85 protein-coding genes, 1 tRNA gene and 6 pseudogenes (1 of these 92 cut by a window edge) are annotated in these 90,182 nt (G+C 71.3%); 33 read left to right on the forward strand and 59 right to left on the reverse strand.

Features of this window, described 5'->3' with window-relative positions:
• Positions 1-42, forward strand: partial view of a hypothetical protein gene (locus V5O46_RS12845; protein ID WP_332884687.1) — the 3' end only. 387 nt of this gene lie to the left of the window's left edge; only the last 42 of its 429 coding nucleotides appear in the window; the start codon falls outside the window, past its left edge; the stop codon is at positions 40-42.
• Here the strand turns inward: V5O46_RS12845 and V5O46_RS12850 are convergent.
• Complete coding sequence (locus V5O46_RS12850; RefSeq protein ID WP_332884688.1) at positions 29-475, reverse strand: hypothetical protein; 447 nt, start codon at positions 473-475, stop codon at positions 29-31. The two genes, V5O46_RS12845 and V5O46_RS12850, sit on opposite strands and share 14 nt — an antisense overlap.
• Here V5O46_RS12850 and V5O46_RS12855 point away from each other — a divergent pair.
• Positions 474-851, forward strand: a complete 378-nt coding sequence (locus tag V5O46_RS12855; protein WP_332884689.1) for a hypothetical protein — start codon at positions 474-476, stop codon at positions 849-851. The genes V5O46_RS12850 and V5O46_RS12855 overlap by 2 nt on opposite strands.
• Positions 852-910: 59 nt before the next feature.
• Here V5O46_RS12855 and V5O46_RS12860 read toward each other — a convergent pair whose 3' ends face one another.
• The 3 genes from V5O46_RS12860 to V5O46_RS12870 all read right to left on the reverse strand — a co-directional run bounded on the left by V5O46_RS12860 (position 911) and on the right by V5O46_RS12870 (position 2,597).
• On the reverse strand, positions 911-1,570 hold the full coding sequence (locus V5O46_RS12860) for a DUF5063 domain-containing protein (protein WP_332884690.1): 660 nt from the start codon (positions 1,568-1,570) through the stop codon (positions 911-913).
• Positions 1,563-2,162, reverse strand: a complete 600-nt coding sequence (recR, locus tag V5O46_RS12865) for a recombination mediator RecR (RefSeq protein WP_332884691.1) — start codon at positions 2,160-2,162, stop codon at positions 1,563-1,565. Before recR ends, V5O46_RS12860 begins: the two co-directional genes overlap by 8 nt.
• 90 nt (positions 2,163-2,252) lie before the next feature.
• Positions 2,253-2,597: a YbaB/EbfC family nucleoid-associated protein gene (locus V5O46_RS12870; protein WP_332884692.1), complete on the reverse strand. Its 345-nt coding sequence runs from the start codon at positions 2,595-2,597 to the stop codon at positions 2,253-2,255.
• Between the two features lie 288 nt (positions 2,598-2,885).
• Here V5O46_RS12870 and V5O46_RS12875 point away from each other — a divergent pair, with 288 nt between their 5' ends.
• Positions 2,886-3,740 carry an SLATT domain-containing protein gene (locus V5O46_RS12875; RefSeq protein ID WP_332884693.1) on the forward strand — a complete coding sequence of 285 codons (855 nt, stop codon included), beginning with the start codon at positions 2,886-2,888 and terminating at the stop codon, positions 3,738-3,740.
• Between the two features lie 366 nt (positions 3,741-4,106).
• Here the strand turns inward: V5O46_RS12875 and V5O46_RS12880 are convergent, their stop codons facing one another.
• From V5O46_RS12880 to V5O46_RS12890, 3 genes are all read right to left on the reverse strand, one after another.
• Positions 4,107-5,672, reverse strand: a complete 1,566-nt coding sequence (locus V5O46_RS12880) for a substrate-binding domain-containing protein (protein ID WP_332884694.1) — start codon at positions 5,670-5,672, stop codon at positions 4,107-4,109.
• A 143-nt stretch (positions 5,673-5,815) separates the two neighbouring features.
• Positions 5,816-7,906: a serine/threonine-protein kinase gene (locus V5O46_RS12885; RefSeq protein ID WP_332884695.1), complete on the reverse strand. Its 2,091-nt coding sequence runs from the start codon at positions 7,904-7,906 to the stop codon at positions 5,816-5,818.
• 105 nt (positions 7,907-8,011) lie between these two features.
• Positions 8,012-8,590: a TetR/AcrR family transcriptional regulator gene (locus V5O46_RS12890; protein ID WP_332884696.1), complete on the reverse strand. Its 579-nt coding sequence runs from the start codon at positions 8,588-8,590 to the stop codon at positions 8,012-8,014.
• A 91-nt stretch (positions 8,591-8,681) separates the two neighbouring features.
• Here V5O46_RS12890 and V5O46_RS12895 point away from each other — a divergent pair, with 91 nt between their 5' ends.
• On the forward strand, positions 8,682-9,299 hold the full coding sequence (locus V5O46_RS12895; protein WP_332884697.1) for a dihydrofolate reductase family protein: 618 nt from the start codon (positions 8,682-8,684) through the stop codon (positions 9,297-9,299).
• Here V5O46_RS12895 and V5O46_RS12900 read toward each other — a convergent pair.
• The 4 genes from V5O46_RS12900 to V5O46_RS12915 all read right to left on the reverse strand — a co-directional run bounded on the left by V5O46_RS12900 (position 9,274) and on the right by V5O46_RS12915 (position 12,854).
• The gene (locus V5O46_RS12900) at positions 9,274-10,488 is read right to left on the reverse strand and encodes a PP2C family protein-serine/threonine phosphatase (RefSeq protein ID WP_408648975.1); all 1,215 of its coding nucleotides are present in this window, start codon (positions 10,486-10,488) and stop codon (positions 9,274-9,276) included. The two genes, V5O46_RS12895 and V5O46_RS12900, sit on opposite strands and share 26 nt — an antisense overlap.
• Positions 10,489-10,584: 96 nt before the next feature.
• Positions 10,585-11,343 (reverse strand): IclR family transcriptional regulator, encoded by a 759-nt coding sequence (locus V5O46_RS12905; protein WP_332884698.1) that lies wholly within the window; start codon positions 11,341-11,343, stop codon positions 10,585-10,587.
• Between the two features lie 435 nt (positions 11,344-11,778).
• Positions 11,779-12,231, reverse strand: coding sequence for a MarR family winged helix-turn-helix transcriptional regulator (locus tag V5O46_RS12910; protein WP_332884699.1), 453 nt, complete (start codon positions 12,229-12,231; stop codon positions 11,779-11,781).
• On the reverse strand, positions 12,228-12,854 hold the full coding sequence (locus V5O46_RS12915; RefSeq protein WP_332884700.1) for a DJ-1/PfpI family protein: 627 nt from the start codon (positions 12,852-12,854) through the stop codon (positions 12,228-12,230). The genes V5O46_RS12910 and V5O46_RS12915 overlap by 4 nt, the downstream gene beginning before the upstream one ends.
• Before the next feature lie 236 nt (positions 12,855-13,090).
• Here V5O46_RS12915 and V5O46_RS12920 point away from each other — a divergent pair, with 236 nt between their 5' ends.
• From V5O46_RS12920 to V5O46_RS12930, 3 genes are all read left to right on the forward strand, one after another.
• Entirely contained in the window at positions 13,091-14,467 is a 1,377-nt protein-coding gene (locus V5O46_RS12920) for an aspartate aminotransferase family protein (RefSeq protein ID WP_332884701.1), read from the forward strand.
• 244 nt (positions 14,468-14,711) lie between these two features.
• Positions 14,712-15,404, forward strand: coding sequence for a GntR family transcriptional regulator (locus V5O46_RS12925; protein ID WP_332884702.1), 693 nt, complete (start codon positions 14,712-14,714; stop codon positions 15,402-15,404).
• Positions 15,405-15,524: 120 nt separating this feature from the next.
• Positions 15,525-16,175 carry a hypothetical protein gene (locus V5O46_RS12930; protein WP_332884703.1) on the forward strand — a complete coding sequence of 217 codons (651 nt, stop codon included), beginning with the start codon at positions 15,525-15,527 and terminating at the stop codon, positions 16,173-16,175.
• 13 nt (positions 16,176-16,188) lie between these two features.
• Here V5O46_RS12930 and V5O46_RS12935 read toward each other — a convergent pair whose 3' ends face one another.
• The 3 genes from V5O46_RS12935 to V5O46_RS12945 all read right to left on the reverse strand — a co-directional run bounded on the left by V5O46_RS12935 (position 16,189) and on the right by V5O46_RS12945 (position 18,408).
• Positions 16,189-16,485, reverse strand: coding sequence for a hypothetical protein (locus tag V5O46_RS12935; protein WP_332884704.1), 297 nt, complete (start codon positions 16,483-16,485; stop codon positions 16,189-16,191).
• A gap of 77 nt (positions 16,486-16,562) precedes the next feature.
• On the reverse strand, positions 16,563-17,090 hold the full coding sequence (locus V5O46_RS12940; protein ID WP_332884705.1) for a DUF3515 family protein: 528 nt from the start codon (positions 17,088-17,090) through the stop codon (positions 16,563-16,565).
• A gap of 34 nt (positions 17,091-17,124) precedes the next feature.
• Positions 17,125-18,408 carry an adenylosuccinate synthase gene (locus tag V5O46_RS12945; protein WP_332884706.1) on the reverse strand — a complete coding sequence of 428 codons (1,284 nt, stop codon included), beginning with the start codon at positions 18,406-18,408 and terminating at the stop codon, positions 17,125-17,127.
• 186 nt (positions 18,409-18,594) lie between these two features.
• Here V5O46_RS12945 and V5O46_RS12950 point away from each other — a divergent pair, with 186 nt between their 5' ends.
• The gene (locus V5O46_RS12950; protein ID WP_332884707.1) at positions 18,595-19,527 is read left to right on the forward strand and encodes a diacylglycerol kinase; all 933 of its coding nucleotides are present in this window, start codon (positions 18,595-18,597) and stop codon (positions 19,525-19,527) included.
• A 60-nt stretch (positions 19,528-19,587) separates the two neighbouring features.
• Here the strand turns inward: V5O46_RS12950 and V5O46_RS12955 are convergent, their stop codons facing one another.
• Positions 19,588-20,094 (reverse strand): GbsR/MarR family transcriptional regulator, encoded by a 507-nt coding sequence (locus V5O46_RS12955; RefSeq protein ID WP_332884708.1) that lies wholly within the window; start codon positions 20,092-20,094, stop codon positions 19,588-19,590.
• 103 nt (positions 20,095-20,197) lie between these two features.
• On the opposite strand from V5O46_RS12955, the gene V5O46_RS12960 reads away from it, so the two are divergent.
• Both V5O46_RS12960 and V5O46_RS12965 read left to right on the forward strand, forming a co-directional pair.
• Complete coding sequence (locus V5O46_RS12960) at positions 20,198-21,229, forward strand: ABC transporter ATP-binding protein (RefSeq protein WP_332884709.1); 1,032 nt, start codon at positions 20,198-20,200, stop codon at positions 21,227-21,229.
• Positions 21,226-22,890 (forward strand): ABC transporter permease, encoded by a 1,665-nt coding sequence (locus V5O46_RS12965; protein WP_332884710.1) that lies wholly within the window; start codon positions 21,226-21,228, stop codon positions 22,888-22,890. Before V5O46_RS12960 ends, V5O46_RS12965 begins: the two co-directional genes overlap by 4 nt.
• 35 nt (positions 22,891-22,925) lie before the next feature.
• Here V5O46_RS12965 and V5O46_RS12970 read toward each other — a convergent pair whose 3' ends face one another.
• Positions 22,926-24,146 carry a cytochrome P450 gene (locus V5O46_RS12970; RefSeq protein ID WP_332884711.1) on the reverse strand — a complete coding sequence of 407 codons (1,221 nt, stop codon included), beginning with the start codon at positions 24,144-24,146 and terminating at the stop codon, positions 22,926-22,928.
• A 113-nt stretch (positions 24,147-24,259) separates the two neighbouring features.
• On the reverse strand, positions 24,260-25,405 hold the full coding sequence (locus tag V5O46_RS12975; RefSeq protein ID WP_332884712.1) for a GlxA family transcriptional regulator: 1,146 nt from the start codon (positions 25,403-25,405) through the stop codon (positions 24,260-24,262).
• Positions 25,406-25,544: 139 nt separating this feature from the next.
• On the opposite strand from V5O46_RS12975, the gene V5O46_RS12980 reads away from it, so the two are divergent.
• The 5 genes from V5O46_RS12980 (at position 25,545) to V5O46_RS13000 (ending at position 28,923) form a co-directional block, all read left to right on the forward strand.
• The gene (locus V5O46_RS12980) at positions 25,545-26,246 is read left to right on the forward strand and encodes a hypothetical protein (protein WP_332884713.1); all 702 of its coding nucleotides are present in this window, start codon (positions 25,545-25,547) and stop codon (positions 26,244-26,246) included.
• Positions 26,247-26,404: 158 nt separating this feature from the next.
• Positions 26,405-27,064: a hypothetical protein gene (locus V5O46_RS12985; RefSeq protein WP_332884714.1), complete on the forward strand. Its 660-nt coding sequence runs from the start codon at positions 26,405-26,407 to the stop codon at positions 27,062-27,064.
• Between the two features lie 5 nt (positions 27,065-27,069).
• Positions 27,070-27,528: an SgcJ/EcaC family oxidoreductase gene (locus V5O46_RS12990; protein WP_332884715.1), complete on the forward strand. Its 459-nt coding sequence runs from the start codon at positions 27,070-27,072 to the stop codon at positions 27,526-27,528.
• Positions 27,525-27,929, forward strand: coding sequence for a VOC family protein (locus tag V5O46_RS12995; RefSeq protein WP_332884716.1), 405 nt, complete (start codon positions 27,525-27,527; stop codon positions 27,927-27,929). Before V5O46_RS12990 ends, V5O46_RS12995 begins: the two co-directional genes overlap by 4 nt.
• A 244-nt stretch (positions 27,930-28,173) precedes the next feature.
• Positions 28,174-28,923 (forward strand): alpha/beta fold hydrolase, encoded by a 750-nt coding sequence (locus V5O46_RS13000; RefSeq protein ID WP_332884717.1) that lies wholly within the window; start codon positions 28,174-28,176, stop codon positions 28,921-28,923.
• A 156-nt stretch (positions 28,924-29,079) separates the two neighbouring features.
• On the opposite strand, the gene V5O46_RS13005 is transcribed toward V5O46_RS13000, so the two are convergent.
• The 15 genes and pseudogenes from V5O46_RS13005 to V5O46_RS13075 form a co-directional block, all read right to left on the reverse strand.
• On the reverse strand, positions 29,080-29,745 hold the full coding sequence (locus tag V5O46_RS13005; RefSeq protein WP_332884718.1) for a response regulator transcription factor: 666 nt from the start codon (positions 29,743-29,745) through the stop codon (positions 29,080-29,082).
• Positions 29,742-31,091, reverse strand: a complete 1,350-nt coding sequence (locus tag V5O46_RS13010) for a sensor histidine kinase (protein ID WP_408648976.1) — start codon at positions 31,089-31,091, stop codon at positions 29,742-29,744. The genes V5O46_RS13005 and V5O46_RS13010 overlap by 4 nt, the downstream gene beginning before the upstream one ends.
• 171 nt (positions 31,092-31,262) lie before the next feature.
• Positions 31,263-31,946, reverse strand: coding sequence for a response regulator transcription factor (locus V5O46_RS13015; protein ID WP_332884719.1), 684 nt, complete (start codon positions 31,944-31,946; stop codon positions 31,263-31,265).
• The gene (locus V5O46_RS13020) at positions 31,943-33,295 is read right to left on the reverse strand and encodes a sensor histidine kinase (RefSeq protein WP_332884720.1); all 1,353 of its coding nucleotides are present in this window, start codon (positions 33,293-33,295) and stop codon (positions 31,943-31,945) included. The genes V5O46_RS13015 and V5O46_RS13020 overlap by 4 nt, the downstream gene beginning before the upstream one ends.
• A complete protein-coding gene (locus V5O46_RS13025; protein ID WP_332884721.1) occupies positions 33,295-34,497 on the reverse strand; it encodes an acyltransferase family protein in 1,203 nt (400 codons plus the stop codon). The genes V5O46_RS13020 and V5O46_RS13025 overlap by 1 nt, the downstream gene beginning before the upstream one ends.
• A 40-nt stretch (positions 34,498-34,537) precedes the next feature.
• Complete coding sequence (locus V5O46_RS13030; protein ID WP_332884722.1) at positions 34,538-35,545, reverse strand: alpha/beta hydrolase; 1,008 nt, start codon at positions 35,543-35,545, stop codon at positions 34,538-34,540.
• 396 nt (positions 35,546-35,941) lie between these two features.
• On the reverse strand, positions 35,942-36,889 hold the full coding sequence (locus V5O46_RS13035) for an alpha/beta hydrolase (RefSeq protein WP_332884723.1): 948 nt from the start codon (positions 36,887-36,889) through the stop codon (positions 35,942-35,944).
• A 255-nt stretch (positions 36,890-37,144) separates the two neighbouring features.
• The gene (locus tag V5O46_RS13040; RefSeq protein WP_408648977.1) at positions 37,145-37,570 is read right to left on the reverse strand and encodes a hypothetical protein; all 426 of its coding nucleotides are present in this window, start codon (positions 37,568-37,570) and stop codon (positions 37,145-37,147) included.
• Between the two features lie 53 nt (positions 37,571-37,623).
• Complete coding sequence (kynU, locus tag V5O46_RS13045; RefSeq protein ID WP_332884724.1) at positions 37,624-38,832, reverse strand: kynureninase; 1,209 nt, start codon at positions 38,830-38,832, stop codon at positions 37,624-37,626.
• Positions 38,825-39,682, reverse strand: a complete 858-nt coding sequence (locus V5O46_RS13050; protein WP_332884725.1) for a tryptophan 2,3-dioxygenase family protein — start codon at positions 39,680-39,682, stop codon at positions 38,825-38,827. The genes kynU and V5O46_RS13050 overlap by 8 nt, the downstream gene beginning before the upstream one ends.
• A 229-nt stretch (positions 39,683-39,911) precedes the next feature.
• Positions 39,912-40,067: pseudogene (locus tag V5O46_RS13055) on the reverse strand (DUF3151 family protein); the annotation flags it as partial.
• 222 nt (positions 40,068-40,289) lie between these two features.
• Complete coding sequence (locus tag V5O46_RS13060; protein WP_408648978.1) at positions 40,290-40,556, reverse strand: IS66 family transposase; 267 nt, start codon at positions 40,554-40,556, stop codon at positions 40,290-40,292.
• Positions 40,550-41,062: pseudogene (locus V5O46_RS13065) on the reverse strand (DUF2637 domain-containing protein); the annotation flags it as partial. The gene V5O46_RS13060 and the pseudogene V5O46_RS13065, both read right to left, overlap by 7 nt.
• Positions 41,063-41,203: 141 nt before the next feature.
• Positions 41,204-41,818, reverse strand: a pseudogene (locus V5O46_RS13070) (helicase DnaB); the annotation flags it as partial.
• Between the two features lie 58 nt (positions 41,819-41,876).
• Complete coding sequence (locus V5O46_RS13075; protein WP_332884726.1) at positions 41,877-43,325, reverse strand: recombinase family protein; 1,449 nt, start codon at positions 43,323-43,325, stop codon at positions 41,877-41,879.
• Positions 43,326-43,447: 122 nt separating this feature from the next.
• On the opposite strand from V5O46_RS13075, the gene V5O46_RS13080 reads away from it, so the two are divergent.
• Positions 43,448-43,867: a DUF3151 domain-containing protein gene (locus V5O46_RS13080; RefSeq protein ID WP_332884727.1), complete on the forward strand. Its 420-nt coding sequence runs from the start codon at positions 43,448-43,450 to the stop codon at positions 43,865-43,867.
• A gap of 87 nt (positions 43,868-43,954) precedes the next feature.
• On the opposite strand, the pseudogene V5O46_RS13085 reads toward V5O46_RS13080, so the two are convergent.
• The 7 genes and pseudogenes from V5O46_RS13085 to V5O46_RS13115 all read right to left on the reverse strand — a co-directional run.
• Positions 43,955-44,230: pseudogene (locus V5O46_RS13085) on the reverse strand (DUF3151 domain-containing protein); the annotation flags it as partial.
• Positions 44,231-44,342: 112 nt separating this feature from the next.
• Positions 44,343-45,374, reverse strand: coding sequence for a class II fructose-bisphosphate aldolase (fbaA, locus tag V5O46_RS13090; protein WP_332884728.1), 1,032 nt, complete (start codon positions 45,372-45,374; stop codon positions 44,343-44,345).
• A gap of 167 nt (positions 45,375-45,541) precedes the next feature.
• Entirely contained in the window at positions 45,542-46,090 is a 549-nt protein-coding gene (gene pyrE, locus V5O46_RS13095; RefSeq protein WP_332884729.1) for an orotate phosphoribosyltransferase, read from the reverse strand.
• A gap of 20 nt (positions 46,091-46,110) precedes the next feature.
• Positions 46,111-46,899 carry an aldose epimerase family protein gene (locus V5O46_RS13100; RefSeq protein ID WP_332884730.1) on the reverse strand — a complete coding sequence of 263 codons (789 nt, stop codon included), beginning with the start codon at positions 46,897-46,899 and terminating at the stop codon, positions 46,111-46,113.
• Positions 46,900-47,252: 353 nt separating this feature from the next.
• Positions 47,253-48,275: an SRPBCC domain-containing protein gene (locus V5O46_RS13105; protein ID WP_332884731.1), complete on the reverse strand. Its 1,023-nt coding sequence runs from the start codon at positions 48,273-48,275 to the stop codon at positions 47,253-47,255.
• 222 nt (positions 48,276-48,497) lie between these two features.
• Positions 48,498-50,249, reverse strand: coding sequence for a spermine/spermidine synthase domain-containing protein (locus V5O46_RS13110; RefSeq protein ID WP_332884732.1), 1,752 nt, complete (start codon positions 50,247-50,249; stop codon positions 48,498-48,500).
• Positions 50,250-50,355: 106 nt separating this feature from the next.
• Positions 50,356-50,988 (reverse strand): DUF2617 family protein, encoded by a 633-nt coding sequence (locus tag V5O46_RS13115; protein WP_332884733.1) that lies wholly within the window; start codon positions 50,986-50,988, stop codon positions 50,356-50,358.
• An 815-nt stretch (positions 50,989-51,803) separates the two neighbouring features.
• On the opposite strand from V5O46_RS13115, the gene V5O46_RS13120 reads away from it, so the two are divergent.
• Positions 51,804-52,997 carry a pyridoxal phosphate-dependent aminotransferase gene (locus tag V5O46_RS13120; RefSeq protein WP_332884734.1) on the forward strand — a complete coding sequence of 398 codons (1,194 nt, stop codon included), beginning with the start codon at positions 51,804-51,806 and terminating at the stop codon, positions 52,995-52,997.
• Between the two features lie 516 nt (positions 52,998-53,513).
• On the opposite strand, the gene V5O46_RS13125 is transcribed toward V5O46_RS13120, so the two are convergent.
• The 3 genes from V5O46_RS13125 to V5O46_RS13135 form a co-directional block, all read right to left on the reverse strand.
• The gene (locus V5O46_RS13125; RefSeq protein WP_332884735.1) at positions 53,514-54,044 is read right to left on the reverse strand and encodes a YbjN domain-containing protein; all 531 of its coding nucleotides are present in this window, start codon (positions 54,042-54,044) and stop codon (positions 53,514-53,516) included.
• Between the two features lie 169 nt (positions 54,045-54,213).
• Positions 54,214-56,835 carry an ATP-dependent chaperone ClpB gene (gene clpB / locus V5O46_RS13130; RefSeq protein WP_332884736.1) on the reverse strand — a complete coding sequence of 874 codons (2,622 nt, stop codon included), beginning with the start codon at positions 56,833-56,835 and terminating at the stop codon, positions 54,214-54,216.
• A gap of 393 nt (positions 56,836-57,228) precedes the next feature.
• Positions 57,229-57,525: a (2Fe-2S)-binding protein gene (locus tag V5O46_RS13135; protein ID WP_332884737.1), complete on the reverse strand. Its 297-nt coding sequence runs from the start codon at positions 57,523-57,525 to the stop codon at positions 57,229-57,231.
• Positions 57,526-57,841: 316 nt separating this feature from the next.
• Between V5O46_RS13135 and V5O46_RS13140 the strand changes: the two genes are divergently transcribed.
• Positions 57,842-58,879 (forward strand): helix-turn-helix transcriptional regulator, encoded by a 1,038-nt coding sequence (locus V5O46_RS13140; RefSeq protein ID WP_332884738.1) that lies wholly within the window; start codon positions 57,842-57,844, stop codon positions 58,877-58,879.
• A complete protein-coding gene (locus tag V5O46_RS13145; protein ID WP_332884739.1) occupies positions 58,876-59,892 on the forward strand; it encodes a helix-turn-helix transcriptional regulator in 1,017 nt (338 codons plus the stop codon). The genes V5O46_RS13140 and V5O46_RS13145 overlap by 4 nt, the downstream gene beginning before the upstream one ends.
• Here V5O46_RS13145 and V5O46_RS13150 read toward each other — a convergent pair.
• The 7 genes from V5O46_RS13150 to V5O46_RS31910 all read right to left on the reverse strand — a co-directional run bounded on the left by V5O46_RS13150 (position 59,855) and on the right by V5O46_RS31910 (position 68,419).
• Positions 59,855-60,892 (reverse strand): helix-turn-helix transcriptional regulator, encoded by a 1,038-nt coding sequence (locus V5O46_RS13150; RefSeq protein ID WP_332884740.1) that lies wholly within the window; start codon positions 60,890-60,892, stop codon positions 59,855-59,857. The two genes, V5O46_RS13145 and V5O46_RS13150, sit on opposite strands and share 38 nt — an antisense overlap.
• Before the next feature lie 137 nt (positions 60,893-61,029).
• Positions 61,030-62,136: a substrate-binding domain-containing protein gene (locus V5O46_RS13155; protein WP_332884741.1), complete on the reverse strand. Its 1,107-nt coding sequence runs from the start codon at positions 62,134-62,136 to the stop codon at positions 61,030-61,032.
• A gap of 380 nt (positions 62,137-62,516) precedes the next feature.
• Positions 62,517-62,966, reverse strand: a complete 450-nt coding sequence (locus tag V5O46_RS13160) for a heat shock protein transcriptional repressor HspR (RefSeq protein ID WP_332884742.1) — start codon at positions 62,964-62,966, stop codon at positions 62,517-62,519.
• A gap of 5 nt (positions 62,967-62,971) precedes the next feature.
• Entirely contained in the window at positions 62,972-64,168 is a 1,197-nt protein-coding gene (gene dnaJ, locus V5O46_RS13165) for a molecular chaperone DnaJ (protein WP_332884743.1), read from the reverse strand.
• Between the two features lie 33 nt (positions 64,169-64,201).
• Positions 64,202-64,873: a nucleotide exchange factor GrpE gene (gene grpE / locus V5O46_RS13170; RefSeq protein ID WP_332884744.1), complete on the reverse strand. Its 672-nt coding sequence runs from the start codon at positions 64,871-64,873 to the stop codon at positions 64,202-64,204.
• Positions 64,870-66,720, reverse strand: coding sequence for a molecular chaperone DnaK (gene dnaK / locus V5O46_RS13175; RefSeq protein ID WP_332884745.1), 1,851 nt, complete (start codon positions 66,718-66,720; stop codon positions 64,870-64,872). The genes grpE and dnaK overlap by 4 nt, the downstream gene beginning before the upstream one ends.
• Positions 66,721-66,814: 94 nt before the next feature.
• The gene (locus V5O46_RS31910) at positions 66,815-68,419 is read right to left on the reverse strand and encodes an MraY family glycosyltransferase (RefSeq protein ID WP_408648979.1); all 1,605 of its coding nucleotides are present in this window, start codon (positions 68,417-68,419) and stop codon (positions 66,815-66,817) included.
• 228 nt (positions 68,420-68,647) lie between these two features.
• Here V5O46_RS31910 and V5O46_RS13185 point away from each other — a divergent pair, with 228 nt between their 5' ends.
• Together V5O46_RS13185 and V5O46_RS13190 are read left to right on the forward strand one after the other, a co-directional pair.
• Positions 68,648-70,930 (forward strand): (Fe-S)-binding protein, encoded by a 2,283-nt coding sequence (locus tag V5O46_RS13185; protein ID WP_332884746.1) that lies wholly within the window; start codon positions 68,648-68,650, stop codon positions 70,928-70,930.
• A gap of 131 nt (positions 70,931-71,061) precedes the next feature.
• Complete coding sequence (locus V5O46_RS13190) at positions 71,062-72,141, forward strand: Yip1 family protein (protein WP_332884747.1); 1,080 nt, start codon at positions 71,062-71,064, stop codon at positions 72,139-72,141.
• Between the two features lie 78 nt (positions 72,142-72,219).
• Here the strand turns inward: V5O46_RS13190 and V5O46_RS13195 are convergent, their stop codons facing one another.
• From V5O46_RS13195 to V5O46_RS13205, 3 genes are all read right to left on the reverse strand, one after another.
• Positions 72,220-72,726, reverse strand: coding sequence for a phosphoribosyltransferase (locus V5O46_RS13195; protein ID WP_332884748.1), 507 nt, complete (start codon positions 72,724-72,726; stop codon positions 72,220-72,222).
• A gap of 6 nt (positions 72,727-72,732) precedes the next feature.
• Positions 72,733-73,308 carry a dCTP deaminase gene (gene dcd, locus V5O46_RS13200; RefSeq protein WP_332884749.1) on the reverse strand — a complete coding sequence of 192 codons (576 nt, stop codon included), beginning with the start codon at positions 73,306-73,308 and terminating at the stop codon, positions 72,733-72,735.
• A 132-nt stretch (positions 73,309-73,440) separates the two neighbouring features.
• Entirely contained in the window at positions 73,441-73,569 is a 129-nt protein-coding gene (locus tag V5O46_RS13205) for a hypothetical protein (RefSeq protein ID WP_332884774.1), read from the reverse strand.
• A 357-nt stretch (positions 73,570-73,926) separates the two neighbouring features.
• On the opposite strand from V5O46_RS13205, the gene V5O46_RS13210 reads away from it, so the two are divergent.
• The 3 genes and pseudogenes from V5O46_RS13210 (at position 73,927) to V5O46_RS13220 (ending at position 76,698) form a co-directional block, all read left to right on the forward strand.
• Positions 73,927-74,000, forward strand: a tRNA-Gly gene (locus tag V5O46_RS13210).
• A gap of 356 nt (positions 74,001-74,356) precedes the next feature.
• On the forward strand, positions 74,357-75,388 hold the full coding sequence (locus V5O46_RS13215; protein ID WP_332884750.1) for a hypothetical protein: 1,032 nt from the start codon (positions 74,357-74,359) through the stop codon (positions 75,386-75,388).
• Positions 75,389-75,452: 64 nt separating this feature from the next.
• Positions 75,453-76,698: pseudogene (locus V5O46_RS13220) on the forward strand (IS256 family transposase).
• A gap of 379 nt (positions 76,699-77,077) precedes the next feature.
• Here the strand turns inward: V5O46_RS13220 and V5O46_RS13225 are convergent.
• Positions 77,078-77,599, reverse strand: a complete 522-nt coding sequence (locus V5O46_RS13225) for an NUDIX hydrolase (RefSeq protein ID WP_332884751.1) — start codon at positions 77,597-77,599, stop codon at positions 77,078-77,080.
• Positions 77,596-78,861 (reverse strand): helix-turn-helix domain-containing protein, encoded by a 1,266-nt coding sequence (locus V5O46_RS13230; RefSeq protein WP_332884752.1) that lies wholly within the window; start codon positions 78,859-78,861, stop codon positions 77,596-77,598. The genes V5O46_RS13225 and V5O46_RS13230 overlap by 4 nt, the downstream gene beginning before the upstream one ends.
• Before the next feature lie 449 nt (positions 78,862-79,310).
• On the opposite strand from V5O46_RS13230, the gene V5O46_RS13235 reads away from it, so the two are divergent.
• The 6 genes from V5O46_RS13235 to V5O46_RS13260 all read left to right on the forward strand — a co-directional run bounded on the left by V5O46_RS13235 (position 79,311) and on the right by V5O46_RS13260 (position 83,051).
• Positions 79,311-79,739 (forward strand): hypothetical protein, encoded by a 429-nt coding sequence (locus tag V5O46_RS13235; protein ID WP_332884753.1) that lies wholly within the window; start codon positions 79,311-79,313, stop codon positions 79,737-79,739.
• Positions 79,740-79,971: 232 nt separating this feature from the next.
• Positions 79,972-80,160, forward strand: coding sequence for a hypothetical protein (locus V5O46_RS13240; RefSeq protein WP_125505190.1), 189 nt, complete (start codon positions 79,972-79,974; stop codon positions 80,158-80,160).
• Positions 80,161-80,419: 259 nt separating this feature from the next.
• Entirely contained in the window at positions 80,420-80,629 is a 210-nt protein-coding gene (gene tgmA, locus V5O46_RS13245) for a putative ATP-grasp-modified RiPP (RefSeq protein WP_332884754.1), read from the forward strand.
• Positions 80,626-81,579, forward strand: a complete 954-nt coding sequence (gene tgmB, locus V5O46_RS13250; RefSeq protein WP_332884755.1) for an ATP-grasp ribosomal peptide maturase — start codon at positions 80,626-80,628, stop codon at positions 81,577-81,579. The genes tgmA and tgmB overlap by 4 nt, the downstream gene beginning before the upstream one ends.
• Positions 81,576-82,706 (forward strand): ATP-grasp peptide maturase system methyltransferase, encoded by a 1,131-nt coding sequence (tgmC, locus tag V5O46_RS13255; RefSeq protein WP_332884756.1) that lies wholly within the window; start codon positions 81,576-81,578, stop codon positions 82,704-82,706. Before tgmB ends, tgmC begins: the two co-directional genes overlap by 4 nt.
• 27 nt (positions 82,707-82,733) lie before the next feature.
• A complete protein-coding gene (locus V5O46_RS13260; RefSeq protein WP_332884757.1) occupies positions 82,734-83,051 on the forward strand; it encodes a DUF6087 family protein in 318 nt (105 codons plus the stop codon).
• A gap of 211 nt (positions 83,052-83,262) precedes the next feature.
• On the opposite strand, the gene V5O46_RS13265 is transcribed toward V5O46_RS13260, so the two are convergent.
• The 3 genes from V5O46_RS13265 to V5O46_RS13275 form a co-directional block, all read right to left on the reverse strand.
• Entirely contained in the window at positions 83,263-85,233 is a 1,971-nt protein-coding gene (locus V5O46_RS13265) for an ATP-dependent nuclease (RefSeq protein WP_332884758.1), read from the reverse strand.
• Between the two features lie 139 nt (positions 85,234-85,372).
• Complete coding sequence (locus V5O46_RS31915) at positions 85,373-85,567, reverse strand: replication initiator (protein ID WP_408648980.1); 195 nt, start codon at positions 85,565-85,567, stop codon at positions 85,373-85,375.
• A gap of 101 nt (positions 85,568-85,668) precedes the next feature.
• Positions 85,669-85,995, reverse strand: a complete 327-nt coding sequence (locus tag V5O46_RS13275) for a rhodanese-like domain-containing protein (RefSeq protein ID WP_332884759.1) — start codon at positions 85,993-85,995, stop codon at positions 85,669-85,671.
• Positions 85,996-86,139: 144 nt separating this feature from the next.
• On the opposite strand from V5O46_RS13275, the gene V5O46_RS13280 reads away from it, so the two are divergent.
• A complete protein-coding gene (locus tag V5O46_RS13280) occupies positions 86,140-86,661 on the forward strand; it encodes a TetR/AcrR family transcriptional regulator (RefSeq protein WP_332884760.1) in 522 nt (173 codons plus the stop codon).
• Between the two features lie 106 nt (positions 86,662-86,767).
• Here the strand turns inward: V5O46_RS13280 and V5O46_RS13285 are convergent.
• Positions 86,768-87,112: pseudogene (locus V5O46_RS13285) on the reverse strand (replication initiation protein); the annotation flags it as partial.
• On the opposite strand from V5O46_RS13285, the gene V5O46_RS31920 reads away from it, so the two are divergent.
• Positions 87,017-87,235, forward strand: a complete 219-nt coding sequence (locus V5O46_RS31920; RefSeq protein WP_408648985.1) for a hypothetical protein — start codon at positions 87,017-87,019, stop codon at positions 87,233-87,235. The pseudogene V5O46_RS13285 and the gene V5O46_RS31920 sit on opposite strands and share 96 nt — an antisense overlap.
• Before the next feature lie 472 nt (positions 87,236-87,707).
• Here the strand turns inward: V5O46_RS31920 and V5O46_RS13290 are convergent, their stop codons facing one another.
• The gene (locus V5O46_RS13290) at positions 87,708-89,210 is read right to left on the reverse strand and encodes a SulP family inorganic anion transporter (RefSeq protein WP_332884761.1); all 1,503 of its coding nucleotides are present in this window, start codon (positions 89,208-89,210) and stop codon (positions 87,708-87,710) included.
• Positions 89,211-89,641: 431 nt separating this feature from the next.
• Here V5O46_RS13290 and V5O46_RS13295 point away from each other — a divergent pair, with 431 nt between their 5' ends.
• Positions 89,642-90,064, forward strand: a complete 423-nt coding sequence (locus tag V5O46_RS13295) for a MerR family transcriptional regulator (RefSeq protein ID WP_332884762.1) — start codon at positions 89,642-89,644, stop codon at positions 90,062-90,064.
• Positions 90,065-90,182: the final 118 nt, after the last annotated feature.

Genomic DNA, 90,182 nt, shown 5'->3' on the forward strand with positions numbered 1-90,182 from the left:
CTCGGACGCGGGGTCGTCCCGGTGCGGCTCAGCCCCGGGTGACGCTGACCGGGAGGGAGGCGTGCCTGGGGGCCGCCTCGTCGGCGGACGCCGCCTGCGGCGCGGAGGTGTCGACCAGGCGGATGAGCAGCGAGGTCGAGCCGGTCGGGCCCGCGTTGGTGGCGCTCAGGCGGTAGCGGTCGACGCGGGAGGCGTTGCGGGCGAGCGGGGTGCCGTCCGGGTAGAGGTAGTGGGGGTACACGTCGTTGGCCACGCGCAGGTCGGCGCGACGCCAGGCGCCGGTCGCCGGGTCACGGCGCTCCAGGACCAGGCCGTTGGTGGGTGAGGAGCCCTCGCCGACCATCATCTCCGTCTGGAGGGCGACGTGCAGTCCTGCGTAGGCGCGGGTGTTGCCGTTGCGGACGGAGACCGTGAACTCCTGGGCCACGCCGCCTCGGGTCAGGGTGATCCGGCCGCCCTCGGTGGAGGCGATCATGCTGATGGCGCTCGCGGCCGGAGGCTGCGTCGACGGCTTGGCGGCGGGTTTCGGGGGTTTCGGGGGCTTCGTGGTGCTGATCGGCCCGGCCGTGGTCGGGGTGGCCTTCGGCTCCGCGGTGGAGGCGGTCGGGGAGGGCGTCGGAGTCACGGACGCGGTCGCCGACGGTGACGCCGACGGTGACGAGGTCGTCGTCGCGGAGGCCGTGCCCTTCGCGTCGGCGGCGGTGTCCTCGGGGCCGCAGGCCGTCAGGAGTACGGCCGCTGCCGTGACGGTCACCACCGCCGCCGTCGTGCTCGCGGCTCTGCCACGTCCGTGGTGCATCGGCTGCTGCCCCCGTGTTCCGGATCCAGGTGTCAAGGACCCGCCACGGTAACCGGACGCCGGGCGCGGGCACGCAACGTCACGGTGTCGCTTGGGACACGAACCGGCCGGTCACTGCACCGGGCGAAGGCCCAGGGGGCCCGCGATCTCCTCGGCCATGACCTGGCCGGCCTCCGCCTCCAGGGTCTCGTCGCCGATGTCCTGGTCGGTGTCGAGGCCGTCCAGCTCGGCCAGCGGCTGGTTGAGGCGGACGTGGGCGACGACCGACTGCAGGGCACGCAGGGTCGCGGACGCGGTCGAACCCCAGTTGGAGAAGTAGGAGAACTGCCACCACCACAGAGCCTCCGTGGTGCGGCCTGCCCGGTAGTGGGCCATGCCGTGGCGGAGGTCGGTGATGACGTCGGTGAGGTCGTCCGAGATCCGGGCCGGGACGGGCGCCTTGCGGGGCTCGTAGGGGTCGAAGACCTCGGAGTAGACGTCGATGGGGTCCAGGATGCGGGCGAGGTTCTCGCGGAGCTCGTCCACGTCCTGCTCGGGGCCCGGGTCGGGCTCGTAGCGCTCGTCCGGGACGATGTCCTCGTGGGCTCCGAGACGGCCGCCGGCCAGCAGGAGCTGGGAGACCTCCAGGAGGAGGAAGGGGACCGCCGAGTCCGGCTCGTCGCCCTTCGCGACCTCCGTGACGGCGACCAGGAAGCTCTCGATCTGGTCCGCGATCTGGACCGCGAAGTCGTCCGGGTTCTGATGGGTCGCGTGCAGCGTGGCGTCAGACATCTAGGAGTCGTCTCCCCTCGAAGGCCCGGCCGAGGGTGACCTCGTCCGCGTATTCCAGGTCGCCACCCACCGGGAGGCCGCTGGCCAGGCGGGTGACCTTGAGGCCCATGGGCTTGATCATGCGGGCGAGGTAGGTGGCCGTGGCCTCGCCTTCCAGATTCGGGTCCGTGGCCAGGATCAGCTCCTTGACCGTGCCGTCGGCCAGGCGGGCGAGCAGCTCCCGGATGCGGAGGTCGTCGGGGCCGACGCCGTCGATGGGGCTGATCGCGCCGCCGAGCACGTGGTACCGCCCGCGGAACTCACGGGTGCGCTCGATGGCCACGACGTCCTTCGGCTCCTCCACGACGCAGATGACGGCCGGGTCGCGGCGGGTGTCGCGGCAGATTCCGCACTGCTCCTCCTGCGCGACATTGCCGCAGGTCGCGCAGAAGCGGACCTTCGCCTTCACCTCTGTCAGGGCGTGGGCGAGGCGTCGTACGTCGGCGGGTTCCGCCTGGAGGATGTGGAAGGCGATCCGCTGCGCGCTCTTGGGACCGACGCCGGGCAGCCGCCCGAGCTCGTCGATGAGGTCCTGGACCACGCCTTCGTACACCGGACTTCCGTCCTTCCTGGGGTTCCTGCACTACGTACGGTAGAGGGCTGCGGCCGGTCCGAGAAAGGCGGACCTTCCCGGCCGACGCTCTCAGAAGGGCAGGCCCGGGATTCCGCTGCCGCCGCCGAGCCCCTGGGCGAGCGGACCGAGCTTCTGCTGCTGCAGGGCCTGCGCGTTCTCGTTGGCCGCCTGGACGGCGGCGACCACCAGGTCGGCGAGGGTCTCGGTGTCCTCCGGGTCCACCGCCTTCGGGTCGATCTGCAGCGCGCGGAGCTCACCGGAGCCGGTGACGGTGGCCTTGACCAGGCCGCCGCCCGACTGCCCGTCGACCTCCGTCTGCGCCAGTTCCTCCTGGGCCTTCGCCAGGTCCTGCTGCATCTTCTGGGCCTGCTGGAGCAGCTGCTGCATGTTGGGCTGGCCACCACCGGGGATCACGTTCAGCTCCTATCGCCGCGAGGGTCGTCGCTGCGGGATTTTTCCCGTTCGGCACGAGCCTACGTGCTCCGTGCGGCCCTCGCCCCAGCACTCTTTCGAGTGAGGTGGTAGCGCGTCCTATACCTGATCAACACCCCCTTCCGGGCGGAAAAGCGGGGAAACCCGGGCCTTCGCCACCCATTGGGCGGTAGGAAGGTCCGGCGCGTCAGCCTCTGAATATCGCGCACATGCCGCGGCGTCGCGGAATCGTTACGCACCGTGATCGAATTGATCGGTAGGGAGTGCCGGGTGGGTCAGCCGGAGATGCAGCCCGACGGGCCGTCTCACGACGGGCGGGGCGGCGATGGGGCGGGGCGGTTCGGGGGCCCGGGGGGACACGGGGGACAGGGAGGACAAGGGGGACAAGGAGGACAGGGCAGTGAGCCGGGTGATCTGACTGGGCGGACGTTTCCGCTCGGGGACTGGGAACGGCCTGCGGAGCGGCTGGACGAGCTGTACCGGTGGGTGGAGCAGCGTGCGCTGGAGACGGCGGACTGGTATCTCGCCGACCGGGTGTGGAAGCGGCGGGTGGCGCGGTTGCTGCGGGGCGGGGCGGCGGCGGGGGCGGTAGCGGGGGCGGCGCTGCCGCTGCTCGACATGACCCGGGTGGTGAGCGGGGTCGCTCCCTGGGGGTATCTGGCGTTGCTGCTGGGTGTGGCGTGTGTTGCCGGGGACCGGTACTTCGGGGTGACGTCCGGGTGGATGAGGGACGTGGCGACGGCGCAGGCGGTGCAGCGGAGATTGCAGGCGCTGCAGTTCGACTGGGCGTCGGAGAGTGTGCGGGAGGTGCTGGGGCCGGCGGAGGGTACCGCCGGGGAGGCGGTGGAGCGGTGTCTGCTGGTGCTGCGGCGGTTCTCGGAGGACGTGACGGAGCTGGTGCGGGCGGAGACGGCTGACTGGATGGTGGAGTTCCGGACGGGGTCGGCGTCGTTCGGGGTTCAGGCGGGGGTGGTCGGGGTCGGGGGTCTTGGTGTGGGGGCTGGGGCGGGGGCCGGTGCGGGTGGGCGGGGAGATGCGGGGTCGGGGGCGGGGGCGGGGCGGTTCGGGGTGCCGCCGGGGGCGCGGCCGAACATGCCTCGGCAGCGGCCGCCGGAGCCTCGGTGAGGGCGCCTCTCCGGAAGGCGGCGGTGACTGTCCGGGCCCGGGTGACCGGTGACTGTCCGGACGGGTGACCGGCGACTGTCCGGGCCCGGGTGACCGGGGTCGGCTGGTGACCGGCGTTGTCGGTGGCCGTTGGGGTGGGGGCGCAACCCGGCGTTGACGGGGTGCCTCCCAGAGGGGCTACCCCAGCGCCCGCCCGTGCCGCCCTGGAGGTACCTCCCAGGCCGTTCAGGCACTGGGCGAGGCAGGGCACGATTGCCCGCGGTTGGGCTGGTGGGCGGCCCACCGGCACCTGGGCCCCCGGATGGGCGGGGGCGGCGCCGACCGGTGCTGCGGCCCGTGGGTGGGTGGGGCCCTCGGGAGGCTCCCTCAGGAGGCTGGCGGTCGTGAGGGGTGTTCCGCGCAGAGGTTCAGGCCTGCTGGGGTCCAGCAGGGGACGTGGCCGTGGGTCCGGGTGATGTCCTGGCCGTTGCCCCGGGTGAGGTACGTGAGGAAGCTGGAGGCCAGGGAGTCGGCCGGGGGACGGCCGTAGGTGTAGGCGTACTCGATCTCGCGGTACGGGTAGGCGCTGCCGCCCTGTTCGAGGACGTCGACGGACGGGGGGTCGCCGTCGAGGGTGAGACGGCGCAGGCCCTTCGCCCGGGTGGCGAGGTTGAGCTCGCTGTAGCCGATCGCGCCGGGGACCTTGGCGACCGTCGTGAGGATCTGCTGGGTGGAGTCGAGCTCGCAGCGGACGACGGGCGCGGTCCGGTCGTCCTTGTGGACGCAGTCGAGGGAGGAGTTGGCGATCTCGCCCCGGTCCAGCACCCGGCGCTGGAAGACCTGTCTCGTCCCGGAGTTGGCGTCCCGGCTGACCAGCCGCACCGGCAGGTCGGGGCCGCCGAGCTGACGCCAGTTGGTGATCTCGCCGCGGTACAGGCGGCGTACCTCGGCCGTCGTCAGGTCGTCGTCGGGCAGCCGTACTCCCTCGTTGACGACGAGGGCGAAGACCGACACCGCCACCCGGTTCTCCCGCAGGTCCGGGAAGCCGCTCGGTTTGGTGCCGTCGGAGAAGGCGATCACCGGGGGCGAGCCCTGCTCCGTACGGGCGCCGGTCACGGCCAGTTCCCGGATGCCGGAGGTCGAGCCGTGCGTGTCCACGACGATCGACGTCTCGTCGTCCGCGCAGTCGCGCTCGTACTTGCGGGCCACCTCCCGCAGGACCGGCGCGAAGGCCGTCGAGCCGATCAGGGTGAGGGTGCCGCTCTCGCAGCCGACGGGCGGCGGGGTGTCGTCCCGGGTGACGACGATCGCCGCCAGGGTGACCACGGAGGCGGTGAGCATCACGGTGATGGTCCGCGCCGCCCGGCTGAACAGCGGCGGCTTGTCGTCCGGGGTGGCGCTGCGGTTGGGGTGGACCTCGCCGTCCCGGATGCCGCCGATCAGCCGGATCTCCCGGCCGACGTCACCGCCGGAGAGCAGGACCAGGAGTTTGAAGTAGTCGCCGCGGTTGAGGGGGACGCGCGGGATGCGCAGGGTGTTGCCGTCGTAACCGAAGCCCCGGCCGGGGGTGAAGTGGTCCATCAGGTGGTCGGTGTCGGACGGCTGGGTGACCGAGACGGCGCGGATGGTGCGGTCGGCGAAGACCGCGGTGAGACCGTGGAGTTCGGGGCCGGTGTAGTCGTCGTGGTCGACGCCCTGGGAGCCGTCGTTCTCGACGCGGAGGAGGACGAGGGTCGCGTCCGTCATGCCGGGGGTCTCGTCGAACAGTCCGAGGCGGCGGTTGGCGCGGCCCGAACGGACGTCGTCGCCGATCGGGTTGTCCATCTGGACGCGGTACCCGATGCGTTTGCGGCGCGGCACCCGGCGTTCGTACCAGAGCATCACGCCCGAGGCCGCGATGCCGAGGACCGCGGTGGCCACGGCCACCAGGTTCTCCGCGCTCAACCACTCCACCGTGCGCCCCCGCCGCCGACAGTCGAACGGTCACCGTACGACTGTGCGAGGGGACCGAGTGCTGCCGTTCACGGAAGTTCGCCGGACGTTCACCGGCCCCGGTGGTCCCGGAGGGCTCACCGGCCCCGGTGGTCCCGGGGAGCTCACCGGCGGGTGTACGTCAGGCTCTCCCCGTTGCTGTTGTTGACGCGCTGGAGTCTGCCGTCGGCGAGCAGCGTGACCGTGGTCGGCTCGCCGGGTGTGCAGGAGGAACGCGGCTGTCCGACCGTCACCCGGGACGGGCCGATCCGCAGCGGTCCGTCGGCGCCGGGGTCGGAGGACAGGTCCGCGTGGAAGACGCAGTGGTAGCTGCCGCTGCCCGCCGGGCCGTCGGCGACCAGGGACAGGACGGTGTCGCCGACCTCGCCCTGCTGGATGGTCAACGTCCGGGGGTGCACGCCCGAGGCGTTGTCGATACTGGTGGCCCAGGTGCCCAGATACTCCGCCGGGATCGTGCCGTCCGTGGCCGCCGGGGTGGTCGGCTGACCGGCCGAGGTGGTCGGGGCCGGGGGGCCGGTGGTGGCGGAGCCGGGACTGTTCGGGGGCGCCTGGTCGGTGGTGGCGGTGGCCGTGGGGGTGGCCGAGGGGTCGCCGCCCGCCTGGTCTCCGCTGCCCGCGTTCATCAGGGCGTAGACCGAGCCGCCGGCGGCCAGCGCGACGACCAGGGCGACCACGACCAGCAGCGCGGTGGAGCGGCCCCGGCGGTCCGGCCCGGGCGGCGCGCCGTAGGGCTGGGATCCGTAGGGCTGGGGACCGTAGGACTGGGGGCCGTAGGGCGGGGTGTGGCCGGGAGCCTGGCCCGCGGGCGGGCCGTAGGGCGGGGTGCCGCCGAGGGCGCCGTACGGGGCGTACGGCTGGGCCGCCGCCGCGGCGGAGCCCGGGTGCTGCTGCGGGTGGCCGTATGCGGACGGCGACTGCGGATGGCCGTACGCCGAGGGCGGGGGCGCCGAGGGGTTCTGGCCCGCGATCAGGGTGGGGAGGTGGTTCAGCGGGGCTCCCTCGCCGGGGCGGCCGGGCGGGGGCGGGGCGCCGGGGTCGCCGGCGGGGGGCGGCTCTGCGGCGGGGGGCGTGCTCCCGTGGGCTCCGCCCTCGGGCCCGGCGGCGGTGTGCCCTCCTCGGCCGGCGCTCCCCTCGCCCCGGGCACCGGCGTCCGCATCCGCGGCGGCTTCGGGCGCCGTGCCGGCCCGGGCGTGCTCCGGTGCGGCGGCGGGAGCGGCGGTGGCCGCCGGGGCCGCGGTGGCGGCGGTGGCGGCGGTGGCGGCGGTCCCGGGCGCCTGCGGATCCTCCGTCTCCAGCAGCCGGACCGCATGCCGCCCGAGCTGGGCCACCAGCGCGCCCGGCAGCCAGGGGTCGCGGGACCGGCCCTCTGCGACGGCGTCCTCCACTCCCGTGCGCTCCAGGATGTCGTCGAGCGTGGGGCGGGCGGCCGGGTCCTTCTTCAGGCAGGCGCGGACCAGTTCGGCCATGCCCTCGGGCACCCGCTCCAGGTCGGGCTCCTCCTGGGCTATCCGGAACATCAGTGCGTGCACACCGCTGTTGGCGGTGCCGAAGGGGAGGTCGCCGGTGGCGGCGTAGGCGAGGACGGAGCCGAGGCAGAAGACGTCACAGGCGGGTGTGATGCGGTCGCCGCGCACCTGCTCGGGCGCCATGAAGCCGGGCGAGCCGACGAGCGCCCCGGTCCGGGTGAGCCCGCCGTCGGTCACGGTCTCCAGGGCGCGCGCGATCCCGAAGTCGATGACGCGCGGCCCGTCGATGGTGACGAGCACGTTGGACGGCTTGAGGTCGCGGTGCACGATCCCCGTGGCGTGGATGTCCTTCAGCGCGTGCGCGAGCCCGGCCGCGAGGATCCGCACCGACCGCTCGGGCAGCGGCCCGTGGTCGTGTCCGACGACCTGCTGCAGACTGGGCCCGGGGATGTATCCGGTGGCGACCCACGGCACCGCGGCCTCGGTGTCCGCGTCCAGGACCGGGGCGGTCCAGTCGCCGCCCACCTGCCGGGCGGCCTGCACCTCCTGGCGGAACCGCGCCCGGAACTCGTCCTGCGCGGCCAGCTCCTCGCGCACCAGCTTGACGGCGACGGTGCGTCCGCGGTCCGAGCGGGCCAGATAGACCTGGCCCATGCCGCCCGCCCCGAGCCGCGCCAGCAGCCGGTGGGCCCCGATGCTCCGCGGATCCCCCGCCCCGAGCTTTTCCATCGCTGCGCCGCCTTCCCCCCACGTGAGCAACAGACCGAGAGTCTAACGACGTCCAGGACGTACGGGAGGCATGTGGACGGGCGCCGGCGGGGGCGCGCGGTCCCGCTACCGCGCCGCCACGATGCGTTCCACCGCGGCCGTCACCAGCTGGTCCCGTTCCTCCTCCGAGAAGACGTCGGGCAGGGTGAGCTGTTCGACGATCAGCCAGTTCAGGGTCAGGATCAGCAGCTTGACGGCCATGGCGTCGCCGGGCAGGCCGGAGGCCTCGTGGTACGCGACGTTGGCCTCGACGTCGGCGCGGACGCGCTCGGTGAGCACCTGGCGGAGCGCGGGGCGGCGGGTGGCCTCGAGGCGGAGCTCCAGCAGGGCGAGGTAGCCGGTGCGGAAGGCGGCGATCCGGCCGACGAGTTCGCGCATCAGCTCCGCGTACGTCTCCTGGTCGCGGCCGGCCGCGCGCTGCCGGGCGATGGTGGCCTCGTCGGGCTGGAGCCGCTCGTAGACCCGGGCGCCGGCCTGGGTGAGCAGGTCGTCGCGGCCGGCGAAGTAGTTGGACGCGGTGCCGTTCGGGACCGCGGCCTCGGTGTCCACGGCGCGGAAGGTCAGCCCTCGTGCGCCCTCCCGGGCCAGTACCTCGATCGCGGCGTCGACGAGGGCCGCGCGCCGCTGGTCGTTCCTTCTCACCATTGACACCACTCCGGATGTAGTACTACGTTCTAACCACTTCAGTCAGAGTACTACGCACCGGGGTTCGGTGCGACCCATGGAGGTTCCAGCAATGCGAAAGCTCGTCTACTACGTCGGTGTCTCGCTCGACGGCCGGATCGCCGGGCCCGGCGGGGAGTTCGACTTCTTCCTCCAGGACGACGGGCAGCAGGCCGCCGCGTACTCCGCCTGGATGAACGCCCTCTACCCCGAGACGATCCCGACCGCCCGCCGCGCCGCGCTCGGCCTAACCGACGCACCGAACCGGCGCTTCGACACGGTCGTCATGGGTCTCGGCACCTACCGGCCCGCCCTCGACACCGGCATCACCAGCCCGTACGCGCATCTGCGCCAGTACGTGGTCTCCAGCACCCTCGACCCCGGCACCGACCCCGAGGTCACCGTCGTACCGGACGACCCGGTCGGCCTCGTCCGCGGACTCAAGGGCGAGGGAGAGGCCACCGGCGGGACCGGCCCGGACATCTGGCTGTGCGGCGGCGGCAGGCTCGCGGGTGCGCTGCTGCCAGAGATCGACGAACTGGTGATCAAGAACTACCCGGTGGTCGCCGGAGCCGGCGTCCCGGCCTTCGACGGCGCCTTCGATCCCACGGCATTCGACGCCGCCGAGCGCACGGCCTTCCCCGGCGGCACCGTCGTCACCCGCTTCACCCGCCGTCGGGACGCGAACTGACCGGGGCCCGGCCGCCGGCGCCGGGGCGGCACAGGGCGGCGGTCCGCTCGGGCCGGGTCGGCTTGCGCAGCAGCAGCAGCGCCGCGTCGTCGTGCAGTCGGCCCCCGACGTGCGCCAGCAGCTCGTTCTGGAGCTCGGTGAGGGTGCGCTCGGGGTCGGCGCACACATGGCGCGCCAGCCCTTCGGCGAGCGGGTAGAACTCCCGGGCGCGGTTGCGGGCCTCGGTGACCCCGTCGGTGTAGAGCAGCAGCTGGTCCCCGTCGGCGAAGGGCAGTACCTGCAGGGCAGGGACCTCGCCCGACAGGGCGCGCAGCCCGAGCGGCGGCGCGGGGCGGGCCGGCTCCACCACGACGACACCGCCCGACTCCGGCACCAGCAGCGGTGGAGCGTGGCCGCAGTTGACCACCTCCAGCTGGCCCGGCCGCGGATATCCCGCGACCACGGCGGTGACGAAGTCGTCGCTGCCGAGGTTGCGCGCCAGGCTCCGCTCGATCCTGTCGACGACCGCAAGGAGATCGGGTTCCTCGTAGGCGGCCTCACGGAAGACGCCGAGGGCGAGAGCCGCCGTCCCCACGGCCGGCAGTCCCTTGCCCCGCACGTCGCCGACGATCAGCCTCGGCCCGTGCGGGGTGGACACGAGCGCGTAGAGGTCCCCGCCGATACGGGCCTCCGCCGCCGCGGCACTGTAGCGGACGGCCGCCTGGAAGGGGCCGACCGTCCGCGGCACGGGCTGGACGAGCGCGTGCTGGGCCGCCTCGGCGACCGAGCGGACGGCCGCGAGCACCTGCTCCCGTCGGCCCCGCAGGCCGCTGGCCAGGCCGCTTCCCAGGGTGACGGCCAGCAGCGTCAGAAGAACGGCGGCCATGTCATGCGCCGACGTGCCGTTCCTGGCTCCGATCCCCGCGCCCAGCGCCATGGCGAGGAGACCGACGCCGAGGACGCCGCGCGGCCCGTTGGCGGCGGCCGCCAGCGCGGGTCCGGCCACCAGCACGGGCAGCCAGATCATCCCCGACCCGCCGACGAGGACGGCGAACAGGGCCGCGAACGCGAGCAGCAGAGGCGGGGCGGTGGCGCCGACGGCCGACCGCGCGACGGTACCGCGGGGCACCACCGCCCCCGGGTTCGCCACTCTGCTCCTGGGCGACCGGGCCGGCCGGTGGCCGCCACGCTGCACTCGGGCCTGGCTCATGCGGTCCGCACTCCTCACCTGCACCGGGACACATTCCCGAGATGTCCGTTTCATCCAGGAAAGGTGTTCGGCTCCGGCGCCACAAGGAGCAAAGGTTCAGATAGTGAGCGACAGACCTCTGGTCACCCGGTTCGCGGCGGGGATCAACCGCTCCGGGATCTCCCGGAGCCGGGAGCGCCGGTCCACCGGCAGCGGGACACCGAGCGAGCCGACCGTGTCCCCCCAGTAGACGGGCACGGCGACGCACACGGTGCCGAGGGAGTACTCCTCGAGGTCCGTGACGGCCGGGGCCGCGGGTGAGGCGTCCAGGCGCCGGAGCAGTTCCGAGGGCCTCGTGATGGTCCGCGGCGTGAGGTCGGCCAGGGTGTGCCGGGAGAGGTACTCCTGGCGCGCCTCGTCGTCCAGCTCCCGGAGCACGGATTTGCCGAGTGCGGTGGCGTGCCCCGAGTCCTCGCATCCGACCCAGAGGTCGACCCGGTACGCCCGCGGGCTGTCGACGACCTCGGCGACCCTGATCTCACCGTCCTCGTAGAAGGTGAGGTAGGCGGCGGTGCCCAGTTCGTCCCGCAGCCCGGTGAGGACGGGGCGGATGCGGCTGAGCATGGCCTGTCCGCGGCTCCTGGTGTGCAGCGCCTGCACCTTGTCGCCCAGGACGAAGACACCGCCGTCCAGCTTGCGCAGATATCCGTCGTGCACGAGCGTGCGCAGCAGGTGATAGGTGGTCGCCGGGGCCAGCCCCGCCTCGCGTGCCAGCTGTTTCGCCGGCGCGCCGTTGGCGTGCGCGCTCACCACTTCGAGCAGCCGCAGGGCCCGCTGCACGGAGCCGATGAGCGTAGGCCCGTCCCGTGCACTCATATGACAACGGTGCACCGAGCACACGGCACAGGCAAGGCCCGGCCCTCCCGTCCGGACTCCCCGGCCCGGACGGGAGGCCCCGGCGACCCGGCCGTCGCGTCCGGGCCGCTTCGGACCGGGCCCCTCGCCCGGGCCGCTTCGGACCGGGCCCCTCGCCCGACCGCCTCGGACCAGGCCCCTCGCCCGACCGCCCGCCGTCCGTCCCGGACCGGTCCGTCCGGACGCGCCCTCCGGGGTATCCAGGGTCTCCGGGGTCTCCGGGGTCTCCGGCCGGAGGCCGTCCGCAGCAGGCCGTCGGACCGGCCCGCCTGAGCGCTCCGCTGGACGTGCCGCGCTGTGCCGTCGCTCGTCCGCGGCGCCGTCGCGGCTGGTCGCGCAGTCCCCCGCGCCCCCGTCAGGGCGCTGCCGAACCGCAGCGGACTTCGCCCGACCCGCTCAGGCCCCGCCGTCCAGATCGGACAGGGCCTTCGACAGGCGCTCCAGGGCCCGCACCGCCTCCGCCAGCTCCGCCTCCGAGCCGTAGGCCTCGGCCAGCCGGTCGGCGAAGGCCGCGTGGCCGGGGTCGATCCGGGCCACGGCCTCGCGGCCGGCACCGGTCGGGGCGAGGAGCTTGGCGCGGCGGTGTGCCGGGTTGGGCCGGTACTCGGCGAGTCCGCGCTCCACCAGCAGATCGGCGATCCGCTGCACGCTCTGCCGGGTGGTGCCCATCGCTCGGGCGATCCCGGAGACGGGCAGCGGCTCGCCCAGCACCGCGCCGAGCACCTGCCACCAGGCGGCGGTGAGCCCGGCGGGCCGGGCCAGCTCCTCGGCGACCGCGAGGAACTGGCCGTTGAGCCGGAAGACCCCGAGCGCACCGCGGCTGAGCAGGTTCTGACGGTCCCGGCTCACGCCGCCCCCGCCTGCTGGAGGACCTCGTACGCCGACGCGTCGGAGTCGTGGAACAGCCGGTACCAGGCGTCGAGCACCTCACCCTCGTACACCCCGAGCAGCCGCAGGATCTCGCGGGCGAAGGCGACCGGTTCGGTGGGACCGGCGGTGATCAGCTCCCCGTCGGTGACCGCGTCCGCCTCGCGGTAGCGGTCGCCGCCCGCGTAACCGGTGGCCGCCAGATAGAAGGAGACGGCGCTGGTGTGGGCGCGGCCGTCGAGCAGGCCCTCGCGGGCCAGTCCCGCGGTGGCGCCGCAGATCGCGGCGACGGGCACGCCGGCGTCCAGGAAGGCGCGGGCCGCGCGGGCGAAGGGGGCGAGGTCGTCCGACGTGTCCCACAGGTCGGCGCCCGGGAGGATCAGCAGGGAGCTGTCCTGCGGGCGCAGATCGGCCAGCGCGGCGTCGGGCTGGACGCGCAGCCCGCCGATGCTGGTGACCGGGGCGGTGGACGGGCCGACGGTCCGGATGTCGTAGCCCGCGCGGGCGAGGTGCGCGGTGGCGTGGCCGGTCTCCCAGTCGGCGAGCGTGTCGTAGACGGCGAGGTGGACGGGCTTGCGGTGGTGACCGGTGCTGCTGCCGTTCATGGCTCCTCCTCGGGCCGGGTGAACTTCCTGCGACCACTCCTGAGTGGCGTTATGACAATAGACTGTCATTTCGGCAGCATGCTGTCAAGAGTCGGCGGTGCTCGAGAGGCCCGGGTCCGGACTCGAGGTGCTCGAGAGGCCGGGTCCGGGCCGTCGACAACCTGTCGCGGAATGCCCGTGTCCACAGACAGGACGCCGATACCCCTTCCGCATCGCGGACATCTACCCTCGCCCGCATGACCCCTCAGCTCCCCCAGCCCGACGCCCAGCCCGACCCTCAGGCCGGTGCCGCCGTGAAGGCCGCCGACCGGGCGCACGTCTTCCACTCCTGGTCCGCGCAGGAGCTCATCGACCCGCTCGCCGTCGCCGGCGCCGAGGGGGCGTACTTCTGGGACTACGACGGAAACCGCTACCTCGACCTCACCAGCGGCCTCGTCTACACCAATGTCGGCTACCAGCACCCCAAGGTCGTCACCGCCGTCCAGGAGCAGGCGGCGCGCCTGACGACCTTCGCGCCCGCGTTCGCCGTCGAGGCCCGCTCGGAGGCGGCCCGGCTGATCGCCGAGCGCACCCCCGGCGACCTCGACAGGATCTTCTTCACCAACGGCGGCGCGGACGCCGTGGAACACGCCGTGCGCATGGCCCGGCTGCACACCGGACGCCCGAAGGTGCTGTCGGCGTACCGCTCGTACCACGGCGGCACCCAGCAGGCGATCAACATGACCGGTGACCCGCGCCGCTGGGCCTCCGACCACGGCTCGGCCGGTGTCGTGCACTTCTGGGCACCCTTCCTCTACCGCTCCCGCTTCTACGCCGAGACCGAGGAGCAGGAGTGCGCGCGGGCGCTGGAGCACCTCGAGACGACCATCGCCTTCGAGGGGCCGCAGACCGTCGCCGCGCTCGTCCTGGAGACCGTGCCGGGCACGGCCGGGATCATGGTGCCGCCGCCGGGCTATCTGGCCGGGGTGCGCGAGCTGTGCGACAAGTACGGCATCGTCTTCGTCCTGGACGAGGTGATGGCCGGGTTCGGCCGGACCGGCGAGTGGTTCGCAGCCGACCTGTTCGGTGTGGTGCCCGACCTGATGACCTTCGCCAAGGGTGTGAACTCCGGCTATGTGCCGCTGGGCGGGGTCGCGATCTCCGGCGAGATCGCCGAGACGTTCGCCAGGCGGCCCTACCCGGGCGGCCTGACCTACTCGGGGCACCCGCTGGCCTGCGCCGCCGCCGTCGCCACCATCGGGGTGATGGCCGAGGAGGGCGTGGTGGAGAACGCCGCCCGGCTGGGCGCGGACGTGGTCGGCCCGGCGCTGCGCGAGCTGGCCGAGCGGCACCCCAGCGTCGGCGAGGTCCGCGGCGTCGGCATGTTCTGGGCGCTGGAGCTGGTCCGGAACCGCGAGACCCGCGAGCCGCTGGTGCCGTACAACGCGACCGGTGAGGCCAACGCGCCGATGGCCGCGTTCGCCGCCGCCGCCAAGGCGCACGGCGTGTGGCCGTTCGTGAACATGAACCGCACCCACGTGGTGCCGCCGTGCAACGTGACCGAGGCGGAGCTGAAGGAGGGGCTGGCGGCGCTGGACGCGGCCCTGTCCGTGGCGGACACGTTCACGGAGTAGCCGCGGACACGTTCACGGAGCAGCCGCGCACACGGAGTGACGGGGCGGGCGCGCAGCCGCGGCAGCGGAGCGGGGCCGCAGGTCACGGCCCGGACTCGGGCAGGTCCGGGGCCGGGTTCGAACGCGTAAGGTGGCGTGCTCGTGGATGTCCGCGTCCGTGGACGAGGACATCGCCCATCCGGAGCGGCGGACATCGCACATCCGCAGCGCACGCCATCGAACGCGACGAGGAGACCGCCCGACCATGCCCGGCCCCAGCGGCAACGGCGCCGTCACGCGCAGCACCCTGCGCCAGCAGATCGCCGAGGCGCTCCGCGACGAGGTGCTGTCCGGGCGGCTGCAGCCGGGGCAGGAGTTCACCGTCAAGGAGATCGCAGAGCAGTACGGCGTGTCCGCGACGCCCGTGCGCGAGGCGCTGGTCGATCTGTCCGCGCAGGGCCTCCTCGACGCCGACCAGCACCGCGGCTTCCGCGTCCACGAGTACTCGGTCCACGACTTCCGCGGCATGGTCCAGGCCCGGGGCCTGGTCACCGACGGCATGTTCCAGGCCCTCGTGGACGGCGACACCCGGGCCGACCACCCCCGGATCGCCACCGCTCTCGCCGGGGTGCGCCGCCGCGGGGAGGAGGCGCAGCGGGCCGCCGCGGCCGGTGACCTCACCGTCCTGATCGGCTACGACCTGCGGTACTGGCGTGAGCTGGGCGCGCTGTTCGGCAACCCCTACCTCTCCGACTTCCTGCACCGGCTGCGGGTGCAGAGCTGGGTGTGCACCGTCCAGCATCTGCGCCGGCTGAGCGATCTGCGGGGCGTGCTCTGGGCGGGGCACACCGAGCTGGTCGACTCGCTGGTCAGACGGGACGCCGAGGCCGCCCGTGCGATCGTCCACGCGTACAACGCCCACTCCCTGGAGCTCATCGAGCGGATCGCCGCCGGGTGAACGGCGGGTCAGGGGGTCTCACCTGGGTATGGGACCTGCACGCACCGCACCGACTACCCTGCCTGACTGCTCAGCCTTCCCGACCACCGTGGACCACCGTGCTGCGTGAGGAGCCCTCTTTTGGCCTGTGACCTGTGGCTGGTACCGCTCGTCGACGTCTTGTGCCACACGCCGGACAACCCGTTCGCCGAGGAACTCGCGCAATACGACAAGGTGCTCGCCGAGGCCGGACTGCCTCCGGTGCCGGTGTACCAGTACATGCCGGGCCTGTCCGGCGAGGTCGCGCCGGTGGCCGGCTTCGACTACGACGCGCTGCACTTCCTGCGCCGCGCCCATCTGCTCCAGGTGTGCGGGCTGCCGGTGACTCCGGTGGACGAACTGGGCGGCGACTACGAGCAGTTGCTGGAGATGTTCGAGGCGACCGCACAGCAGTCGCACCTCGTCTGGCACTACGACCACGCGGGTTCCTACGTCCCCGTCGACTTCGCCTCCCCCCTCTCCAACGACGAACTCCTCGCGGGCGGCGGCCCCCTGGGATCCTCGCACGCCCTGCTGCGCGAACTGGAGGCGGTCGCCCCGGCCATCGGCATCGACCCGGCCAACCCCCCGGGTCCGCCGCAGCCCCCGACCGCGCCGACCGAACTGGAGGAGCCGGCGGTGGCGGCGCCGTACGACCCCAGCCCCTTCGCCCGCGAACGGCATGTGTGGCTGGGGCTGCATGCGGCGGCCACCAGGAGCCTGGCGCAGGGGTCGATGATCGTGTTCAGCTGAACCCGGCGGGAACTCAGCCGGTGCTCATCCGGGAGAGTCCCTTCTGCAGTTCCTCCGCGTTCATGATCGGGCAGACCTCGACGTCGGCGTTCGCCTGCGTGAAGAACGCCTCGGCGGCAGGCGGCAGTTCGGAGCTGTCCTGCATCTCGAACACCAGCAGGGCCGTCCGCCGGCCGCCGATCGGGCCGAAGTAGGCCGCCTCCGGCTTGAGCTGTGCGACGACGCCGTTGATCAGGTCGGGCATCTTCCCGGCACGGATGGCCTCGTTCCCCTTCTCCGTGTCCAGGGTCGCCTTGAGCAGTACGCGCATGGCGGTCACCTTCTCCCGATTGTTCCGGCTATTTCAGGCTATGCCTGTTTCGGGAGGGTTGTTACCCGGACAATCCCTCAGAGCACGTCCCCCACGCCGAGGCACTTGCGCTCCTGCGGAATCCACTCCACCGAGGGGTTCAGCGCGGCCAGGATCCCGCCGACCTCCTCGCGCGGGCCGGAGTAGGTGACCTCGACGGCGGGCGAGCGGCCGTAGGTCGTCATGACGCTCACGCCGTCGTCCTTCAGCCGCTTCTCGTCCAGGACCCAGTCGACGCCGTCGACCGTGACGCACAGGTTGATGTTGGGCGGGAGCTCCTGGACCCCGCAGCGCAGCACCGCGGACTGCCCGCCCCAGGTGGCCACCCCGTCCCCCAGCGCCCAGTCGCGCGAGGCGCCGGGTACGCCGTCCGGGAGACGGGAGACCACCTTCTCGCACTTCGGATCACCGGCATGCGGAGCGGCGGCGACGCGATGACCGTCCACGTAGAGGAACCCGCCGACAGCGGCAGCCACCGCCGACGCCAGGCAGACCCACACCCACGGCCTGCCCGGCGGCCCGCCCGGCTGCCGGGCGGGCCGCCGGGCGGGCTTCCCGATCCGCATGCTCCCCCTCTCCGGTCTCTGCTCTCCGGATCTCCTACAGGAACGAGTTGATCTCGATCGTCTCGTCGCGGCCCGGGCCGACGCCGATCGCGGAGATCGGGGCGCCGGACATCTCCTCCAGGGCCTTGACGTACGCCTGGGCGTTCTTCGGCAGGTCGGAGAAGGACTTCGCCTTGCTGATGTCCTCGGACCAGCCCGGCAGCATCTCGTAGACCGGCTTCGCGTGGTGGAAGTCCGTCTGCGAGTACGGCAGCTCCTCGACCCGCCTGCCGTCGATCTCGTACGCCACGCACACCGGGATCTGCTCCCAGCCGGTGAGCACGTCGAGCTTGGTGAGGAAGAAGTCGGTCAGACCGTTCACCCGGGTCGCGTAGCGGGCGATCACCGCGTCGAACCAGCCGCAGCGGCGGTCACGGCCGGTGGTCACACCGCGCTCGCCGCCGATCCGGCGCAGCGCCTCGCCGTCGTCGTCGAACAGCTCGGTGGGGAACGGACCGGCGCCGACGCGGGTGGTGTACGCCTTCAGGATGCCGATGACGCGGCTGATCCTGGTCGGGCCGACACCGGCGCCGGTGCAGGCGCCGCCCGCGGTCGGGTTGGAGGAGGTGACGAAGGGGTACGTGCCGTGGTCGATGTCCAGCAGCGTGCCCTGGCCGCCCTCGAAGAGGACGACCTTGTCGTCGTCCAGGGCCTGGTTCAGGACCAGGACGGTGTCGGCGACGTACGGCCTGATCTGCTCCGCGTAGCCCAGCAGCTCCTCGACCACCTGGCCGACGGCGATGGCGCGCCGGTTGTAGAGCTTGGTGAGCATCTGGTTCTTGACGTCGAGGGCCGCCTCGACCTTCTGGGTGAGGATGGACTCGTCGTAGAGGTCCTGCACCCGGATGCCGACACGGTTGATCTTGTCGGCGTAGGTCGGGCCGATGCCGCGGCCGGTGGTGCCGATCTTGCGCTTGCCGAGAAAGCGTTCCGTGACCTTGTCGACGGTGACGTTGTACGGCGTGATGATGTGTGCGTTTCCGCTGACCAGGAGCTTGGACGTGTCGACGCCGCGCTCGTTCAGCCCGCTCAGCTCGGAGAGCAGGACGGAGGGGTCGACGACGACGCCGTTGCCGATGACCGGCGTGCAGCCGGGGGACAGGATTCCGGAAGGGAGCAGATGGAGGGCGTACTTCTGGTCGCCCACGACCACCGTGTGGCCGGCGTTGTTACCACCCTGGTAACGCACCACGTAGTCGACGGAACCGCCGAGCAGGTCCGTCGCCTTTCCCTTGCCTTCGTCACCCCACTGAGCACCGAGCAGCACAAGTGCGGGCACGCGCGTACACCCCTTCCGGGCGGGGCATGTCCATGGTCGAGGGCGAACGCGGAGGCTTGACTACCGCGTGCACCGCGACCACCGTTGGCCGCCAACCGTCGGACCGGATGCCCCGGAATAGACGAAGCCCCTGGCGCAATAGCGCAAGGGGCTCTTGCACAAAGATGCTACCCGAGGAAGCGAGGCATGGCCGAGGTGGCGACTTCCGCGACATCCTCCGCGACATCTTCCGCGACTCCCGATCAGTTGCTGGTGGTCATCGACCCGGTCGCCCGCCGGGCGGACGGCGAGTCCGTCCGGATCGCGAAAGACGTGCTCAGCGCGGGTGCGGCGAGTACGAAGGTGTGTCTGCCGGAGGGTCCGGAGGAGTTCGCCCGGGCGCTGCGGCGGCGAGGCTCGCGGCGGCCGGTGCTGGTCGGCGACGACCTGGCGCTGCTCCGCGCGGTCTCGGTGCTGCACCGGCAGCGCGAGCTGGCGGAGTGCGCCCTGGCGGTGGTGCCGGTCGGCCCGGCGCTCGGGCTGTCCCGCTCGCTGGGCCTGCCGACGGGTGCGGTCGCCGCGGCGCGTACGGTGCTGGACGGTGCGGAGCGGCGCCTGGACCTGCTGGTCGACGACAGCGACGGGGTGGTCCTCGGCGCGGTGGGGATCCCGCCGGTCACGGCGCGGGACGGGAGCGGCGGGGACGGCGGGGACGGCCCGGGCGCGGGAACAGGGGCGGGGGCCGCCGTACGTCCGTTGCTGCGGACCTGCCGGTCCCTGGTCCGTACGCTGGCCCCGGCCCGTCCGGCCCGGGCCGGGTCGGCGGCCGGAGCCGGGCCGTCCCGGCTGCGGGTGGAGGTCGACGGGCTGACGCTGGTGGATCTGGACCAGCCGGTGGAGAGCGTCTCGCTGCGCCCCGCCGCGGCCGGCACGGAGGGGACGCCCGGGGTGGCCGAGGTGCGGGTGCGGCCGGCGTCGGTGGGCGCGGAGGCGTCACCCCTGACGGCGACGGGCCGGACGTTCACCGTCTCGGGCGCCCACTTCCGCTACCGCGCCGACGCGATCGACTCGGGCCCGGTACGGACCCGGACGTGGATGGTGCGGGAGGGCGCGTGGTCGCTGACGCTGCCGGCGGGGTAGGCGGGCCGCCCCTTGTCCGAACCGCCGCTCCCCCGCCCGAACCGCCGCTCCCCCGCTCCCCTAGCCGAACCGCCGCTCCCGCTCGACCCGCCAGCGCTCCATCATTCCCGCGACCTCCTTCTCGACGAACTCGAAGAAGGCGAGGGTCTCGGCGAGGCGGCGGCCCGCCGGGGTGTCGGCGCCGAGACCGGCCACGCCGTCGCGCAGGGCGTCCTCCCAGCGCTTGAGGACGGCCTCGCGGTTGGTGAGAGCCTCGTACCACTGGTCGGCGTGCACCCGGTAGCGCTCGCGGCGCGAACCGGGCTCCCGCTCGCGGGAGACCATGTGGACCTGGGCCAGATAGCGCACGGCCCCGGACACGGCGGCCGGTGAGATCCGCAGCTGGGCGCTGAGCTCGGCGGAGGTCAGGGCGCCGGTGTCGGAGGCGAGGAGTGCCGCGAAGACACGGGCCGGCATCCGGGGCAGGCCGGCCTCGACGAGCTGGGCCGCGAAGTGCTCCACGAACCGGGACACGGTCTCCGGGTCCCGCTCCGCCACTTCGCTTCCGTCCCCCTTCGGGTGCGTCATGCCCGGATCATCTCCCCTGGTCGTAGGCCTGAGCCGAGTCTACCGGCGATTTATACGCTTCCTTAACTTCACAAATTTCTGAAGCCAGCGTACGTTCTGAGCCATGACCAAGGCCATCACCGTCGCCGGGCTCCACAAGTCCTTCGGACGGACACACGCACTGGACGGCCTCGACCTGGACGTCGAGTCCGGCGAGGTGCACGGCTTCCTCGGCCCGAACGGCGCCGGAAAGTCGACCACGATCCGCATCCTGCTGGGTCTGCTCCGCGCCGACTCCGGCGCCGCCCAGGTCCTCGGCCGGGATCCGTGGACGGACGCGGTCGAGCTGCACCGCCGGCTCGCCTATGTCCCCGGCGACGTCGAGCTGTGGCCCAACCTCACCGGCGGTGAGGCCATCGACCTGCTCGCGCGGCTGCGCGGAGGCATGGACCAGCGGCGCCGGTCCGAACTGATCGAGCGGTTCGGCCTGGACCCGACGAAGAAGGGCCGGGCGTACTCCAAGGGCAACCGGCAGAAGGTCGCGATCGTCGCCGCGCTCGCCTCCGACGCCGAACTGCTGCTCCTCGACGAGCCGACCGCGGGACTGGACCCGCTGATGGAGGTCGTCTTCCAGGACGTCATCGTCGAGGCCAAGGCCGCGGGCAAGACCGTGCTGCTCTCCAGCCACATCCTGGCCCAGGTGGAGAAGCTCGCCGACCGGGTGAGCATCATCCGGCTCGGCCGGATCGTGCAGTCCGGCACCCTCGGCGAGCTGCGCCATCTGACCCGCACCACCATCGAGGCGGAGACCGAGCGCCCCGCCGCCGGCCTCGAGGCCCTGCCCGGCGTCCACGACCTGCGGTCCACCGACGGCCGGGTCCGCTTCGCCGTCGACGGCGGCGAGGTCGACGGGGCGGTCCGCAAACTCACCGAGTTCGGCATCCGCAGCCTGGTCAGCCACCCGCCGACCCTGGAGGAGCTGATGCTCCGCCACTACGCCGACAGCCTGAACGCCGACGGCACCGCGAACGCCGACGGCTCCGGCGGCTCCGGCTCCGGCTCCGGCTCCGGCTCCGGCTCCGGCTCCGGCAGCACCTTCGGCGGCTCCGCGAACGCCGACGTATCCGGGAACGGCGCGAACGGAGCCGTGCGATGAGCACCGCGACGACCGCCCGCGCCAGGACCGCGGCACCCCCGGGACCCGCCACGGGCGCGGGCGTCCTGACCGGCACCGGCACCCTGATCCGCTTCGCCCTGCGCCGCGACCGGGTACGGCTCACCGTCTGGATCCTGGCGCTGCTCCTGGGCACGCTGTCCACCGCGAGCAACTACAGGGAGCTGTACAGCGACCCCGCGGACCGGGCCAACGCCGCCGAGACCCTCGGCTCCCCGGCCGGCCTCGCCATGTCCGGGCCCCGCCACTACCTGGACGACTACACCTTCGGCGCCATGCTCGGCCAGCAGATGCTCGGCTTCACGGCCGTCCTCGTCGGCCTGATGAGCGTACTGGTCATCACCCGGCACACCCGTGCCGAGGAGGAGACCGGCCGCGCCGAACTGGTGCGCTCGACCGTCGTCGGCCGGCACGCCCACCTCGCCGCCGCCCTCTCGGTCGCCGTCCTGGCCAACCTGGCCCTCGCCCTGCTGCTCGCCGTCGCGCTGCCGGGCCTCGGCATCGAGAGCATCGACACCTCCGGATCGCTGCTCTACGGCGCCGCCCACGCCGCCACCGGAATCGTCTTCGCGGCCGTCGCCGCGATCACCGTCCAGCTCACCGCGCACACCCGCGGCGCCTCGGGCATGGCGCTCGCCGTCATCGGCGTCGCGTACGTGCTGCGCGCCGCCGGGGACAGCGGCGAGAACGGCGCCCTGTCCTGGCTCTCCCCCGTCGGCTGGGCGCAGCGCACCTACGTCTACGTCGACGACCGCTGGTGGCCGCTGCTGCTCTGCCTCGCCCTGGCCGCGGCCTGCGCGGCGACCGGGTTCGTGCTCTCCACCCGGCGGGACGTGGGCGCGGGTCTGCGCCCGGAGAAGCTCGGCGCCCCGCACGCCTCGAACTCCCTCGGCACTCCGCTCGGCCTCGCGCTCCGCCTGCACCGCGGCACGCTCGTCGGCTTCGGCGCGGGCCTGTTCCTGATGGGCGCGATGTACGGCTCGATCCTCGGTCAGGCCGACGACATGCTGCGGGACATCGACCAGATCCAGGAGGCGCTGGAACGCATCGGCGGCTCCAGCACGGCCGAGTCGTTCGCCTCGATGGTGATGGTGGTCATCACGGTCGTCGCGGCCGTGTACGTGGTGATGGCCGCGCTCCGGCCCCGCTCCGAGGAGACAGCGGGCCGCGCCGAGCCGCTGCTCGCCACCGGCCTCTCGCGCAGCCGCTGGACCGGCAGCCACCTGGCCGTGGCCATGGGCGGCGGCACCCTCGTCCTGCTGCTGGCCGGGCTCGGCTTCGGTGCCGCGGGCGCCGCGTCCACCGGCGACGCCGCGCTCCTGGGGAAGCTGGTGGGCGCGGCCCTCGCCTACGCACCCGCCCTGTGGGTCACGGTCGGGGTCGCGGTGGTGCTCTTCGGCTGGTTCCCGCGGGCGAACGCGGCGGCCTGGATCGTGCCGGTGTACGCCTTCGTGGTCGGCTACCTCGGCCAGATCCTGCAGTTCCCCGGCTGGATGAACAACCTCTCCCCCTTCGGCCACGTCCCCCGGCTCCCGGCCGCGGAGCTGGACTGGACCCCGCTGCTGGTGCTGACCCTGGTCGCCGCCGGGCTGGTGTGGCTCGGGCTGGCCGGTTTCCGCCGCCGCGACCTGGAGACCAAGTAGGGAGGTGGTCCCGGTCTCGTGACGGACGGACCCGGCTAGACCTCCACGGCCAGCCCCTTCAGCCCCCGGATGACGAAGTTGGCCTTGCGCTCCGGCTCGGCGGCGAGCCGGAGCGCGGGCGCGCGCTCCAGCAGCGCCGTCATCGACGCGGCCAGTTCGATCCGGGCCAGGGGTGCGCCGATGCAGTAGTGGATGCCGGCGCTGAAGGAGATGTGCGGGTTGTCGGCGCGGGTGAGGTCGAGCCGGCCCGGGGCGGTGAAGACGTCCGGGTCGTGGTTGGCCGACCCGAACAGCATGGCGATCTCCGCGCCGCGCGGGATCACCGTCCCGTCGATCTCGATCTCGTCCAGCACCCACCGCTCGAAGAGCTGCAGCGGGGTGTCGTAACGCATCAGCTCCTCCACGGCGGACGGGACGAGGGAGTGGTCGGCGCGCAGGGCCGCCAGCTGGTCCGGGTTGCGGAACAGCGCCCACCAGCCGTTGACCGTGGCGTTCACGGTCGCCTCGTGACCGGCGTTCAGGAGGAGCACACAGGTCGAGATCATCTCCTGCTCGGTGAGCCGGTCGTCGTCCTCGTCGTGCGCCGCGATCAGCCCGGAGATCAGGTCGTCGCCGGGCTCCTTGCGCCGCTGGGCGATCAGTCCGCGCAGGTAGTCGGAGAACTCGACCGAGGCCCGCACCGCCCGCGCGGCCGTCTCCTCGCCCGGGTTCAGCTCGTACATCCCGCAGATCTCCGCCGACCAGGGCCGCAGCGGCCCCCGGTCGGCCTCCGGGATCCCCAGCATCTCGGCGATCACCGCGACGGGGAGCGGCTCGGCGACGTCGGCCAGCAGATCACCGCCGCCGGCGGCGGCCAGCCGACCCACCAGGTCGTAGGCCAGGCTCTGCACGTACGGCTGCAACCGCTCCACCGTCCGCGGTGTGAACGCCTTCGACACCAGCCGCCGGATGCGGGTGTGGTCCGGCGGCTCCAGATCGAGCATGCCGTGGTCGTTGAGGGTGTGGAACGGCTCGTGCTCCGGCGGGGGCGGGGTCCGGCCGAAGTCGTCGTGCGTGTAGCGGTGCAGGTAGGTCCGCCCCAGCCGCCGGTCCCGCAACAGCGCCGAGACGTCCGCGTGGTGCGGGACCAGCCACTGGTCGCTCGGCTCGTAGTAGAGCACCCGCCCCCGGGCACGAAGCTCGGCGTAGGCCGGGTAGGGGTCGGCGACGAAGCCGGGGTCCCAGGGGTCGAACGGGAGGTCGGATACAGCCGTCATGAACGGACGATAGGTCCTCGATCGGGCCGGTGCCCAGAGGCCGGGGCACCCGGCCGCGCGGAACAGGGGATTCTCCGAGGTGAGAGCCCGGAAGAAGGCCAGGGGCAGACCGGTCACTGTCCGGTGAGGGTGTCCGGTCTCCCGGAACTACTCGTATCTGCGGGGCGGTGCCGTGTGGCCGGTTCGAGCGGGCGGGGTGCCTGGAGTGCGTGGGGCGATGTCGTCATGGTCGTCGCCGGGGCCGTAAGGGGCGGGGGTCCGGTGGTGAAGTGGGTTCCCGGGCCGAAGCGTTGCCGGTAGGCGGACGGGGTGAGTCCCGTCTCGCGGCGCAGCAGGGTGCGGAGGTTGGCCGGTGTTCCGAGTCCGCTGTGGCGGGCGACGGCGTCGATGCGGGTGTCCCCGCGCTCCAGGAGCCGGCGGGCGAGGGTGACGCGCTGCGCGGTCAGCCATGCGAGGGGCGTGGTACCCAGCTGGGTGCGGAAGCGCCGGTGCAGGGTGGTAGTGCTCACGGCCGCCTCGGCTGCGAGGTCCGCGACGGTGAGGGGGGCGTCGAGCCGCTCCTGGGCCCAGGCCAGCAGGGGGGCCAGGGATTCGTCGGGCAGGTCGGGCATGGGGCGCTCGATGAACTGCTTCTGACCGCCGTCGCGGTGGGCCGGGAAGACCAGGCGGCGGCTGATGGTGTTGGCGGTCTCCGCGCCGTGGTCGCGGCGGATGATGTGCAGGCCGAGATCGAGTGCGGCGGCGCTCCCCGCAGAGGTGAGGATGCTGCCGTCGTCGACGAAGAGGACCTCGGGTTCGACGCGGACGGCGGGGTAGTGGGAGCGCAGGAGTTCCGCGCACTGCCAGTGCGTGGTGGCCCGGCGCCCGTCGAGCACGCCGGCCTCCGCCAGGGCGAACGCACCGGTGCAGAAGGAGACCAGCCGGGCGCCCCGCCGGTGGGCGCGGCGTATGACGTCCAGTACCGCGGGATGGCGGGGGCGGTCGACGTCCGGCCTGCTCGGGACGACCAGGGTGTCGGCGGCGTCGGCGGCGTCGAGGCCGGCTGTTTCGGTGAGGGTGAAGAAGCGGCCGCGCATGGCCGTGCGGTCGCCCGGCGTGCAGAGCGCGAACTCGTAGAGATCACGACCCAGTTCGGGCCGCGGCAGACCGAAGAGCTCGGTGGCGCAGCCCAGTTCGAACGGGTTGGTGTTCTCGTCCACGAGGACCGCCACACGGTGCGGGCGGAGCCCCGCGGGGCCGTGGAAGGATTCTTGCGGCATGTGCATGTTCTAGCACTCACGGTCGAGAGTGGCGGCGCCCCAGAATGATCGTCGAGCCGGCGTCTCGCCGCCACCGCGCGTGCTTGCGACGCCCGGCCTCCCTCTTCAACCGTCCGACCCGGAAGGGAAACACGCACGCATGCCATCGATTCGACGAGCATCGATCCTGGCGGGGATCGCGGTGGGGACCGCGGCGGGAATGCTGGGGCTGACCGCGTCACCGGCCGCAGCGGCCAAGAACCGTACCCTGACGCTGGACGCCAGTGACCCGCTGGCGGCCAAGGCCCTGCAGATCTGCTACGACGCGCACGAGATCGGGCCGGCGATACCCTGGCAGGACATCGACTGCAAGATCGGCTACGCCCCGACCGCGTACCAGGCCGCGCCCGGGCCGGAACACCCGGTGGGCGACCGCGTGCTCAACTACGCGTCCACGACGGTCACCCACACTCTGGCCTGGTCGGACACGGTCACCAGCTCGGACAGCTTCGAGGTGAGCTCCTCGGTGAAGTCCGCCATCTGGGGCGCGGCAGAGGTCGCGGTGACCGCCAAGTACACCAAGACCTGGACGCGGTCGAGCACCGTCTCGCAGACGAACAGCCTGCCGGTCCCGGCCTGCAACGTCGGCTGGTTCAGCAGAGCCGCGGAGATGGGCACCGCCACCGGGGACCTGCGGCTCGATTTCGCGTCGGACACCAAGATCCGGAGCGGCACCAAGAAGAGATACCGGCACGTCGTCATCAAGAACAGCACCTTCAGTGCACCCACCGGGCAGAACGACTTGCTCATCGCCCGCTCCCGCACGATGACGGCCGACGAACGCACCGCCTGCGCCTCCTGACGCCCGCCCGCCCGCACCGCACAGGGGCCCGGTCCCGTCCGGGGTGTCCCCGGCTCCGGATGCGGGGCGGGCGGCAAGTCCCCCCGCCCCGTTCCGCCACCGGACCGGGGTGCCGAACGCCTGCGGATCCCGCCGCGACTCCACGGAGAGCACCGTCCATGACCTCGACAACCGCGGCCTCCGGGCCGCCACCGGCACGGGCCAGATGCGGCACCCCGGCCGCCGCCACCGTTCTGATCGACGACCGGGCACTCGGAGAGTTCCTGAACGCCGCGGTCGCGGAGTACCGCCTCATCACCGCCGATACACCCCTGCCCTGTTTCGCGCTCCTCCTGGGCCGGGCGGAGGCGACGGCGTTCCACGTGCGGCGCGTCGCCTTCGGCCGCAACGCCCGTACCAGCGACCCGGCAGCACGGCAGGAGTTCTCCGAGACGATCGTGCCCCGGTTCGGGCCGGCCTACGAGAACGAGCACCGCGGCTGGTGGATGGACTCCGCCGACCTCCTCAAGGCGGCCCACGAGGCCGAAGAGGCCGGCCTGGACCTGCTCGGCTCCATCCACATGCACCCGGACTGGCACCGCATAGGACCGCCGTCAGCACGCGGTCAGGTACTCAGCGAGCGCCCCACCCCCATGGACCGCCACCTCTTCGGCCGGGCGGGCTGGCCCCTCAACCTGATCTGCTATCTGGAACGCCGGCGCGGCGTCTTCTACCACGCGCTTGCGGCCTGGACACCCTCCCTGCCGGACGTGTCCGAGGGCGGCGGCTGCACCGAACTCGACCTGCGCGTCCGCACGAGCACCCTGCAGGGAACGTGACAGGCGTGCACGAGCCCGACGCCACGGCGCATGCCGACGTCCGGGAGGACATCCTGGCGATCCGCGCCCTGTGGGACGCGATGGCCCGAGGCTGGGCGGAAGGCGACGCGGCGCGGTTCGCCAGGAGCTTCGCGGAGGACTGCGACTTCACGACGGTACGAGGCGACAAGCCGGCCGGACGGCCCGGCATCGAAGCCGGACACGCGATCCTCTTCCACGGGCCGTACGCGGGAACCGCGCTCGAAACCGACGTCAGGGCCATCCGCTTCCTGCGCCTCGACCTCGCCACGGTCGACGCGGAATCGACCATCGGCGCACCCGGCGGCGTGGTGCTGGCCCGCACCCACGCCCTGGCGGTCGTGGAACGGACGGCGACACGACCATGGCTGATCAGGGCATTCCACAACATGATCCCCGCCGCACCGGGCAGCGGGCACCACCCCGACCCCAGGAGTCCACGGTGACCGAACCCACCCCCCGACCGAAGCTGCGCCATCTCGCCATCGTGGCCCGCGCACCCGAAGAACTCGCCGAGTTCTACTGCTCCGTCTTCGCGATGGAACTCTTCCACCGTGATCCGGACGGCAGCTGCTTCCTCTCCGACGGGTACCTGACCCTGGCCCTGATCAAGCACCGGCTGGACGGCGAGACCCCCGTCGGGATGAACCACTTCGGCTTCCACGTCGAGAACACGGCCGACGTGTCCGCCGCGCTGGTCGCGGCAGGCACCCCGGAGCCGGCGGAGCGCGCCACCGACCGCCCCTACGCCGAGTACCGGGCGATCGACCCGGAGGGCAACTGGTTCGACCTCTCAGCCCACGGCTTCGGCGGCCCGCGCGCACCCACTGGTCCTCCACAGGCATGACCAGGGGGTTGATGGGTCCCGGTGGGGGAGTCGAGGAGACCCGTGTCCAGCTTGGACACCGGACCTCCCATGTACATCAACGAGGCATCGGCTCCGGCGAGGCCGTCCTGATCGACGGGGATGACCCGCACGGTTGCGTTGCCCTTCAGTACGTGTGGTGCGAGCTCGGCACGGGTCATCGCGGCGTCATCGGCCGGGCGGCCTCATAGGCGAAGACCGCGCCGTTGTCTCACCGTGCGCCGCTATGCTCGCCTCCGTGGGCGAGATCGTGGTGGTGCGCGACGGCTCCGGGCCGGAGATCCTGCTGGTGCACGGCGGTGCCGGCCCGCGGACGACGTGGGGCGCTCTCGCGCCGCTGGCCGACAGGTGGACGCTGGCATACGTCCACCGCCGCGGCTATCCGCCGAGTCCACCACCGCAGCAGCGCCAGGACTTCGAGGTGGACGCCCGGGACCTGGCGCCCTTGCTCGCCGGCCGCCCGCACGTCGTCGCCCACTCCTACGGCGTCCTCGGGACATTGATCGCGGCCGCTGCCGCGCCGGGCAGCGTGCGCTCGCTCACGTTGATAGAGCCGCCGCTCAACTACCTCGTCCCCGACGACCCCGAGGTGGCGAGGCTCGAGCGCATCGGCGATGCGGCCCTCACTCACGGAATGGACATGGACCCGGCCGAACTGCGCGAGTTCCTCCGTGTGGCGGGCGCGCCCATCGGTGACGGCCCGCTCCCCGCGGGCGTGGTCGCCGGCGTTCGGCGGGCGCACGGTGGTCGTCCGACCAGCGAGGCGCGCCCACAACTCGAGGCGATCCGGGACGTCGGCGTCCCGGTGCTCGTCGCTTCCGGAGACCACTCGGCCGCGCTCGAGCGAATCTGCGACTCCCTCGCGGATGCGCTCGGAGGCAAGCGCAGCGTGCATCCGGGCGCCGGCCACTTCGTCGCCGCAGCACCGGGCTTCGCCGAACAGCTTGAGACCTTCCTGCACAAGAGCGTCAGGTGACGAGGTACTTCCAGGAGGTGAGTCGGGGGCGGCTGGGCTGAGCAACCGGGCGGACAGGCTGCCCGAGCGCTCGTAGCGGACGGTGAGCCTCCGGTGGCCGAACGGCCAGGCGACCGGCTGCTCGGATCTCGCCCTGGAACCGTGGAACTCGCTGGGTCACCGCGGTGTCACCAGGCGTGCCTCGTAGGCGAAGACGGCGGCCTGGGTGCGGTCGCGCAGGCCCAGTTTCACCAGGACTCTGCTCACGTGGGTCTTGATGGTCGACTCGGCCACCACCAGCCGCTCGGCTATCTCCACGTTGGACAGTCCCTGCGCGATCAGGACCAGGACCTCCGTCTCCCGCTCGGTCAGGTCGCCGTACGCCGCCTGGGCGGAGGACCTCAGCCGGGGTGGTTCCGACATCTTCGAGAACTCGGTGATCAGACGGCGGGTGACGGACGGGGCAAGCAGGGCCTCGCCGGCCGCGACCACCCGGACGCCGTCGGCCAGCTGGCGGGCCGAGGCGTCCTTGAGCAGGAAGCCCGACGCGCCCGCCCGCAGCGCCTGGTACACGTACTCGTCGAGGTCGAAGGTGGTGAGGACGAGGACCTTCGAGGCGCCGTCCGCCGCGACGATCTCACGCGTCGCCTCGATGCCGTTCAGCTCGGGCATACGGATGTCCATCAGGACCACGTCCGGGGCCAGCTCGCGGACCCTCGTCACCGCCTCCCGGCCGTTGACCGCCTCTCCGACGACCTCGATGTCCGGCATCGCGTTCAGCAGGACCGAGAAGCCCTCGCGCACCATCATCTGATCGTCGGCGACCAGTACCCGGATCGTCATGCGTCACCCTCGCTCGGGCCCGCCGTGACCGGCAGGAAGACCGCCACCTCGTAGCCTCCCTCGTCCGTGGGGCCGGTCGTCATCTCGCCGTTCAGCATGGTCACCCGCTCCCGCATGCCGGTGATGCCGTGTCCGGCACCGGGGGACGGCTTCACCAGGGACCCTTGCGGTATCGGGCCGTTCACCACGCGCAGACCCAGGCCGCCGAGGACGTAGGACACCTCGACGCGGGCGGTCGCGCCGGGCGCGTGCCGGAGGGTGTTGCTGAGCGCCTCCTGCACGATCCGGTACGCCGACAGCTCCACGCCCGGCGGCAGCTCGCGCACCGCGCCGGTCACCGCCTTGCCGACGGTCAGGCCCGCCTCGCGGACGTTGGCCAGCAGGGTGTCCAGGTCGGCGAGAGTGGGCTGGGGTGCGTCGGGCGCCTCGTAGTCCTCGGCGCGGACCACGCCCAGGACGCGGCGCAGTTCGGTGAGCGCCGCCACGGCGTTCTCCCGGATCGTGGCGAAGGCTCTCTCCAGCTCCTCCGGCGGGTTCTCCACCCGGTACGGCGCGGCCTCGGCCTGGATGGCGACCACCGACATGTGGTGGGCGACCACGTCGTGCAGCTCGCGGGCGATGGTGGTGCGCTCCTCCAGCAGGGTCCGCCGGGAGCGCTCGTGCGCGGTGACCGTCTGCTGGGCGGTGACCTCCTGCCGGGCCTGGCGCCGGATGTGCCAGACGGAGACGGCGAGGAGCGCGAGGGCGGAGAGGACCAGCATCGGCGCGGAGTTGGTGGAGTAGTGACCGCCGCTGAAGCCGGTCTCCGCGAGGAAGCCGTAGAGGGCGGTCACCGCCCACATCCAGGCGGCTGTGCGCGGGCGGGTGCGTATCGCCACGAACACCAGTACCGACAGATGGCAGATGAACGCGCCGGGCAGCCACGGCCAGTCGCTCCAGCTGCTGCCGAGCGCCGCCATCACCGGTGTCGCCGCCATCGACATCCAGAACGCACCGACCGGCCGGACCAGGGTGATCAGCACCGGGACCGCGCACACCAGCCCGGACAGCCAGGCCAGCGGGCCGTCGGAGGTACCACTGGCCACCGAGCCGCCCCACAGGGCCAGCAGCGCCGCCGCCGTCACCACCGCATGCGGGGCGTACGCCGCGTACTCGCGCAGCCGGCCGCGCAGCCTGCGGGTCAGCGGGCCGTCCGTGGCCGTCTTCGGCAGCGGGCGGTAGGCGAAGGCGTCCTGGAGGAGATCCTGGCGCAGGCCCTGCAGGGCGCCCAGGGACAGCCGGTACTCGGGGCTGCGTGGCGCCCCGCCGCCGGGGGGCATGGTCCGCGTCTGAGTCGTCTCGGTCACACGGGCAACGGTAGGCGGAGGCGGGGGGTGTGGTCGTCACCAGTGAGAGGGGTCCTCGGGGGTCCGTCTCAGGTACTACCGGTAGGGGGCGGGCCGCGGCGGGGGCAGGGTGTCCCGGCGAGGCCGGGGGGGGCGGGAGCCGGGCGCGCGAGCCGTACCTCCTCGCCGGGCTCAGTAGCCGGACGGTCGTACCAGGCCCGACTCGTAGGCGAACACCGCCGCCTGGGTCCGGTCCCGCAGGCCCAGCTTCACCAGGATTCTGCCCACGTGCGTCTTCACCGTCTGCTCGGCGACGACCAGCCGGTCGGCGATCTCCGCGTTCGACAGTCCCTGTGCGATCAGGGCGAGCACCTCCGTCTCCCGCTCGGTCAGGTCGCCGACGCGGTCCTTCAGCGGGGCGCGGGGGCGGTCACTCAGCCGGGAGAACTCGGTGATCAGCCGACGGGTCACGCCCGGGGCGAGCAGAGCGTCCCCGGCCGCCACCACCCTGACCGCCTCGGCGAGCTGGTCGGCGGAGGCGTCCTTCAGCAGAAACCCGGAGGCACCGGCGTGCAGCGCCTCGTACACGTACTCGTCGAGGTCGAAGGTGGTGAGCACCAGCACTCTGATGCCGGAGTCGGAGCCGACGATGCGGCGGGTCGCCTCGATGCCGCCCAGCTCCGGCATGCGGATGTCCATCAGGACGACGTCCGGGGCGAGTTCGGCAACCTTGGCGACGGCGTCGCGGCCGTCCACCGCCTGGCCGATCACCTCGATGTCGGGCTGGGTGTTGAGCAGCACGGTGAAGCCCTGCCGGACCATCTGCTGGTCGTCGGCGATCAGTACGCGGATCACACCTGAGCTGCCGCTTGTCATCTGCCGTCGTCCTCGGGGTAGTAACGGATGTTCGGGTCGTCGGGGGGCGGCTGGTCGGTGCCGTCGGCCGGCAGGAACGCGGAGACCTGGTAGCCGCCGTCGGGCAGGGAGTGCGCCGTCAGGGTGCCGCCGAGCATCGCCACCCGCTCGCGCATCCCGAGCAGTCCGTGCCCCGCTCCCTGCGACGGCGGCGGGATCCGCACCGGCGGGGAGTTGATGACCTCCACCCGCACCCCGGTCGGCAGGTGTGTGACATGGACCCAGGTCCGGGCGCCGGGTGCGTGCCGCAGTATGTTGCTCAGCGCCTCCTGCACGATCCGGTACGCCGACAGCTCCACGCCGGGGGGCAGTGGGCGGCGTGCTCCGCTGATCTCGGTGGTCACGGTGAGGCCCGCGGCCCGGGTGTTCTCCACCAGCGCGTCCAGCCGGTCCAGGGTGGGCTGCGGGGCGTGCGGGGCGGTGCCGGGGCCGGACTCGCCGGGCCTGTCGAGCGGCTCACCGGTCTCCGGGTGCTCGGAGCGCAGGACGCCCAGCACGCGGCGGAGTTCGGTCAGCGCCTCCAGCGCGTTCTGCCGGATGCCCGCCAGGTTCTCCTTCAGCTCGTCGGACGGGTTCTGGACGAGATGCGGGGCGACCTGCGCCTGGATGGAGATGACCGACATGTGGTGGGCGACCACGTCGTGCAGCTCGCGGGCGATGCGGCTGCGCTCCTCCAGCAGGGTGCGGCGGGCGCGCTCCTCGGCGGTGAGACTGGTTTGCTGCACCAGTTCCGCGCGGGCCTCCCGGCGACCGCGCAGGGCGATGCCGAGCAGGACTACGACGGCGAACAGGATGACGGCCACCAGTCCGGTGGGCTGGTAGTGCTGCGCGCCCAGCAGGCCCTGGAGGACGTAGGTGAGCAGCGCGCTCAGGGCCAGGGCCTCCACCGCCACACGGGTGCGGACCCGAAGCGCGAGCAACAGCAGGACGACCATGTGGGCGACGATCCCGGCCGGTGTCCAGGGCCAGGTGAACGTGTCCCCGTGAGGTTCCAACATGGCGCGAACTGCCACCGCTCCCACTGCTGTGGCCGCCGTCGACACCCACCAGGCCGGGACCGGCCGCCACAGTGCCAACGCCATCGCGGCGGCCTGGCCGAACCCGATCAGAAAAGCGAACTCGGGCTCCAGCCTGCCGTGGTCGCTCAGCTGTGCCGCGTCACCGAGCAGCACGCCGAAGGCGGCCAGGCACACCAGTCCGTGCGGCACCCAGCGCAGCCACAGCGAGGGCGGCAGCGGGTCGGCTCGGGCGGTCCACAGATCGTCGCGCAACACCCCCAGCCAGCGCGGAACCCCGCTCCCCCTGCTCATCACGCCCCCACCCTAGGCTCTGACGTGCGCTCTGCCCCGGTGCTGTCCTCTGCGCGATGCGACCGCACCACGTGAGAGCGACGACCACCGCCCCGCTCGGCGCCGTGGAAGGCCGCCCAGCATCCGGTCAGGGCCAGGGCGAACACCGGTATCCAGACCAGCCGGGCCGCGACCCAGCCCAGGCCGTCGGGGAGGGTGTGCAGGCCGGGCAGGCGGCCGGCGAGCAGACCGGTGGCCGTGGTCGCCAGCAGGGCTGTCTGGTGCCAGAGGAAGATCGTCATCGCGGAGAGGTTGGCCAGCGCCACCGTCGTCCAGGCGGCCGGTCTGCGCGTCGCCCGGCGCAGTGGTCCACGCAGCAGCAGGGCGAGGCCGCACTGGGCCAGGCCGAAGGTGACGGCGGCCAGCGTGGGTGGATCGAGGTTGGAGACCGGGGCGCCGGGAACGCCGACCATGGACGCCGGGTAGCCGGCGCAGGCGATCAGCGCCGCCGTGGCCACCGAACCGCCGATGAGCAGGGCCGTGCCGGGCCGGCGGCCCTCCAGCTCGCCACGGGTCCAGGCGGCGCCGAGCGAGTAGGGCACCAGCCAGCCCGCGGCCAGATTGACCCAGCCGAGCCAGGCCGGGCCGCCGAGGCCGAAGCGCAGCAGGTCGACATGGAGGACGACGACCAGTGGCCAGAGCGGATGCAGCCGCGTCAGCAGCGGGGTCGCGGCCGTCAGCACCGCGAACACCAGCAGGAACCACAGCGGTGACAGGGCCAGCCTGACCAGAGTGCGCACCGTGGTGAGATCGGCACCGGTCAGCAGCAGCGCCACCGACGCGACCGTCCACAGCGCGATGACGGCCGCGACCGGGCGCAACAGCCGGGACAGCCGGGCGGACAGCCAACTCCCGTACGAGGTGCCGCCGACGCGGGCGGAGGCATAGCCACGGGTGGCGAGGTGTCCGCCGACCAGGAAGAACACGGCGAGGGTCTGGAAGGCCCAGGATGCCGGGGCCAGCCAGGGCAGATGCTGCAGCGGGCTGGCCGTGTGCAGCGTGCCGCCGTCCGCGACCAGGGCCGTCACCAGCCAGTGGCCCAGGACGACACCGAGGATCGCGGCGGCGCGCAGGGCGTCGACAGCACGGTCCCGGTGGGCCGGGGTGGCCGCCTCTATTCGGGCGGCGGCGCGGGCGGCAGCCCACGTGGTGCTCGGTCGCACGCAGAACCAGGGAGCATGACGAACACGCCGGTCTCGGGCATCAGACACGAGGTACCTCCACACCCCGGCCCAGGACGATCCGGGTGAGGTTCGTCAGGGACGGGGAGCCGGGGTCGAAGTAGTCGCTGTGGCCGCCGTCGCCGGCGTCGAAGAGCCGGGCGCCGAACTCCGGGGAGAGCGGGTCGGTGCCGAAGCCGACGGTGGTACCGAACAGGCCGGCGCTGATGTGGGGGACGTGCTCCACCCAGTCGTCGGCGCCGCGGGCCGCCCAGAGACGGGCGTCCGTGCCCAGCGCGGCGGCCGTGTCGGCGCCGGTGCCGGGGCTGCCCAGCAGGACGATGTCGGCGACGTCGAGGCCGGACGCCGCTCGGGCACAGACGACGCTGCCGTAGGAATGGCACACCAGGGTGATGTGCGGGTCCGGAGCGGTGACGGACCGCAGGACGCGGACCAGTGCACGCAGGTGCGGGGCGGCGTGCTCGGCGCGGACCGTGGTGGTCACCGCGGTGCTCACCGTGCCGGGCGTCTCATAGCCCAGCCAGGCCACGACCGCGGTCCGCGAGCCTTCGGGTGCCTGGGTGGCGAGCTGCCGGTGGAGGGCGAGGGCCGCGGCGCGGAACCGGCCGTAGGTGTCCAGGCCAGTGTCGGAGCCGGGGACCAGGACGGCGATGCGGTCGGCGCGGGCGAGGTCGCCGAGAACCTCCGTGGCGCGGCCGGTGCCTCTGCCGTCGAAGGCCAGCAGGGACCGGTCCGGGTCGGCCAACGCGCGCACGGCGGCAGCTCGGTGGCGGTCGCCATGCTCGGCCGCCATACGGGACGCCTGGGCGGCGTTGGCCCGGTGGGCCGCGTAGGTCCCTTGCAGGGTCGCCGCCGTCACCGGGGCGAGCACGGCCGGGGCGGGGGCCGGAACCGTCGGTCGGGCGGCGGCGGAGAGCGGGAACACGACGGCGCCGGTGATGAGGACGGCGAGCAGGGTGCGGAGCCATCGTCCGGTCGGCCGACCGTGCTGCCGCCGCCGACGCCCTTGTCCAGCCGTCCCCCGCGCCATGTCGCTTCCCCTTCCGCCCGCCCGCTCATCGGACCTGCATGGAAAGGAAGTTACGGAGCGCGGCCCCTGGCCCGCGTCACGCCGCGGAGCTCACCTGCGACGTAGCTCTCAGGTACTACGGGTACGACGGGGCCCGTAGCTGCGACGGGGACCCGCAGCTGCGACGGGGACCCGCAGCTTCAACCGGAACGCGCAGCTACACCGAGACCCACAGCTTCAACCGGAACCCGCAGCTACACCGAGACCCACAGCTTCAACCGGAACCCGCAGCTACACCGAGACCCACAGCTTCAACCGGAACCCGCAACTACACCGAGACCCACAGCTTCAACGGGGTGCGACGGGTGGGCCCGGCAGACCGGGCCGGGCATATTGCCCCGCGCGGACGCGGACCCGTCACCACGCCAACTGCGCGATCTCCTCCGCCACCACCGCGCACGCGTCCGCCGCCGGGTCGATCAGCGGGAAGTGACCGACGTCCTCCAGCAGCGTCACGCCCACCACCTCACCCGCTCCGGCCGCCGCGTCCGCGTACGACTCGGTGACCTCCTGCGGCACGTCCGCGTCGGTGCGCCCCTGGACGAGCGTGGTGGCGATGCCCGTCGGCAGCAGCAGCGCGGGGTCCGCGTACGGGCGCCGCTCGGCGTACCCGTCGTCGCCGCCCAGGAGTTGGCGGACGGCACCGCCGCACACGTCCAGCTCGTCGGCGACGGCGAAGTCCGCGATCGGGGCCAGAGCGACGACGCCGCGCAGTGGGGCGGGGCGGTCCGTGCGCCAGGGTGCGTCGGCGGGCAGTACGTGCCGGGCCGCCGCCCACAGGGCGAGATGACCGCCCGCCGAGTGCCCGGTGATCACCATGCGGCGCGGGTCGGCCTGCGGCAGGTGCTCCCGTACCAGCGCGGGCAGCGCGTCGAGCGCGGCGGCCACGTCGTCGAAGGTGTCGGGCCAGCGCCCGGCGACGGTCTCCCCGCCCTCGGCGTGACCGGCCCGGCGCGCCGTCGCCGCCCTCTCCCCGCTCGCCGCAGTACCGCCGAGGGGTGCCCCCCGCCGGTACTCGACGTTCGCCACCGCGAACCCCCGGCGGGCCAGGAACCCGGCGAACGGACTGATGTGCCGCCGGTCGTACGGGGCGCGCCAGGCGCCGCCGTGCACCACCACGACCAGCGGCGCGAACCCGCCCGGATCGCCCGCGCTGCGCGGGGGGTAGAAGTCGATCACCTGGTCGGGATGATCGCCGTACGCCGAGGTGACGGCGGGGTCCACCGCAGCGTGCGAGAACAGCGACTTCTCCTCCGCGGCGTTCCGCGCGGCGGCGTTCCCCGGCTCGGCGGCTGCGTCCGGCATGCTCCAACCTCTCAGCGACGAAACGGTGTTGGCTGACTGACCACAAGTACGAATCGGCCGATGGCGGGACGGTACCAGGCCGGTGACGTGCGCGAACACGGGGATATCACGCTGGGTGAGGCCGTTGGGGGACGCGGGAGGGGTGCCGCGCGCGGTGTCGGCGACCGGACCGCCCCGCAGCCGCTCCGTCCCTCCCCCACCCGGCGAACTCAGGCCCTGAACAGCGGACTCGGGCGCAAGAGCGGTGAAGTCGGGCTAACCAGCGAACTCAGGCCGCTCGTACGGCTCCCACCAGCCGGTCAGCCCCCACACGCCGAGAACGAGCGTGACCAGCGCACCCAGCAGCGCGGCCCACGGCCGTCCCAGCAGTCGCAGCCCCAGCGACCACACGGCCACCGGCACGAGCGCCCCGCCCAGGGCGATGAGCGGAAGGTCGACATAGAGGACGCTGAGGTCGCGGTGCATGCCCTCGAAGCCGCCGGTGACGCTGACCCGGGCGTGCGGCGCCCAGGTGAGCACGGCGGCCGAGGCGCCGACGAGAGCGATCAGACACCCGGCGCATCCCCGGCCCTGCTCCCCCACGCCGGACCGCTGCCCCACGCCGGACCGCTGCCCCACGCCGGACCGCTGCCTCACCCTGCTCTGCTGCTGCACACCGGCGTCGACGCCCCCGGCAGCCACCGCGGTTCCCGCCGCGACCACACGCCCGTCCCGCCCCCGCCCCCGCCCCCGGGCTACCTCACGACCTCCCCCAGCACCCGCGCCGCCCGCTCCACGTCCGCGAAGCCGACGTACAGCGGGGTGAAGCCGAAGCGCAGGACGTCCGGGTGCCGGAAGTCCCCGACCACCCCGCGTTCGATCAGCCGCTTCATCACGTCCCCGGCGTCGTCGCAGCGCAGCGCGACCTGGCTGCCGCGCTCGGCGTGCGCCGCCGGAGTCAGCGACACGACCCGCCCCTGGGGGACGTACGCGCCGACACAGCGCAGGAAGAAGTCGGTCATCGCCAGCGACTTGGCCCGCACCGCCTCGACGGACACCCCGTCCCACACCTCCAGGGCCGCCTCCAGGGCGAGCATGGAGAGGATGTCGGGGGTGCCGACACGACCGCGCCGGGCACCCGCGACCGGCTCGTACCCGGCCCGCATCCCGAACGGCTCGGCGTGCGAGTTCCAGCCGGGCAGCGGCGAGTCGAAGCGGTCCTGCAGCTCCGCACGCACGTACAGGTAGGCGGGCGCACCGGGCCCGCCGTTGAGGTACTTGTACGTGCAGCCGACCGCGAGGTCGACGCCGTGCTCGTCGAGGCCGACCGGCAGGGCGCCCGCGCTGTGGCACAGGTCCCACACGGCGTACGCGCCCGCCGCGTGCACGGCCGCCGTGAGTGCAGGCAGGTCGTGCAGCCGTCCGGTGCGGTAGTCGACGTGGTTGAGCAGGACGGCGGCGGTACGGTCGCCGACCGCGTCAGGGACGTCGGCGGGGGCCACCGGCCGCAGGGCGCGGCCCGTCATCCGGGCCGCGGACTCCGCGATGTACCCGTCCGTGGGGAAGGTGGTGGCGTCGACGAGGATCTCGTCCCGGCCCTCCCCCGCCATCCGGACGGCGGCCACGAGCGCCTTGAAGACATTGACGCTGGTGGAGTCGCCGACGACGATCTGCCCACGGGCCGCGCCGACCAGCGGGGCGATCCGGTCGCCGATCCGCTCGGGGGCGGTCCACCAGCCGCTCTCCTCCCAGGACCGGATCCGCAGCTCGCCCCACTGCCGCCGTACGACGTCCTCCACGCGCGCGGGGACCTCCGCGGGCAGCGCGCCCAGCGAGTTGCCGTCCAGATAGACGACCTCGTCGAGGACGAACCGCTCGCGCAGCCCGCGCAGCGCGTCGGCCGCGTCCGACTCCGCGGCCTCGCTCACGAGTTCCGGCACACCGCCCCGTTCCGTCTCAGACATACGACCGCGCCGTCCACAGCTCGGGGAAGACGTTCTTACGGGCGCGCTTCTCCAGCCAGGCCACCCCGGCGGAGCCACCGGTGCCCGTCTTGGCACCCATCGCTCGCCGGGTGGCGACCAGATGGTCGTTGCGCCAGCGCCACACCAGCTCGGCGACATCGGTCAGCGCCTCGCCGAGCCGCGCCGCCTCGCCGTTCTGGTCGCCTTCGTACACGGCCGTCCAGACCGACTCCACCTGCGGCGACGGCTCGTACGGCCGGGTGACGTCGCGGCCGAGCACGGCGTCCGGGATGTCGTACCCGCGCCGCGCCAGCAGGCGGACCACCTCGTCGTACAGGCTCGGCTCGTGCAGCGCCTTCTCCAGCTCCGCGTGCACGCGCGGGGCGCCGCGGTGCGGTACGAGCATGGAGGCGGACTTCTCGCCGAGCAGGAACTCCATCCTGCGGTACATGGCCGACTGGAAGCCGGAGCCCTCCCCGAGGGCGTCGCGGTAGGAGTTGAACTGGGCCGGCGTGAGCTGGCCGAGGGGCTTCCAGGAGGCGTTGAGCGCCTCCAGCTCCCGCACCGAGCGCTTCAGCGCGTCGGTCGCCGTGCGGATGTCGTCGCCTCGCAGGGCGTGGGCCGCGGTCTCCCACTCGTGGACGATCACGGTGAACCACAGCTCCATGACCTGGGTCGTGACCAGGAAGACCATCTCTCCGGGATCGTCGGAGAGGGTGTGCTGGAGGTGGGTGAGGACGTCCGCCTTGACGTAGTCCTCGTAAGGCGTCGTTCCCTGGAAGTCGAGATGCGGGGTCTCGGGCTCGTGGGCCTCAGCGGGCTGAGGCGTCGGGTGAGCCTGTTGGGACATCGCTGTCTCCTGATGTGCACTCCGGGTAGCGGTCCGCCCCTGCCGTTACCGGCACGGGGGCCCCGGTCCCCACACGGCATCCTCCGCAATCCTCCCAGGGAACCGCAAGGCCCGCCTGTCCACAGGCGGGCCCGGTGGCCGCTGACCGCTGACCGCTGACCGCTGACCGCTGGCCGCTGACCGCTGACCGCTGACCGCTGGCCGCTGACCGCTGACCGCTGGCCGCTGGCTAGCGGAGGACGTCGGCCGCCGTCGGTGAGGAGTCGCGCAGGAACTGGCTGCAGCGCTCGTACTCCTCCTTCTCGCCGATCGACTGTGCGGCGCGGGCGAGGGCGTGCAGGGCGCGCAGGAAGCCGCGGTTCGGCTCGTGCTCCCAAGAGAATGGTGGAATATGTAACTGAGAGCATGAGGGGGAACGGTATGACCGAGCAGGAGTGGCTGGACAGCCTCGCGGCCCAGTTGCCGGAGCGGAATCTGGAGTGGGTGGTGGACCTTGCCAGGATCTGCTCCACGGAGTGGGCGGGGGACAAGCCTCCGACAGGAGAGGCTCGCCCACGTCCAACGGATTAAGAGTCCTAATGGGAGTGGGGGTAACTGTTTAGGGGTTTCAGCTGGTTGCGGGCAGCATCCATGGCCGTCCGGCGAAGAGGTCGCGTAGGGCGGTGAGGGGGCTGATGTTGTGTTTGCGGACGGTGGAGATGTAGGCGCGGATCCGGGCGAAGCGTCTCGCGCCGGGCAGCGTCCGCCAGGCCCCGGAGACCTTCTGTTGCACCTTGATCATCCGCAGGTCGCGTTCGGCCCGGTTGTTGTCGAACGGGACGCTGAAGTCGACCATGTACCGCTGGTACTCGGTGGTGCGGTCCCGCAGGCGCATGGCCAGGGTCTTGGCCTTGGAGCGGGGGGCGACTCGGTCGGCCGCTCGGGCGCCGATTCGGCCTGGTCAGACCTCGACCGTGTGGCCTGTTCACCGGCCGACTCGTCAACTTGCTGGCTGACCGACTGTGCAGCGGGGGCGGCGGCGGAGTCGGCCGCCTCGGGGTTGTGGTGCAGCACCTTCGCCACGAGGTCCGACCCGAAGTAGATCGACCCGACCGGGAGCGAGGTCGCCAGCAGTACGAGAGCCCAGTTCGCCGGGGCCCAGTCGGTCAGTCGGCCCAGCTGGGTCGACGTGGTGTGCAGGGACGGGGTGAGGCCGTGCACGTAGTTCAGCAGGAGGCTGGCGATCGTGTAGGCCGCCAGGACGCGTAGCGCGAACTTCCGGTCGGAGTCGGGCAGCACGAGTGTGGCGGTCAGCGCGAGGGCCATGAGTCCGTCGACCACGATCGGGTAGAAGAAGGCGGCGGTGGGGTCGGCGCCGATGGCGCTGGCCACGTCGGACAACGCGTTCCACGAGACTCGCTAGCACTCGCCGCGCCAGCGCACTGCGGTGAGCGTGCACGCTGTGAGCGGTTCACGGCGGTGTCGGTGTGCAGAGGCCGCGTGTACGGTCGCGTGATCGCTCCGCGTGGGCCTGCAGAGCGCTCAGCCCACGGCGGTGAGGTGGCGTGCGGAGGCGTAGTAGCGGTTCTGCTGTCCGCCTCCGGCTCCTCCGGCGTTGCCGTGGGCCTTGGTGGCCAGGCCGCTCTCGACGAGGCGGTCCAGTTGACGTCGGGCCTTCTCCACGTCGGCGCGGTCGGGATCGCCGTCGATCAGGATGGCTGCCAGTTCGCGGGCGGTCAGTCCGCCCGGGGCGTTGCGGAGCAGGACAGCCGGGTCCTTGGTGGGGTCGACCGTGGTGGTGCCCCGTACGTGGTCGTGGGTGACGTCCAGCGGGCCGACCTCCCCGGTGGGGGTCTTGAGGTGGTGCAGGGTGACGGCCGGGTCGCCGGCCTTGCCGGTGACGAACAGGACGCTGCCCGCGCCGGAGACGTACCAGGTGGAGCCGTAGACCTGGTCCAGGCTGGGGCGTTGACCGCGCGGGGCGTCGGCGGTGGCCTTGCGCTGGGTGTGGTGCAGCTCCAGGATCTCGACGCCGCCTCGCAGGGCGCGATTGCGGGCGTTGTGGAAGGAGACCGCGAGGCTGTCGTCGACCATCGTGCTGACCGCGTCCTTGAGGCTGTCGATCACGATGGTGTCGGCCCGGTGGGCTGCGGCGACCGGTCGTGAACCAACGAAGCCGGGTCCCCAACAGGCAAGGGGACCCGGCTTCCATCTGTCACCTGAGCACCGGCTCGATGTCCGCCGGATCGAAGATCGGCCCGTTGGAAGCAGGCTTAACAATGACCGCGCGGAAGACCTTGAGGACCGCGGCGCGTTGCTGCTCGATAGCCAAATTCTCCCAGCGACCCCGTATGTCGATGGGGCCTGCCGCGAAAGTCGCGGCCTCTGCCCGATGCAGGGCTCGCTCCCGATGCAACTCCGCGATCTGCTTCTCCAGGTCCTCGGTGAGCGCGATGTAGCGGGAGGCCGACATGCGCTTCTCCTGCCACGCCTGCTTGAACTCGGCCATGTCCCGTTCCAGGGCGGCCAGTTGTTGCTCCTTGGTCCATTCCGGCGCGCGCTCACGTACGCTCGCCAGCGCCTTGTCCGAGCTGAGGAACACCGCGTTCCTGATGAGACGGTCGACCGGTTCGCCGGCCCGGGCCACTCCTCCGCAGCCGCCGTCGTTCTTGCCGGGGCACGCGTACTTGAACTGCGACGACGTCTTTGTCTTCCGGTACGACGGGAAGGCCCGCATCTTCGTGCCGCACCGCCCGCACCGGGCGATGCCGGAGAGCAGGTACTTGGTGGCGGTGTCCCGTGGGACACGTCCCTCCGACTCCCGCTTGACCTTCTCCGTCAGCAGGTACCAGTCATCGGGAGTGATGATCGGCTCCCAATCGCCGACGACGGGAGCACCGCTCTCGTCCAGGAACAACTCACCCTGGTGCATCCGATAACCACAGATCCGCGGGTTCATCAGCATCCGCTTGATCTTGGAGTCGTCGAAGACGCCGCCGCTGTGCGACCTTACCCCCTTGTCCCGCCACTCACGCGCGATCGAGGCCCAGCGGACGCCACCGAGGAAATCCCTCACCGCCTTGCGGAGGTTCTCGGCCTCTTCCGGCACCAAGGTCCTGCGATCCTCGCGGTTCCATCCGTACGGCGCCCGACCACCGGGGAGCTTGCCCTTCGCCGCCAGTTCCAGGTGTTTGCGCTTCGTCCGCTTCGACGTGTCTGCCGAGGACTTGTTGGCGATGGTGACCTTGATCCGCGCAATGAACCGGCCGTTCTCCGTGGACAGGTCGATGTCCGAAGCCGACACGGAGTCGAAGACGAGGTGCCGCTCACGGTGCTCGGCATCCTCGTACTCGTCGATCCACGCCTCCAGTTCACGCGGCTGGCGCGTGAACCGGTCGATGTCCCAGGCGACGACCCCGTCGATCCGCCCGGCCTGCAGGTCTTCCAGCATCTGCCGGAACTCCGGACGGACCGTCTTGCGCTTGTACGCGGAGAGGTCGTTGTCCTCGTAGACCTTGGCGACCTCCCACCCCCGGGCAGCGCAGTGCAGTCGGCAGTCCTCCTCCTGCCGTGCGACGCCCAGCCCCTCGGCCTCGTCGTCCTTGCTGATCCGGGTGTAAACGCCCACCTGAATTGCCCCGGAGGACCCCCGTCGTACCGCCATGGGTCGGATCGTCGCACATCGCGATCAGGTACATCAAGCGCCATTCTCATTTCCACCCGGTCCACGGCCGATATGCCGCAGAGGTGCCCCGAAAGTCCGTCCCCGAGTGGCAGACTGATTGCATGACGACGCACAAGAACCTGCTCGGCGGCCCGGACCCGACCCACCTGCCGGAGAACGAAGAGGCGTACCGCCTGCTGGGCGAGGAGTCCCTGCCGCCAGCCGAGGTCGCGGCGAAGCACCCCACGTTCTCGCTCGCCTGGGCGATGCTCGCCGACGACGCCTTCGAGGCGGGGCGAGTGGTCGAGTCGTACGCGTATGCGCGGACCGGCTATCACCGCGGTCTGGACTCGCTGCGCCGGGCCGGGTGGAAGGGACATGGCCCCATCCCTTGGGACCACCGCGCCAATCGCGGGTTCCTGCGCTGCCTCGCGGCCCTCGCCCGTGCCGCCGACGCGATCGACGAGAAGGAAGAGACGGAGCGTTGCTGGCAGTTCCTCAAGGACAGCAGCGCCGAGGCGTACGCCGAACTGAAGCGGTAGTCACCGCAGTTGAGACGTCTGTGCCGCCGTCACTCAGACAGCGACGGCGGCACGGAATGCAGAAACTGAACGATCATATGTAGCACCGTTCTCCCAGGGCACCGGGCCGTGGCCCTTCCAGCCGTTGCGGCGCAGGGCGTCCAGGCCGCGGTGGTAGCCCGTACGGGCGTAGGCGTACGACTCCACGACGCTGCCCCGCTCGAACGCGTCGTCGGCCAGCTGTGCCCAGGCCAGCGAGGACGTCGGGTGCTTGGCGGCGACATCGGCGGGCGAGGTGCCGCCCGCGAGCAGCTCGCGCGGCTCGGGGTCGTCGGGGAGGTGGGTCGGGGGCGGTCCCCCGAGGAGGTTCTCGTGAATGGCCATGGGACCAGTCTGCGGCATGCCCGAGGCCCGGCACCGCACGGGTGCCGGGCCTCGGGTACGTCTTGGGGCCAACCGTGGCGCCACCCTGGGGGCGCCGTGGGGGCGCGGACGGTTACTTGATCCGCGTGCCCGCCGAGCGCAGGTTGCGGCAGGCCTCGACGACGCGGTCGGCCATCGAAGCCTCGGCCAGCTTGCCCCAGGTGCGCGGGTCGTAGGCCTTCTTGTTGCCGACCTCGCCGTCGATCTTGAGGACGCCGTCGTAGTTGGCGAACATGTGGCCGGCCACCGGGCGCGTGAACGCGTACTGGGTGTCGGTGTCCAGGTTCATCTTGATCACGCCGTTCTCCAGCGCGGTCCGGATCTCCTCCTCCGTGGAGCCGGAGCCGCCGTGGAAGACGAAGTTGAACGGCTTGCTGCCGGCCGGCCGGCCGTACTTCTCGGCGACACCCTCGTTGAGCTCCTTCAGCAGCTCGGGGCGGAGCACGACGTTGCCCGGCTTGTAGACGCCGTGGACGTTGCCGAAGGAGGCCGCGAGCAGGTAGCGGCCCTTCTCGCCCAGGCCCAGGGCCTCGGCGGTGCGCAGCGCGTCGTCGACCGTGGTGTAGAGGGAGTCGTTGATCTCGTGCGAGACGCCGTCCTCCTCGCCGCCGGTCGGGGTGATCTCGACCTCGAGGATGATCTTGGCGGCGCGGGCGCGCTCCAGCAGCTCCTGGCCGATGGCCAGGTTGTCGGCCAGGGTCTCCGCCGAGCCGTCCCACATGTGGGACTGGAACAGCGGATTGCGGCCGGCCTTGACGCGCTCCTCGGAGACCGCGAGCAGCGGGCGGACGTAGCCGTCCAGCTTGTCCTTCGGGCAGTGGTCCGTGTGCAGCGCGATCTGCACGTCGTACTTCTCGGCGACGATGTGCGCGAACTCGGCGAGCGCGACCGCGCCGGTCACCATGTCCTTGCTGTGCTGGCCGCCCAGGAACTCGGCACCGCCGGTGGAGATCTGAACGATGCCGTCGCTCTCCGCCTCCGCGAAGCCGCGCAGCGCCGCGTGCAGGGTCTGGGAGGAGGTCACGTTGATGGCCGGGTAGGCGAACTTGCCTGCTTTCGCCCGGTCCAGCATCTCGTTGTAGACCTCGGGGGTTGCGATGGGCATCTGTCCGCTCCTTGTATGTGCGGGTGGGCGTCGTGTGCGTCTACGGGCCCTGACCTAGACCTTGGGGGCGACGTCATCGTCGGCCCCATCTTTCCAGACGCAGCGGGATACTCCGAGTGGGCGGGCACGACCCGGGTGGGAGGGGGCGGCGGGGCCGCGGCGCGGGCTCAGTCCAGGCCCAGCTCGTCCTTGTCGTACGCGTAGCGATAGGGCACCCCGGCACCCGCCTCGATCTTCTCGGCGGCGCCGGTCGCCCGGTCGACGATCGTCGCCACGGCCACGACCTCGGCGCCCGCCTCGCGCACCGCATCTACGGCCGCGAGCGGCGAGCCGCCGGTGGTGGAGGTGTCCTCGACGACGAGCACCCGGCGGCCCGCGATGTCCGGGCCCTCGACGCGGCGCTGCAGGCCGTGCGCCTTGGCGGCCTTGCGGACGACGAAGGCGTCTAGCTTCCGGCCCCGCGCGGCGGCGGCGTGCAGCATCGACGCGGCGACCGGGTCGGCGCCCATGGTCAGCCCGCCGATCGCGTCGAAGTCCAGGTCGGCGGTGAGGTCCAGCAGCACCTGACCGACCAGCGGCGCGGCCTCCCCGTCCAGAGTGATGCGGCGCAGGTCGACGTAGTAGTCCGCCTCCAGGCCGGAGGAGAGGGTCACCTTGCCGTGCACCACGGCCTTGTCCTTGATCTGCTGCAGCAGCGCGCCGCGTACCTCGCTCATAGTGGCCAGACTAGACGCCGCTAGAGGCGGCGCCAGCTCCAGGTGGCGGTGGCCTCCAGCGGCTCCAGCGGCGTGACCATGCGCGGGAGGGTGTTCAGGCCGTTGGGCGGGCCGGTCTGCGGCTCCACGCACACGGCGGCGTCCTGCTCGTCGTAGACCACGACCCACTCCTCGGGGCTGGTCACCTTCAGCTCCAGCCGCCCCGGCCAGGTCACGGTGACGTCGACGCCGCCGGGCATGCCGAAGCAGTCGTCCCAAGGGCCCGGGGTGCGGTCGATCCGCTTGCCGGTGGGCAGGTGGTCGTCGCCGCGCTCCTCCTGCCAGGCCGGGTCGAAGGCGAGCGTCGCGTCCGACCCGTCGAGGCTCCGGTTGAACCACGGGTGCCAGCCGATCTGCGCCGGGAACGACGACTCGTACGTCTCCACCGACATCGTCAGCGTGAGGCTGTCCTCGGCGAGCGCGATCTGGTGGGTGACCCGGCCGGGGTAGGGCCAGGGCTCGACCAGGTCGTACGTGAGTACCGCCTCGGCGTCGGCGACGCGGGCGGTGCGCCAGGCTCCGTCGCGTGCGGTGCCGTGGATGGCGTGGGGCGGGGAGTTCAGCGGCATCTGGTGGACGGTGGCGCCGTCCCGGAAGCGGCCCTCGCGGATCCGGCCGCACCAGGGGACCATCGGGAAGCAGCCGTAGCGCTCGCCCTGCCGGAGCAGCTCGACACCGCCGACGCGGAGCCCGCCGATCCGGCCGCCGTTGCCGGGCAGCACGGTCGCCTCCGTGTCGCCCGCGGACAGAGTGATCGTCTTGTTACTCACGGGACGACCCTACTGGGGCCCCGGGCGGCGGGCAGCGGGACGGAGTCCGGGGCGTGCCGGGGCCTGACCGCTCCGGCCGGCGGGGGTGGCGGATCCGGGCCCGCCGGGGGCTGTCACCCGGACCCTCCTGGCCCGCCGGGGGCTGTCACCCGGACCCTTCTGGCCCGCCGGAAGCCGCACCCGGATCCGTCCCAGCCCGCCGGAAGCTGTACCCGGATCTTCCGGGCCCGCCGGGGCCGTACCCGGATCCGTCCCAGCCCGCCGGGGCTGTGCGCGGCCGATCGGACCTAGGCTGCGGCCGGGCACAGCCCACCGCCGCGGGCCGGGGGCGGGGTGCGGGCACGCCCGCTGTCTCACCGGCGGCGGCGCAACACCCGGCCCACCACGATCGCCGACGCCACCACCAACGCCGCAGCGGGGGCCGCCCAGCGCAGGGGCGTACCGGAAGTGGCCGGCTGCGGCGCCGGGACGGGGGCGTACCGGCCCCGAGGCGGGGCGTGGTCCACCTCCTCCGCGCTGCGCCCGATCATCGTCCGCCGTGCATGGGCGGCCTCGGCGGGGGGCTGCTCGCCGTCGGCGCCGACCTCGGCGGCACCGGCACCGGCATCCGCATCGGCCGCTTCGGTGCCGGGGTCGAGGGAGGACGGGGGGATCTCCACGTCGAAGACGGATGCCGCGGACGAGTCGGACGGCTCGGAGGACTCAGAGGACTCAGAGGACTCAGAGGACTCAGAGGACTCGGCGGGCTCGGACGGGTCCTTCTCGGGTGCGGCGTCCGACGGCGGCGGCACCGGGGCGTCGTCGGCGTCGGGTGCCGCGTCGAGGTCACCCGACGCCGTGGGCGCGAAGTCCTCCGTGGCCAGGGAATCGACGGTCTCGGGGGCCGACCCGGCCGGCTCCGCCGTGCCCCCGGTGTCCCCGGTGCCGTCGGCCTGTCCAGCCGGACCGCCCTCCTCCGCCGCTCCGCCCAGGCTCTCCCCGAACCGGGTGAGCAGCCGGGCCGTGGCCGAGGCGACGGCGTCCTGCGGCAGCTCCGTGACCCGGCCGCCCGCCGCGGCGCTCCCGTCGAAGGTCATCCTGGCGCCGCCCTCGGCGTCCTCGACCCGCAGTGTCAGCGTCAGCGAGACCTTGCCGGAGCCGCGCACCTCGGTGCCCTCGCCCTCGACCGTGTACGCACCGTCCGGACGGGCGTACAGCCGGGCGGTACCCCGGTAGGTGATGGAGTGACCGCCGATCCGCATCCTCAGCCGCCCGGCGACGGGCTCGGCACCGGCGTCCTGTTGGAGCCCGGGCACCGCGCCGGCGACCCGTACGGGGTCGGCCAGCACCTGCCTGAGCCGCTCGGCCGGAACCGGAACGAACACCTCATGCTCCATGGCAAGGCACCCTACCCACGAGTCGCCCGCTCCACCCCCCGTCGGCACGAACTCCGCACAGGCCGCACAGGCCGCACAGGCCGCACAGGCCGCACAGGCCGCACAGGCCGCACAGTCTGCGCGGTCCGCACAGTCCGCACAGCCGGCAGAGTCCACGAAGCCCACGACGCCCGCCGAAGCCAGGGCCGGGATCGGGATCGGGATCGGGATCGGGCGCCCGGGTCAGTAGCGAGGATGCACCAGCGTCGAGGGCGGCAGGCCCGGCACGCGCGTACCGGCAGCCGCGCGTGCGCCCGCGGCCAGCGAGTCCCCGGTGAGTGTGTGCGGGCGCGGGCCCTCGGCGGCAAGGCGCAGCTCGGGGGCGGTACCGGTGCGGGCCAGGACGAACCCCCAGTCGGCCGCCGCTCCGGCCGTACCTCCGGCCGCCGCCGCGCCGGGTCCGGTCACCTGGTAGGGGGCGGTACGGAATCCGGCGGCACGGAGAGTCGACTCCACCGTCCAGAAGGTCCCGGGCTGTGAGCCCGCCGGCCCGGCGTGCACCACGAACCGCCCGCCGGGTGCCAGGACCCGCCGGGCCAGGACGTAGAACTCCCGCGAGTACAGCTTGGCGCCGGCCGTGAGGCCCGGGTCGGGCAGGTCCGAGATCACCACGTCGTACGTTCCCGCGGGTGTTCCGCGCAGTCGGCGGAAGGCGTCGCCGGCCGCAGAGTGCACGCGGGGGTCGCGGTGGGCGTGCTCGTTGAGCGCCGACAGGGCGGGGTCGTGCCGGGCGAGCCGGGCGAGCTCCGGGTCGAGCACGACGACGTCGACGCGGCGTACGTCGGTGTGGCGCAGTACCTCGCGGACGGCGAGGCCGTCGCCGCCGCCGAGGACCAGCACGCGCGCGTGCCGGCCGGCCAGCGCGGGGTGGACCAGCGCCTCGTGGTACCGGTGCGGATCCCCGCCGCCGACCCGCAGCCTGCCGTTGAGGAACAGCTCGAGGGGTCGCCGCCCGCTGCCTCCATCACCCTCATCACCCCCAACACCTCCAACACCGCTGTCACCTCCATCACCCTCATCACCCCCAACACCTCCAACACCGCTGTCACCTCCATCACCGACATCACTCCCGTCACCCCCGGTGAGTACCACCTCCTGCACCTCGGTCTGCAGGGCGACGCGGACCTCCGGGCCGTAGACCGCCTGCCGGGCGGCGCGTTCGAAGTCGTCGACGAGGACGGTGGCGGCGGCGAGGAGGGCGAGGACGGCGGCGTTGCCGGCCAGCAGCAGCCGGCGGTGGCGCCGGGTGAGGTCGCGCCGGAACAGGCCGAGGACCAGCGCGGCGCCGACGACGGCGTTGACGGTGCCGGTGACCAGCGCGCCGGACAGCTGACCGAGGTGCGGCAGCAGCAGGAACGGGAAGGCCAGGCCGCCGATCAGGGCACCGACGTAGTCCGCGGCGAACAGGTCGGCGACGGCGCCGCCCGCGTCCTGGCGGCGGATCCGCTGGATCAGCTCCATCAGCAGCGGGACCTCGGCGCCGATCAGCAGGCCGACGGCGAGCGAGAAGCCGACGAGGAGGATCCGCGGCCCGTGCGTCCACGGTCCGCCCCAGTCTCCGGTCCAGGCGAACAGGGCGTACAGCACCATGGCGCTGCATCCGCCGACCAGGGCGAGGACGGCCTCCACCGCGCCGAAGGCGACCGCCGCGCGGCGGCGCAGCCGCTTGGCGGCGAGCGACCCGACGCCCATCGCGAAGACCATGACGGACAGGACGACGGAGGCCTGGGTGACCGAGTCGCCCATCAGATACGAGGCGAGGGCGACGAGGACGAGTTCGTACACGAGCCCGCAGGCGGCGCAGACGAAGACGCCCGCGAGGACGAGCAGGCGGGCGGTGCCGGGCCGGACGGGCAGCCACGCGGTGGCGCAGCCGCCCGGGACCGCCCTGGGGGGCGCAGTGCCGGGCGTGGCGGGGGCCTGCTGCTCGATCACGCTGTGACGTTACGTCACGACACCGGTGCTCTTCGTCACCCACACGTGTGGAGCTGCTGTTCGATGGAGCACGGCAGGTTTGAGCCGCTCCGGCCCCGCACGCACGTCACGTCCCGGACGGGCTCAGCCGCGACGCCGCCGTCGAATCCCCCGACGCCACAAGGGATTCCCCCGCCGCCGTCCCCGCGTCCACCCCCGCGTCCGCGACCCCGCGCGGCCCCGGGGACGGTACCGCCGACCGCACGCCCACCCGCGTCCGGGTGGCGACCAACTGGCCGTCCTGCGGATACGCGTGCCAGGTCCGCCAGTGCACCTGTCCGCCGTCCTGACGGGCCAGCAGCGCCGTGAAGGCGTGCGGGCTGCCCGGGAAGACACCGGCCAGACCGTGCGGATGATCGGAGACCAGGGCCAGCAGCTCCTGGGCGCGGCCTGCGAACGAGCCCGGTGAGAGCAGTTCCACCCGGGCCGCGAACTCGTACTCCCAGTCGCCGACCCGCTTGGCGACGCCCAGCGGCAGCGGTGTTCTGCTGCCCGGGATGCACGCCACCGTCTCCGAGCACACGCCCTGCTGCTGCTCCAGAAGCACCTGGTGGGAGGCGCCGAGAAGTCTCAACTGCAGTTTCGAACCGGCCAGTTCGAGGTCGAGGGTGGCCAGCGCGGGCAGCGGTTCGCGCCCCAGCGCCCAGGCGAGGTCGGCGGCGCGCGTGTCGGTGTAGGCGGTTTTCAGGGTCGTGAGCATGGATCGGCTCCGCAGGCGCACAAAGGGGAAGGGCGGGTCCAGCGCACGCCGGTCGCACCGGGCGTGCGGCCCGGTCAGCCCGGTCGGCGCGGCCATGAAGGGTCGCGGGACGTCCGAGGGGGGCTGCGTCGGTGAATGAGAGCGAATCATGAACTACGGCGCCGCCACAGCGTTTTTACCCAACTTCGTGGTATTTCCATCCCTCAGAGGGCTCTTCAGCGCAACTGTTCACCTGCAGCGTGCGCCCCGCCATGCCGGTGTGCGCCGGTGTGCGCCGAGCGCTCGCCGAGGTGGTGCTCGGGGGTGCACGGCGCGCAGAACGGGGCCCGCTCCCAGGTGCGGGCCCCGTGGCACGGATGCGCTTCCCCCGTCGCGCAGCTCAGCTGCCCCGTGTCAGCTGCCTCCGCCGCATCCGCCGCCTCCTCCCCCGCAGGAGGAGCCGCCTCCGCCGCACGACGAGGACCCGCCCCCGCAGGACGACCCCCCGCCACAGGACGCGCCGCCGCCGGCACCGCCGGCCCACCAACTGCCCCCGCCCCCGCGGTGCGTCCGTGCGCCCCGGCCGGTCCGCGCGCCCGCGCGGACCGCGGCCAGGACGATCGTCACGATGACCACGCAGAACACCAGCGCGATCAGTGCCAGGATGATGCCTGAGAGAGCAGAGAACACGGCGTCACCCTCCTTCCGATGCCCGAAGCTGTCGAAACCCTCGAAGCAACCCCCCGTCGGGCGCCTCGCTCGTCGCGTGACCGGGAGATGCCCCCGGCCGACTCGTCCCAAAGCAGAGTTGAGGAACTCCAGAGCTTCGGCGCAGGATGTCCGGCATGACCGACAGCGCGCGCCCCTTCCTCAACCGCCGCCTCGCCGAGTTCGGAACGACGATCTTCGCCGAGATGTCCGCGCTCGCGGTGCGGACCGGGGCGATCAACCTGGGCCAGGGCTTCCCCGACACGGACGGCCCGGAGGAGGTCAGGGAGGCCGCCGTACGGGCACTGCGCGACGGCCGCGGCAACCAGTACCCGCCCGGCCCCGGCATCCCCGAGCTGCGCGCCGCTGTCGCGGACCACCAGCGCCGCCACTACGCCCTGTCCTACGACCCGGACACCGAGGTGCTGGTCACCGCGGGGGCCACCGAGGCCGTCGCCGCCGCGCTGCTCGCCCTGCTGGAACCCGGCGACGAGGTGATCGCCCTCGAGCCGTACTACGACTCCTACGCGGCCTGCATCGCGATGGCGGGCGGCACCCGCGTCCCGGTCACCCTGCGCCCGTCCGCCGAGGGCCACGGCCCGTTCCGCCTCGACCTGGACGAGCTGCGCGACGCGGTCACCGACCGCACCCGGCTGCTGCTGATCAACACCCCGCACAACCCCACCGGCACCGTGCTGACCCGCGAGGAGCTGGCGGCCGTCGCCGAGCTGGCGGTGGAGCGGGACCTGCTGGTGGTGACCGACGAGGTGTACGAGCACCTCGTCTTCGACGACGCCGAGCACGCCCCGCTGGCGACCTTCCCGGGCATGCGCGAGCGGACGGTGACCATCTCCTCCGCGGGCAAGACCTACTCGTTCACCGGCTGGAAGGTCGGCTGGGTCACCGCCGCTCCGGCGCTGCTCACCGCCGTGCGGTCGGCGAAGCAGTACCTGACGTTCGTCTCCGCCGGCCCCTTTCAGTACGCGGTCGCCGAGGCACTGGCGCTGCCCGACTCCTATGTCGCCGCCTTCCGCAAGGAACTGCAGGCCAAGCGGGACCTGCTGGCGGCGGGCCTGGCCGAGGCGGGATTCGGCGTGCACCGCCCGGCCGGCACGTACTTCATCACCACCGACATCCGCCCCCTCGGCCACTCCGACGGCTTCGCCTTCTGCCGCGCCCTGCCGGAGCGCGCCGGTGTGGTCGCCGTACCCAACGCGGTGTTCTACGACCACCGGGAGACGGGCGCGCCCTTCGTGCGGTTCGCGTTCTGCAAACGGGACGACGTCCTGCGCGAGGCCGCCGGCCGGCTCCGGGTCCTGTAGGGGGCGCCCCACCGGGTGCCCGTCGGCGCGGCGTGCCGAGGCTCATCTGTGCGGCGTGCCGATGCTCATCTGTGCGGCTCAATGCCCACGGCCCTGCACCTGGCCGACACCGGCACCGGCACCGGCACCGGCACCGGACTGCCCATCCCCGACGACGCGGAGGTCGCCCTCTCCCGCCGAGGAGCGCCGCCATCGCAAGCATCGGCTGACCGCCGGCGATGCGGCTGTTCGGGAAGGCGGGCTACGCCGAAGGCATCTCCGGCCACATCTCCGTCCGGGATCCCGAGCGCCACTCGCCCGGTCGTCCTCCGCGAGAGCGGCGGCGACATCCCCGTGCGTATCCCGCTCCTCGTCGTGCGCGAGCACAAGCACTGGCGCATCCGCCAGTACCACGTGTCCCGCCAGTAACCCACGGACCACCCCTGAGGCGCACAAGAGCCCGGCCGGTACGGAACCACAGGGGTTCCGTACCGGCCGGGCTCCTCGCGTCGCGTACTGCGCGTACTCCGTACGCGCCTACTCGCCGTCCTCGGGCTTCTCCGCGTCGTTGACCTCCTGCTCCAGGCCGAGCTGCTCCACCAGCCAACGGTCGAACTCGATGGCGGCGCGCACCCAGCTGACCGTCGAGGAGACGAAGTGCTCCAGGCTGACGCCCATGCCGATCAGCATCTGCGCCTCGCCGATCAGGCGGACGGTGCCGTCGTCGTGGGTGTGGCTGTAGACCTTGGGCCACAGCGTGCGGCGGTTCCAGTCGTCGATGGACTCCAGCAGCTGCGGCTTCTCGTCGATCTTGTGGGGCCGGTCGTAGAACGTCCGCACCGAGAAGACCTGCTGGTCACCCTCGCCGCGGAACATGAAGTAGGTGCGGAACTGCTCCCACGGCGCCGCGAGGTCTCCCTCTTCGTCGACGACGTACTTCAGCTCCATCTGGTCCAGGAGCTGCTTCACGAGGTCCTGATCCGGGACGACGGGGCCGGCCGGTCCCTGGGGCTGCGGCTCGGGCTGCTTGCCCCCGAAGTTCGGAATCGAGGACGGGTCGATGGACATACTGGGATACTCCTGCGGTCGTCTGGCTCGTCCGGCCATCGCTGAGACCAGACGTACTGTCCACCCTCTCTCTCTTCGGCCGTGCCCGGCAACCTGCCTGGCCGAAGCCGTACCCGGAGGGGGTCGGGATCGAGCTGCGGGTTGCCGCCCGGCCTGGGCCCCGCAGCGGCTACAGCGTCTTGCCGGTGGCGGGGCCGACGATCAGCCCGTCGCCGAAGGCGTCGACGCGGACCGTGTCACCGTCCTTGATCTCCCCGGCGAGGATCTCCTTGGCCAGCCGGTCGCCGATCGCGGTCTGCACGAGCCGGCGCAGCGGCCGGGCACCGTAGGCCGGGTCGTTGCCCTCGTCTGCGAGCCAGGCCAGGGCCTCGTCGGTGACCTCCAGGGACAGCCGGCGCTCGGCGAGCCGGCGGGCCAGCCCGTCGATCTGGAGCCGGGCGATGCGGCTCAGCTCGTCCTTGGTGAGCGCCGAGAAGACCACCAGGTCGTCGAGCCGGTTGAGGAACTCCGGCTTGAACGAGGCCCGGACCACCTCGAGGACCTGTTCCTTCTTCTCCTGCTCGCCGGCGACCGGGTCTACCAGGAACTGGCTGCCCAGGTTGGAGGTGAGCACCAGGATGGTGTTGCGGAAGTCGACCGTGCGGCCCTGGCCGTCGGTCAGCCGCCCGTCGTCCAGCACCTGCAACAGGATGTCGAAGACCTCCGGGTGGGCCTTCTCCACCTCGTCGAGCAGGACGACGCTGTACGGCCGCCGCCGCACCGCCTCCGTCAGCTGGCCGCCCTCCTCGTACCCGACGTACCCGGGAGGCGCGCCCACGAGCCGGGCCACGCTGTGCTTCTCGCTGTACTCGGACATGTCGATGCGGACCATGGCCCGCTCGTCGTCGAAGAGGAAGTCGGCGAGAGCCTTGGCCAGTTCGGTCTTGCCGACGCCGGTGGGGCCGAGGAAGAGGAAGGAGCCGGTGGGCCGGTCCGGGTCGGCGATCCCTGCGCGCGAGCGGCGGACGGCGTCGGAGACGGCCCGCACGGCCTCACCCTGTCCGATCAGCCGCCGGCCCAGCTCGTCCTCCATGCGCAGCAGCTTGCGGGTCTCGCCCTCCATGAGCCGGCCGGCCGGGATGCCGGTCCAGGAGGCGACCACGTCCGCGATGTCGTCGGAGCCGACCTCCTCCTTGACCATGGTGTCCTTGGCACCCCCGCCGGAGGGGGAGGATGTCAGCGCCTCCTCGGCCTCGGAGGCGGCCTCCAGGTCCCGCTCGACGCCCGGGATCTCGCCGTAGAGCAGCTTGGAAGCGGTGTCGAAGTCGCCGTCGCGCTGGGCGCGCTCGGCCTGCCCGCGCAGCTCGTCCAGCTTCTCCTTCAGCTCGCCGACGCGGTTGAGGGACTGCTTCTCCTTCTCCCAGCGGGCGGTGAGGCCGCGCAGCTCCTCCTCCTTGTCGGCGAGGTCGCGGCGCAGCCTGTCCAGGCGCTCCCGGGAGGCCTGGTCGGTCTCCCGGCCGAGCGCCAGCTCCTCCATCCGCAGCCGGTCGACGGCGCGCTGCAGCTCGTCGATCTCGACCGGGGAGGAGTCGATCTCCATGCGCAGCCGGGAGGCGGCCTCGTCGACGAGGTCGATGGCCTTGTCGGGCAGGAAACGGGAGGTGATGTACCGGTCGGACAGGGATGCGGCGGCGACCAGCGCGCTGTCGGCGATCTGCACCTTGTGGTGGGCCTCGTAGCGCCCCTTGAGGCCGCGCAGGATGGCGATGGAGTCCTCGACGGACGGCTCGGCGACCAGCACCTGCTGGAAGCGCCGCTCCAGGGCGGGGTCCTTCTCGATCCGCTCCCGGTACTCGTCGAGGGTGGTGGCGCCGACCATGCGCAGCTCGCCGCGGGCCAGCATGGGCTTGAGCATGTTCCCGGCGTCCATGGCGGAGTCGCCGCCGGCGCCGGCCCCGACCACCGTGTGCAGCTCGTCGATGAAGGTGACGATCTGCCCGTCGGAGTCCCTGATCTCGGCGAGGACGGTCTTCAGCCGCTCCTCGAACTCGCCGCGGTACTTGGCGCCGGCCACCATGGCGCCCAGGTCGAGCGCGACCAGCCGCTTGTTGCGGAGGGACTCGGGCACGTCCCCCTTGACGATCCGCTGGGCGAGCCCCTCGACGACGGCGGTCTTGCCGACGCCGGGCTCGCCGATGAGCACGGGGTTGTTCTTGGTGCGGCGGGACAGCACCTGCACGACGCGCCGGATCTCCTGGTCCCGCCCGATGACGGGGTCGAGCCTGCCCTCCCGGGCGGCGGCGGTGAGATCGGTGCCGAACTTCTCCAGCGCCTTGTACTGGCCCTCGGGGTCGGCGGTGGTCACCCGGCGGGCACCGCGCGCCTTCTGGAAGGCCTCCTGCAGCTTCCTGGCCCCGGCCCCCTGGCCCTGGAGCACCTCACCGGCGGCTCCGCCCCTGGCGGCGACACCCATGAGGAGGTGCTCGGTGGAGACGTACTCGTCGCCCAGCTCCTGGGCGCGGGCCTGGGCGTCGGCGACGACGGCGAGGGTCTCGCGGTTGGGCTGCGGGGGCGCCACGGTGGAGCCGGTCACGCTGGGCAGCCCGGCGAGGATGCGCTCGGCGCCGGCACGTACGGCGGCGAGGTCGGCCTCGACGGCGGCGAGCAGGTCGGTGACGTTCTCGTTGTCCTGGCCCTGGAGCAGGGCCAGGAGCAGGTGGGCGGGTGTGAGGTCGGGGTGACCCTCGGTCACGGCCCGGTTGCCGGCCGCGCCGAGGGCGTCCCGGCTCCGGTTGGTCAGCTCGGCGTCCACGTTCGGATTCTCCTCCTGGTCTTCTTTCGCCCTCGTCCTAGCGTCGGACCGCGTACACAAAGTTGAGTCTAATGCACTCAAGGCTAGATCGGGGGCGGAGGCACAGGCGTGCTCGGGTACGGATGCACGCGTACCCGAGTACGGATGAAGGAGGGCGGAACGCCGGTCCGGGCCCGCGGGGGCCGGCGAAGGGCCGGATCCGGCCACGGAACGCCACCGGGCGCTGACAGCCGATGACAGCCGATGACGGCTGGTGGCAGCCGATGGCGGCCGATGGCGGCTGATGAGGGGAAATGTCCCCACAAAGCTGCAGCGGCGTCACCGTGTTCAGGTCACGGTGACGCCGCTGCGGGGGGAAGCACCTGAGCGATCTGTTACGACGGGGGAATCGCGTCAGGCACTGCGGGGGGTGGCTGAGATGGCCCTCGGGGTGGGAACATCCGGCTGCGCGAGCCGGTGGTCCCGCTGGTCCAGGTTCACAAAGATCATTCCGTACCGGATGGCGCATCGCACGGGCTGCGGGGCCCCTCGGGGCCTGCGCAGGCACCGGTAGGCACGCACGTCGTCGTCCTCGTCCCGGGTGACGACGACCGGCTCACCGAACACGGTCACCATCAGGGAGTCACCGCTGTGGGGGATGGCGGTGGCCAGGTCGATGAAGTGCCAGCCGGAGCGGTAGGCGGTGGCCATTTCACGACGGAAGGAGCGGTCGTCAGGTGGAGTGGTCAACGCCATCAGTCCCAAGACGTGTCGTTGGTGTGGGTTCCACCGACAACGACTTCGTTCGACGTCGTGTCCGCTCGAACGTCGCTGGACTTGCCGGCCAAGCCACTCACGGCCCCGAGCACCACAACGGCGGAAAGAGCAGCGGCAAGTACCGAGCGAAGCATTCTCTTACTCATAGTCGGCTTCGTCCTCACTCGATGGTCTCCTCTTCCCCCGTCGGATAAGACGATGGCTCATTCGGGCACGTCATGGCCACACAATCGGTGCATCATGTTCCTGCATGTTCAGGACCCTGGGGGGTGGAAAATTGGGGACAAGTAGTACAGAGGCGGCACATCCCCATGCCATGACCGAACTGTGCGGCGAGGGAACCCGCCTCTACGCCAGCGCGCTTCGGGCTGGGCGCATCGCGAGGACGGACGTGGAGACAGCCCCCTGTCTGATGGAGTTCGCTCTGCTCCATCCCGATCCGGACGACAGCAACTGGCTGCGCCCCGTACCTCCGTCCGTGGCCCTGGCGCAGCGCCTCCACCCGATCGAACGGGAGATCACGGAACGCCGGCGGCTTTCGGTCCAACTGGCCGATCTGTTCGAACCCTTCATGGCGGCGAGCGCCCAGGCTCCCGCGAGTACGCACGCGATCTCCGTGCTCGAGGGCAGGGACCGGATCAACGCCGCCCTCAACATCGCGACGTCCGAGTGCCACACCGAGGTGCTGACCGTACAGCCCGGGGGCCGGCGGCTGGAAAGCAACCTGATGAAGGGCCTGGAGCGGGACCGGCCGCTGATCGAACGGGGCGTGCGGCTGCGCACCCTGTATCAGCACACCGCGCGCTACAGCCCTCAGACGCTGGCGTACGTGGAGCAGATCGCCGACGGCAAGGTCGAGGTGCGCACCATCGACGAACTGGTGGAACGCCTCATCATCTGCGACGAGACCGTGGCCTTCATCCCCACGAGGGAGGACCGGCAGGTCGCCCTGGAGCTCCGCCATCCCGGCCTGGTCCGCTATCTCATCAAGGTCTTCGAGTTCATGTGGGCCCGCGCGGTACCGCTGAAGTTCGGAACGCCGTACGAGACCGCCCCGGACGGCATCACCGACATCCAGCACTCCATCGCCAAGCTCCTCGTCGAGGGCCATGTCGACGAGGCCATCGCCCGGCGCCTGGGCATGAACGTACGCACCTGCCGTGCCCACATAGCCAAGCTGGCCCAGGCCCTCGGCAGCGGCAGCCGCGCCCAACTGGGATTCCTGATCGCCCAGTCGGGGCTCCTGGAGACGGAGAAGAGCAGCTGGGGGGAAGCGAAGCGCCCGTGACCGCGAAGACGCACAGCCACGAGCCGGCGCAGTCGCGTCGACCGCACGCCGACCACGGCCCGGAGGAACTCTGCGCGACGGGAACGGAACTCTACGCACAGGCTCTTCGCGAGGGACGACTCCCTGCGCGCGCCTTCGAGCAGGCCCCCTGCCTCACAGACTTCGGCCTGCTCAGACCCACCCTCGACGACCTGGACTGGCTGGAGCCGGTAGCCCCCGCGGTCGCCCTGCACCGGATGCTCAGATCCTCCGAGGACCGCATCGCCGACGAGCGCAGACGCGCGCAGCGGATGGCCGAGACCTTCGAACCGCTGATGCAGGTCAGCGGACGGTACGACGCCGCACCCACCACGCCCCTCATCACACTGCACAACAGGAAGGAGCGCATCGGCCGGATCCTCGACGAGGTCATGGCCGACGCCACCGAGATCCTGGCCATCCAGCCGCACGGCAGCTACATCCCGGACCGGGGCAAGTACCACGATGCCGCGCTGCGGCGCGACCAGGCGGTGCTCGACCGCGGAGGCCGCATCCGCGCCCTCTACCAGCACACCCTGCGCCACGCTCCCCGGGTGGCCGCCCGCTACGAGCAGCTGCACGGCGATGTGGAGGCCCGCACGCTGGACGAGGTCACCGAGCGGCTCATCGTCATCGACCGCACGGCCGCCTTCATCCCGGCCAACGCCGACCGCTCCCACGCGCTGGAGATCCGCCACCCCGCCCTCGTCTCCTACTTCGCCACCACCTTCGACCGCCTGTGGCACCTCGCCACCCCCATGTACCCCGACGCCGTCCGGCAGCCCGCCCGCGACGGTGTCACCGCCCGTCAACGTGCCATCGCCGCGCTCCTCGTGGAAGGCCACACCGATGCCGTCATCGCCGACCGCCTCGGCATGAACGTGCGAACCGCCCGGGTGCACATCGCCAAGCTCGCCGCCACGCTGGGCAGCGAGAGCCGGGCGCAGCTCGGCTATCTCATCGGGCGGTCGGGGATCCTGGACCGGGAACACTGACGGACGTCGGGGCCGGGCCGGACGGGCCGTCCAGGCCGGCCTGGGCGATACGGACACCCAGTTGGGTACGGCTCGCCGCGCCCAGGGTCTCCGACAACCGGGCGATATGGGCCCGGCAGGTGCGCACGCTGATGCCGAGCCGCTCGGCGATCACCGCGTCCTGATGGCCCTCCGCCAGCAGCGCCGCGATGGACCGCTCGCGGTGCGAGATGCCCTCGATGCCGGTGTCGGGCAGCGGCGCGGTCAGCGGGATGGCCAGCCGCCACAGCCGCTCGAAGACCGTCACCAGATAGGCGATCAGCGCTGGGTGCCGCAGCTCCAGTGCCATCGTGCGGTCGGTGTTGGCGGGGATGAAGGCGACCGTGCGGTCGAAGAGGATCAGCCGGTCGATGACCTCGTCGAGGGTCCGGGCCTCGACCGCGTCGCCCATCAGCTCCAGGTAGTTGAGCAGCCCCTGCCCGTGCCGCGCCACATGCGTGTACAGGTCCCGCATCCGCACTCCGCGCCCGCGCAGCGCCAGCGCCCGGTGCAGGCCCTCCGACAGCTCGGCCTCGCGGCGGATGCCGCCGGGCTGCACGGTGAGCACCTCCCTCGTGCACGCCTCCGTCGCCTCGTCCATCGCGGCCTGGATCCGGGCCAGTCCGTCCAGGACCCGGATGGCCGCCCCGCCCTCGGCCGCCGCCGGGCGCAGCTGGCGGCCCAGCCCGGCGTACCACTCGAAGGCGGCGACCGCCGAACCCACCCGTCGCTGACCGGCGCTGACCTCGTCGTACACCGAGCGCAGCAGCCGGGTCATGACCTCCTGCGGGGAGGTCGGCACCAGCCACTCCATGTCGTCCGGATCGGGGTGCAGCAGGGCCAGCTCCAGCAGGCAGGGCACGGTCTCGGCGTCCGTGCGCGGCACGCGGCCCCGCCGTACGGCCCGGGAGTACACCCGATCCCCGGCCTCGCACAGTCGGTCAGCACCGTGTGGATGCTCATCCACGCCGTGCCCGGCCATCGCCCATCCCACCCCCGGTTCCCGGCTCTTTCCGCAGCGCAACTATGCGCGGCCGGGACCGGGTCCGCAACACGGCTCTCCCGGGGACGGCGACCGAAATGCCCCCTTCGCCGCGGGTGGGCGGCATCGGCGGCCCGCTACTTCAGGCCGATCTCCTCGCACGCGGCCGCGTACGGTGCCGTACAGATGTCGGAGACCTTGTGGATGCCGTCGGCGATGACGGTGTCCTCGATGTTCTCCTGGGTCAGGGCGAGGACGGGGACCAGCTGGGCGGGAATGCCCTTGTGGGTGGGGCTGTCGACGCGGTCGCGGGCGAGGGCGTCGAACTGGATGTCGCGGCCCTGGACCCTGGCGACGGCCATCTCCGCGGCGTTCTCGGCCTCTTCGGGGTACGACTTGTACACGCTCATGTACTGCTCACCGGTGACGATCCGCTGCACCGCCGCCAGTTCCGCGTCCTGGCCGGTGATCGGCGGCAGGTCGGTGACGCCCGCTGCCTCCAGGGCCTTGATGACACCGCCGGCCATGCCGTCGTTGGCCGCGTACACGGCGGCGATGTTGTCCTTGCCGATCGCGGCGATCGCCTCGGCCATGTTCGCCTCGGCGTTCTCCGGCTTCCAGTCCTTGGTGTCGAAGGTCTCGGCGATGGTCACCTTGCCGTTCAGCTCCGACAGCGCACCCGCCTTGAACTGCTTGGCGTTCGGGTCGGTGGGCGAGCCGTTCATCATCACGATCTTGTAGGAGCTGTCCGCCCCCTCACCGAGGGCCTCCAGCAGGGAGCGGCCCTGGACCTCGCCGACCAGTTCGTTGTCGAACGAGATGTAGGCGTCGATCGGCCCCTCGGCCAGCCGGTCGTAGGCGATGACGGGGATGCCGGCGTCCTTGGCCTTCTGCACCCCGGCCGCGATCGACGAGGAGTCGACGGCGTCCAGCACGATCACATCGACCCGGTCGTCGATCATCTGCTGCATCTGCGCCAGCTGCTTGTCGGCACTCGCGTCGGCGTTGGCGTACTCGACCTTGCCCTCGTCACTGGTGAGCTCGGCGATCTTGTCCTTGAAGATCGGGTAGTCGAACTGCTCGTACCGGGTGTTGGCGGTCTCCGGAAGCAGCAGCCCCACCGTGATGTCGTTGCCCTTGGTGGGACTCGCCTCGCCGGCGCTCTCCGAGGCGCCCAGCACCCCGCAGCCGGCCAGCGAGAGGGTCATGGTGGACGCGGCCACGGATATGGCGATACGGCGCATGCGGGGGCTCACTTCAGGTGCGTTTTCGGGACGTGGGCACTGCAGTGCGGCCCATGTGACTGAAAAGACAACGCGTCACCCGCCACCGGCGTCAAGGGAAACCACTTAACGAGATGGGAACAACACACTCCGCTGACCTCGCGAAGGATCCGTGAACAAACCGCGGGGATCCCATTGACGCGTGTACATGCGCCGGTCACAGCACCGCCGCCGTCCCGCACCACCGGCGGCGGGGAGTTCCCCCTTCCGGAGTACCCACCGACGCACTGACCGGCCGTCAGCACGCACGGCAGCCGCGCGCGGGCCCCCGGTACGGTCGCCGGAGCGACGGAGGAGCCCCTCCGGAGTCGTACCGGAGAGGCTCCCGCGACACGTCGGCGTCAGTCCGACTGCTGGCGTTTCGGTCGCCAGACCACCAGCGCGCTGGACTGCTGGACCTCCTGGTACGGCACCAGATCGCGGCGGTACGAGGCGTGCACCGCGGCCTCGCGCTGGCGCATCGCCGTGGCCGCGCCGTCCAGCGCGTCCTGCAGCTCGGCGATCCGGGACTGCAGCGCGGCGACCTGGTTCTCCAGTTCGATGATGCGCTTGATCCCGGCCAGGTTGATGCCCTCGTCCTGCGACAGCTGCTGCACCTGGCGGAGCAGTTCGATGTCGCGGGCCGAGTAGCGGCGGCCCCGGCCGGCCGTGCGGTCCGGGGAGACCAGGCCCAGTCGGTCGTACTGGCGCAGGGTCTGCGGGTGCAGACCGGAGAGCTGGGCCGCCACCGAGATGACGTAGACCGGGGTGTCCTCGGTCAGTTCATACGGATTGCGTCGACGGCCGTCCATCTCCATCAAGCTCCCTTCGCGGCCTGGAACAGCTCCGCACGCGGATCCTCGCCCGCGGTCGCCTCGCGATACGCCTCGAGCGCGTCACGAGCCTTCCCCGTCAGGTCCTTCGGGACACTCACCTCGACGGTGACCAGCAGATCGCCGCGGGTGCCGTCCATGCGGACCGCGCCCTTCCCCCTGGCCCGCATGGTGCGCCCGTTGGGCGTGCCCGCCGGCAGCTTCAGCGTGACCGGCGGCCCGCCCAGGGTCGGCACCCGGACCTCGCCGCCGAGGGCCGCCTCGGCGTAGGTGACCGGGACGGTGACGGTGAGGTTGTCACCCTTGCGGCCGAAGACGGGGTGCTCCTTGACGTGGACCACCACGTACAGGTCGCCCGCCGGGCCGCCCCGCTCACCGGGCGCGCCCTTGCCGCGCAGCCGGATCCGCTGGCCGTCCGACACCCCGGCCGGGATGCGCACCTGCATGGTCCGCGAGGACTTGGCGCGTCCGGAGCCCTTGCAGACGTCGCAGGGGTCCTCGGCGATCAGCCCACGGCCCTTGCAGTCGGGACACGGGTCGGTGAGGGAGAAGCCACCGCCCGAGCCCCGGGCCACCTGTCCGGTGCCGACGCAGGTCGGGCACACCCGCGGCGTGCCGTTCTTGTCGCCGGTGCCGGAGCAGGCCTTGCAGGGCTGCTGGGAGGACATCCGCAGCGGGACCGTCGCTCCCTCGATGGCCTCGGTGAAGCTCAGGGTGACCTCGGACTCGATGTCCTGGCCGCGTCTGGGCTGGGTCCGCGTGCCGGTGGTGCCGCGGTTGAACAGGCCCCCGAAGACGTCACCGATGCCGCCGCCGAAGCCTCCGGCGCCGCCCTGTCCGCCGCCCTGACCGGCGCCGCCCTGGGCGCCGCCCCCGAAGAGGTCGCTCAGGTCGAAGTTGAAGGAGCCTCCGCCCGCCCCGGGCCCGGGGCGGAAGCCGCCGTTGCCGAAGAGGGCGCGGGCGTCGTCGTACTCCTTGCGCTTCTTGGGGTCGCCGAGGATGTCGTTGGCCTCGGAGATCTCCTTGAAGCGCTCCTCGGCCCTGGCGTTGCCCTTGTTGGCGTCCGGGTGGTTCTCGCGGGCGAGCTTGCGGTAGGCCTTCTTGATCTCGGCCTCGGTGGCGTCCTTGGGGACGCCGAGGACCTTGTAGTAGTCCTTCTCGATGAAGTCCTTGGTGCTCATCCCCGACGTCCCTCCTTCCCCTCGGTGTTCACGTCAGCCCTCGTCCGGGCCACCGCTCTCCTTGTTCTCCGCGGAGTCCGCCTGCGCCTCGGTGCCCTCCTCGGCCGGCTTGACCGTCTGCGCGCCCGGCTGCGGCTCGGCCACGGCCACCCGCGCGGGGCGGATGGTGCGCTCGCCGATGCGATACCCGGGCTGCAGAATCGCCACGCACGTCGTCTCGGTGACGTCCGGGGCGTAGGAGTGCATCAGGGCCTCGTGGATCGTCGGGTCGAAGGGCTCGCCCTCCTTGCCGAACTGCTGCAGACCCATCTTGGCCGCGACGGTCTCCAGCGACTCGGCGACGGACTTGAAGCCGCCGACCAGCTCGCCGTGCTCGCGGGCGCGGCCGATGTCGTCGAGCACGGGCAGCAGTTCGGTCAGGAGGTTCGCGATGGCGACCTCCTTGACCGCTACCCGGTCCCGCTCGACCCGGCGGCGGTAGTTCTGGTACTCGGCCTGGAGCCGCTGGAGGTCCACGGTGCGCTCGCTCAGCGCGGTGCGCACCTGGTCCAGCTGGGCGGTCAGGCCCGCGTCCTGGCTCGCGTCCCCGGCCGGGGCCGCCCCCGCCTCCGAGGAGGGGGCGGCGGCCTTCGGCTCGGCGTCGTCGGGGGTGGCGCCGGAGGGGACGTCGGGCTTCTCCTCAAAACCCGGGGTCTCCTCCGTCACGCGGCACCGTCCTTGCGCTCGTCGTCGACGATCTCGGCGTCCACCACGTCGTCGTCGGCGGCCTTGGCACCACCGTCGGCGGCGCCCTCGGGGCCGCCCGGGGCCTGCGCGGCCTGGGCGTCGGCGTACATGGCCTGGCCCAGCTTCTGCGAGACGGCGGCGACCTTCTCGGTGGCGGTGCGGATCTCGGCCGTGTCGTCGCCCTTGAGCTTCTCCTTGAGCTCGCCGACGGCCTCCTCGACCTCGGTCTTCACCTCGCCCGGGACCTTGTCCTCGTTGTCCTTGAGGAACTTCTCGGTCTGGTAGACCAGCTGCTCGCCCTGGTTGCGGCTCTCGGCGGCCTCGCGGCGGGCGTGGTCCTCCTCCGCGTACTTCTCGGCCTCCTGGCGCATCCGGTCGACCTCGTCCTTCGGCAGCGAGGAGCCGCCGGTGACGGTCATCTTCTGCTCCTTGCCGGTGCCGAGGTCCTTCGCCGTGACGTGCATGATGCCGTTGGCGTCGATGTCGAAGGAGACCTCGATCTGCGGGACGCCGCGCGGCGCCGGGGGCAGACCGGTCAGCTCGAACATGCCGAGCTTCTTGTTGTAGGCCGCGATCTCGCGCTCGCCCTGGTAGACCTGGATCTGCACGGACGGCTGGTTGTCCTCGGCCGTGGTGAAGATCTCCGAGCGCTTGGTCGGGATCGTGGTGTTGCGCTCGATCAGCTTGGTCATGATGCCGCCCTTGGTCTCGATACCGAGGGACAGCGGGGTGACGTCCAGCAGCAGGACGTCCTTGACCTCGCCCTTGAGGACACCGGCCTGGAGCGAGGCGCCGATGGCGACGACCTCGTCCGGGTTCACACCCTTGTTGGCCTCCTTGCCGCCGGTCAGCTCCTTGACGAGCTCGGCGACGGCGGGCATACGGGTGGAGCCGCCGACGAGAACGACGTGGTCGATCTCGGACAGGTCGATGCCGGCGTCCTTGATGACGTTGTGGAACGGCGTCTTGCAGCGCTCCAGCAGGTCGGTGGTCAGCTGCTGGAACTGGGCGCGGGTGAGCTTCTCGTCCAGGTGCAGCGGGCCCTCGGCGGACGCGGTGATGTACGGCAGGTTGATCGAGGTCTCGGTGGACGAGGACAGCTCGATCTTGGCCTTCTCGGCGGCCTCGCGGAGGCGCTGGAGGGCCATCTTGTCCTTGCTGAGGTCCACGCCGTGGCCGGACTGGAACTGCTTGACCAGGTAGTCGACGATGCGCTGGTCCCAGTCGTCACCACCGAGGTGGTTGTCGCCGTTGGTGGCCTTCACCTCGACGACGCCGTCGCCGATCTCCAGCAGCGAGACGTCGAAGGTGCCGCCACCGAGGTCGAAGACGAGGATCGTCTGGTCGTCCTTGTCCAGGCCGTAGGCCAGGGCGGCGGCCGTCGGCTCGTTGACGATCCGCAGGACGTTCAGGCCCGCGATCTCGCCGGCCTCCTTGGTGGCCTGCCGCTCGGCGTCGTTGAAGTACGCCGGGACGGTGATGACCGCGTCGGTGACCTTCTCGCCCAGGTAGGCCTCGGCGTCCCGCTTCAACTTCTGCAGCACGAAGGCGCTGATCTGCTGCGGGTTGAAGGGCTTGCCGTCGAGCTCGATCTTCCAGTCGGTGCCCATGTGGCGCTTGACCGAGCGGATGGTCCGGTCCACGTTGGTGACCGCCTGGCGCTTGGCCACCTCACCCACGAGCACTTCACCGTTCTTGGCGAAGGCGACGACGGACGGCGTGGTCCTGGCGCCCTCGGCGTTGGTGATGACGGTGGGCTCGCCGCCCTCCAGAACGCTGACGACGGAGTTAGTCGTGCCCAGGTCGATGCCGACCGCACGTGCCATGGTTGATTCCTCCAGCTGACTTGAGTGGAACAGGCTCAAGTGTGCACGACGGCCCCGACCGGGTCAACAGAGCTGAGTCGAACGGACTCAACTCTTATCCGTTCCTTACACGCAACACGTCTCTGACCTGCGTGGTCGCCGGGCGTCGCGCCTGACGGACCGGAAAGGCCGCGGAGGCGGGCGAGTCCGCCGCGGTGGGCGCGCGACGGGATGGCGCGGGTGGCACCGGGGGCACGGGTGGCACCGGGGGCACGGGGGGCGGGGGTGGCGCGGACCGCGGGGGCGGCGGCGGGAGCGGCGGCGGGAGCGGCGCGGTCGCGGCGGGTGGGTGCGCGTCCCGTGCGGGCGGGCACGGCCCCGGGGGGACGGCGGGACGCGCGGGCCGGTCCCGGTACGCGGGGACCCCGGTCGGCCGGGCGGGCCGAGCCGGCCGGGTGCGCGGTGCGGGCCGGGCGGCGGCGGACCGGGGGACTCCTGGCCCGGGAGTAGCGGACTGGGGGACTCCTGGCCGGGGAGTTGCGGGCCGGGCTGCTGCGGGCCGGTGCACGGCTCGTGCGAGTGCGCCCGGGCGGCCGGTGCCGTCGGAGCCCGCCCGCCGGCTCCCGTAGCGCTGCCCCGCCGCGTCAGGCTGCCCTGCCGCAAACGGCTGCCCCGTCGCGTACGCGCGGCGCGTCGCACGGGGGAGTCGCGTCGCGCAGGCGCGCCGCCCGGTGCCGTACACCCCGCGGACCCGTAGCAGCCCCAGTACGGCGACGGCCGTACCGCCCGCCACCCACAGCACCGCCCCCTCTCCCGCCCAGCCGACGTGCACCAGCACCCCGACCAGCACCCCCGCGAAGGTCCCGGTACCGAGCAGCACCACCGCACCCCGCGCGGTGAACCCGAGCCGCCGCAGCCGGTGGGCGAGATGGTCGGGTCCGCCCCGCAGCGGCGGCCGTCCGGCCAGGCACCGGGAGAGGGCGACGAGGACGGCGTCGGCGACGACGAGGACGGTGAGCGCGAAGAGCACCCCGGCGTGCGCGAACAGCACCCCGGCGCCGGACGCCGGATCGTGCACCGCGCGGGTGAACACGGCCGCCGCGGCGAGCACGAAACCCGTGCACAGCGCCCCGCACGCCCCGAGCCCCGCGCGCGCCGGATGCCAGTTGTGCAGCAGGAACCCGGTCAGCGCGGCGGCCAGCGCGCTCAGCAGCACGGCGAGCCCGTCCATCAGCTCCGCCGCCGCGCAGAGCCCGGCCCCGAAGGCCGTGACGACCGCCACCGTGCCGGCCAGTCCGTCGGCGTGGTCGAGTCCGAGGAAGGCGACGGCGACGCAGGTGATCCAGCCGGCCGCCAGCACCCCGGCGACCACCCCCGTCTCCCCGTACGGCACGACCCACACGGCCGCGACGGCCGTACCGGCGGCGAGCCACCGCCGCCGCACCCGCCAGGCGTCGGCGGCCAGCCCCAGCGCCGCGACAACACCGCCGGCGACGGCCAGCGCGGCCGACCGCGGCCCCAGCGGCATCACGCCGGTACCGTGCAGGGCCGCCACGACCAGCCCGGTCGACAGCACCACGGCCACCCCGCCCGGCAGCGGGACGGGCCGCCGCCGGCGCCGGTCGACGACGCCGAGCCGCAGGGCGGGCGCCCGGAGCAGCGCGGTGAGCAGGGCGGCGAGGAGGAAGGAGACGGTGGCGGCGGCGATCCCGTAGAGCACGGCCCTAAAATAGGCCGAATATCATGATTTTCTACGAACGGCACGCCCACCGGACACCGCACATCCCCGACCGCCAGAGTGTGCACGACACCCACACGGGTCAGGGTTGCCTCAGCGACACAGATCACCGCAGCCCTGACTACAGTGCGGCAGAAGATGCAGGTACTCTCGAACGAACTGCATAAGTTACCGCTTAGTAATAGATCTGGCAGGCCCGAGGAGCCCCCCATGCAACTCACCGCGATCGTCGTGTCGCTGGTGCTGACCGTGGTCGGCGTGGCGCTGCTCGCGCGCGCCGTCGGCCAGTTCGTCCGGTACTTCAAACTGGGCCAGCCCGTCCCCGCCGGCACCCGGACCGACAACCCCTACCAGCGCAGCGTGACGCTCGTACGGGAGTTCCTCGGCCACACCCGGATGAACCGGTGGGGCATCGTCGGCATCGCCCACTGGTTCGTGGCCATCGGGTTCCTGACCCTGCCGCCGACGATCGTCACCGCGTACGGGCAGCTGTTCCAGGCCGACTGGACGCTGCCGGTCATCGGCGGCTTCCTGCCGTACGAGATGTACATCGAGTTCATCGGCGCGATGACGACGCTCGGTATCGCGGCGCTGATCGTCATCCGGCTCCTCAGCCTGCCGTCCCGGCCGGGCCGCAAGTCCCGCTTCGCCGGCTCGAAGATGGGCCAGGCGTACTTCGTCGAGTACGTCATCCTGACCATCGGCCTCGCCATCTACGTACTGCGCGGCCTGGAAGGCGCGATCCACCACGTGGACCACTACGAGGCCGCGTACTTCGCCTCGTACCCCCTGGTGCTCGCACTCGACGGACTGAGCGTCGGCGCGCTGCAGAACCTCGTCTACCTCTTCGCGATGATCAAGCTGGGCACGACCATGATCTGGATGATCACAGTCAGCCTGAACATCAACATGGGGGTGGCCTGGCACCGCTTCCTGGCCTTCCCGAACATCTGGTTCAAGCGGGACGCGGCCGGGGGGACGGCGCTGGGCGCGCTGCAGCCGATGACCTCGGGCGGCAGGCCGATCGACTTCACCGACCCCGGCGAGGACGACGTCTTCGGCGTCTCGCAGGTCGAGCAGTTCTCCTGGAAGGGCCTGCTGGACTTCTCCACCTGCACCGAGTGCGGCCGCTGCCAGTCGCAGTGCCCGGCCTGGAACACCGGCAAGCCGCTCTCCCCCAAACTGCTGATCATGTCCCTGCGCGACCACGCCCACGCCAAGGCCCCCTACCTGCTGGCCGGCGGCGGCAAGACCATGGAGGGCGAGGAGAGGGCGAGCGAGGAGCAGCTGGCCGCGGTCCCCGCCACCGCCCTCGCCGAGGCGGAGCGCCCGCTGATCGGCACGGCCGGGGACAGCGGCGTCATCGACCCGGACGTGCTGTGGTCCTGCACCACCTGCGGCGCCTGCGTCGAGCAGTGCCCGGTGGACATCGAACACGTCGACCACATCGTCGACATGCGCCGCTACCAGGTCATGATCGAGTCCAGCTTCCCCTCCGAGGCGGGCACGATGCTCAAGAACCTGGAGAAGAAGGGCAACCCCTGGGGCCTGGCCAAGAAGCAGCGCCTGGAATGGCTCAAGGAGGTCGACTTCGACGTCCCGGTCGTCGGCAGGGACATCGAGGACCTCACCGAGGTCGAGTACCTGTACTGGGTCGGCTGCGCCGGCGCCCTGGAGGACCGCGCAAAGAAGACCACCAAGGCCTTCGCCGAACTCCTGCACATGGCGGGCGTGAAGTTCGCCGTCATGGGCGGCGACGAGAAGTGCACCGGCGACTCGGCACGGCGCCTGGGCAACGAACCGCTCTTCCAGGAACTGGGCACGGAGAACGTCATGGCCCTGAACACGGCCTTCGGCGAGGAACTGGACGACGAGGGCAACGTCGTCCCCGGGTCGGCGAAGCCGAGGTCGGCGAAGAAGATCGTCGCCACCTGCCCGCACTGCCTGAACACCCTGGGCAACGAGTACCCGCAGCTCGGCGGCGACTACGAGGTCATCCACCACACCCAGCTGCTGCAGCACCTGGTCGACGAGGGCCGGCTTCTCCCCGTCACCCCGGTCGAGGGCATCATCACCTACCACGACCCGTGCTACCTGGGCCGCCACAACAAGATCTACACGCCCCCGCGCGAGATCATCGAAAAGGTCCCCGGCATCCGCAACGAGGAGATGCACCGCCACAAGGAACGCGGCTTCTGCTGCGGCGCCGGCGGCGCCCGGATGTGGATGGAGGAACGGATCGGCAAGCGCATCAACGACGAGCGCGTCGACGAGGCCCTGTCGCTGAACCCGGACATCGTCTCCACCGCCTGCCCCTTCTGCCTGGTCATGCTCACCGACTCGGTCAACGGCAAGAAGAACGACGGCAAGGCGAAGGAGTCCGTCCAGGTCGTCGACGTCGCCCAGCTCCTGCTGGAATCCGTCAGGACGCCCGCGGGCCCGGCCGGTTCGGCGGAGCAGGAGAGCGAGCCGGAGCCCGAACCCGTGAAGTAGACGACGCCCTGACGTCGTGGGACGTCGTACGTCGTACGCCCCTGGTGCGGTGCGCAATGCCACCGCACCGGGGGCGTACGCGTGTGGGCCGCCCTCCCCCTAAGGGGCGCCCCGGTCAACTCCCGTAAGGGATGTCACAGGTCGGACGCAAAGGCGGCCCGGGAAGCCGGGGTCCCGCATGTCGCCGGGCGGGACCAGGTACGTTCGAAGGCGTGGCTGGATTCAGGATCGGACGCGGCCGGGACAACGGCGCTCCTCAACCGCGACCGCAACACCCCCCGCACGGACAGCAGACGCCGCAGGGACCGTCATACGGCTATCCCCCGGCGCCGCAGCCCTACCCGCAGCAGCCGTACGGAGGCGGCGGCGCGGGCGGCGCCCAGTGGCCGCAGGCGAGCGGCGCCGGCTACGGCGGCGGCCACGGCGAGCCGGAGTACTTCGGTGACGGCGGTCACCCGCAGGGCGGCCCGCACCCCGGCACTCCCGGCCCGCACGGGGCCCGGGGACCGCACGGCGGGGCGGCTCCCGGCCCGCACGGCGGGGCGGCGCCGCAGGATCCGTATGCGGCCAACAACCCCGGGCACACCCAGGCCTTCGCGATCGGCGACGACCCGTACGGCCAGGGCGAGACCTACCGGGCCGGCTCCGCCCCGCCACCCGGCCCGATCGGCCCCCGCCTGCACTGGAAGGAACTGCTGAAGGGGATCGTCCTGTCCCCCGGCCGCACCTTCCTGCAGATGCGCGACTACACGATGTGGGCCCCGGCGCTCATCGTGACCTTCCTCTACGGTCTGCTGGCGGTCTTCGGCTTCGACGGCGCCCGCGAAGAGGCGATCAACGCCACGCTGTCGAACGCCGTCCCGATCGTGCTGATGACGGCCGTCGCGATGGTGGTGAGCGCCCTGGTCCTGGGCGCCGTCACCCACACCCTCGCCCGCCAGCTGGGCGGCGACGGCGCGTGGCAGCCGACGGTCGGCCTCTCCATGCTGATCATGTCCATCACGGACGCGCCGCGGCTGGTCTTCGCGATGTTCCTCGGCGGCGACGCGCCGTTCGTCCAGGTCCTGGGCTGGGCCACCTGGGTCGCGGGCGGCGCCCTGCTGACCCTGATGGTCAGCCGCTCCCACGACCTGCCGTGGCCGAAGGCGCTGGGCGCGTCGGCGATCCAGCTGATCGCGCTGCTGTCGATCGTGAAGCTGGGCACGTTCTGAGCGGCCCGCACCACCGACACCCGACAAGGGGCTCCCGGCGGACCGGGAGCCCCTTCTCGCACACCGGGGGTCGACCGGTCAGGCGTCGAGCACCTGCCCGCTCCGCCGCACCACCGGCGGCTCGACCGACCAGGGGAAGTTGATCCAGTCCTCGGTCCGCTTCCACACGTACTCGCACTTCACGAGGGAGTGGGACTTCTCATAGATCACCGCGCTGCGCACCTCGGCGACCGTGTCCAGACAGAAGTCCCGCACCAGCTTCAGCGTCTTGCCGGTGTCGGCGACGTCGTCGGCGATGAGGACCTTCTTGTCGGAGAAGTCGATGGCGTTCGGGACCGGGGCGAGCATGACGGGCATCTCCATGGTGGTGCCCACGCCGGTGTAGAACTCCACATTCACCAGGTGGATGTTCTTGCAGTCCAGCGCGTAGGCGAGCCCGCCGGCCACGAAGACACCGCCACGGGCGATGGAGAGCACGATGTCGGGCTCGTACCCGTCGTCGGCGATGCGCTGCGCGAGCTGACGGACGGCGGTGCCGAACCGCTCGTAGCTCAGGTTCTCCCGGACGGCACTCTCGTCACTCATACCCTGTCATACCTGCGTGCGATGGAAGTTGATGAAGGACCGGGAGGCGGTCGGCCCCCGCTGGCCCTGGTACCGCGACCCGTAGCGCTCGCTCCCGTACGGGGACTCTGCGGGTGAGCTGAGCCGGAACATGCACAGCTGCCCGATCTTCATGCCGGGCCACAGCTTGATCGGCAGTGTCGCGAGATTGCTGAGCTCCAGCGTCACATGCCCGGAGAAGCCGGGGTCGATGAACCCGGCGGTCGAGTGTGTCACCAGCCCGAGCCGTCCGAGCGAGCTCTTCCCCTCCAGCCGCGAGGCAAGATCGTCGGGAAGTGTGATCACCTCGTACGTGCTGGCCAGCACGAACTCCCCGGGGTGCAGGATGAACGGCTCGTCCCCCTCGGGCTCGACCAGCCGGGTCAGGTCCGACTGCTCGACGGAGGGATCGATGTGCGGGTACCGGTGATTCTCGAACACCCGGAAGTACCGGTCGAGGCGTACGTCGATGCTCGACGGCTGCACCATGGAGTCGTCGTAGGGATCGATCCGTACTCGCCCGGCGTCGATCTCGGCCCGGATGTCCTTGTCTGAGAGAAGCACGCCCCGAGGATACGCAAGGCGCGCGGAGCGGCCACAATCGGACGACTCCGCGCGCCCGGACACGGAGGCCTGGCGGCACTCCGCCCGTATCTGCCTGTCCCGCTGACGCCTGACCTGCTGGGGCCGGTCCGGCTAGTGCCTCTCGGCGCCCACCGGCACCGGCACGGCGCTGCGCAGCCGCGCACACCGCGGGCAGCGCACGAGCCGCCCGGGGCCGAGCCGCTCGGCCTGCTGCATCGGGAACGAAGAGGTGCTGAACACGTGCCCATCGGCACAGCGGACGAGGGTGCGCTCCATCAAGTCCCTTGAGTCCCTTCCCCAATAGCCGCGTCTGGCTTCTCGCCCTGAAGGCGACAAAAGCCACACTACGGGATCAAAGGAACGACTCTCCAGGCGGCACTCCGCCCCCGCACAACCCACTCGGAGGCACTCCCCCGCACGCCCTCCGGCACCCCTCTCGCGGCCCCCACCGTACGCCCCAACTACGGCTCCCCGCAGCCTCATCACCCCCCTCGAAACACAGTGGCCCCCGAGGCGCGAGCACCGGGGGCCGACGATGAGGTACAGTGAGCGAGCGTCCGGATACCGACTCCACTTCGGCATCCGTCGGCGTCTCACGCGGGTGTAGTTTAATGGTAGAACATCAGCTTCCCAAGCTGAGAGCGCGAGTTCGATTCTCGTCACCCGCTCCAGAATGAAACCCCAGGTCAGCCGCCTGGGGTTTGTTTGTTGTCTAGATCAATTTGAGGGTGGCGTGCCCTCCGCGTGCCCTATATCGAGGTCAGGCGCCCCCGGAAGGCTCTCGGCCGCTAATTCACGTAGGGCAAGCGCCAGGTCATCTCACATTCCGAGACGATTTTTCAGTGACCTGGGTCACATAGTGCGCAAGTGGTACTCAAGTCGCACCAGCAAAGCAGCAGTTGTGGGATCGGATGTGCCTGCCCGATGGCAAGGTGGGCGGATGCTTCCTCCGCCTGGGGCGAGCGACATCACGATGTCTGCGCCCGATGCTTTCGACGTGCCGGTATTCGTTAGGCGCAGTTCTCCCTTGAACCCTGCGAAAGGGCCGTCGCGCACAGAGGTGGAGAAGGCCCAACAGCCCTGGCCGACATCGAGCAGCATCCCCCCAGACGGGGACTACCTCGTCACCACAACATGGCGTGCTCTGCTCGACGCCACCACCACAGTCGGCCGCGACATCACCCCGTGGCTGGCGTCCGTACCTCGACTGGCCCGCCGCGAGATCATGGCGCGGCGGTATCCGCTGTCGGCCTACCTGGTTCGCGACAGCGTGCAGACGGGCCAAGAGGCACAATCGAGGTGGAAGGTCATTCCGAGTGCTGTCTACTCCCACGGGACAGAAAGCTCCACCCGTACAGCGTTCGGCTATCACATCGGCATGACGATGGCCGAGTGGGCCTGCGGCACACTCATGGGGCTCGGCCCCACGACGCATGCGGAAAGCGCAGCACCTCCCGGAGCCGCTCCGGATTGGGAGAAGACCAGCAGCCTGCCCGATCTGTTCGGGACGCATCCGGCAGATTCCGAAGTCTGGTTGGTCGAGGCGAAGGGAGGCCGCTGGCTACGAACGCCCTCCCGCCGGAAAGGGGCCAAGCAGTTGGATGTAGGTGCCCTGCTCCCCGTGCCACACCACAAGGTGCTGTGTGGCACGAGCCTCGAAAAACGCCTCTTCATGATGATCGACGTGGAGAGCGTGGACCATGGCGGCGACAATGGCGGAGCCGGTTCTGACGACCAGGCTCAGGACAGCGGCGAGGTTCTGCTGGAACTCGCGCGTGCCCGCATGATGACGTACTTCACCTTGGCATCGCTGCCGCCGGCCCTGCTGCGAGTCACCCCCGTCGGGAGACCTGAAGCCGGACAGGGTCTACAGCGCTCGGACCCCTTGCGCCTATTGGAACGCGACTCTGCCACGGATGATCTGCGCCGCCGCGTCGGTGGATCCGCCGCTGAGGGGAATCCGGGATGGCGTCCCTTGGAGTGGTGTAGCCGGGCCGGGTCCCGGAACGCGCGGGTGTCTGCCCGGGGCGTGCATCCGCTAACCGTGCGTGCTCCCTGAACAAGGGGCAGGCCATCGCGCAAGTCTCCCTGGTGAACGGCCAGTTCAACCGGAGGAGCACGCGATGGCCTTGTCCCAGTCTGAGCTGATGCGGCTGCTTGAGTCACTACGTCGAGCCGATGGAGTTGAAGCAATCAGGGTGGTGTGCGAGCGCATCCTGCAGGAGCTCATCGAGGCCGAGGCCACCGACGTGATCGGTGCCGCCCCGCACGAGCACTCCGACAAGCGCACGACCTGGCGCAACGGACACCGCGACCGGCTGCTGACCACGCAGGCCGGCGACCTGGACCTGAAGATTCCCAAGGTGCGGACCCGGGTCGTTCTTCCCCTCCCTGCTGGAGCGTCGGCGGCGCATCGACCGGGCACTGTTCGCCGTGGTGATGGAGGCATACGTGCACGGGGTCTCGACCCGCTCGGTCGATGACCTGGTCAAAGCACTCGGTGCGGACAGCGGGGTCTCCGAATCCGAGGTTTCACGGATCTGCGGTGAGCTGGACGAGGAGCTGACCGCGTTCAAGGAACGGCCGCTCGATCACACCGTCTTTCCTTACGTCTTCCTGGACGCGACCTACTGCAAGGCGCGGGTGAATCACCGCATCGCCTCGCATGCCGTGGTCATCGCGACCGGGATCTCCGCCACCGGGCACCGCGAAATCCTCGGCCTGATGGTCGGCGACAGCGAGTCGAAGCCATTCTGGACGAAGTTCCTGCGCTCCTTACGGGCCCGCGGTCTGGAGAACGTCCAGCTGGTCATCTCCGACAGCCACAGCGGTCTGGTGGCCGCGATCCGCACCGTCTTCCTCGGTGCGGCCTGGCAACGGTGCCGGGTTCACTTCGTCCGAGACGAGTTCTCGGTGATCGAAAAGGGCTCGGGAGAGATGGTCGCGGCCACCATCCGCACCATCTTCGCGCAGACCACTGCCGCAGCCGTCCGCACCCAGCCGGACGTGGTCGCCGACATGCTCGGACGACAGTTCCCGCAGGTCAAGAAGATGCTGCTGGATGCCGCCACCGATATCACGGCGTTCGCGGACTTCCCGCCGGCGCACTGGAAGAAGATCTGGTCGACCAACCCGCTGGAACGGCTGAACCGGGAGATCAAACGGCGGGCCGACGTCGTCCAGGTCTTCCCCAACCCCGCTGCCCTGGACCGGCTCGCCGCCGCGGTCCTGGCCGAACTCCACGACGAGTGACAGGTCTTCGACCGCCGCTACCTCTCCGAAGCCTCGATGGCCGAGCTCTTTACCACTCAGTCGACCCCGCCCGAGCCGCAGATCACCCCACAATCGGAATCGAAACAGCTGCCGTGACTACACCACCCAGCGGGACATGACCCCAGGACAAGCAGACCCTCGATCCCCTGGACCTCAGCCAGTGGACTTTCTACGTCCTGCCCACCCGGGTACTGGACGAGCAATGTCCTGGCCAGAAGAGCATCAGGCTGTCCAGCCTCAAGCGCCTCGACCCGCTGGAGACCGACTTCACTGGCCTGCAGAGGGCAGTCGCCGCGTGTGCCGAAGGTACTCGGTAGTTCCAGGGGCGGTGGGCTCAGCCCGCGCGGCAAGGACTGTCTCCAGGGTCCCCGAGGCCGGCATCGGGGGCCTCCGGGCGTCGATCGCCACGAGGAGATCAGCGAGCGCCTCGTACGGACGCCGGTCGTGAAGTGCGTCCACTCTGTGTGTCTTCCCCTCAGGGTGCTGGTACGCCGTCGCGGAGGTAGAGCGGGCGTCCCGCCGTGAGAGCGGTCATAGCGGCGGTGAAGCGGCGCCGGACACGTTCACCGAGCCGGGCGCCAGCCTCTTCCGGCTCGACGAACGCGACCTCGGCAAGCTCTTCGTCCCGTGGGTGCAGCCGGTCGGCCTGGTCCTGGGGCAGCGTGCCGCCGTTGAAGATGAACGCGATCTGGTCATCCCATGGACCGTGCGGAGCCACCCAGTCCACCACCAGCAGCCCGTACACCGTGATCTTCAGCCCCAGCTCTTCGAGAAGTTCGCGGCCTACGGTTTCCTCGGGCGGCTCGTTCGCCTCCGCCATGCCCCCGGGCAAGTCCCAGTCCGGTTTGTAGGTGGGGTTCACGAGGAGTACGCGCCCGGTCGGATCACGCAGCAAGACGTCCGCCGCAACGCGCTTGCGGGCCTGCTTGGCGTTGCCTTCGGCAAGGTAGGCGTTCCAGGCGTCTGTGTCGCCGGGGTCGGGTGCGGTGGGCCTCATGCGCGAGTGCCTCCCGGTGATGGCGGGATCAGATCGGCCAGGAGAAGCATTCTGGCCCTGCGTGCATCATCGGAGCGCACCAGGTACTCACGGATCGGCCGATACGCCTTGTGCAGTTCCAGCAGTCGGCGCAACTCGTCAAGCTGCTGGACGACCCGGACAGACCCCAGGGTCGGGCTCGTGCTCAGCAGCCCGTGTGCGGCATGAACCGCGGCGTCCAGCTCCCTGCGGCGCACGTGGATGTCCACAAGGCTGATCTGGCTCAGTGCCAGCGACCGCGCCCGCCCGGTCTCCCGCAGGGCGACGGCCTGTTCGGCATGCTGTAGGGCGTCGTCGAGCCGTTCAAGATCGCGGAAAATCAGCGCGGACTCGCTCGCCAGGGCGGCGGCGTCGAACGGGCTCAGCCACGGGTGCTCAGCATCCGCACCGCCCTCCAGATCCCGCTGTGCCGCGTCGAGCGCCTGGGCGGCCGGGGCGTGCTGTTCGGCGGCGGCCAGGGCGCGGGCCTGCATCGTGTGCAACCGCGCGGTCAGCGCCGGAATCCGCGGCCCCTGCGCCGTGAGGTCAAGCCCGGTGCGCGCCCACTCCACGGCTGCCGCCGGGTCACCGGTCTGAAGCGCGAGGTGGCTGCAGCTTGCGGCGACGTGGGCGGCCAGTGGGAGGTCACCGGAGGTGCGGGCCAGAGGTAGAGCACGCGCGAAGTGCAGCCCAGCAAGGTCATCCTGTCCGGAGTCGTGGGCCATCCAACCGGCCATCTCCGTCAAGGCCGCCGCCGCAGCGAAGACCTGCGGCCCGCTCGCGGTGTCGACGAGGCGGGGTGCCACCCGGTCCGACAGATGCCGCACCACGGCCCCGTACAGACGGCCGCCACCAGTCTGCCGGTCCGCGTTGCGGAAGTGGTCCATGGCCGCGAGATCGTCCCCATCCGGTCGCGGATGGTCCGTTCGCTGGTGCTCCGCCACAGCGGCGGCACGCTCCCATGACCGGCGGGCGAGACCCAGCAAGTGGCCGGGGATATGGAAGGCGTCGGCGATCTGTTCGAACAGAGTCAGCTTCTCTACCCGGCTCTTGCCGTTCATGTAGTCGTAGAGCCGCCCCTGTGTGATGTCGACGGCGGCGGCGAGCCGTCGCGTACTCACACCTCGGCTGTTGAGCATGCGAAACACGGTGCCCATGTCCCGCTCGGCCAGTGCGCGCAGCAGACGCTCATCCCCAAGCAGGCCGGAAATGATCAGCCGCGGATCCGGTGGCTGATGGCTCATCTGCGACTCCCCCGAGTAGCGGTGACTCGATGCTATGTCCAACGACTGTGCGTTGACTCCGTGTTGGAGTCACCTGCTGGAGTCTCCCCACCCGGCTCCTGCGTCGTTGACTGGCTGCCAGCCACGAGGGATGCACCCGTGAACATCTCCCCCGTCGGCCGTCTCGCCCGCAGGCTTCTTCCCCGAGGCACGCGGGCGGGGCTCCCCCCTCCGCCCCGACCAAGGCGTTGACGATGACCCAAACAGGAACCCCACGGGAGAGATCCGCCGCCATCGCCGGCCCCCACCCGTCATCCGACGTGCTGTCTCTTGCGGCGGCCCCGGACCCCGCCGACGGCGAGCCATGTGAGGAGGCCGGCGGCGTTCTTGGGGCATCGGGCCTGACGACCGTGCCAGAACGGCAGTTCGCCGCTATGTCCTGGCTTCTTGGTGCCGCGGACGATCGGGACTTGGCGCGCTACCAGTGGGACGAGCAGGGAATCGCGCTCCTATGCTGCGGCGGCATCCTCTCCGCTGTACGGATCCCGGCTTGCCTGGTGTGGGCCGCGGTCAAGACGGACCAGCTTGAGAAGGTCGACGCCTTCCTAGGAGAGTGGTTCGACGGCGGCGCCGTGTTCATGGACCTCCGCTCCCAGCAGTACTACGCCTTGGTGCCCGGCACGGCCGATTGGCCGCTGAATGAACGCGACTTCCCCGGCGTGCAACGCCTGGGCCGTGACAACTTCCTCGGCGTGCCCGCGAGTCGGCTCACCACACCGGAGGGACGTGCGTACTGGTGCCTGCCCATGCAGTCGCCCGGGGACCTCTGTTACCTGGATGAGGTCGAGGCGCTCGTCCGCACCGGACGGGCGGCCTTGGCCGAGGGCGCTGGCCAATGACCGTGGAGACGCGGCGGAGCGCGTCCCTGCTCCCCGCGCAGCGCCCGCCCTGGGCCGGGAACGGACGGCCCCCGCCGTGCACCGGATGTGGGTACAACGGCGGATCGTGCCTTGACCGGCACCACAGACCCCCCTTGGGGCGAGCCCGTGCTTGTCCCCGGGGGTGGTGGCTCCGAGCGTTCCGTCACGCCCGTCCGGAGCCACCTGCACCCCGCGAAAGGAAGGCTGCCCCGTGGAAGCGAAGTGGGTCATCGGTGACTGCTGGCTCGGGTGCGGGCGCACCGGCCTGCCGGTGGTCTGGCTCGGGCCGTTGCAGTGGGACGGACAGCACGCACCGGTTTACGCGTGCGAGGACGACCTCAACCGCCTCAAGGCGCAAGCCCTCGCCTACTTCATGCAGCGGCAGCCAGCCATCGCCTGACAGACGCCCCCGCGGGACTCCGGCAAGACGCCGCGGGGGAAACGGTCCCCACCCCCGAGGGAACCAACCCTGCCGCCCGCTGCCAGAACGGCGCGCGGCACCAGCCCGGCCGGGGCACGCTTCGTTGCTCCACCCGCCCCGGCCGGGTTCCATCACTGCGACATTGAGGAGAGGCATGTTCGTTCACTCTGACCGTCTGCCGACGAGCATGGCGGTTCCGCAGGGAACCATCACCCCGCAGCCGTGGGGAGTCGGCCGCATGGCGCCTTACCCCACGATGGCCCCCGGGTACTCCGCCGTCCGACTGGACCCGGGCACCCAGACTGCCCGGTTCTTCGACGCGAGTGGTCAGGTCATGGAGATGCCCGGCCACGGGACCAGCACCGGCACCAGTCCCTCCACGGGCACCAGCCCTGACGGCAACGGCACCACCCAGGACAGCGACACCGGGAGCGACAGCGACCAGTGACTGACACACGTCCGGTGTTGGTCGTCACCAGCCTGCACGACCCCACCGCCGACGTGGTGATCCGCGAGCTGCACGGCCGGGACATCCCGGTCGTGCGGCTCGACTCGGGGGACTTCCCCGCATCACTGTCGGTGGAGGCAGAGATCACCCCGCACGGGATCGAGGGCCGCCTCCTCACCCCCTCCCGCACCGCGGACCTGTCCAACGTCCGCGCCATGTACTACCGTCGACCGACCGGGTTCGCCTTCCCACACCTCAGCGACCAGGACGCGCGGTTCGCCATCACACAGGCCCGATACGGGCTCGGCGGGGTACTGGCTGCCCTGCCCGGCTGCCTGTACGTGAACCACCCGCACCGCGTCGGAGATGCGGAGTTCAAACCGTCTGGGCTCGCCGCGGCGGTACAAGCCGGCTTCCTGGTGCCGCCCACGCTCATCACCTCCAGCCCAGACGCGGCACGAGCCTTCATCAAGCGGGAGGGCTCGGTCATCTACAAGCCGCTCCACAATCCCGTGTACCGGGTGGACGGGGTGTCGAACGTCGTCAAGGTCGCCGAGGTGTCCGCCGCGGACATCGATGACGGCGTGGCGGGCACGGCGCACCTTTTCCAGAAGCGCATCGCCAAGACCGCGGACGTACGGGTGACCGTCATCGGCACCCGGGTGTTCTGTGTCCGCATCGACTCCGACCTGTTGGACTGGCGCACCGACTACGACCGGCTCGCCTACACGCCCGTGGAGCCGCCGCCGGGCATTGCTTCGGCGCTGCGTCACTACTTAAACCACTTCGGGCTTGTCTTCGGGGCTTTCGATTTCTGCGTGGCCGAGGACGGGCAATGGTGGTTCCTGGAGTGCAACCCCTCCGGTCAGTGGTACTGGCTGGAACCTGAAACGGGTCTGCCCATGTGCGCAGCCCTGGCCGACCTCTTGGAGAGGAAGACCGCGACGTGACCGACGACGACAAGGGCCTCCGCCTCGCGCTCGCCGAGCGTCTGGCCGACAGTGGCCACCTGCGCACCGACCCATGGCGGGCCGCCGTCGAAGCCGTGCCCCGGCACGAGTTCCTGCGCGGCGGCTACTTCGAACGGGCCGACAGCCCCGGCCCCACCGCGTGGCGGCCACTCCTCCCTGAAGACCCCGGATGGCTGGGCGGCTGCTACCAAGACGCCTCCCTCGTCACCCAGATCGCCGGGACCATCGCCCCCCGGGACATCCGCGGCGAGATCCTGCGTGAGCCCACCTCATCGAGCACCCTGCCCGGCCTCGTCGTCCGGATGCTCGAAGACCTCCAGGTCGAGGACGGCAACCGCGTATTGGAGATCGGCACGGGAACCGGCTACTCCACCGGCCTGCTCTGCCACCGACTCGGCGAAGACCTCGTGACGTCCATGGAGGTGGACCCGGAGGTCTCCATCCGTGCCCGTGCAGCGCTCGGGCACGCCGGGTACGCGCCGTTCCTGATCGCTGGTGACGGGCTGGCCGGCCACCCCGACGGCGGCCCGTACGACCGGCTGATTGCGACGTGCGGCGTCACCGAGCTCCCGTATGCGTGGGTGGAGCAGACCCGGCCCGGCGGGATCATCCTCGCCACACTGTCCGGCTGGCTCTACTCCTCCGAACTGGCACGGCTCACCGTGGAGGAGGACGGGACGGCCCACGGCCGACTCCTCGGCGGGCAGGTCTCATTCATGATCGCCCGTCCCCAGCTCCCGCCCCCGCTCGGTCTGCTACCGGACATCGACGAGGGCCAGGAACGCACCACCGGGCTCCCCCCGGATGCTCTGGACGACTGGAACACGCGCTTCGTCGCCCAGCTCGCGGCCCCCCGCGTGCAGCGCCTCAGCCTCAACCGGGACGGCCGAACCGAACACCTCCTGATCGACGTGGACGCCTACGCCTGGGCCGCCCTCGCCCAGGACGGCGATGCCTGGACTGTCCGCCAGGGCGGCCCCGGTCGCCTGTGGGACGACATCGAGGAGGCCGTCACACAGTGGCGTGCCGACGGCGCCCCCGGCCTCAACCGCTTCGAGGTCACCGTCACCCCCGACGAGCAGACCGTGACCTGGTCTAGGGTCTGATGGCACGAGCACCAGGAGGCGCGGACAATGGCGGATGAGGAGCCCTTGCACGAGTGGGCAGCCCGACGTGACCGGCGCCGAGCTGCGCAACGGCAGATCACCGGCATACGCCGCGCCGTGCCCCTCGCCGACGGAGCCCGCGCCTCCCATATCGCCCCCAACGCCCCGCGCGCCCTTATGGAGTGGGACGGGCAGGCATGGGTGACGGTCGGGGTGGCCCCGAACGCGGACGCTGCCCGGGAGTTCCTCGGCCACGTACCCGCGCCTGCCCCCGAGAGGGGGTGGGACGTCCAGCCTGCTCCGCCTGGTCTCGGCCCCGGCCGAGGACGTCACCGGAAGCCCTGACCGACCCGTGCCAAAGGCGCCCCACCTGATGCCCAGGGCAGGCGCCGCTCAGCGGCTCACCCCGTCGTCACCCACATGTGCCATCCCAGTGCCACTTCGCCGCGCCCGCTTAGCACCGTGACCCGAGAAGCGGTGGCTGCGCGGGCTCGGGGCCACATACGTTCGCCTCCATGGTTGACGCAGCTTTCGGGCATCCGCGCCTCGCCGCCATCTACGACCCACTCGTGCGTGCAGCGAGGCCGGCCACTGGACCATTCGGATAGCGCCGTCCTGCCAGCGCCCGAACGTTCTCCAGCAGAGCATGCAGCAGGAAGGGCGGCTCCGCCGGGACGGTCCGAGTCGTCTCCAGATACGTCGCCGCGTTCTTCCCGTCGATACCCTCGCCCGTGCGGACGAGCTCCTGTCGCCGCTCCTCCCAGGCCGGCCAGTGCTGGTCGAGGTAGGTCTCCAGAGTGTCCTCGAGGACGGTGTAGCGGCCGGTGGAGTCGTCGGCGGGCTGCGGAGTCGGCGTCGCTCCCAGGTACTGCAGAAGATTCGAGTTCTTGGTCCGGTTCGTTCGCGCCTGGCGCTCGAACGCCCGCTCCTTCTCCTGACGCTGCTCAGGGATGAGATGACGCACTGACTCCCGTTTCCGCTCCTCCATGCCGAGGTCGCCGTCGAAGACGACGTAGCACGGCACGCCCAAGGCGCTGAAGAGAGCGTCGGAGATCATGAGGTTGTCCTTACCGTGGACCTCAATGACGCTGATGCCGTCCGCACCCAGGTTGATCCCCGCCCGCTCGGCACAGCCAGTGATCACGCCCCCGTCCCCACGTCCTTCGACCAGAACCACGGCATGGGCGAAAAAGCCCTCCGCCAGCGCGCCGCCCAGGGTCCCCTCGGTCCTGCTCCTGATCACCTGCTTGTCGACTAGCCCCTCGAGGGCCGTGAACAGGTCCTCCTCTGTGGCCTGCCATACCTCGGTGGCGGGGTGATCCTCGCCGACAGCGCGGCAGAGGCGGCGGATCTGGTGGTAGCCCTTCGGGTCGATGAAGACGGGATTGTGGGTTGCGTACATGACCTGTGTACGGTCCTGCGGCGACGTGGCGACCAGCTCGCGCAACACCTTCGCGAAGGTCCGAGCCTGAGGCGGGTGCTGGAACAGCTCGGGCTCCTCGATGGCCAGACACAACGTCCGCATGCCGTCGGCCGGGCGCCGACGGTCGGCGAGGTACTTCAGCGCCGCGATTATCAGGGCCCGCTGGAAGCCATGTCCCTGCCGGTGCACCGAGGTATGGGCAGCACCGTCCCGGATGCTCACCTGGAAGCTGGTCCGGGCGGGCCTCGGCGTCTGCACTGTGGGGGTCACGACCACCTCGCGCCCTGTGGTGAACTTGGCGACCTCCGCGGAGAGCGCGGCCGACACCTCGTCCAGTACGGGGCCGTAGATCTTGGTGTGCACCTCCTGCCGGGCCAGGTGGGCGTTCTCCTCGATCTCGCCGAGCTCCTCGTTCGCTTGCGAGCGGTCCACGGCGTGGTCGAGGATGCGTCCGAGGGCCGTCGCCTTCTGATCGTCGGCCTCCTCGTACGCCCGCAGGTCGGCGGAGACGAACACGAAGTCGATCAGCTGGGCCAGCCTGCTCTGTCCGGCGAAGCCGAAGAAATGCGTGTCCTCGACCTCGGCCTCCGTGAGGCGGTCGCGGTTGGCCAGCTCCCAGGTACGCATCGCCTCCAGGACCTTGTCCTTGGTCCCGGCGGCCGAAAGTCCCAAGCTTGGATCGCTCTCCCTCAACTGGTCGTAGGCACGACGCAGTTCCATGGCCTTGTCGTTCTTCCGCACCTCCTCGAAGGGCCCGTACGCGAGCGCCTTGCCCGTGATCTTGTCCTCGCCGTCCTGCCAGGTTCGCCAGATGCTCACGCTCTCAGCACCGTCAGGTGCGTACCGTCCGAGAGTCTGGCGGTCATGCTCGGTCAGCCCGTCGAACTCCACCTCCACGGAGATGCGGCCGCCATCGGCCGCCGAGTGGACATCGTCGTCGCTGAGTGCGATGCCCTTTTCGCCGTTGAAGAACCAGTCGAGCGCACGCAACACCGTGGACTTGCCGACCCCCGTCGGTCCGATGAAGGAGGTGATGTCTTCGAAGGGCACCTCCACCTTGTGCAGGCAGCAGAAGTTCTCGATGCGAACGCGCTTAATCTTCACGGTCGTCCTGGGCGTCTGGTGCTGGCGGGGCATTTGACTCCCCGTGTGACGTTTGTGAACGCTAGCAGCCTCCCTGACGCCCAATCAGCCGAATTCCCGAGATGAGTGATTCCTCGGTTTCAGAGGCCACACCAGGCTGCTACCGGCTGAGATCAAAGTCAGCAGCACCGCCGAGGCTTTTGTGATCTTCAGGGCTCGTGGTTTCGCCGCCCTGCGGGACGGTCGGGGTCGTGGCTTGGGCATGGCGCCATTCGGCGCGGGCGTCGCGCAGGGCCCGGAGAGTGGCGGAGCAGCGGCGGGACTTGGTGGAGAAGCGACCGCGGAGACCGAGCACGTGGGCCCAGGCGCGCGCAGGCGGAGGGCCGCCGGCTCGGGACGGGCACCGGGGGTGCGGGGGAGGGTGGGCCTCTCGGGCTGCCCTCCCCCGGGGTGGGGTCAGGCGGCCTCGGTGGGAAGGCCTGCCTCCACCCAGTCCTGGATGCCCTCACGGTACTTGCGGACATTGGTGTATCCGAGAGCGGTGAGCCGGTCGGCGACCTGTCCACTGTTGGGGCACGCCGGGTTGGAGCAGTAGGTGACGACCGCTGCGTCGCGGTCAGGGAGCAGGACGGACGCCCGGGCCTCCACGTCGGCCAGGACCAGTTCCAGTGCGCCAGGAAGGTGCTGCTTGGCGTAGTACTCGCCGCCCAGGGTGTCGACGACGGTCACGCTGCCCGCGTCCATGCCTGCCTTCAGCTCGTCTCGTGTGATGAGTGCGGTCATGCCCCTACCTCTCAAGAATCGGACTATAGTCCGGTTGTGGCTCACGACAATAACGGACCGCAGTCCGATTCTGCAATGCTGCTGGAACTCCTGGGGACCCCACCGCCAAACGAGCAAGCGCGCTCGGCACGCAACCGTGCCGCCGTGCTGGAGGCAGCTGCGCGGCTGTTCGCCGAGCACGGGGTGGAAGCGGTCTCCATGGACCAGGTGGCCGAGGCCGCCGGTGTCGGCAAAGGCACCCTGTACCGCCGCTTCGGTGACAAGTCCGGGTTGGCCGCCGCACTCCTTGACGCCCGAGAACGCGTACTGCAGGAGGCGATCCTGTACGGACCGCCACCGCTTGGCCCTGGAGCCGCCGCCGAGGAGCGGCTCACCGCGTTCGTCGACGCCTATGTCGACTACCTGCTGGAGAACCTGGCTCTCATCCGTACCTCGGAGACCGCCGCGGTCGGCGCCCGGTACCGGATCGGGGCCTACCGGTTCTGGCACCGCCACACAGCGATCTTGCTGGGCACCACACCCGACCCCGAACACACAGCTCATGCCCTGCTCGCCGCGCTGGCCGCCGAACACGTGGCCGCTCTCCTGCCGGAACTCGGCGAACAACGGATCCGGGTCGGCCTCATTCGCCTCGCCCGCTCGGCGATGCAACCCCCCGGCCCGTAGGGCAAGGGCCGAGTCGTGAACCCACACCTATCCGCGCGACGTCCTAGTCGTAGGTGTCCGGGTCGAGCGGTGTGCCCAAGGCAGGATCCTGCTCGTCGTGCCGGGCACCGCAGGGGCAGGGCCGTCCACTGGAAGGACGGTTGTGGACCGGGCCGAAGCCGGGGAGCCGCGAACGTGGCGAACACGCGTGGGTGGACGGCGACCTCTTCGGGCGGGCCCTTGCCGCCGCGCAGTTCAGCGGTGGTCGGGTGCTAGGTGTCGCGGCGGCAGGTCTCCGCGCAGGCCGCACAGCGCGTGGCGCGGCGTTGTTGCAGCGGACGAGGAGCTGACCGGCCGGGAGGGCGGCGGAGTCGAGGTGGTGCAGGACTCGGCCGATCTCGCCGGTCGTTGTGTCGACGGCATGTTCGGTGCGGTGGCCGCCGAGGCGTACGGGGCGGGTGCAGCCGCCCAGGGTGGAGAGTTGGCGGGCCGGCTCGGGCATGGTGCCGAGGGGGCCGGCATGGAGATTTCCGCGAGCGGTGGGGGAGTCTGCCGGGTGATGACGGGTCTTTCCTTCGGCAGATTGCGTGGCTGAGACGGGCAGCCCCGGGGCGGCGGGATGCCTGGCGGCGTGTTGCCGCCCGGCGGCCGGTCAGCGCTTGTTCGCGCCGTTGACGAGGGGGCGCGCAGGAGCACGGCGGCAATGGCCACGGACACGGACACGGCCGAGGCGGCGACCGCCGCGAGGAGCGCCGTGCGAGACGATCCGTCAGGGTCGACCGGCAGAGCGGGAGCCGCCGCGCAGAATGGCCGTCGGCACGGTTCCACAGGCCCGGCGAGTGTGCCCGGAGCAGTCGAGGACCGGTTTCGTGGGCTGCTGGAGGGGGCCCCGGACGCGTTGGTGGTCGTGGACGGCAAGGAACCCGGACTCGTCAACGCCCAGTGACTGACGGGCTCACCGGCTCCGCCGCCGTCCGCCGGCATGTACCGTCCCGGGCCCGCCCGCTCCGCACGGACAAGACCGCCCTCCACCTGCGTCCGTGGCCGGGGGAGGGCGTCCGGTCCGGTCAGTGGCTGCCGGTGAGCTGGCCGGCGAGGCGTTCGTGCATGTCGGCGCTGGGCTTGTTCAGGCCGATGATGGTGACCTTCTTGCCGCGCTGGGCGTACTTGGTCTCCACGGCGTCCAGGGCGGCGACGGAGGAGGCGTCCCAGATGTGGGCGTCGGAGAGGTCGATGACGACGTCGTCGGGGTCGTCCCTGTAGTTGAACTGGTAGACGAGGTCGTTGGAGGAGGCGAAGAACAGCTCGCCGGTGACCGCGTAGACGGCCTGGTTGCCGTCGGGGTCGACGACGCCGGAGACGTGGACCATGTGAGCGACGCGCTTGGCGAAGACCACCATCGCGGTGATGCAGCCCACGACCACGCCGATGGCGAGGTTGTGGGTGGCGACCACGCAGGCGACGGTGACGATCATGACGGTCATCTCGCCGAGCGGCATCCGCTTGATCGTCTTCGGGGCGATGGAGTGCCAGTCGAAGGTCGCGAACGACACCATGATCATGACGGCGACCAGGGCGGCCATCGGGATGTCGGAGACGACCGGGCCGAAGGCGATGCACAGCACCATCAGGAAGGATCCGGCCAGGAACGTCGACAGGCGGGTCCGGGCGCCGGACACCCGTACGTTGATCATGGTCTGGCCGATCATGGCGCAGCCGCCCATGCCGCCGAAGAAGCCGGTGACGATGTTGGCGACGCCCTGGCCGATCGACTCACGCGTCTTGCCCGAGTGGGTATCGGTGATGTCGTCGACCAGCTTGGCCGTCATCAGCGACTCCATCAGGCCGACCAGCGCCATGGCGAACGCGTACGGGGCGATGGTGGTCAGCGTGTCCATGGTGAACGGCACGTCCGGCAGACCCGGCACCGGCAGCGACGACGGCAGTTCTCCCTTGTCGCCGACGGACGGCACCGAGATCGCGGCCGCCACGGTGATCACGGTCAGGATGACGATGGAGACCAGCGGGGCCGGGATCACCGTGGTGACCTTCGGGAAGAACACCATCAGGGCCAGGCCGCCGACGACCATCGGGTAGACCATCCACGGCACGTCCGTCAGCTCCGGCACCTGCGCCATGAAGATCAGGATGGCGAGGGCGTTGACGAAACCGACCATCACGCTGCGCGGCACGAACCGCATGAGCTTCGCCACACCGACCGCGCCCAGGACCACCTGGAAGACGCCCGCGAGGATGACGGCCGCGACGAGGTAGCCGAGTCCGTGCTCCCGGTTGAGAGGGGCGATGACCAGGGCGATCGCGCCGGTTGCCGCGGAGATCATGGCCTTGCGGCCGCCGACGACCGAGATGACGACGGCCATGGTGAAGGAGGCGAACAGACCGACCGCCGGGTCGACCCCGGCGATGATCGAGAAGGAGATCGCCTCCGGGATCAGGGCCAGCGCGACCACGAGGCCGGCCAGCACCTCGGTACGGAAGACTTTCGGGGAGTCCAGCCAGTCGGGCTTGGACAGGCGGAACTTCGGCGCTGCGGGCAGCAGTGAGGACATGCAACCGTTTCCGTTCGGGCGGAGCTCCACCGCAGGGCGGACGCGTCCACGTCGTCTACGTCGTAATGCCGAAGCCACACACGACTCCGCGCAGGCAAGGGCAGAATCCCCTCGGCGGCCCGGCCGCTTCAGCGAGGCCCGGCCGGTCTGTGTGACAGCCGTTTGGCTGCCGGTCGGGCATCATGGCCCGGAAGTCTTCGGACGCCATCGGGGCCCGGTCAGGCCCGCGCCTTGGCGGTTTCACTCCTGCCGTCAGCCTCGACGGCGGCTGTGAACACGTGGAGACTCTACCCTGACGTGAGGGCAGAGTGCGACTTGCGGCATGTGAAGCACAGGTAAACACCACCAGGACTCTGTGATTCACCTCACGCAAGCTGTCGTGCTCTACGGATCTGAGAAACGAAGGAACCGACGAAGGGGATCATGGGGCGATGACGGATCAGGGCCGGCGGCAGATGCAGATCGGCGAGGTGGCCGAGCGGACCGGCTTGTCGCTGCGCACCATCCGCCACTACGAGGAGGTCGGCCTCGTCAGCCCCTCGGCCCGCAGCAAGGGCGGCTTCCGCCTGTACACGGAGTCCGACGTCGACCGGCTGATGGTGATCCGCCGGATGAAGCCGCTGGACTTCTCCCTGGAGGAGATGCGCGACCTGCTGGATGTCACCGACCGGCTCGCCGCGACCGACGACCCGGCCACCGGCGTGGAACTGGAGCACCTGCGCGAGCGGCTGGACTCCTACCGCAAGGTGGCCGACGCCCGCTGCGAGGCCCTGCGGGCCCGCTTGGAGATGGCCGAGGACTTCGCCGCCACGCTGCGCCGACGGCTGCCGGCGAATGCCCGCGCGGGAGCCTGATGCGTCGGCGGCAGTACGGGACGAGGGTTACGGTCCGTCGCGGACTGCACCCCTCTCCCCCGCCCTGCGGGAATCGGCCATGACGGTGCACCGGGCTTTCTTCCGGAGGCTCATCTCC

Origin of the sequence: Streptomyces poriticola, from assembly GCF_036689765.1 — a bacterium.
GTDB lineage: Bacteria > Actinomycetota > Actinomycetes > Streptomycetales > Streptomycetaceae > Streptomyces > Streptomyces poriticola.

Bases quoted from the DNA above. Each gene is read 5' to 3' on its own strand.
- V5O46_RS12855 (WP_332884689.1), top strand. From the start codon at position 474: ATGCTGATGGCGCTCGCGGCCGGAGGCTGCGTCGACGGCTTGGCGGCG.
- V5O46_RS12850 (WP_332884688.1), bottom strand. From the start codon at position 475: ATGATCGCCTCCACCGAGGGCGGCCGGATCACCCTGACCCGAGGCGGC.
- V5O46_RS12860 (WP_332884690.1), bottom strand. From the start codon at position 1,570: ATGTCTGACGCCACGCTGCACGCGACCCATCAGAACCCGGACGACTTC.
- V5O46_RS12885 (WP_332884695.1), bottom strand. From the start codon at position 7,906: ATGGAAAAGCTCGGGGCGGGGGATCCGCGGAGCATCGGGGCCCACCGG.
- V5O46_RS12890 (WP_332884696.1), bottom strand. From the start codon at position 8,590: ATGGTGAGAAGGAACGACCAGCGGCGCGCGGCCCTCGTCGACGCCGCG.
- V5O46_RS12895 (WP_332884697.1), top strand. From the start codon at position 8,682: ATGCGAAAGCTCGTCTACTACGTCGGTGTCTCGCTCGACGGCCGGATC.
- V5O46_RS12900 (WP_408648975.1), bottom strand. From the start codon at position 10,488: ATGAGCCAGGCCCGAGTGCAGCGTGGCGGCCACCGGCCGGCCCGGTCG.
- V5O46_RS12905 (WP_332884698.1), bottom strand. From the start codon at position 11,343: ATGAGTGCACGGGACGGGCCTACGCTCATCGGCTCCGTGCAGCGGGCC.
- V5O46_RS12915 (WP_332884700.1), bottom strand. From the start codon at position 12,854: ATGAACGGCAGCAGCACCGGTCACCACCGCAAGCCCGTCCACCTCGCC.
- V5O46_RS12920 (WP_332884701.1), top strand. From the start codon at position 13,091: ATGACCCCTCAGCTCCCCCAGCCCGACGCCCAGCCCGACCCTCAGGCC.
- V5O46_RS12925 (WP_332884702.1), top strand. From the start codon at position 14,712: ATGCCCGGCCCCAGCGGCAACGGCGCCGTCACGCGCAGCACCCTGCGC.
- V5O46_RS12935 (WP_332884704.1), bottom strand. From the start codon at position 16,485: ATGCGCGTACTGCTCAAGGCGACCCTGGACACGGAGAAGGGGAACGAG.
- V5O46_RS12940 (WP_332884705.1), bottom strand. From the start codon at position 17,090: ATGCGGATCGGGAAGCCCGCCCGGCGGCCCGCCCGGCAGCCGGGCGGG.
- V5O46_RS12950 (WP_332884707.1), top strand. From the start codon at position 18,595: ATGGCCGAGGTGGCGACTTCCGCGACATCCTCCGCGACATCTTCCGCG.
- V5O46_RS12955 (WP_332884708.1), bottom strand. From the start codon at position 20,094: ATGACGCACCCGAAGGGGGACGGAAGCGAAGTGGCGGAGCGGGACCCG.
- V5O46_RS12960 (WP_332884709.1), top strand. From the start codon at position 20,198: ATGACCAAGGCCATCACCGTCGCCGGGCTCCACAAGTCCTTCGGACGG.
- V5O46_RS12965 (WP_332884710.1), top strand. From the start codon at position 21,226: ATGAGCACCGCGACGACCGCCCGCGCCAGGACCGCGGCACCCCCGGGA.
- V5O46_RS12970 (WP_332884711.1), bottom strand. From the start codon at position 24,146: ATGACGGCTGTATCCGACCTCCCGTTCGACCCCTGGGACCCCGGCTTC.
- V5O46_RS12975 (WP_332884712.1), bottom strand. From the start codon at position 25,405: ATGCCGCAAGAATCCTTCCACGGCCCCGCGGGGCTCCGCCCGCACCGT.
- V5O46_RS12980 (WP_332884713.1), top strand. From the start codon at position 25,545: ATGCCATCGATTCGACGAGCATCGATCCTGGCGGGGATCGCGGTGGGG.
- V5O46_RS12985 (WP_332884714.1), top strand. From the start codon at position 26,405: ATGACCTCGACAACCGCGGCCTCCGGGCCGCCACCGGCACGGGCCAGA.
- V5O46_RS13000 (WP_332884717.1), top strand. From the start codon at position 28,174: ATGCTCGCCTCCGTGGGCGAGATCGTGGTGGTGCGCGACGGCTCCGGG.
- V5O46_RS13005 (WP_332884718.1), bottom strand. From the start codon at position 29,745: ATGACGATCCGGGTACTGGTCGCCGACGATCAGATGATGGTGCGCGAG.
- V5O46_RS13015 (WP_332884719.1), bottom strand. From the start codon at position 31,946: ATGACAAGCGGCAGCTCAGGTGTGATCCGCGTACTGATCGCCGACGAC.
- V5O46_RS13020 (WP_332884720.1), bottom strand. From the start codon at position 33,295: ATGAGCAGGGGGAGCGGGGTTCCGCGCTGGCTGGGGGTGTTGCGCGAC.
- V5O46_RS13030 (WP_332884722.1), bottom strand. From the start codon at position 35,545: ATGGCGCGGGGGACGGCTGGACAAGGGCGTCGGCGGCGGCAGCACGGT.
- V5O46_RS13035 (WP_332884723.1), bottom strand. From the start codon at position 36,889: ATGCCGGACGCAGCCGCCGAGCCGGGGAACGCCGCCGCGCGGAACGCC.
- kynU (WP_332884724.1), bottom strand. From the start codon at position 38,832: ATGTCTGAGACGGAACGGGGCGGTGTGCCGGAACTCGTGAGCGAGGCC.
- V5O46_RS13050 (WP_332884725.1), bottom strand. From the start codon at position 39,682: ATGTCCCAACAGGCTCACCCGACGCCTCAGCCCGCTGAGGCCCACGAG.
- V5O46_RS13060 (WP_408648978.1), bottom strand. From the start codon at position 40,556: ATGCGCCTGCGGGACCGCACCACCGAGTACCAGCGGTACATGGTCGAC.
- V5O46_RS13075 (WP_332884726.1), bottom strand. From the start codon at position 43,325: ATGGCGGTACGACGGGGGTCCTCCGGGGCAATTCAGGTGGGCGTTTAC.
- V5O46_RS13080 (WP_332884727.1), top strand. From the start codon at position 43,448: ATGACGACGCACAAGAACCTGCTCGGCGGCCCGGACCCGACCCACCTG.
- fbaA (WP_332884728.1), bottom strand. From the start codon at position 45,374: ATGCCCATCGCAACCCCCGAGGTCTACAACGAGATGCTGGACCGGGCG.
- pyrE (WP_332884729.1), bottom strand. From the start codon at position 46,090: ATGAGCGAGGTACGCGGCGCGCTGCTGCAGCAGATCAAGGACAAGGCC.
- V5O46_RS13105 (WP_332884731.1), bottom strand. From the start codon at position 48,275: ATGGAGCATGAGGTGTTCGTTCCGGTTCCGGCCGAGCGGCTCAGGCAG.
- V5O46_RS13115 (WP_332884733.1), bottom strand. From the start codon at position 50,988: ATGCTCACGACCCTGAAAACCGCCTACACCGACACGCGCGCCGCCGAC.
- V5O46_RS13120 (WP_332884734.1), top strand. From the start codon at position 51,804: ATGTCCGGCATGACCGACAGCGCGCGCCCCTTCCTCAACCGCCGCCTC.
- V5O46_RS13125 (WP_332884735.1), bottom strand. From the start codon at position 54,044: ATGTCCATCGACCCGTCCTCGATTCCGAACTTCGGGGGCAAGCAGCCC.
- V5O46_RS13135 (WP_332884737.1), bottom strand. From the start codon at position 57,525: ATGGCCACCGCCTACCGCTCCGGCTGGCACTTCATCGACCTGGCCACC.
- V5O46_RS13140 (WP_332884738.1), top strand. From the start codon at position 57,842: ATGTTCAGGACCCTGGGGGGTGGAAAATTGGGGACAAGTAGTACAGAG.
- V5O46_RS13150 (WP_332884740.1), bottom strand. From the start codon at position 60,892: ATGGCCGGGCACGGCGTGGATGAGCATCCACACGGTGCTGACCGACTG.
- V5O46_RS13155 (WP_332884741.1), bottom strand. From the start codon at position 62,136: ATGCGCCGTATCGCCATATCCGTGGCCGCGTCCACCATGACCCTCTCG.
- V5O46_RS13160 (WP_332884742.1), bottom strand. From the start codon at position 62,966: ATGGACGGCCGTCGACGCAATCCGTATGAACTGACCGAGGACACCCCG.
- dnaJ (WP_332884743.1), bottom strand. From the start codon at position 64,168: ATGAGCACCAAGGACTTCATCGAGAAGGACTACTACAAGGTCCTCGGC.
- dnaK (WP_332884745.1), bottom strand. From the start codon at position 66,720: ATGGCACGTGCGGTCGGCATCGACCTGGGCACGACTAACTCCGTCGTC.
- V5O46_RS13185 (WP_332884746.1), top strand. From the start codon at position 68,648: ATGCAACTCACCGCGATCGTCGTGTCGCTGGTGCTGACCGTGGTCGGC.
- V5O46_RS13190 (WP_332884747.1), top strand. From the start codon at position 71,062: ATGTCACAGGTCGGACGCAAAGGCGGCCCGGGAAGCCGGGGTCCCGCA.
- V5O46_RS13195 (WP_332884748.1), bottom strand. From the start codon at position 72,726: ATGAGTGACGAGAGTGCCGTCCGGGAGAACCTGAGCTACGAGCGGTTC.
- V5O46_RS13225 (WP_332884751.1), bottom strand. From the start codon at position 77,599: ATGAGGCCCACCGCACCCGACCCCGGCGACACAGACGCCTGGAACGCC.
- V5O46_RS13230 (WP_332884752.1), bottom strand. From the start codon at position 78,861: ATGAGCCATCAGCCACCGGATCCGCGGCTGATCATTTCCGGCCTGCTT.
- tgmA (WP_332884754.1), top strand. From the start codon at position 80,420: ATGGCGCCTTACCCCACGATGGCCCCCGGGTACTCCGCCGTCCGACTG.
- V5O46_RS13260 (WP_332884757.1), top strand. From the start codon at position 82,734: ATGGCGGATGAGGAGCCCTTGCACGAGTGGGCAGCCCGACGTGACCGG.
- V5O46_RS13275 (WP_332884759.1), bottom strand. From the start codon at position 85,995: ATGACCGCACTCATCACACGAGACGAGCTGAAGGCAGGCATGGACGCG.
- V5O46_RS13290 (WP_332884761.1), bottom strand. From the start codon at position 89,210: ATGTCCTCACTGCTGCCCGCAGCGCCGAAGTTCCGCCTGTCCAAGCCC.
- V5O46_RS13295 (WP_332884762.1), top strand. From the start codon at position 89,642: ATGACGGATCAGGGCCGGCGGCAGATGCAGATCGGCGAGGTGGCCGAG.